100 protein-coding genes and 1 tRNA gene (1 of these 101 running past the window's edge) are annotated in these 115,343 nt (G+C 55.1%); 54 read left to right on the forward strand and 47 right to left on the reverse strand.

What is annotated here, in order from left to right; genetic code table 11:
* The coding region (locus JM93_RS18990) for a transposase (protein WP_208995097.1) at positions 1-360 on the forward strand (360 nt) is incomplete at its 5' end.
* Positions 361-476: 116 nt separating this feature from the next.
* Here JM93_RS18990 and JM93_RS18995 read toward each other — a convergent pair.
* The 5 genes from JM93_RS18995 to JM93_RS19015 all read right to left on the reverse strand — a co-directional run bounded on the left by JM93_RS18995 (position 477) and on the right by JM93_RS19015 (position 5,963).
* Positions 477-2,378 (reverse strand): hypothetical protein, encoded by a 1,902-nt coding sequence (locus tag JM93_RS18995; protein WP_145346804.1) that lies wholly within the window; start codon positions 2,376-2,378, stop codon positions 477-479.
* A gap of 181 nt (positions 2,379-2,559) precedes the next feature.
* Positions 2,560-2,955 carry an SH3 domain-containing protein gene (locus tag JM93_RS19000; protein WP_145346806.1) on the reverse strand — a complete coding sequence of 132 codons (396 nt, stop codon included), beginning with the start codon at positions 2,953-2,955 and terminating at the stop codon, positions 2,560-2,562.
* Positions 2,952-4,379, reverse strand: coding sequence for a vWA domain-containing protein (locus tag JM93_RS19005; RefSeq protein WP_145346808.1), 1,428 nt, complete (start codon positions 4,377-4,379; stop codon positions 2,952-2,954). The genes JM93_RS19000 and JM93_RS19005 overlap by 4 nt, the downstream gene beginning before the upstream one ends.
* 430 nt (positions 4,380-4,809) lie before the next feature.
* Positions 4,810-5,550: a peptidoglycan-binding domain-containing protein gene (locus JM93_RS19010; RefSeq protein WP_145346810.1), complete on the reverse strand. Its 741-nt coding sequence runs from the start codon at positions 5,548-5,550 to the stop codon at positions 4,810-4,812.
* Positions 5,551-5,873: 323 nt separating this feature from the next.
* A tRNA-Ser gene (locus JM93_RS19015) sits at positions 5,874-5,963 on the reverse strand.
* A 278-nt stretch (positions 5,964-6,241) separates the two neighbouring features.
* Here JM93_RS19015 and JM93_RS19020 point away from each other — a divergent pair.
* The 5 genes from JM93_RS19020 (at position 6,242) to pabB (ending at position 11,258) form a co-directional block, all read left to right on the forward strand.
* Complete coding sequence (locus tag JM93_RS19020; RefSeq protein ID WP_155197420.1) at positions 6,242-6,568, forward strand: hypothetical protein; 327 nt, start codon at positions 6,242-6,244, stop codon at positions 6,566-6,568.
* A 48-nt stretch (positions 6,569-6,616) separates the two neighbouring features.
* The gene (gene msrA / locus JM93_RS19025) at positions 6,617-7,243 is read left to right on the forward strand and encodes a peptide-methionine (S)-S-oxide reductase MsrA (protein ID WP_244300951.1); all 627 of its coding nucleotides are present in this window, start codon (positions 6,617-6,619) and stop codon (positions 7,241-7,243) included.
* A 185-nt stretch (positions 7,244-7,428) separates the two neighbouring features.
* Positions 7,429-7,758 (forward strand): hypothetical protein, encoded by a 330-nt coding sequence (locus tag JM93_RS19030; protein ID WP_208995325.1) that lies wholly within the window; start codon positions 7,429-7,431, stop codon positions 7,756-7,758.
* Positions 7,755-9,245, forward strand: coding sequence for a methyl-accepting chemotaxis protein (locus JM93_RS19035; protein WP_145346812.1), 1,491 nt, complete (start codon positions 7,755-7,757; stop codon positions 9,243-9,245). The genes JM93_RS19030 and JM93_RS19035 overlap by 4 nt, the downstream gene beginning before the upstream one ends.
* A 204-nt stretch (positions 9,246-9,449) precedes the next feature.
* On the forward strand, positions 9,450-11,258 hold the full coding sequence (gene pabB, locus JM93_RS19040) for an aminodeoxychorismate synthase component I (RefSeq protein WP_145346814.1): 1,809 nt from the start codon (positions 9,450-9,452) through the stop codon (positions 11,256-11,258).
* On the opposite strand, the gene JM93_RS19045 is transcribed toward pabB, so the two are convergent.
* A complete protein-coding gene (locus JM93_RS19045; RefSeq protein ID WP_208995327.1) occupies positions 11,255-11,824 on the reverse strand; it encodes a nucleotidyltransferase family protein in 570 nt (189 codons plus the stop codon). The two genes, pabB and JM93_RS19045, sit on opposite strands and share 4 nt — an antisense overlap.
* Before the next feature lie 312 nt (positions 11,825-12,136).
* Here JM93_RS19045 and JM93_RS19050 point away from each other — a divergent pair, with 312 nt between their 5' ends.
* Positions 12,137-13,648, forward strand: coding sequence for a DUF4214 domain-containing protein (locus JM93_RS19050; protein WP_170230755.1), 1,512 nt, complete (start codon positions 12,137-12,139; stop codon positions 13,646-13,648).
* Between the two features lie 495 nt (positions 13,649-14,143).
* Here JM93_RS19050 and pheT read toward each other — a convergent pair whose 3' ends face one another.
* The 6 genes from pheT to lepA all read right to left on the reverse strand — a co-directional run bounded on the left by pheT (position 14,144) and on the right by lepA (position 22,585).
* Positions 14,144-16,561: a phenylalanine--tRNA ligase subunit beta gene (gene pheT, locus JM93_RS19060; RefSeq protein ID WP_145346820.1), complete on the reverse strand. Its 2,418-nt coding sequence runs from the start codon at positions 16,559-16,561 to the stop codon at positions 14,144-14,146.
* Between the two features lie 72 nt (positions 16,562-16,633).
* The gene (locus JM93_RS19065) at positions 16,634-17,305 is read right to left on the reverse strand and encodes a phenylalanyl-tRNA synthetase subunit alpha (protein WP_145346822.1); all 672 of its coding nucleotides are present in this window, start codon (positions 17,303-17,305) and stop codon (positions 16,634-16,636) included.
* A gap of 32 nt (positions 17,306-17,337) precedes the next feature.
* The gene (gene pheS, locus JM93_RS19070) at positions 17,338-18,420 is read right to left on the reverse strand and encodes a phenylalanine--tRNA ligase subunit alpha (protein WP_145346824.1); all 1,083 of its coding nucleotides are present in this window, start codon (positions 18,418-18,420) and stop codon (positions 17,338-17,340) included.
* A gap of 367 nt (positions 18,421-18,787) precedes the next feature.
* Positions 18,788-19,696, reverse strand: a complete 909-nt coding sequence (locus JM93_RS19075; RefSeq protein WP_145346825.1) for a LysR substrate-binding domain-containing protein — start codon at positions 19,694-19,696, stop codon at positions 18,788-18,790.
* Between the two features lie 399 nt (positions 19,697-20,095).
* Positions 20,096-20,695 carry a hypothetical protein gene (locus tag JM93_RS19080; protein WP_145346827.1) on the reverse strand — a complete coding sequence of 200 codons (600 nt, stop codon included), beginning with the start codon at positions 20,693-20,695 and terminating at the stop codon, positions 20,096-20,098.
* A gap of 84 nt (positions 20,696-20,779) precedes the next feature.
* Positions 20,780-22,585: a translation elongation factor 4 gene (lepA, locus tag JM93_RS19085; RefSeq protein WP_145346829.1), complete on the reverse strand. Its 1,806-nt coding sequence runs from the start codon at positions 22,583-22,585 to the stop codon at positions 20,780-20,782.
* 149 nt (positions 22,586-22,734) lie between these two features.
* Between lepA and JM93_RS19090 the strand changes: the two genes are divergently transcribed.
* Positions 22,735-23,298, forward strand: coding sequence for a GNAT family N-acetyltransferase (locus JM93_RS19090; RefSeq protein WP_280114680.1), 564 nt, complete (start codon positions 22,735-22,737; stop codon positions 23,296-23,298).
* On the opposite strand, the gene mepA is transcribed toward JM93_RS19090, so the two are convergent.
* Both mepA and JM93_RS19100 read right to left on the reverse strand, forming a co-directional pair.
* Positions 23,295-24,281, reverse strand: a complete 987-nt coding sequence (gene mepA / locus JM93_RS19095) for a penicillin-insensitive murein endopeptidase (protein WP_145346832.1) — start codon at positions 24,279-24,281, stop codon at positions 23,295-23,297. The genes JM93_RS19090 and mepA overlap by 4 nt on opposite strands.
* A 144-nt stretch (positions 24,282-24,425) precedes the next feature.
* The gene (locus tag JM93_RS19100) at positions 24,426-25,508 is read right to left on the reverse strand and encodes a patatin-like phospholipase family protein (protein WP_145346834.1); all 1,083 of its coding nucleotides are present in this window, start codon (positions 25,506-25,508) and stop codon (positions 24,426-24,428) included.
* 269 nt (positions 25,509-25,777) lie between these two features.
* On the opposite strand from JM93_RS19100, the gene JM93_RS19105 reads away from it, so the two are divergent.
* The gene (locus JM93_RS19105) at positions 25,778-26,824 is read left to right on the forward strand and encodes a M42 family metallopeptidase (RefSeq protein WP_145346836.1); all 1,047 of its coding nucleotides are present in this window, start codon (positions 25,778-25,780) and stop codon (positions 26,822-26,824) included.
* 6 nt (positions 26,825-26,830) lie between these two features.
* On the opposite strand, the gene JM93_RS19110 is transcribed toward JM93_RS19105, so the two are convergent.
* A complete protein-coding gene (locus JM93_RS19110; RefSeq protein ID WP_145346838.1) occupies positions 26,831-27,733 on the reverse strand; it encodes a LysR family transcriptional regulator in 903 nt (300 codons plus the stop codon).
* A gap of 119 nt (positions 27,734-27,852) precedes the next feature.
* Between JM93_RS19110 and JM93_RS19115 the strand changes: the two genes are divergently transcribed.
* Together JM93_RS19115 and JM93_RS19120 are read left to right on the forward strand one after the other, a co-directional pair.
* Positions 27,853-28,743, forward strand: a complete 891-nt coding sequence (locus JM93_RS19115; RefSeq protein ID WP_208995329.1) for an AEC family transporter — start codon at positions 27,853-27,855, stop codon at positions 28,741-28,743.
* A gap of 210 nt (positions 28,744-28,953) precedes the next feature.
* Positions 28,954-30,888, forward strand: a complete 1,935-nt coding sequence (locus JM93_RS19120; RefSeq protein ID WP_170230757.1) for a flavin monoamine oxidase family protein — start codon at positions 28,954-28,956, stop codon at positions 30,886-30,888.
* 135 nt (positions 30,889-31,023) lie between these two features.
* Here the strand turns inward: JM93_RS19120 and JM93_RS19125 are convergent, their stop codons facing one another.
* The 6 genes from JM93_RS19125 to JM93_RS19150 form a co-directional block, all read right to left on the reverse strand.
* The gene (locus JM93_RS19125) at positions 31,024-31,620 is read right to left on the reverse strand and encodes a hypothetical protein (RefSeq protein ID WP_145346844.1); all 597 of its coding nucleotides are present in this window, start codon (positions 31,618-31,620) and stop codon (positions 31,024-31,026) included.
* A gap of 108 nt (positions 31,621-31,728) precedes the next feature.
* Positions 31,729-32,379, reverse strand: a complete 651-nt coding sequence (locus JM93_RS19130; RefSeq protein ID WP_145346845.1) for an alpha/beta hydrolase — start codon at positions 32,377-32,379, stop codon at positions 31,729-31,731.
* Positions 32,380-32,400: 21 nt separating this feature from the next.
* The gene (locus JM93_RS19135) at positions 32,401-33,660 is read right to left on the reverse strand and encodes a TCR/Tet family MFS transporter (RefSeq protein ID WP_208995330.1); all 1,260 of its coding nucleotides are present in this window, start codon (positions 33,658-33,660) and stop codon (positions 32,401-32,403) included.
* A gap of 15 nt (positions 33,661-33,675) precedes the next feature.
* Positions 33,676-35,283 carry a B12-binding domain-containing radical SAM protein gene (locus JM93_RS19140; RefSeq protein ID WP_145346846.1) on the reverse strand — a complete coding sequence of 536 codons (1,608 nt, stop codon included), beginning with the start codon at positions 35,281-35,283 and terminating at the stop codon, positions 33,676-33,678.
* 146 nt (positions 35,284-35,429) lie between these two features.
* Entirely contained in the window at positions 35,430-35,630 is a 201-nt protein-coding gene (locus JM93_RS19145) for a cold-shock protein (protein ID WP_145346847.1), read from the reverse strand.
* A 231-nt stretch (positions 35,631-35,861) separates the two neighbouring features.
* Positions 35,862-36,320 carry a YtoQ family protein gene (locus JM93_RS19150; protein ID WP_145346848.1) on the reverse strand — a complete coding sequence of 153 codons (459 nt, stop codon included), beginning with the start codon at positions 36,318-36,320 and terminating at the stop codon, positions 35,862-35,864.
* A 125-nt stretch (positions 36,321-36,445) separates the two neighbouring features.
* On the opposite strand from JM93_RS19150, the gene JM93_RS19155 reads away from it, so the two are divergent.
* Positions 36,446-37,081: a peroxiredoxin gene (locus tag JM93_RS19155; protein WP_145346850.1), complete on the forward strand. Its 636-nt coding sequence runs from the start codon at positions 36,446-36,448 to the stop codon at positions 37,079-37,081.
* A gap of 46 nt (positions 37,082-37,127) precedes the next feature.
* Here the strand turns inward: JM93_RS19155 and JM93_RS19160 are convergent, their stop codons facing one another.
* The 6 genes from JM93_RS19160 to JM93_RS19185 form a co-directional block, all read right to left on the reverse strand.
* The gene (locus tag JM93_RS19160) at positions 37,128-38,921 is read right to left on the reverse strand and encodes an adenylate/guanylate cyclase domain-containing protein (RefSeq protein ID WP_145346852.1); all 1,794 of its coding nucleotides are present in this window, start codon (positions 38,919-38,921) and stop codon (positions 37,128-37,130) included.
* A 128-nt stretch (positions 38,922-39,049) separates the two neighbouring features.
* Entirely contained in the window at positions 39,050-40,735 is a 1,686-nt protein-coding gene (locus JM93_RS19165; RefSeq protein WP_145346854.1) for a methyl-accepting chemotaxis protein, read from the reverse strand.
* 19 nt (positions 40,736-40,754) lie between these two features.
* Positions 40,755-41,360: a hypothetical protein gene (locus JM93_RS19170; protein ID WP_145346856.1), complete on the reverse strand. Its 606-nt coding sequence runs from the start codon at positions 41,358-41,360 to the stop codon at positions 40,755-40,757.
* Between the two features lie 135 nt (positions 41,361-41,495).
* The gene (locus JM93_RS19175; RefSeq protein WP_145346858.1) at positions 41,496-42,362 is read right to left on the reverse strand and encodes an SDR family oxidoreductase; all 867 of its coding nucleotides are present in this window, start codon (positions 42,360-42,362) and stop codon (positions 41,496-41,498) included.
* A 4-nt stretch (positions 42,363-42,366) separates the two neighbouring features.
* Entirely contained in the window at positions 42,367-43,206 is an 840-nt protein-coding gene (locus tag JM93_RS19180) for a TrmH family RNA methyltransferase (protein WP_145346860.1), read from the reverse strand.
* An 80-nt stretch (positions 43,207-43,286) separates the two neighbouring features.
* Positions 43,287-43,916 carry a TetR/AcrR family transcriptional regulator gene (locus JM93_RS19185; RefSeq protein WP_145346862.1) on the reverse strand — a complete coding sequence of 210 codons (630 nt, stop codon included), beginning with the start codon at positions 43,914-43,916 and terminating at the stop codon, positions 43,287-43,289.
* Positions 43,917-44,059: 143 nt separating this feature from the next.
* Here JM93_RS19185 and JM93_RS19190 point away from each other — a divergent pair, with 143 nt between their 5' ends.
* The gene (locus JM93_RS19190) at positions 44,060-45,256 is read left to right on the forward strand and encodes an efflux RND transporter periplasmic adaptor subunit (RefSeq protein WP_145346864.1); all 1,197 of its coding nucleotides are present in this window, start codon (positions 44,060-44,062) and stop codon (positions 45,254-45,256) included.
* Between the two features lie 3 nt (positions 45,257-45,259).
* Positions 45,260-48,430, forward strand: coding sequence for an efflux RND transporter permease subunit (locus tag JM93_RS19195; RefSeq protein WP_145346866.1), 3,171 nt, complete (start codon positions 45,260-45,262; stop codon positions 48,428-48,430).
* On the opposite strand, the gene JM93_RS19200 is transcribed toward JM93_RS19195, so the two are convergent.
* Positions 48,431-49,384, reverse strand: coding sequence for a class I SAM-dependent rRNA methyltransferase (locus JM93_RS19200; protein WP_145346868.1), 954 nt, complete (start codon positions 49,382-49,384; stop codon positions 48,431-48,433).
* Between the two features lie 261 nt (positions 49,385-49,645).
* Here JM93_RS19200 and JM93_RS19205 point away from each other — a divergent pair, with 261 nt between their 5' ends.
* The 5 genes from JM93_RS19205 (at position 49,646) to JM93_RS19225 (ending at position 55,453) form a co-directional block, all read left to right on the forward strand.
* Positions 49,646-50,611 (forward strand): GAF domain-containing protein, encoded by a 966-nt coding sequence (locus JM93_RS19205; protein WP_145346870.1) that lies wholly within the window; start codon positions 49,646-49,648, stop codon positions 50,609-50,611.
* Between the two features lie 158 nt (positions 50,612-50,769).
* Complete coding sequence (locus JM93_RS19210) at positions 50,770-51,465, forward strand: SRPBCC family protein (RefSeq protein ID WP_145346872.1); 696 nt, start codon at positions 50,770-50,772, stop codon at positions 51,463-51,465.
* A gap of 89 nt (positions 51,466-51,554) precedes the next feature.
* Positions 51,555-52,043: a (2Fe-2S)-binding protein gene (locus tag JM93_RS19215; protein ID WP_145346874.1), complete on the forward strand. Its 489-nt coding sequence runs from the start codon at positions 51,555-51,557 to the stop codon at positions 52,041-52,043.
* A gap of 141 nt (positions 52,044-52,184) precedes the next feature.
* Entirely contained in the window at positions 52,185-54,545 is a 2,361-nt protein-coding gene (locus JM93_RS19220) for a xanthine dehydrogenase family protein molybdopterin-binding subunit (RefSeq protein WP_145346876.1), read from the forward strand.
* Positions 54,546-54,652: 107 nt separating this feature from the next.
* Positions 54,653-55,453, forward strand: a complete 801-nt coding sequence (locus tag JM93_RS19225) for an FAD binding domain-containing protein (RefSeq protein ID WP_145346878.1) — start codon at positions 54,653-54,655, stop codon at positions 55,451-55,453.
* A 69-nt stretch (positions 55,454-55,522) separates the two neighbouring features.
* Here JM93_RS19225 and JM93_RS19230 read toward each other — a convergent pair whose 3' ends face one another.
* The 3 genes from JM93_RS19230 to JM93_RS19240 form a co-directional block, all read right to left on the reverse strand.
* Positions 55,523-57,895: a methyl-accepting chemotaxis protein gene (locus tag JM93_RS19230; protein WP_170230759.1), complete on the reverse strand. Its 2,373-nt coding sequence runs from the start codon at positions 57,893-57,895 to the stop codon at positions 55,523-55,525.
* A 442-nt stretch (positions 57,896-58,337) separates the two neighbouring features.
* Positions 58,338-60,773: a methyl-accepting chemotaxis protein gene (locus JM93_RS19235; RefSeq protein ID WP_145346882.1), complete on the reverse strand. Its 2,436-nt coding sequence runs from the start codon at positions 60,771-60,773 to the stop codon at positions 58,338-58,340.
* A gap of 276 nt (positions 60,774-61,049) precedes the next feature.
* A complete protein-coding gene (locus tag JM93_RS19240; RefSeq protein WP_145346883.1) occupies positions 61,050-61,805 on the reverse strand; it encodes an SDR family NAD(P)-dependent oxidoreductase in 756 nt (251 codons plus the stop codon).
* Between the two features lie 124 nt (positions 61,806-61,929).
* On the opposite strand from JM93_RS19240, the gene JM93_RS19245 reads away from it, so the two are divergent.
* The gene (locus JM93_RS19245) at positions 61,930-62,181 is read left to right on the forward strand and encodes a (2Fe-2S)-binding protein (RefSeq protein WP_145346886.1); all 252 of its coding nucleotides are present in this window, start codon (positions 61,930-61,932) and stop codon (positions 62,179-62,181) included.
* A gap of 12 nt (positions 62,182-62,193) precedes the next feature.
* Entirely contained in the window at positions 62,194-62,679 is a 486-nt protein-coding gene (gene bfr / locus JM93_RS19250; RefSeq protein WP_145346888.1) for a bacterioferritin, read from the forward strand.
* A 22-nt stretch (positions 62,680-62,701) separates the two neighbouring features.
* Here bfr and JM93_RS19255 read toward each other — a convergent pair whose 3' ends face one another.
* From JM93_RS19255 to JM93_RS19270, 4 genes are all read right to left on the reverse strand, one after another.
* A complete protein-coding gene (locus JM93_RS19255) occupies positions 62,702-63,337 on the reverse strand; it encodes an ATP-binding cassette domain-containing protein (protein ID WP_145346890.1) in 636 nt (211 codons plus the stop codon).
* An 18-nt stretch (positions 63,338-63,355) separates the two neighbouring features.
* On the reverse strand, positions 63,356-65,053 hold the full coding sequence (locus JM93_RS19260) for an ABC transporter permease (protein WP_145346893.1): 1,698 nt from the start codon (positions 65,051-65,053) through the stop codon (positions 63,356-63,358).
* 15 nt (positions 65,054-65,068) lie between these two features.
* Positions 65,069-66,292 (reverse strand): ABC transporter substrate-binding protein, encoded by a 1,224-nt coding sequence (locus tag JM93_RS19265; RefSeq protein WP_145346895.1) that lies wholly within the window; start codon positions 66,290-66,292, stop codon positions 65,069-65,071.
* Positions 66,293-66,394: 102 nt separating this feature from the next.
* The gene (locus JM93_RS19270; protein WP_145346897.1) at positions 66,395-66,868 is read right to left on the reverse strand and encodes an Lrp/AsnC ligand binding domain-containing protein; all 474 of its coding nucleotides are present in this window, start codon (positions 66,866-66,868) and stop codon (positions 66,395-66,397) included.
* Positions 66,869-66,989: 121 nt separating this feature from the next.
* On the opposite strand from JM93_RS19270, the gene putA reads away from it, so the two are divergent.
* Complete coding sequence (gene putA, locus JM93_RS19275; RefSeq protein WP_145346899.1) at positions 66,990-70,130, forward strand: bifunctional proline dehydrogenase/L-glutamate gamma-semialdehyde dehydrogenase PutA; 3,141 nt, start codon at positions 66,990-66,992, stop codon at positions 70,128-70,130.
* 2 nt (positions 70,131-70,132) lie between these two features.
* Here the strand turns inward: putA and JM93_RS19280 are convergent, their stop codons facing one another.
* From JM93_RS19280 to JM93_RS19300, 5 genes are all read right to left on the reverse strand, one after another.
* Complete coding sequence (locus JM93_RS19280; RefSeq protein ID WP_145346901.1) at positions 70,133-70,963, reverse strand: hypothetical protein; 831 nt, start codon at positions 70,961-70,963, stop codon at positions 70,133-70,135.
* Positions 70,964-71,027: 64 nt separating this feature from the next.
* Positions 71,028-73,493, reverse strand: a complete 2,466-nt coding sequence (gene hrpB / locus JM93_RS19285; protein WP_425280836.1) for an ATP-dependent helicase HrpB — start codon at positions 73,491-73,493, stop codon at positions 71,028-71,030.
* A 17-nt stretch (positions 73,494-73,510) separates the two neighbouring features.
* Positions 73,511-74,560: a glucokinase gene (glk, locus tag JM93_RS19290; protein WP_145346905.1), complete on the reverse strand. Its 1,050-nt coding sequence runs from the start codon at positions 74,558-74,560 to the stop codon at positions 73,511-73,513.
* A complete protein-coding gene (locus tag JM93_RS19295; protein ID WP_145346907.1) occupies positions 74,557-74,988 on the reverse strand; it encodes a methylglyoxal synthase in 432 nt (143 codons plus the stop codon). Before JM93_RS19295 ends, glk begins: the two co-directional genes overlap by 4 nt.
* A gap of 160 nt (positions 74,989-75,148) precedes the next feature.
* Positions 75,149-76,003 carry a DUF1194 domain-containing protein gene (locus JM93_RS19300; RefSeq protein WP_145346909.1) on the reverse strand — a complete coding sequence of 285 codons (855 nt, stop codon included), beginning with the start codon at positions 76,001-76,003 and terminating at the stop codon, positions 75,149-75,151.
* A gap of 555 nt (positions 76,004-76,558) precedes the next feature.
* On the opposite strand from JM93_RS19300, the gene JM93_RS19305 reads away from it, so the two are divergent.
* The 13 genes from JM93_RS19305 to JM93_RS19365 all read left to right on the forward strand — a co-directional run bounded on the left by JM93_RS19305 (position 76,559) and on the right by JM93_RS19365 (position 89,917).
* A complete protein-coding gene (locus JM93_RS19305; RefSeq protein ID WP_196220725.1) occupies positions 76,559-77,542 on the forward strand; it encodes a sugar-binding transcriptional regulator in 984 nt (327 codons plus the stop codon).
* A gap of 117 nt (positions 77,543-77,659) precedes the next feature.
* Entirely contained in the window at positions 77,660-78,613 is a 954-nt protein-coding gene (locus JM93_RS19310) for a BMP family lipoprotein (protein WP_145347067.1), read from the forward strand.
* A 68-nt stretch (positions 78,614-78,681) separates the two neighbouring features.
* Positions 78,682-79,680: a BMP family lipoprotein gene (locus JM93_RS19315; RefSeq protein WP_145346911.1), complete on the forward strand. Its 999-nt coding sequence runs from the start codon at positions 78,682-78,684 to the stop codon at positions 79,678-79,680.
* A 62-nt stretch (positions 79,681-79,742) separates the two neighbouring features.
* On the forward strand, positions 79,743-81,275 hold the full coding sequence (locus JM93_RS19320) for an ABC transporter ATP-binding protein (protein WP_145347069.1): 1,533 nt from the start codon (positions 79,743-79,745) through the stop codon (positions 81,273-81,275).
* Entirely contained in the window at positions 81,272-82,378 is a 1,107-nt protein-coding gene (locus JM93_RS19325) for an ABC transporter permease (RefSeq protein ID WP_145346913.1), read from the forward strand. The genes JM93_RS19320 and JM93_RS19325 overlap by 4 nt, the downstream gene beginning before the upstream one ends.
* Before the next feature lie 10 nt (positions 82,379-82,388).
* On the forward strand, positions 82,389-83,357 hold the full coding sequence (locus tag JM93_RS19330; protein WP_145346915.1) for an ABC transporter permease: 969 nt from the start codon (positions 82,389-82,391) through the stop codon (positions 83,355-83,357).
* Positions 83,354-83,752, forward strand: a complete 399-nt coding sequence (locus JM93_RS19335; protein ID WP_145346917.1) for a cytidine deaminase — start codon at positions 83,354-83,356, stop codon at positions 83,750-83,752. The genes JM93_RS19330 and JM93_RS19335 overlap by 4 nt, the downstream gene beginning before the upstream one ends.
* Before the next feature lie 6 nt (positions 83,753-83,758).
* Positions 83,759-84,571 carry a purine-nucleoside phosphorylase gene (locus tag JM93_RS19340; RefSeq protein WP_145346919.1) on the forward strand — a complete coding sequence of 271 codons (813 nt, stop codon included), beginning with the start codon at positions 83,759-83,761 and terminating at the stop codon, positions 84,569-84,571.
* A complete protein-coding gene (gene deoC / locus JM93_RS19345) occupies positions 84,564-85,346 on the forward strand; it encodes a deoxyribose-phosphate aldolase (protein ID WP_145346921.1) in 783 nt (260 codons plus the stop codon). The genes JM93_RS19340 and deoC overlap by 8 nt, the downstream gene beginning before the upstream one ends.
* A 4-nt stretch (positions 85,347-85,350) precedes the next feature.
* A complete protein-coding gene (gene deoA, locus JM93_RS19350; protein ID WP_145346923.1) occupies positions 85,351-86,667 on the forward strand; it encodes a thymidine phosphorylase in 1,317 nt (438 codons plus the stop codon).
* A gap of 71 nt (positions 86,668-86,738) precedes the next feature.
* Positions 86,739-87,959: a phosphopentomutase gene (locus JM93_RS19355; protein ID WP_145346925.1), complete on the forward strand. Its 1,221-nt coding sequence runs from the start codon at positions 86,739-86,741 to the stop codon at positions 87,957-87,959.
* Positions 87,960-87,984: 25 nt separating this feature from the next.
* Positions 87,985-88,857 carry a phytanoyl-CoA dioxygenase family protein gene (locus JM93_RS19360; RefSeq protein ID WP_145346927.1) on the forward strand — a complete coding sequence of 291 codons (873 nt, stop codon included), beginning with the start codon at positions 87,985-87,987 and terminating at the stop codon, positions 88,855-88,857.
* Positions 88,858-88,909: 52 nt separating this feature from the next.
* Positions 88,910-89,917: an adenosine deaminase gene (locus JM93_RS19365; protein WP_145346929.1), complete on the forward strand. Its 1,008-nt coding sequence runs from the start codon at positions 88,910-88,912 to the stop codon at positions 89,915-89,917.
* Here the strand turns inward: JM93_RS19365 and JM93_RS19370 are convergent.
* Entirely contained in the window at positions 89,914-91,182 is a 1,269-nt protein-coding gene (locus JM93_RS19370; protein WP_145346932.1) for an MFS transporter, read from the reverse strand. The genes JM93_RS19365 and JM93_RS19370 overlap by 4 nt on opposite strands.
* Positions 91,183-91,321: 139 nt before the next feature.
* Here JM93_RS19370 and JM93_RS19375 point away from each other — a divergent pair, with 139 nt between their 5' ends.
* The 7 genes from JM93_RS19375 (at position 91,322) to JM93_RS19405 (ending at position 98,606) form a co-directional block, all read left to right on the forward strand.
* A complete protein-coding gene (locus tag JM93_RS19375; protein ID WP_170230761.1) occupies positions 91,322-92,557 on the forward strand; it encodes a DUF1688 family protein in 1,236 nt (411 codons plus the stop codon).
* A 66-nt stretch (positions 92,558-92,623) separates the two neighbouring features.
* Positions 92,624-93,253 (forward strand): uracil phosphoribosyltransferase, encoded by a 630-nt coding sequence (upp, locus tag JM93_RS19380; protein ID WP_145346936.1) that lies wholly within the window; start codon positions 92,624-92,626, stop codon positions 93,251-93,253.
* Positions 93,254-93,405: 152 nt separating this feature from the next.
* Positions 93,406-93,918, forward strand: coding sequence for a retropepsin-like aspartic protease family protein (locus JM93_RS19385; RefSeq protein ID WP_145346938.1), 513 nt, complete (start codon positions 93,406-93,408; stop codon positions 93,916-93,918).
* A gap of 50 nt (positions 93,919-93,968) precedes the next feature.
* Positions 93,969-95,468, forward strand: a complete 1,500-nt coding sequence (locus tag JM93_RS19390; RefSeq protein WP_145346940.1) for a phosphomannomutase/phosphoglucomutase — start codon at positions 93,969-93,971, stop codon at positions 95,466-95,468.
* A gap of 90 nt (positions 95,469-95,558) precedes the next feature.
* The gene (locus JM93_RS19395) at positions 95,559-96,554 is read left to right on the forward strand and encodes an aldose epimerase family protein (protein WP_145346942.1); all 996 of its coding nucleotides are present in this window, start codon (positions 95,559-95,561) and stop codon (positions 96,552-96,554) included.
* 36 nt (positions 96,555-96,590) lie between these two features.
* Complete coding sequence (locus JM93_RS19400) at positions 96,591-97,622, forward strand: histone deacetylase family protein (RefSeq protein ID WP_145346944.1); 1,032 nt, start codon at positions 96,591-96,593, stop codon at positions 97,620-97,622.
* Between the two features lie 6 nt (positions 97,623-97,628).
* Positions 97,629-98,606 (forward strand): phosphate/phosphite/phosphonate ABC transporter substrate-binding protein, encoded by a 978-nt coding sequence (locus JM93_RS19405; protein ID WP_208995332.1) that lies wholly within the window; start codon positions 97,629-97,631, stop codon positions 98,604-98,606.
* A 12-nt stretch (positions 98,607-98,618) separates the two neighbouring features.
* On the opposite strand, the gene JM93_RS19410 is transcribed toward JM93_RS19405, so the two are convergent.
* The 5 genes from JM93_RS19410 to JM93_RS19430 form a co-directional block, all read right to left on the reverse strand.
* Positions 98,619-99,788: an acetate/propionate family kinase gene (locus tag JM93_RS19410; protein ID WP_145346946.1), complete on the reverse strand. Its 1,170-nt coding sequence runs from the start codon at positions 99,786-99,788 to the stop codon at positions 98,619-98,621.
* A 3-nt stretch (positions 99,789-99,791) separates the two neighbouring features.
* Positions 99,792-101,201: a bifunctional enoyl-CoA hydratase/phosphate acetyltransferase gene (locus tag JM93_RS19415; protein WP_145346948.1), complete on the reverse strand. Its 1,410-nt coding sequence runs from the start codon at positions 101,199-101,201 to the stop codon at positions 99,792-99,794.
* A gap of 143 nt (positions 101,202-101,344) precedes the next feature.
* On the reverse strand, positions 101,345-101,851 hold the full coding sequence (locus tag JM93_RS19420) for a pilus assembly protein (RefSeq protein ID WP_155197571.1): 507 nt from the start codon (positions 101,849-101,851) through the stop codon (positions 101,345-101,347).
* A gap of 77 nt (positions 101,852-101,928) precedes the next feature.
* Positions 101,929-102,459: a TadE/TadG family type IV pilus assembly protein gene (locus tag JM93_RS19425; protein WP_208995333.1), complete on the reverse strand. Its 531-nt coding sequence runs from the start codon at positions 102,457-102,459 to the stop codon at positions 101,929-101,931.
* A gap of 94 nt (positions 102,460-102,553) precedes the next feature.
* A complete protein-coding gene (locus JM93_RS19430; RefSeq protein WP_145346954.1) occupies positions 102,554-103,036 on the reverse strand; it encodes a pilus assembly protein N-terminal domain-containing protein in 483 nt (160 codons plus the stop codon).
* A 337-nt stretch (positions 103,037-103,373) separates the two neighbouring features.
* Here JM93_RS19430 and JM93_RS19435 point away from each other — a divergent pair, with 337 nt between their 5' ends.
* The 9 genes from JM93_RS19435 to JM93_RS19475 all read left to right on the forward strand — a co-directional run bounded on the left by JM93_RS19435 (position 103,374) and on the right by JM93_RS19475 (position 112,068).
* The gene (locus tag JM93_RS19435) at positions 103,374-103,544 is read left to right on the forward strand and encodes a Flp family type IVb pilin (RefSeq protein WP_145346956.1); all 171 of its coding nucleotides are present in this window, start codon (positions 103,374-103,376) and stop codon (positions 103,542-103,544) included.
* An 89-nt stretch (positions 103,545-103,633) separates the two neighbouring features.
* Positions 103,634-104,137, forward strand: coding sequence for an A24 family peptidase (locus tag JM93_RS19440; RefSeq protein ID WP_145346958.1), 504 nt, complete (start codon positions 103,634-103,636; stop codon positions 104,135-104,137).
* A gap of 183 nt (positions 104,138-104,320) precedes the next feature.
* Positions 104,321-105,088 carry a Flp pilus assembly protein CpaB gene (gene cpaB, locus JM93_RS19445; protein ID WP_145346960.1) on the forward strand — a complete coding sequence of 256 codons (768 nt, stop codon included), beginning with the start codon at positions 104,321-104,323 and terminating at the stop codon, positions 105,086-105,088.
* The gene (locus JM93_RS19450; protein WP_208995334.1) at positions 105,085-106,527 is read left to right on the forward strand and encodes a type II and III secretion system protein family protein; all 1,443 of its coding nucleotides are present in this window, start codon (positions 105,085-105,087) and stop codon (positions 106,525-106,527) included. The genes cpaB and JM93_RS19450 overlap by 4 nt, the downstream gene beginning before the upstream one ends.
* 10 nt (positions 106,528-106,537) lie before the next feature.
* Entirely contained in the window at positions 106,538-107,245 is a 708-nt protein-coding gene (locus tag JM93_RS19455; protein ID WP_208995335.1) for a CpaD family pilus assembly protein, read from the forward strand.
* 24 nt (positions 107,246-107,269) lie between these two features.
* Positions 107,270-108,550 carry a CpaE/TadZ family protein gene (locus JM93_RS19460; RefSeq protein ID WP_145346962.1) on the forward strand — a complete coding sequence of 427 codons (1,281 nt, stop codon included), beginning with the start codon at positions 107,270-107,272 and terminating at the stop codon, positions 108,548-108,550.
* Between the two features lie 77 nt (positions 108,551-108,627).
* Positions 108,628-110,061 carry a TadA family conjugal transfer-associated ATPase gene (locus JM93_RS19465; RefSeq protein WP_244300953.1) on the forward strand — a complete coding sequence of 478 codons (1,434 nt, stop codon included), beginning with the start codon at positions 108,628-108,630 and terminating at the stop codon, positions 110,059-110,061.
* A 12-nt stretch (positions 110,062-110,073) separates the two neighbouring features.
* A complete protein-coding gene (locus JM93_RS19470; RefSeq protein WP_244300954.1) occupies positions 110,074-111,087 on the forward strand; it encodes a type II secretion system F family protein in 1,014 nt (337 codons plus the stop codon).
* 267 nt (positions 111,088-111,354) lie between these two features.
* Positions 111,355-112,068, forward strand: coding sequence for a type II secretion system F family protein (locus tag JM93_RS19475; protein ID WP_341873645.1), 714 nt, complete (start codon positions 111,355-111,357; stop codon positions 112,066-112,068).
* A gap of 53 nt (positions 112,069-112,121) precedes the next feature.
* Here JM93_RS19475 and JM93_RS19480 read toward each other — a convergent pair whose 3' ends face one another.
* Entirely contained in the window at positions 112,122-112,907 is a 786-nt protein-coding gene (locus JM93_RS19480; protein ID WP_145346968.1) for a tetratricopeptide repeat protein, read from the reverse strand.
* 164 nt (positions 112,908-113,071) lie between these two features.
* On the opposite strand from JM93_RS19480, the gene JM93_RS19485 reads away from it, so the two are divergent.
* The 3 genes in view from JM93_RS19485 to JM93_RS19495 are tightly spaced (at most 59 nt apart) and all read left to right on the forward strand, a layout consistent with a single transcriptional unit that may run on beyond the window.
* The gene (locus JM93_RS19485) at positions 113,072-114,463 is read left to right on the forward strand and encodes a leucyl aminopeptidase family protein (RefSeq protein WP_244300956.1); all 1,392 of its coding nucleotides are present in this window, start codon (positions 113,072-113,074) and stop codon (positions 114,461-114,463) included.
* A gap of 59 nt (positions 114,464-114,522) precedes the next feature.
* The gene (locus JM93_RS19490; protein WP_145346970.1) at positions 114,523-114,873 is read left to right on the forward strand and encodes a MarR family transcriptional regulator; all 351 of its coding nucleotides are present in this window, start codon (positions 114,523-114,525) and stop codon (positions 114,871-114,873) included.
* Positions 114,874-114,894: 21 nt separating this feature from the next.
* A protein-coding gene (locus JM93_RS19495; protein WP_145346972.1) for a C40 family peptidase crosses the window boundary here: on the forward strand, positions 114,895-115,343 show its 5' portion. The gene runs 427 nt beyond the window's last position; 449 of the gene's 876 nt are visible here — the first part of the coding sequence; its start codon is at positions 114,895-114,897; its stop codon lies off the right edge, out of view.

The raw sequence follows: 115,343 nt of genomic DNA on the forward strand, positions 1-115,343 counted from the left end.
CAAGAGAACCGCAGGGCAGCACAGGAAAAGGCTGACGCTGTTATCGCAGACCTGCGGGCACAACGTCTGACACGAGCTGCCGATCTCATTGAAGAGAGCATCGACGAGACGCTGACCTACTACGGCTTTCCGGACAGCCATTGGCGCAAGATCAGGACGAACAATCCTCTGGAGCGGATAATGAAAGAGATCCGGCGGCGAACGCGAGTTGTCGGGGCGTTCCCGGACGGTCAATCATGCCTGAACCTGGCCGCGGCAAGACTCAGACATATCGCGGCCGGCAAATGGTCCGCCCGAAAATACATGAACATGGCACCGCTCTACCAGGAGCAACACCAAACCCACGGAGCCGTCGCCTGAAAACAAAAGTGCGAAAAATATTTGACACTACCATTATTTCCTCACTGGTAAGCAGTTTTTAAGAAAACAGCCGCTGTCGCCGACTGAACTGAGCCTTCAAAACGCAACAACTGATTTCATTCGCTTGGTTGCTCCGGCGCGTGGCCCGGCCCTTCAATCAAACCCTCCAGATGGTCCGTAAAGGGCTTCAACCATTGTTCCCCACCGCTTTTTGTCGTCCGACAGTCTGCATCTGTTGTTGGGCTACACTCCGTTTTTGTTAAAACCGGCGATGTGAAGCTCTGATGGAAAAGATCGTAGGGTTTGCCATCCACGTCCAGGAGCAACTCACCTTCCTCACTGAGACAGACCTCGTTTTTGTCCGTCCCGGTCTGCGCGAAGGCAGTGGCACCATCCATACACTGCTGGGTAACGGGGTTGAAATTTGCGCAAGACTCCCAGTCCACATCCTTGCCGTTGATGGCATAAACCGTGCCGACAATCGTGTACCCATCGAGAACTTGTATTGGATCTGCAAATCTGAGCTGTGTTTGTCTGGGACACGGCAACGGATCAGTGCCTAGCGAAAACGCAACGGTTCCACAAACGGAAGTGGGTTCCTTGTCCAGCGACGCAAACATGGCGTTTACATCCGAGCCGAGCGCGGACATGGAAACCTTGTCAGCGGCTGATTTTGAGGCGCTGCGTTTAGCTTCCGCTTTCTTGAGTGTGTCCTGCTTCTGGTTGGCCTCATCAAGCAGACTGTTCAACTCGTTCAAAAGCTTCTGATTGGCAGTCCCGTCCGCTTGCGCGTGTTGCGCATCTGAGCGGTCTCTTTGTAATTGGCGCCCAATCCGGTTGATATCATCCAGCGTTCTGGCCGCCTTGATGTCTTGACGATATTTTGCCGCTTTTTTTGAAATCTCGGCGTCGCTATTGCCAGCTTGAATTGAAACAGACTTTCGCGCCTCGTCTGCCGCAAGTCTTTCTTCATGGGTAAGGGCCGGCAATTCCTTGTTTTTCTTCTTTGCGAGCTCTTGAATACGCAGAGCTTTTTTCCGGTTTTCCACTTCCTTCGGGGTGCTTCCCCCCCAAGACGCAGTCCCTTGATCCTTGTTGTCACAGCACTCATAGTCCATGACCACCAAGGGGCGTGATACCGAAATCCTTGCGGTTTTCCCGGTCCGGACAAGGTCAACACGGCCGGATCCAGACAGGACCATGGCCTTTGTGCTGCCGTTTATGACTTTGTGATCTTCATCATCTTTGCAATCGCATTCGCAATCGTTTGCGATCAAGATAAAGTAATATCGGGATTCTTTTTTGTTCCATACGATCCGAAAAGAAACATTGCAACGACCAGCCATGGAAGATGAAGATAAATTCGGCTTGAACTTCAGTCCGGTCAAATAATCAATCCATGACGTATCCTGGCTCGCCATGTTGTCTTCATAGACTTCAGGCGGAAGCCCTTTCATATACTTCTGTGCTATTTCCAGTGCTTGTTTTGCAGCACTTTTCGCTTGATCAGAGACAGCATCTTCAACCTTGTCTGCGAAAGCTTTGCGACCGACATCTCCAAGCTTCTTGGTCATACTGGTTGGCAAAGTCAGGATGTCTTTAATAAAATTTACCCCGTCTTTGATCGCCGCTCGATTTCCTAAGAGGCTGTTTCGATCTTTGACATGTTGCCAGGCGGCAAACGCTGCGTTTTTCTTGCAGCCACTGCTTTTCTCATATTGATAAATTGAATGGAGCTGGTTCTCGATGCGCAGCATGATCTGCGCCATAGCAGGTGTCTTGTTTTCTCCTATGGTCGCATCCAATAAGAAATCATCGGGCCAATAGCTGGTCGCCCAGGCTTCTCTTTCGTTTCCAGCCTTTGCTTTCGTCCAGACGTCTGCAATGTCCTTTGCCGAGGTGGAGTTGATTTTACCAAACTCAAACTGCTTGCCATAAGCTGGGCGAATTCCACTTTGCGAACCGGCAGCAACAATAAGCATTGAGAAGGTAAACGCGGCACGCAAGAAATTGAGCATTGATGGAGCTCCTTATCCTCTCCACGACAATAGCTTGCCGTTTGGATGGTGTTTGCCGATGGGTGGCAGAGAGTTTGCGCACATCATCTTTTTTGCTCTCAGCTGGGCCGGGCGCGTCAAGCCTATCTGGACATCCCGCTTTTGACGGCTGTCCGCCGACATTCCAGCCGGTCCATCGCCTCTAGCCGGCAATCACACGGACCCAGTCCCGGTGCACCCAACCTGCCTTTGCCCCGGGACGCACCGCGGGCTTAGACCCATTGATCGGACCGCAGTCGATCTCCTGAACGCCATAGAGCACACCGAACCAGTCGCCGTGCTGGTCGAACAGGAACACCTTGTCGTTGTTGTAGACCTCATCGATCTTGTCGAACTGGCTGCCCGGGCCCGTCCGCACGGCGAGGAACCCGTCTCCATCCGATTTCAGGCCGTATACCTGGCCCTGACCGCAGGTGTCCCAGTCTTCCGTGGCATGTTCCATAACGGGCACCGTAAGTAACTGGGCGTGCAGGGGCAGGGCAGCGATTGCTGCCATGCCAATGCCAACTCCAAACCGCTTGGAAAAAGACCAGATCATTGATCTGCCCCGGTCACTTCGTTGATGACAACGCTGTCGATCATCATCAGGACCTCGCCGCTGGCATTGCGGCCGGGGCGGTCTACCGTAAAGGCGAGTGTGCCCGGCGAGCGCAGCGACGTGTACTTGTCGGAAGACACCACGTATGGGTCACCGTCTGCGTCCGTGAAACCAAGCATTTCCACCGTCGAGGAGTAAGACCGGCCCCGCTTCGAGAAGGTGAGCTTGATCGGTTTTTGGCTATGGTCTTCCTGGATTGTGGCCCAGTTTTCCGCGCCGATCGGTGTCGTTGCATAACAGGACCGTTGGTTGGACCGGAACAGACGGCCTTCGCGATCCTGTGTTCCTGAGGACATTTTGGCGAGTGCCAGTTCCGACTTCAGGCAACCGGTACCCGGTGCACTTGAATAGTAGCTGGTGGCCAGAAAATTAGCCTCATCCTTGCGCATTCCAAGCGTTAGACGGTCCGCGTTGGTGGAGTATTCACCCGTGTAGGTGATCTCCACATCCCAGTCACCGGCTGGAAGGTCGCCAGCATAAGTAACAAGGTTCTGAGGCTCAGCGCTCTCAAAGCCGCCGCCCCGTGTCGACAGCATCAGCAAGTTGCCGTCTTCGACGATAAACGCATCCGGGTTTGCGTTTTCCACGGTCCAATTGTCCGACAGCTCGACCCCGTCGAAATCCTCCCTGAAAAACTCTGTGATCACCGGACCAGCGGGCTCCGGTTCCGGCTCGCTGACAGCGACCGGCTCTGGCGCCGGCTCGGCGGCTTGAGCCACTTGAACCACTTGAGCCATGGCTGCTTGGAATCCGTCCGTATCAGCCGCGTCAAAATACTGTCCGCTGCCAGCATTCGCGATGCATTGCAGCTGGTCCTTGGCTTCTTTGTCGACGTCGAACCCCACGACATGGACTTTCATATCCACGCCCAAATACTGCGAGAGGGCAGCATTTGAGCAAGGATCCGCGTCGCACGTCTCGATACCGTCAGATATCAGAACCACCGCCTTTTGCCGGTCTGTCGGTTCGGTTTTTGAGAGTTGGGTAATGGCCAGGGTCAAGGACAGGGCCATAGGTGTCTTGCCAAGGGGCGTGATCCCGGCAATCGACGATTTGATGTCATCGCGTGTCGATCCCACTGCGTTCAGCGTCATGAAATCGGTGCAGCTTTCCTTGCTTTGGGTCCCGTAGGTCATCAGGCCGACACGCGCGCCCTCCGGAACATCGTCGATCAGGCGGCTGAGCGTGTCTTTAGCCGTTGTGATTTTCGCAACCTTGTCGATTTGCCCCCACATCGAGCCGGAGCCATCCAGGATAAACAGAATATCGGTCGAACTTGCCTGCGCCGCAGCGCTCATGCAGCTGATTGCCGTCGCGGTAATCAATACTTTTTTTGTTGCTTTGAAAGTACTGGCGATTCTCATTCCGATCTCCAAGTTTTTTTCAAAATAGAAAGACCTATTTCACAGCATAAGTGTACTTAAAATCTCAGATTAATTTGTGTCAATTGTCACATTAATGCTCGTTGATTTGTTCGCGGGCAGGCGGTGGAAACGCTTAAATGCACAAGAGACCGTTTTGCTCCATGCTCCTGATAGTCAAGCAGTTCCCCGAAACGCCGTTCTTCGTTGTCCGGCAGATGACCCGGCACCTTCGGAACGAAGGGCATCCGGTGAACTAGAAGCGCATCCGGCGGCTCATGCACGTGATGCTGATCCACCAGAAACCGAACACCAGCAAGCCCGCCAAGGGACACAAGACCTACCCCTATCTGCTGAGCGGGCTACGGGTCGATTAGCCCAATAATGTCTGGCGCGCCAACATCACCTATTAGCTGATGCAGCGAGACTTCCTCTATCTGGTTGCAATCATGGACTGGTCTACCCGCAAGGTTCTGTCCCGGCGCATCTTCAACACGCTGGAGGCGGACTTTTGCGTTGAGACGTTGAACGAGGTAACCTGTTCATCCCAAGCAAGTGAGAAACCGCGCGTGTCATTTTGTGTTCTAAACATCCGAAGATAGAAATTTCGGCCCCGGTTCGTGCCGCTAACGATGAAGTTCTCTTGCCGATAAAACGTGTATTCGATTTGGCGGCTTGCTGTTTCCCTCGATAGCCTTTGGAAAAGCTGGTCATAGGACGTGTGTTGGTGCGGAATACGGAGCGTCTCCAATTCCACATGTCCATTTCGGTCAATCCAAGGTTTCCCGCGTTCGGTGTGTTCCGTTGAGGCAAAAAGGCTCTCCAGAATTCCGAGGGTGATGCCGGTGGTCAAATCGTCTCTGAATTCAAAACCGACCTTTTCCATCACAGAGCCGCCTTGGTCCCAAAGCAGTTGGAGCTCCCATTCGCTTAGGACGCCGTTTTGCCGTCTGTTATTCCTCGATTGAAAGGACCTTAGCGCCTCATAGGTCCGGTTCCCGAATGCGGCATCGACAATCGCTACATAATCGCCCGTGAAAATGAGCAGCAATTGAATGACTACTCGCTCTTGTTCGGTTTGCGAGTTGAACCACGCTCTCGATTGATTGTAGTCAGCATGTGCGGACCCACGAAAAATGAACAAAAACAGTAATATGAAAATTACTCTACGCATCACACACACGCGCTCTTTTCACGGTTGCTCGCATATGTTGCACTAAGTTAAAAATCGGATCAATTCAAACGCGCTACTCAACGGAAGGTTTGCAGGGTGCCCAAAACTCAAAATCCGAAGACACTTAATGAAGTATACGCTCAATTAAGCGCAGCCGAAAAACAGCGCTTCGACAAAATTCTCTTGTCGATCGACCCGCGATATGTGCCTCCGACAAGCAATAATCCGGGCGCAAAAGCTGTGCGGATTTAGGGCTATTTTTAGGGTGCGTAGCCCGATGCGGGCAAAATATGCAATGAATTCAGCATATTAATGAAAAGTAATGGCGGACAGAGAGGGATTCGAACCCTCGATACGGTTGCCCGTATACACGCGTTCCAGGCGTGCGCCTTCAGCCACTCGGCCACCTGTCCATTTCATGCGGTCGCCCGCTTGAGAGTTGCGCAATATACCCATGAGCTTTGGAAGCGCAACCTCCTTTGAAAAAGAAATTTTCAAGCAGGATTGATTGGTGTGGACGGGTTATTTTGGCCAAGAAGGCTGCTTCGTTTACCGGCACAAGTGCCGGCACCGCCCCGCCAATAGAACTTTGCTTGTCCGCGCCGAATTGAACCATCGTTTGATTCAATTATATCCGTGACGGGGAAGATGTGCCATCTCACCGCGGCCCAGCCGCAAGACGGAGACCTGAATGCTTGCACTGTTAAAATTTGTTTTCCGTATCGTTGGGCTTATGTTGCTCGGGATCGCAGTGGTGGCATTGATCGCCGATGGCAGCCGTTCGATTGCGGAGAATTCACTCACTGTCGTTCCCCTGGGTCAGGCCTGGTTCACCTATTCACCGGACACGCTGAATATTGCCCAGGCTGCCATCCAGCGTCATGTGAACCCTTATCTCTGGGATCCTGTGATACAAACGGTTCTGACATGGCCGGTATGGGCTGTCGCCGCTCCCTTGGGTCTGATTTTCCTGGCGTTGGGCGCCCGGCGCCAGAAACGGAAATCAGCACTGGCGTGATTGTTGTCAAACTGCGCCGGGGAGGGCGCCCGCATGTCTTTCATGACAATGTTGTCGAAAAAATTCGAGTTGCCGTCTGAGGCGGAAGCGTTGCCGGGACGTCGCGAAGCTGTGCAGCCTGAGCACGCGCATGCGGTTTTTGGGCAATCGCTACTGCCACCTTACCCGGACGATCACGACCAGCTGATCGTGGGGATGGGCAGTTTTTGGGCTTCGGAACCTTTATTCTGGGACCTGGGCGGTGTTCATGTGACAGCAGTTGGTTATGCGGGCGGATTTACTCCGAACCCGACTCACAATGAAGTTCAAACCGGCCGGACAGGACATGCCGAGTGCATAAAACTGGTATTTGATCGAAAAATGGTTCCACTATCGTCACTACTAAAGATATTTTTTGAAAATCACGACCCGACACAGGGGATGCAGCAAGGCCACCTGCAAGGCACACAATACCGGTCTCTTTTGGTTGTAGAGCCCGGAGATGCCGAAGAGGCAAAGGACTGTCTTAATGCTTATTCAGAAGCGTTGCAGAGTGCCGGTGCAACAAAGGCTATCACCACGCAGATTCTGACGGGAATGCCTTTTTATTTTGCAGAACAGCGCCATCAGCAGTTTGCGGCAAAGGCTTCCACTCCGCCAGCCAGGGCAAAAGGGCTTGGCATTCAGATGACGTGAAGCCTGTTTGAACCGACTGGCGCTACGGTCAGCGCTTGCGTGTATCTAAAGTCTTATTCATCTTTTGATAGAGTATTGAGAGAAAAAGTTTTTTTCTCACTCTGCGTCGAAATTTCAGAATATTTTAAGTCCCCGCGGCGATTATTGCTCAACGACATCACTCACCGCTTGAGCGAAGAGACGCCATGAAGGCCAAATCCAATACAGCATTCGGCTACGCATATTTCGGGGCAGCATGCACATTATTGGTACTGGTTGGTCTTTTGCCTGGCCGAGAAGGGCCTGTTGCAGTGTTTGCCTCCCCCTTCGGATCAGGAACGGTCTACGAAGTCCTAGCAAAAAGCGGTGGTTCACTTATCAGCGCCGCGCCTTCTGGATGGGTCGCGGTCATTGACCGGAACGGCACCGCATCAAACAGCGAGCTTTATGCCGCAGGAGCATTTTTCGTTGCGTCCTCGGCAATTGCCTCGACTTGCATTTGGCTGAGCACCCGCGGCTCTGGAGTAAATTCATGACGGCACTGACCAATTCTGAAGCAAGCCTTGATAGCCTTCGGACCGCCTTCGCACGAAACATCGTGTTTTTTATCTGGTTTAACGTTTTCCTTGTCATGGGGACCTCGCTCTTCATCGGCGGGGTTTCCTGGGTTGGGGCCTGCGGAGCGGCCCTCCTTCTCGGTGCGGCGGCTACGGCGACCTGGTTGAAATATGGAACCGGCGTTGAAACCCGCATTGCGACCTCCGTTACACTGGCCGTGCTTGTCGCACTCTTTGTTGCCTCATTGGCAACGCCGGATCCCGCAGCGTCATTCCAACTTGATGCCCACATGTATTTCTTTGCCGTCCTTGCAATTCTAGCGGGCTGGGTCGACTGGCGAGCCCTGGTGGCCTATGCAGGTGTTGTGGCTGTTCATCATTTGGCGCTCAATTTCGCGCTACCATTCGCTGTCTTTCCGGCGGGTAGCAATTTTTCCCGTGTGGTGTTTCATGCGGTGATTGTCATTGCCGAAGTTGGCGCTCTGTGGTGGGTGACCGACAGATTGTCCAAAGCGTTCGGTCTTGCAGATGCGGCCAAGGCAGATGCGGAGCTTTCCCAAGAACAGGCGCGTAACATGCAGGCGGCCGATCAGGACCGTGCCGAGCAGGAACGGCTGCGCCGCGAACAAACAAGCGAACGTATCGCCCAATTCCGTCACGAAATCGAAGAAAAAATCGCCCTCGTCGTCAGTGAAGTTCAATCCATGCGGTCTGCGGCGAGCGATCTGACCGCAGTTGCCGACGACACGGCTGAGCGCGCCTCGACGGCAAACTCAGCCTCCGAAACGGCCTCCGGCAATGTGCAGACAGTTGCCTCCGCTGCCGAGGAATTGTCGTCTTCGATTTCTGAGATCTCGCGTCAGGTCGAGCAAACCACATCAATTGTTGCCATGGCGACCGAAGGTGCCCAGTCGAGCAACAAGAAAGTGGCTGGCCTTGCTGAGGCCGCAAATCGCATCGGTGAGGTGGTTACGCTGATCCAGGCAATCGCTGAGCAGACGAATCTCTTGGCGCTGAACGCCACGATCGAGGCCGCCCGTGCCGGCGAGGCCGGCAAAGGATTTGCTGTGGTGGCTGCCGAAGTGAAAGAACTGGCCACACAAACCTCTAAGGCGACCGAGGAGATCGGGGCTCAGATCTCAGCCATTCAGGCAGAGACAAAGGATGCTGTCGAGGCGATTGGTTCCATCGCGGCAACGATGGATAAGGTGAACAACTACACCGCCACCATCGCAGCGGCAGTCGAGCAGCAGGGAGCCGCGACACGTGAAATTTCCCAAAGCGTGTCTGAAGCCGCCAATGGCACCAGCATGGTGGCAACCAGCATTAGCGGACTGACAGAGGCCGCCGAACGCACAACAGGTGCTGCCTCGACCGTTTCCTCATCGGCTGAGCAGCTGGACCGCGAGGCGCAGGACATGAGTGTCTCGGTGGACGCATTCCTGAACGATGTGGCTGCTGCTTAATTGGTCGCACGGCGTGTCCGAAGTGAGGTAACATCTACCGGAGCGCTAGACCGGAAACCGGAATGCCGCCGAAATAAGACGGTGAGCATGGGTTGACGAGGTGTCGCTTCGATGCCATTTGCCGCCGTCAAAACAACTTCCCCGGCATATTGTCATCATGCATAGTCCTGATGGTCGGGTTAGAGGGACGGTCAGCGGTCACAAATGGCGTCTTTTCAAATATCGAACGGGTCTGTGCTGCTCTTGGATGCCTTGCATGCCAAGACAGGACGCCTTTACCAGTCGCCGCGCGAGGTCATTAGCTGTGACAGCTTGGATGGCGTCAGGCAGGCACTGCAACGTGTGGACAAAGCCCGCGCGGCCGGAGCACACCTTGCCGGTTTTTTGGCTTATGAACTCGGGTTCGCCTTCGAGACGAAGCTTGAGCAACTTCATGTTCCAAATGGTGAGCCACTGTTGTGGTTTGGGGTTTATGACCGATACCAGACCGTCACGCTCCAGGAAGTTCAAGCGGCACTTGCGGATCACAACAAGCATAAAAAAGCCGAGATCGGAACTCCGGTATTCGATACAGGCCGCAGCGGATATAATCGCGCTTTTTCGCGCGTCCAACAGCATTTGGCTGAGGGCGACATCTACCAAGTTAATTTTACAATGCGCGCCGACATGGAGCTTCATGGGACGCCCGAACAGGTGTTTCTTGATCTCGTTGATCGACAACCTGTGCCCTATGCGGCATTTATCCGGTTGGACGGCCGAAGTATACTGTCCTTGTCCCCGGAGCTCTTTCTGCAGCGCTGCGGACAGACAATAAAAACCAAGCCGATGAAAGGCACTGCGCCCCGTGGGCGTTCCAGTGCTGAAGACACTCAAGTTGCCAACGAGCTTGCGCGCGACCCGAAACAGCGTGCGGAAAACACGATGATCGTTGATTTGATGCGCAACGATCTGTCCCGCATCGCCGAGGCCGGGTCTGTCGAGGTTACCAAGCTGTGTGAAGTGGAGCGCTATAAGTCTCTGCACCAGATGACATCGACGGTGATCGCAAGCCTTCGGCCGGAAATGGGGTTTCCGGAGATAATCGAGCATCTGTTTCCGTGTGGGTCGATCACCGGCGCACCCAAGCTTAGCGCGATGACGATTGCACAGAAGCTGGAAGGGTCGCCAAGAGGCGTTTACACTGGATCAATTGGCTATATCGAACCTTCGGGTGACTTTCAGTTCAATGTCGCGATCAGAACACTTGATCTTCTGGACGGCGGCACGGCGCGTGCAGGCACAGGATCTGGGGTGGTCTACGATTCTGGGGCTGGACCTGAATACGATGAATGCGCTTTAAAGCTGAAGTTCCTGAAAGCGGAAGAACCAGAGTTCTCGCTTTTTGAAACGATGGCCTACACCCCACAGGATGGCTTTGTGCTTCTCGATCGCCACTTGAGCCGTCTTGAGCGCTCAGCGGATTATTTTGGCTTTTCCTTTGATCATGATGAGGCCCGCAGGCTGCTATTGGAAACGGTTGGAGGATCATCCAAACGCCTGCGCTTGGATCTTCGGCCGGGTGGGGAAATGACCCTGAAAGTATCTGATCTTCCAGTTTCCTCAGATTCGCAGGTTTGGTCCGTCGGCCTCGCTGAAGAGCGGACCTGTTCGCAAGATCGTTTCTTGTTTCACAAGACATCGAACCGCGCATTTTACGACACCACGCGCAAGCGCTACGCAGACTTGTATGGGTTCAGTGAAGTGATTTTTGAGAACGTGGATGGCTTTCTGACGGAAGGAAGCTACACCAACCTGTTCGTTCGAAAGGCGGGCCGTCTCCTTACGCCGGCACTCACCCACGGCCTATTGCCCGGCACATTTCGCGAAGGTTTGCTTGAACACAACCTGGCATATGAGGCGGATTTGACGCTTTCGGATCTGAAAGCGGCAGATGAAGTGTTTGTTGGGAATTCTGTCCGCGGTTTGATCCGGGTCCGAATTGCGGCACCCGCACTTCTGAAAAAGGCCTCCTAGTTCTGAACCGGGAGCGGTTTGGCGGCCACTTGTTTGCTTGCCGTTTCAGGCCAAGGAATTACGGTCAGTTCCGGCCAGACCCGGGTCATCCTGGCGGCCTTCTCTCGGTAGGTTTTTTCATTGGCCAGGCGTGTATTGGGCGTCAGACGCAGCGCGAAAATGTCCTGAAGTCCGAAAGGTGCCTGTATGTCCAGAGTTCCCATCTTGGTCAGCCGGACGGCAACTGCGTGAGTTTTGGATGCATAGTTCTCTAGAGACTGAAGGCTGGTTTCGAGCTGCGGATAAGGGTGCCCGAAACGCTGCTCAAACCAAAAGTGTACGCGTGCTTGGTTTTTGATCTCCAACCGATCCGCCAAATCCGGCAACGCTGCCCGAACACGCTGAATGACGCGATCTTCAGCCTCGTAGCTTAGATCGCACGAATCAAAGTAAATAACGTCAAAATCCTTGATACCATTCATCGGACTGCGCGCGGTCAATCTGTTCCAGACAGTCTGATAGATGGCGCCGGACACAAGCCAGGCATCTGGAAGATCCAGCTCGCGCAGGATCTTCAGAATATTCATCAAATGTGGTGTCGAAAGAACGATTCTCTGGAGGTCTGAGATGAGACCTGATTCCCGGCACTGTGAAAAGTTCATCATAAGGGCGACTGGCTCGCTCGTTTCTGGGGCGCACAGGTATGCCGTGCAGCTTTATGCTCAGACGATTAAAATTCTACACCAGTTTGCTCGTGAAGTGTTGCTGTTTGTTGTGTGGCTAAACCAATAGTATGCGATATTTAAAGTGCAACCTTAAAAAAATTTTCAACAATTTCCTGGATTTACTCAGGGTAAAAATGAGTAGATAACTTCATGAATGCTTATTGGGGGGAAGAAATGGCAGCAATTACTCGCGCGCAAACAGCGTCCTCGTCCAATCCGTACCTTGCGGCATTGATTTCGCCGGAAGGCGCCTGGGACACATCGACAACTGTTACGTATTTCTTTGATGATGGCCAAGGGAAAGCCTGGACCGACGCAGAGATTGCAGCAATCGAAGCTGGTTACCAGACCTGGGCCAATGTTGCCAACATCACCTTTACACGTGTGTTCGATGCCGGGTCAGCAAATATCGTCAATCAATTGTTGACGGCTGTTGCTCTTGGGGGAAGCGAAGCGGACGCTCAGCTTCCGATCAATGGCGGTTCAAACATAGGCCTTCAAACACGGTACAATTTCGAGAGCGCGTCCTGGGCTCAGATAAATTCAGGGGGCGACGGGTTTTACACCATCGTTCATGAAATTGGCCATTCAATCGGACTGGAGCACACGCATGACGGAACGACGTTCCCTGGCGTTCCGGTAAATGAAGACCAAAACACGGGAACGAACGCTCAAAATCAGGCGATTTTCTCTGTCCTGTCATACGTCGTCGGCTGGACCGGTCAGCCCGTCCCCAGTCTCGCATCCGGGCAGGCGGCAACGCCAATGGCTTACGATGTGGCTGCCGTTCAAGCGATGTACGGCGCCAACACGAATTACAACACGGGCAACAACACCTACACCCTTTTCACTGCGGACGGTTCTGGCGTCGGCTGGACCGCGATTTGGGATGCTGGCGGTACGGATACGATCACGGGTGCCACTGCAACGTCCTCTTTGGTAATCGACCTGCGCGAGGCACCGCTATCTGGTGAAAATGGCGGGGGGTATGTTTCTTGGGTCAATGGTGTTGCTGGCGGCTACACGATTGCGAACGGCGTGACCGTTGAAAACGCGATCGGTGGCAGCGCTAACGACACAATGACCGGAAACAGCGCAGCAAATCAGTTTACCGGTAACGCGGGCAATGACACCATGGACGGCGGAGACGGGTTGGACGTCGCTATATATGGCGCGACCCGGGCATCCGTAACGGTTTCAATCACTGATACCACCGCTGCAGGAACCATCACAGCGACCTCCGCAGGTCTGGGAACTGACACGGTCACGAACATTGAACGCATTCAGTTCAGTGATGGTACGCTCGCTTTTGACCTCACAGGTGCAGCAGGTCAGACGTATCGTTTGTATCAGGCCGCTTTTGATCGGACACCGGACGATGCCGGACTGTCGCACAACGTCAATCTTATGGATGGAGGGCTCGGTATATTTGATATGGCAGCGGCTTTCATTGCGTCAGCCGAATTCCAGCAAACATACGGCGAGAACGTAAATGACACGACCTTCATCACCCTCCTGTATAACAACGTTTTAAACCGTGCTCCGGATGATGCAGGTCTTTCAGGATGGCAAGATGCCATAAACGGTGGCCAATCGAGGGCGCAGGTTCTTTTTGGATTTTCCGAGAGCACGGAGAACAAGGCGAACGTCTCATCGGCGATTGATGATGGGATCTGGCTCGTATGAGCCAAGTGTAGGCAAGGCTTCCGCGGTCACTTGAAGTTGTTCCGCGATTGCTTGACGTTTGAACCGACGGCTCCAAAAACGGCTTATAACCAACTTGGAATGGCACACTATGACGGTTCAAACTATTCGCGCCATACGAACAGTGTCTCAGGCGTTCGCGCTGGCGTGCGTTTTCGCCGGCTTGAATTTAGTCACAAGTTCTGAAGTTGCGGCACAAGCGCGGCCCGATACCCGCAATTATACCTGCGAACAAGCGCAAGCCCTTGTAAAACAACGCGGGCAGATCGTTATGAACACAGGGCCAAGCACATTTGACCGATTTGTGGCCAATGGTAGCTACTGTGTAGAGCCGCATGCGGTGACCCGTGCCCTGTTCGCGCCGACTAAAGATGTCAAGCAATGCAATGTCGGGCGTAGATGCGTTGAGCGGGTAAACCCACGCAGTAACCGATAGAAAGAAAAAGAGCCGCCCCGTGCGGGGGCGGCATTTTCTTGTTAGCCTCGCAATTCGCCGCCGGTTGCCTTTTTCACCGCTGAAATGATCTTTTGCGAGATTCCGTCTATCTCTTCATCGGTCAGTGTTTTCTGCCTTGGCTGCAAAACGACGTCGATTGCCAGAGACTTCTTGCCCTCATCCACGCCGGGTCCTTCGTAAATATCGAAAAGCGTGACATCGTTGATCAGGGTCTTGTCCGCTCCGCGAGCCGCCTTGAGAAGCGTTTCAGCACTAAGGCCTTTGTCGACAACGAAAGCAAAATCGCGACGGACCGGCATCAGCCCGGAGGCATTGAGGGCACCTTTCGAACGTCCGCCTTTGCCTTTTGGCTGTGGCAGATTGTCCAACAGGACTTCAAATACTGCGAGCGGACCTTCAATGTCGAGTGCCCTCAAAGTTCGCGGGTGCAGCTCACCAAAAACAGCCAGAGTGTTTTTGGGGCCGAGCTTTAGGGTTCCGGACCGCCCGGGATGGAAATAGTTTGGAGCATCTGTGTAGACTTGAAGCTTGTCGACGGGCGCCCCAATCGCCGCTAGTGCCGCGACCGCATCTGCTTTCGCATCAAAAACATCAACGGGCTTTGCCGTTCCAGACCAGTGGCGGCCTGCACCGTCGAGCGTGGCCGTGCCCCGACGCACGCCGCTTGCAACCATTGACTGCTCTTCCGGTTTGTCGCCGGCAAACACTTGGCCCACTTCGAACAATCCGACATCACCATAGCCACGATCTGCGTTCCGCTGTGCCGCAGCGAGTAGACCGGGAAGCAAACTAGGCCGCATGTCCGACATGTCGGAGGAAATCGGGTTGGCGAGTTTCAGCGCCGCATCGCCGCCGCCAAACAAGTCTGCTCGATCTTCAGAAATGAATGACCAGGTCACAGCTTCGTTCAGTCCGCGTGTGGCGAGCGTGCGCCGAGCCTTGTTTCTCCGGATCTGACCAGCCGTCAACACCTTGCCGGAAACGCTGCCTTGCCGGGGAAGCGGCGTGTTCGGAACACGGTCAAGCCCGATGATCCGGACAATTTCCTCAACAAGGTCAGCCTTGCCTTCCACGTCCGGGCGCCAGCTCGGCGGCGCAACCTTGACTGTGTCTCCTGAGCCCGAGACCCAAAAGCCTAGGGCACGAAGGGTCATGTTCATTTCGACAACGGCGACATCGACACCCGCTAGCCGCTTCACTTCAGAATAGGGAAATTCGATAATCTTGGAGGTATCGGGTACCTCACCGGCTTGCACGACTTCGGATGATTCGCCGCCACACAGGTCCAGAACCATCTTGGTGGCCGCCTCAAGGCCGGGCAGCATGTAATCAGGATCCACACCGCGCTCAAACCGGTAGCGCGCATCGGTGTTGACTCCAAGTTTGCGGCCGGTTGCAGCGATACCGTCCTCATCCCAGAGCGCAGATTCAATCAGAACGTCACTCGTGCTCTCGGTGCAGCCGGAGACCTCGCCGCCGAGGATGCCTCCGAGGCTTTCAAGTCCTTGATCGTCCGCAATGACGCAAACGCTGTCATCAACCTCGTAGGACTTTCCGTTCAGACCGTCGATTGTCTCGCCTTTAACGCCGCGGCGAACAACCAGGTCACCCTTTACCTTTGCTGCATCGAATACGTGTAGCGGGCGGCCCTGGTCGAAGGTCATGTAGTTGGTGATGTCCACCAAGGTGTTGATCGGGCGCAATCCGATTGCGCGCAGCCGGTCTTGCATCCATTTTGGCGAAGGACCGTTCTTAACGCCCCTTACCATGCGCAGTCCGAATGCCTTGCAAAGCGGCTGTGTGGCGCCGAACTCCAAAGAAACCTCGGTGGGGCAAGGAAAGCTGCCTTTAATTTGCGTGTGACTGCGTTCTTTAAGCTTTCCTATTCCCGCCGCGGCCAAGTCTCGTGCAATGCCATACACACCGGTACAATCTGGCCGGTTGGGGGTCAGGCCGATTTCTATAATCGGGTCGTCCAATCCGGCCCAGGTCGCATAGCTTTCGCCAACCGGCGCATCTTCGGGCAGATCAATGATCCCGTCATGCTCATCGGAAAGCTCAAGTTCCCGTTCGGAACACATCATTCCGAAGCTCTCGACATCGCGGATTTTACCCACTGACAAAGTGATATCGATGCCTGGAACATAGTCACCAGGGCGGCCGAGCACGCCGACGAGGCCCGCGCGGGCATTTGGTGCTCCGCAGACGATCTGAAGCGTTTCGCCTGTGCCAGGATCAACTTTCAGCACCTTCAGCCTGTCGGCATTCGGGTGTTGCTCTGCCTCAAGAACTTTTGCAATCTTGAAATGAGCAAGCCGAGCGGCACGGTCGCTGACCTCTTCGACCTCCAGGCCGATCATGGTCAGTTTTTCGACGATCTCATCTAGGCTCGCATCCGTCTCAAGGTGTTCCTTGAGCCAGGAGAGTGTGAATTTCATGGGTCTGCTCTTTTGCGTATCGGCTGCGCAGGGGCTGCGCCAAAAAAGGTTTCGTTACAGTACGTCCGGCGGCTAGGATCCGCCGCCGCTAAATCGGTCAAGTTCCGGGATTGGTGAGGCTTCTGCATAAGCTTCGGCGAACCGGCGGCCAATCGCGGACATCTCGCCGGTCCAACCAACCACCATCTGCGGGGTGATTTGCTGTCCGGTTGCGATCGCCTGGGCGGCTTCAGCTTCAATCCGGTCGCGCAGGATCCCCAGCTCAACCTGAGCGGCGTACTCCGCGCGGTATTTTCCAAGCCAGCCGACCGACACAACGACAATAACGACCAGGAGAGCGGTGGAGCTGGCAAGGCTGGCCCATTTCGCTGTCCCGCCAATCCGCCGTTCACTAGCGACGAGGACGATCGAGCAGATTGTCAAAAATGCCACAATATAGATGGCCGACAGGAAGCTGGCGTATTTTTCGCTCGCGGACTGTTCATGTGATGCGCGCAGCGTTGTTATCCGATCCCGAAGGTACAGCAACGCATCAGCCTGTGTTCCAAGCTGTTCCTGAAAATACTCGCCGCAGAAGCGAAGACGGCCGCGATCCTCAATCTTGTCGGCACACGCCTCAACAAACGAAGTCGGCGCCCGGCCTGGGTCCGGCGGGCTGTCGGTTTCCGTAGTTTGTGCGAGGACCTGTCCGCCAAAAACGAGGGTCAGTGCAAGGACTATGCTCAAACACAAGGAACGCATCATGGTTGGTGTCGCTCTCTTTCGTGGTCCGGTCGTTAGCTGCTTAAACCGCCGAACAGTGTCGGCAGGTCGAGTGGGCGGAAGCCATAGTGCTGGATCCAGCGAACATCAGCGTCAAAGAAGGCGCGCAGGTCTGGCATTCCGTATTTCAGCATGGCAATCCGGTCGATTCCCATGCCCCACGCGAAGCCCTGGTATACGTCCGGGTCCAGCCCGCAATTTCGGATAACGTTCGGATGCACCATGCCGCATCCCAGGATTTCCAGCCAGTCTGCTCCCTCGCCAATCTTAACCTCGGCGCCGGACCGGTCGCATTGAATATCGACTTCCATGGAGGGCTCGGTGAACGGGAAGAAGCTCGGTCGGAAGCGCATCTTGATGTCGTCAACCTCGAAGAACGCCTTGCAGAACTCTTCCAGGATCCACTTCAGGTGGCCGAAATGGCTTTCCTTGTCGATCACGAGGCCTTCCACCTGGTGGAACATCGGCGTGTGCGTCTGGTCGCTGTCACAGCGGTATGTCCGGCCCGGGATGATCACGCGGATCGGCGGCTCCTGATCGCGCATGGTGCGGATCTGCACTGGCGAGGTGTGGGTGCGCAGCAGCAGCCGTTCGCCGTCTTCCTTTTCATTAAAAAAGAAAGTGTCATGCATTTCGCGCGCGGGGTGACCTTCGGGAAAGTTCAAAGAGGTAAAGTTGAGCTCGTCCGTTTCGATGTCCGGTCCTTCGGCGATCGAAAAACCCATATCCGCAAAAATAGCTGTCAGTTCATCAATCACCTGACTAACCGGATGAATGCGGCCGGTTTCGGCAGGCGAGGGGCGCAGAGGCAATGTGACGTCAACAGTTTCGTTGGCGAGCCGGGCCTCCAGTGCGGATTCTTCCAAAACAGCTTTACGGGCCGCAATTGCGTCGGTAATTTTTGCTTTCAAGCCGTTTAGGGCCGGCCCCATGGTTTTGCGTTCTTCCGGGCTCATCTTGCCCAGCGTTTTCATCTGCTCGGAAATGCTACCCTTTTTGCCAAGGGCCGCGACACGGATCTCTTCAAGTCCGGTCTCGGAGTCTGCATTTTCAATAGCTGCAATCAGGTCAGTTTCAAGCGTGTTCAGATCAGACATAGAAGCTCAAGATGCTCGTTCCGCGCCGGGTAGCGTCGCGGGAAAGGTGGAAGTCGTTCGGTCTTTTAGCAGAATTGCCGGGCGATGCCACGGCTAACGGTCCGCATAGCTGCGTCCGGCACGCCTTCGAATTGGCATGCGCGCAGCTCAGCCGGTAAATCGACCGCATGCAGGCCCATGGTTGCGGGTCCAAGAGGGGCGGGAATAGCTCACCGTGTGGTGCGCAGCAAACAGGTCATGAGCCTTAGAGGATGTGGGTTTTATCATGCACCTTAAAAAACAGACCAGCCGCCCCCGCGCAAGTGGAATTGCGGAACATATGTCGCGGGAGGTCCAATTGAACCCCGCGCGCTACAGTCGGAGAATTTTAAAAACGCGGTGGCCAGTCGACAGCAAGGCTCTCATCAAGCGTTTTTACCAGCCAGTCTTTAAAGGCATTCATGGCGGAGGTTGGTTGTCGGCTTTGGCTGCCGATGAGCCAATAAAAGAAACCCGTTTCGTATCTATCCGGAAACGGTGCCACGATTTGACCGGCGCGTAGAGCTTGAATGGCCAGGGTTTCCCAGGCAAGAAAGACGCCCTGACCAGCAATTGCTGCGTCCAGGCAAAGGGCGCCATCGGAAAAGGTCGGGCCATCCGGCAGGTCTGCCTCACTCATGCCGCTGGGCTCAAGCCAAGTGTTCCAGGAAAACATTTCGCCCGGATCTCGAATAATCGGAACGCTGAGCAGATCCGCCGGTCTTTGCAGTTTTTGGCCAAGTTGCGGATTGCATACTGGAAAAACACGATGTGGAACCAGCTTTTGTGCATACAGTCCGGGGTAGGGGCCGGGACCAACGCGGATACACCAATCCACATCTGTTAGATCCGGATCGACGAGCTCAATCGTGGCTTCAACCCGAACGCGCAGTCCGGGATTGGCCTTGTTAAAGGCTTTGAGGTGCCACACCAACCATTTACCCGCAAAAACGGGAGCAACCGAGACAGTGAGCAGGTCATCGCGCCGGCTGGTTGCAACCGCGACAGCGGTCGATAGCGCGTCTATCCCGCGGGTCAGATGAGGCAGAATAGCCAGGCAAATTTCTGTTGGGATCAGAGCTCGTGAGCGCCGCTCGAACAATTGGATGCCAAGTTGTTGCTCTGTCTTGTGTACCTGCTGACTGATCGCGCCGACTGTAACACCCAGTTCTGCGGCTGCAGCTTTCAAGGATTTCAAACGTCCAACGGCTTCTACTGCGCGCAAGCCGTTGAGATGGACGAGGTTCAGATTTTTCATTCAGAAAAACTAAACAAAATCGCAGAAGAAATCGATTATTTTTTGGGGGTCAAGTAGCTATATGTGGAGGTGAGCTAAATTCACAAACTAAGGAATTTGGCATGAGAAAAACAACAATAAGGAAGATAAAGATCATGTTGAACTTGTTTAGGCGCCGTCATTTGACAGCCCAATCTGAAAACAGCTTTGACCGCCGCGATCCACTGGCACACCCCGCAATCCAGCGCATGAGCCCGCGGGAATTGGCGGATCTGCCGTTCAACCGCCGCTAAGCCAACCGGCCGGTTTTCGAACCGGCCTCAAGATTTCTGATCGTCAGGGTCCGGTCAGGTAAAACTGTGAAAACAGAAGCGGCGCTCGGCTCCTATTGCAGACACTGCCTCTGGCTCTTGATCTTGTTTATCGCGAAAGGGTCAGAACGCGCTGGGCCTTGCCCGGTCCGTTCGGGGTCTGGATGCGCCCAACGGTCACGCCATAAAGAGTTTTCGGATCGACTGCGAAAAGATAAAGCGTGAAGTCGACGTCCTGCCCAGATTCTGGATCCCGATAGCGGCCTTTCGACTGGAGCCGCGGTAGGTCGTTGGGATCGCAATTGATCAGCACCCCAAGATCTGAACTTGTGAGTATTTCATTGTCTGCGAGCGGCGAGGATGCACTTGTTGCGATTTGCCACGGGGCGCCCTTGTAAAATGAGAGCTCGAATTCTCCGCCGATCTGGGACGACATGATTTTCATGCTTCCATTGGGGGCGGTCTCAATGGCTGCGTCTGAGCGATTGCCAGCCGGCAGAGCCATCGTTCGACCAGCCATCGACAGGACGCCAGCCCCGTTTTTTACGGCGTAAAAACCATCAAGTTCTGGGGCAACATCAGAAGCCCATGTCGAGGGGTTTTTCCCGCAATAGGTGTCGCTGGCCGACGCGTTTGTGGTTAGACCCGTTAGGGCGGCAAGTGAAACACCAAAAAGAGCGAGCAAGTTTACCGATAGGAACGAGGCCATGGTCTTCTCCAAGGGGACAGTTCCACAACCATACCTGCGTCGCAAAAAAGATGCGTGACGCAAATCACGCGTCCAAGCGGCTTCTCAATCGTCCATTTTGAGCGCCTGAATGAACGCTTCTTGCGGGATTTCGACCTTGCCGAATTGGCGCATCTTCTTCTTGCCGGCCTTCTGCTTTTCCAGAAGCTTGCGTTTCCGGGTGGCATCGCCTCCGTAACACTTGGCGGTCACGTCCTTGCGCAGCGCAGAGAGCGTTTCACGGGCAATCACCTTGCCGCCAATCGCTGCCTGGATCGGGATCTTGAACATGTGCCGCGGGATCAGGTCTTTCAGCTTTTCCACCATGGCCCGCCCGCGGCGCTCGGCTTGTGAACGGTGGACGAGAACAGACAGCGCGTCGACGGGTTCCTCGTTGACGAGGATCGACATCTTGACGAGATCGCCCGCGCGGTAGTCGGAGATCTGATAGTCGAACGAGGCGTAGCCTTTGGAGATCGACTTCAGCCGGTCGTAAAAATCGAAGACCACTTCGTTAAGCGGCAGGTCATAGGCGACCAGCGCCCGGCTGCCAACATAGGAAAGATCGACCTGAATGCCGCGCCGTTCCTGGCACAGCTTCAAGATACCGCCCAGAAACTCGTCCGGTGTCATGATGGAGGCCCGGATCCACGGCTCGCGGATTTCGTCGATCTTGACCACATCCGGCATGTCGGCCGGATTGTGGAGGTCGATCTCGGCGCCGTCCGTCATGGTCATCTCATAGACAACCGACGGCGCCGTTGCGATGAGATCGAGATTGAACTCGCGGGACAGGCGCTCCTGAATGATCTCCAGGTGCAAAAGACCCAGGAAGCCGCAACGGAAGCCGAATCCGAGCGCGGCGGAGGTTTCCATCTCATAAGAAAAGCTGGCGTCGTTCAGGCGCAGCTTGCCCATGGCGGCGCGCAGATCCTCAAAGTCGTTGGCATCGACCGGGAACAGGCCACAGAAAACAACGGGCTGTGCCGGCTTGAAGCCCGGAAGCGCCTCGGCGCAGGGCTTCTTCTCAAGGGTGATGGTGTCACCCACGCGGGTGTCCGCGACTTCCTTGATGGAGCCGGTGATGACGCCGATCTCGCCGGCCTGCAATTCGTCAACCTGCATGAATTTCGGGGTCATGACGCCGACGCGGTCAACGTCATAGGCCGCGCCCGTGCCCATCATCTTGACCTTCTGGCCTTTTTTCAGGGACCCGTTGATCACGCGCACCAGAACCATCACGCCGAGATAGGTATCGTACCAGCTGTCGACCAGCATGGCCTTCAGCGTGTCGTCCGGATCGCCTTCCGGTGCTGGCAGCTTTTCAACGATCGCTTCCAGAACCGTATCGACGCCAAGACCTGTCTTGGCCGAAATCATGCAGGCCTCGGACGCATCAATGCCGATCACGTCTTCAATCTGCTCGCGGATGCGGTCCGGCTCAGCGGCTGGAAGATCGACCTTGTTCAGAACAGGAATGATTTCATGGTCGTTGTCGATGGCCTGATAGACGTTGGCGAGCGTCTGCGCTTCCACACCCTGGGACGCATCCACCACCAGCAGCGAGCCTTCACAGGCCGCAAGTGACCGAGACACCTCATAGGCAAAGTCGACGTGGCCCGGGGTATCGATCAGGTTCAGGATATATTGCTGGCCATCCTTGGCGTTATAGACCAGCCGGACGGTCTGCGCCTTGATCGTGATGCCGCGCTCGCGCTCGATATCCATGCTGTCGAGCAGCTGCTCGGTCATTTCCCGGTCGGTCACGGTGCCGGTCATCTGGATCAGCCGGTCTGCGAGCGTCGACTTGCCGTGATCGATATGGGCGACAATCGAAAAGTTGCGGATGTTGGAAAGCGTCTTCTTCGTCATAGCGCCCCTTTAGCACCACTCGTCGGTTTCGCCTAGTGGATTGCATGCCGCAGTCCGAAGGATTTACAGGGTATAGAAAAAGATAGTCGCAGACATAGTAGGGCCTACGCCCGTTTCAAATCGAAGTGGCTGTCAAACAGCAGGGTAGAATGAACGAGACACCCCAGATATCGAGCGGAACACTGCGCATTCGCAGCGCCGAGGATCGTGATGTGCCGGCTCTTCTGGAGTTGCACAATCATGCAGTTTCCCACACCACAGCGGCGTGGACGGACCAACTCGCGACACTCGAAACACGGCACGCCTGGTTTCTGGCGCGGCGAGCTGAGGGGTTTCCTATCCTTGTGGCTGTCGATGCCAGCGATGCCGTCCTTGGTTACGGCAGCTATAGCTGGTTCCGGGGCCGGGACGGATACCGCAAAACGGTTGAACACTCGGTCTATGTGGACGCAGCACACAAGCGGGCTGGAATAGGTCGTGCATTACTGGAAGAACTGGTCACGCAGGCCGAACGCGACGGATTTCATGCCATGGTGGCGGTGATAGACGGCGAAAATCTTGCGTCAATCCGCCTCCATGAAAAAACAGGTTTTGTCCAAACCGGGCGTTTGCCCGAGGTCGGAACGAAATTTGGTAGGTGGCTGGACTTGGTTTTGATGACGCGCCTGATTGATACTGCGCCACCACCTCATGGCGGCACAGTCCGAAGCTAGTTGGCCTCGAGGACGTCTCTGCAGTCATTTGGCAGTGCAGCGAGTGCCATTGGCCGTTTCTTGACAATAGGTTTGTTCGCGTCACGCGGTTCCTTCGGGACCCATGGCTCATCCGATAGCCAGTAGGTTAGGTTAGAGCCACAGCCATCCCCCGGGGGCGGAGGGTTTTGGTTTTGGCAGCCGCGGCTGTCCTTCGGACACGCCAGGCGAACATGAAAATGGTAGTGGTGTCCCCACCATGGCCGGACTTTTCTCAGCCAAGCCCGGTCCGGGCCCGTTTCGAAAGAACACAAGGCTTTTTTGATCGTCGGATTGACGAAAATGCGTGCAACGCGCTTATCTTGGGCGGCCCGGCGGATCAGTCTGGCGTGGATATCCGTCCACTTTTTCGGGTCGACGCTGCGGTCCGCTCCCTTAACGTCCAAGGGGCCCTTGAGCATTGATACTGCCGAAACTTCCTCGCGTTCCTCACGTGTCAGCCGCTTATCCGGCATTTGAGTCAGCCATATGTCTGCATCGAGGCCGATCTGATGACTGGCGTGCCCTGAGGTCATGGGCCCGCCGCGCGGCTGGGCAAGATCGCCAACCAAAAGACCGCGCCACCCCAAAGAAGGCGCGGCGTCGGCCAAGTCTTTGAGATAGTCGATTAACTCGGGATGCCCCCAATTCCGATTGCGGGACAGACGCATGGCCTGCCAGGACGGACCGTCCACCGGCAATGCGGCGCCGCCAGCGAGACATCCTTTGGCGTAGGATCCGATTGAGCGAGCCTTGAGGGGGGCGGGGCCTTCCATGGCTCCGAAATACACTTTTGCCGGGGCGTTGTTGTGTAGGACTAGCGCTTGTTGTGCAGACGGGGGCACGTTTGCCTTTGGTGTCGGGATCGGCGTCTCACCAGGCGCGAAAGTTTTCACGATTGCATCCGGCTTGCCTTGCGGTATCGGCGGACCTTGTGACGCCAGCGCACTGGTGGCCGAAAGCATCAGGACGCCAACAAGCAGTGGTCGTGCGGCATTCCTGCGGTGGTTAAAACAGATGTGATCGAACACCTTTCAAGCTCCCCTAAGGTCGCAATTCCTCCTCAGCTTGCGCCGATTACCTGAAAATGTCGATCAGGAACAGTTAAACTAGGCCGCGTTTTCCATAGACCCTGTAGCATCCGTCGGCTCTGTCTCCGCATTGTCGCGAAGCATATCCGCCAGCCTGTCAAGCATCACAGTCTCATCCCGGATAATGCGATCTGCGGTCCCGTTCAAGGCGATGAGATTTCCAGGGCGGGCATTGTCGAAATCCTCAGATTCCGGATCGAGGACACCGTTCAATCTGTAGTACTGCGCTGACCCCAGCTCGGTGAACAAGCGGGAGGCTTGGTAGCTCGCGGTCTGGCTTTGCCCATCGGAAAACATCGACAGGATAGGAACCCCTTTGGAAGGCTGCATCCAACCGAGCGCACCCCAGCCAATTGCTTGTTTGTAAGGGAAGGGGCGCTTTTGCGACTGACCGGTTCCCAACGAAATGATGACTGTATCTTCCGAGCTAAAGCCGAGTTTTCGGGCTTCGAGATACGCGGCCATGGCCGGGTCGTTCATGAAGACGCCTCCGTCGACCATGGCTTCCTCTTTTCCGGTCGATAGGTTCTCCACTCTCGCTGGCTCGAAATAGGACGGCGCCGCCGTCGTTGCGCGGACGGCTTGCCAGAAATAATAGTCGTTCGGCCGGCTGCCGTTTTCCTCCAGTCCGTTGGTCATAAACACAGCCTTGCGTTGCTCAATATCGTAGCTCGTCAGCACAATTTTGGTCAGTGCACTGGCCATGGACGTCCAACCGAACCGTTCCTTTAAGAGCCGTTCAAGGGGACGGGCATCGTAGGTTTCGTCAAACAGGTTGAACGGATTTATGAAGGCGCGAGCAAGCCGCTTTCCCAGCGAATAGGTGAATATGTCGCGGGCTTCAAGCTCATAAAAGTCGCGAAGCTCCTTGATCGTTGCTGCAGCTTCGCCCTTTTCGCCGCCTGGTTTGGGGGCCGCTAAACCTGCTACAATCAATCCGCCGGTGGACGTTCCGCACATTAAGTCAAAATGCTTGTGCATCGGCTCTTTGATGGCCCTTTGGGCCAGTCTGCTTTCGAGGGATTCAAGAACACGAAGCGGGATCAACCCCCGGATACCTCCGCCGTCGATTGAAAGGATAAAACGTTTTTTCTTCGACATGGACGTCTCCTTCGAAAATAGACGGCACAGGGCTGGGTTGTTGAAACTCAGCCTGGTATGGGATTGCCAGAAGTAGCTTGTGTCAAGCATTGCTCCTGAAATGCGACAGCCAAATGGCAACCCGCACTTCGAGCTCATACGATTGCAAATTGGCTAGGAAGTTGTAAATCCATAAGAATAATTTGTGCAGGATCACGTGACCTGGATGGGATATCCGGCTGGCCAGCCTTGCGTCCAGGAGAGAATACAACAAGCTATTGGGAGACCTCATGAACATCGATTTGCTGCGCCGCCTTTGTGAAACACCCGGGGTGCCGGGGCACGAGCACAGGGTTCGCGACCTGATTAGGTCGGAGATAAAGGGCCTGTTTGATGAGGTCGAGGTGGATGCAATGGGATCGCTGCTTTGCAAGCGAAATCCCCGCAAGGACGCAAAAAAAGGGCAGAAACCGAAAAAGGTCATGCTCTTGTGCCACATGGACGAGATTGGCTTTTTGGTTTCGCATGTCACTGACAAAGGGTTTGTCCACGTTCAGCCCGTGGGCGGCTTCGATCCCCGCAATCTCTTTTCCCGGCGGGTTCTGGTGTCGACCGACGAGGGCGATTTCAAGGGGGTGATGAACCCCGGCGGTAAGCCGATCCACATCTCCACGCCCGAAGAGCGCAAGAAGGTTCCCGAGCCAAAAGACTTCGTGATCGATATGGGGCTCGGTGAAAAGGCCAAGGATATCATTAAGATCGGCGATATGGTGACGATGGATGAGCCGCTGATCGAGATTGGCGACAAGGTCGTGTCGAAGGCGCTCGACAACCGGATTGCCTGCTGGCTCGGGATCGAGTCGATCCGTGCGTTGGGCAAGGCAAAGCATGAGTGCGAGATCCATGTCGCCTTCACTTGTCAGGAAGAAGTGGGCCTGCGCGGCGCGCGCACGGCAGCCTTTGCCATCAAGCCGGATATCGGCCTCGGGATCGATACGACTCTTTCATGTGACACGCCGGGTGTGCCCGACCCGGACCGCACCACAGTACAAGGCGAAGGATTTGGCCTTCACGTGAAGGATTCCAGCTTTATTGCGGACCGCGATCTGGTGCGCGAAATCGAGGCCCTCGCGATCAAGGAAAATATTCTCTATCAGCGGACAATGTTGGCAGCAGGCGGCCAAGATGGTGCCGCCGCTCAGCAGGCGGCCGCTGGTGCGAAAGCAGTTGGTATCGTTGTTGGCACACGCTACATCCACACCGTGACCGAGATGATCCACAAGTCGGATCTTGAGGCGGCGCGAGACATCATCGCGGCCTACTTGAAAAAGGCGTGATCGGGCTCAGTCCCTGGCCATGCGATCTAAAGCGGAGTGTTCCGCAAACTGCCAAAACACAGATGCGGCGTGGGAGCGTGCCGCATCCGGTATCCGGGCCAATGCCAATTCCCTGGGAGCGGCCGGGGCCAGCGGAATGGCGGCCACGTGGCCAATATCCTTCGGCAATGCGTATCGCGCCATGATACTGACGCCGAGACCCGCTTCGACGAGAGCGAGGATCGACGCCGTCTGCCGGATCCTGTGGGCTGCGGGCGGCAAATCGTAGCCGTTTTCCTTAAACCACTGTGTGATCAAGGGTTCGCTGCCTGCTTTGGAGAGCACAAAAGGCCGGGCTTCGAAATCGGCCGGGAGCAGCACATTCAGGTCAGCCAGTCGATCATGCTGCGCCACAATTCCGACCAGCTCGTCATGACCAAGCAACACGAGATCCAGATGGCCAGGCGGATTTGCCAAAACGGCCGTATCAATCACCCCGTCATTCAAAGCGGTCAGGATATCTTGATCGTCATATTCCCGGATCGAAACGGTGATCTCCGGGTAATTTCGGGTAAAGGCCTTGAGCAGTTGGGGCAAAAGACGTGTTGAGGCGCTTGCCCCAAAGGACCCGATCGTGACGGCCCCTGCTTTGCCCTTTTTCAGGCGTGCCAATTGATCCGATAAATCCATTAGATCGAGCTCAATCCGTTCAGCGTGCGACGCCACAAGCTCGCCTTCGACGGTCAATGTAACCGGCCGGGTATTCCTGCGCACGAATTGCAGCCCGTATCGGTCTTCAAGCGCGCTGATTGCGCGGCTGATAGCCGGTTGAGAGACCCCTAAAGTGTCTGCAGTGCGCGAAACAGAACCGCATTCTCGTAATATGCGGAGAGCCCGTAGTGCCGTTACTGGTAAGTCTGAACTGACCATAATATAATCTCAAGTTATTTTATTATGCATAGTATGATGAATATGTAGGTTTTGTCGCCGGGCGCAACCGGTTTTCCAGATAGACCGCCGCAATGAACCTTGATCCTGCGTTACTCCCCATGTTGCGATTGTTGCCTGACCTGGCATTGATTGGGCTGGGAGCGTTTCTGGCTACCCGGATTGATGACACGGCCTGGAAAGCACTGGACCGCTTGAACTTCTCGGTGCTTTTCCCTGCACTCCTGTTTGTCGCCGCTTCTTCCCGGCCGATTGCGCTCAGTGATTTGTTATCCATCGGGTTGGCCGTATTGGGCATTCTCGGCCTCGGTCTTGCTGCAGGTTTTTTTCTGCGCCGGTATGGTCCTCGTGAATGGATTGATTTCGCAGGTGCATGGCAAACCGCTTGGCGTTTCAATACAGCGTTGGCCTTCGTTGCAGTGCAGGCTTTCTCGGATACAGTTGCCGGGTATCTGGCGGTGGCCATTGGAATGGCGGTGCCGATGGCAAATATCCTGGCCGTAGGAGCATTGACCGGAGGATCGGGATCGCGCGCAAGGCAGATTTTGGAGATTGTCCGCAATCCTTTTCTGATTGCCAGCCTTGCGGGTGTAGGAGTGGGGCTGGGAGGTGTCACGCTCCCGGAGCTGCCCAATCAGGTAGTTGCACGTCTGGCGGAAGCCGCATTGCCGCTCACGCTGCTATCGCTCGGTGCGGCGCTGGATTGGTCGATTATGTTCCGGATGACCCGGTTCAATTCCGGTCTACACGTTGTGAAATTGTTGCTGTTACCAGGTTGCGTACTGACAGCTTGTCTCGCGCTTGCGGTTCCCGGGCCCATTTGTGCCGCCCTCACGCTCTTCGCTGCGTTGCCAACGGCCTCTGCTGCTCATGTCCTGGCATCCCGTTACGGTGCCGACCGGGCACTGGTTGCGTGTATTGTTACCCAATCCTCTCTGATTGGCTGTCTCACTTTGCCGATCTGGTGCTACGCCCTGCTTAGCCTTGGTTGAAGCCACTGGGATTGTGTCTGGATAGGGGAATCCAACACCGGCAGTTGGCATTCACCGGAAAACCGAGTGCAGGTATCTGAAAAATATCGGTAAATTATTTTTGTAAATTTCCTTTTTCTAAGAAATCCAATCGCGGAAAATACCTCCTATGGTTGCTTTATCAGGGGCGGAAGTCAGTCCTTGGTGAACAACCATTTCAGGAGCAGGCACTTGTCCATATTACCAAGCCTCAGACAGTCAACAGACCCGGTCAAGGAACAGTCTTACATCGACACTCCGGACTTCGATTATGCTTTGTGGCTGAAAAGCTGGCCCACAATCGGCCAAGCCCCGGAAAAAGTTGGGCCAATCGCGGTGATTGGGGCCGGCATTTCAGGACTGACGGCATCTTATGAGTTGGCCAAGGCCGGCTATATCGTTCATCTTTACGAAGCGACTGAACGTGTCGGCGGGCGGCTCTATTCAAAACATGTTCCGCAGGACACGTCTCCAACCCTGGTCGAGCTTGGGGCCATGCGATTCCCGCCAACCGAGTTTCTGCTGGACCACTACATGCAGACCATGCTGGATCAGAAGATCGAGGATCTGCCGGATTTTCCGGACCCCGGCGTGAACAACACCTACGTGTGTTATAAGAACAATCCGCCGCAGGTTTGGAAGAAAAGCGACTCCGCGTTCCCGCAGGGTTTTGGAACAGTCTTCGATGGTTGGGGCGCGCTGATCAAGGACGGCATTACCGCCCAGGGTGGGACGGTTCAAGTTTTGCCGGCGCCCGAAACCATCCAAAAAGAGCTTCAGGATGCCTTTGCGTATCGCAAGTATGCCAATTGCGAGAAGCTCGGTGTGTCTTCGGACACGGCGCGGGAGGCATGGCAGCAGTGGATCTATTATTTCGAGAACATGTCGTTCGGCGATGCGGTCTATCAGATCTTCGTTCAAGGCGGCCCGGACGGCAGCTGGGATATTCCGGGCGGCAGCCGCTGGACGCTGGAGGATGTGACCCGTTTTGCAGAACTGGGCATCGGGTCCGGTGGCTTCGGTCCGCTGTATCCGATCGGGTTTCTTGAAGTCGTTCGCCTGGTGGTCAATGGGTTGGAGACATCTCAAAAGAAGTTTGCGCCAGGCATTCAAAAGTTAGCGTTGAAAATAGCGTCAGAATTTACAGCGTTTAACCCGAACAACCGGATTTTCATCAAGGCGCCGGTGTTTTCTGTCAAAAAGACTAGCGAAGGCAACTTCAAGCTTGATGTCGGCACCCCGCACGGTGAACTAGCAGCCGAAACCGAACCACCGGTTTATGATCGGGTCATCGTCGCGACGACGACGCGCTCAATGGAACTGAGCATGGACATCACCCGCTTCTTCCAGACACAGGATGGCAACCCGCTAGTGCTTCTTCCGGAGATTTCGGAAGGGATCAAGGATGTCGAGGTGATCGCGTCCAACAAGATTGCGGCACGGATTCCCAAGTTCTGGAAGGACGATCCAAATGCGGTTCGGACTTTGTTGACGGACACAGCTGTCAAGCAGGTCTACACGATCGATTATGGTGACCCCGACTATGCGATCTGTTTCATCTCCTACGCCTGGGTTGCCGATGCCGTCAAACAGCAAGCCATGAAGGACACTGGCTACATTCCAAACAACTTGCCCGAAAAGCTGCGGGTTTATGAGAGCCTGCTCAACATTCTGAGAACGGAAATGGGCCCGGACGTGGCGAAATGGGCAGAGAAGCTGGTCCCGGTCGGTGGTGACTATGAAAACAACGTCGAGTTCATATTCTGGCAAAACGAGCCATTCTACTACGGCGCGTTCAAGCTCGCGCTTCCCGGACAGGATGAGTATCTGCGCAGCATGATCTTCGACTATCAGAAGGGCAATCCGGAAAACAACACCATCGACACCGGTGTCTATCTTGCCGGCGATTGCCTCGACTGGAATTCGGGGTGGATCGAGGGCGCGCTCCGTGCGGCCCTGAACGCGGCCTGTGCGGTCGTATCTTCCACGGGCGGCAAACTGCTGCCGGTAGCCGGCAAGACACCGATGACGATCAACCCAAACACCTACACCTATTTCCCAACCCCGCAGGATTGGGAAAACGCTGGACCGTCCTCGGGAACACCAGAGATCTCGCAGCCGCAATAGGCAGATGGTAAGGACCACCGCTTACTAACCGGGCAAGGAGCGGAACCTGTTGTTCAAACGGGTAAAGTCAGGTTTGAGCGGAAGGTAGTTTTGAAGCAGGACCTGGGAGGTTCCCTCCCAGGTCCAATCCGCAAATCATGCGAAAAGATTGCCGAGCTGTGAGATTTGAGCACCCGTACCGGCGTATAGCGAACTTGTCGACGCGCTCTGGTAGGTTGCGGTCAAGCCGCCAAACTCTGCTTCGATACTTGATGCGCTGGCAGTGCGGACGGACAGGCCGGTGTCATTGTTGTACGAAACACGCTCAAAAGAAACGAATTCGGCTGAGACTGTTTGCCCGTCGATCTCGGCTTCAATCGTAGTTGTCGTCGTTGATCCGCTCTCGTAGCTGATGGATACAGGGCCGCTGGCGCCTTGCTCATCCTCAAAGCCCAAAGCGGACTTTATGCGGCCTGCCGTGTTCTGATAATCCTCAACCGTTGCGAGCTTTCCGTCGGCGTCCTCATCGTCTTTTTGTTCTTTTTTTCCAGCTTCAACGGCTTCCTGGAGCGCGGCGATAACGACAGCATCGTTTTCAGCTTTTTCGGACGCAGCCTCAAGTAGGTTGACTGTTGCGGGCTTGTTTTCCTGACGGTCCTCTTCCTGCAAGAGCGGGCTCTTGTTGGCCCCACCAGTAGTCGACATTTGGAAAACACTCGCGCTCTGCGTCGTTGTCTCTATCGAAATCTGCATTGCGAGGGCTCCAGCCTTCCCGAACAAAAATTATTATCGACCTACCTTCGGAGAGAACCCTTAATTTTACTTTAACTATTTGCCCCAAACGAGCACCAGTCCGGGTCTTTAACAGAACAAGGCCTCCAAGAAACGTCCACCGAGAACCATGCCGCGTTCATCAATACCGTGGCCCAAGCCGTGGAGCAGATGCGTTTCTACCGCAACACCCATGTCGACAAGCTGCTGTTCCGCTGCCTGCAGGAAGTCCGGCGATACAACATCGTCTTCGGCACCATGAATTATCTTTATCGGCGGCGCGGGTTTTGAAACGGAACCCGGTCCGGCAAAGACACCCGAATAAGCCAAGATACCGGCAGGCGGGCTCATGCGTGTCAAGCCAGTGTAAAGCGCCATCATGGCCCCCTGACTGAACCCGACCAATACCAGATCTTTGTTGTTCAAGTTTTGAAGTTGCAGTTGCGAGTCCAGAAAACGGTGGAGTGCTGGGGCCGCACTTTCAACACCCAACCGATACTCCCTGATATCCCGGTCCGCGAGCGCAAACCATTGCCGCCCGCCAAAGCCGTCAAAGGGCAGTGGCTCCGGCGCATCCGGTGCGATAAAAATGGCGTCTGGCAGTACTGCGGTCCAGGCGCGGCCAAGGTCGATTAGGTCGCGGCCGTCCGCCCCATAGCCATGCAGAATGACAACAAGCTGTTTGGGTGAAGAGCCGGATTGGGGACCAAAGCTTGGGCCGTTGAGTGTCACGAGAGCCATTTTGCCGAACCTTTTCCGGTTTCACTGTCTATGCGGTTTGGCCGAGGCGGGCCGCGCCTGTCCCTGGAGGGCGACGAGGCAAACCATGGTGGAGAGGGCGATCAGGCTTCCCGCGACCAAAAAAGGCGCACCTGGAAGATAGACCGGTGCGTCTCCGGCCGAGAAAACGGCAAAGGTCTGGGTCATCAGGACCGGACTAATCATCATGGAGACGCCGACGACACTGTAGATGAGACCCTGTAGCTCACCCTGGGCATTGTCCGGAATCTGATTGGCCATCAAACCGGTCAACGCGGCTTTGGTCATGGAGCCGAACGCCGCAAACGGGATGAAGACATAAACCATCCACCCCGCATCGATCAGCGCCAGGCCGATGAAGCTGAAAAGATTGGCCGATTGCGCCATAAAAAACGTCCAGGCCGGTCCGAATTGCGGCTCCACAACCCGGATGAGATAGCCTTGGACAAACGCAAATCCAAGTCCGACAGCGGCAAGGGAAGCGCCGTTTTCACCAGGCCCCCATGCGAACGATACCTGTGTGTAGTACGCCCAGATGGCCGGATAAACGGCCTCTGCGACCTCGAAGAGGAAGAGAGATAACAGCAAGAGCCTAACTCCTGGAAACTTGCCGATCTGCAGAAGCGCGCCGAGCGGGTTTGCACGGCGGCAGTCAAAGGCCCGGCGTTTCTCGGCCGAAAGGCTCTCGGGCAGGACCAGGTAACCAAGAAGAAAGTTCGCAAAGGACAGGCACGCCGCCGCATAAAAAGGCGCGCGCGGGCCAAATTCTCCCAGCAAGCCGCCGATCGCCGGCCCGAATATGAATCCAATTCCGAACCCGGCGCCGATCAGGCCAAAATTCTTCGTCCGGTCTTTTTTGGCGGAGACATCGGCTATGTAAGCAGACGCGGTAGCGATGGTGGCCCCTGCGATACCAGATAGTATGCGCCCGACAAAAAGCATCGCCAGACTGCTTGCCAGCGCCATGATTATATAGTCGAGCGCCATCGTAATTTGGGAAATGAGCAAAACCGGACGGCGTCCGAAACGGTCGGACAGATTTCCAAGAATCGGTCCGACGAGAAACTGCATTCCGGCATAGACCAGGCTGATGAGGCCGCCCCATTTGGCCGCTTCGCTCAGCGGCGCGTTTGTCAGTTCAGTGAGCAAATCCGGCAGGACAGGCAGTATGAGCCCGATGCCCATCGTATTGAGGGCAACGGTGGCGAAAATGAAAACAAGAGCCTTTTTGGGGTTTGACGCGTCAGTTGTACTGGAAATCAAGAGGCTCCTATGAACTCACTCCGCCGCAACCAGACCAGGTGAGGCCCATTCGCCAGTGTCGATCTCCTCGATCTGAGCGTCGATTTGGGTCATGACAAAGCGCGAAAACGGACCAAGGTGCACATAGAGCGCCAACATCATCAATACCGGCTTGATCGCACGAACATTTGTAAATGCCGTATAGGCCAGCGTCTTCCAGAACAGTCTGCGATATTGTGTGTTGGTGAAGGTCATTGCCCAGATCAATCGGCTGAACATCTTGATATCGTGGATAAATCCGGCGCTTAGAATTGCGCCGTTGGCACCTTTCATATTCAGCATTTTCGCAACTTTTCGGACACGGCGGAAATAGGCTTCAGGCGCATATACCCGGTCGATGATGGTTTTAAAGTCGCGCAGGATTTCCTGCCTCGGCCGCTTTGTTTCAAAATTGAGGCCTGCGGTACACTGATCTCCATGTTCCGTATCCGGGTCGTCTGTGGCAAAATCGGCATGCAGACGGCCTTCTTTTGCGAGGCGGCGTGTCAGCTGGGTGTTTGGCAGGGCATATAAAAGCCCCGTCATGGAGACCGGAATAGCCGCTTCTTCGATCAAGGCCGAGATTTCGTTGGCCACCTGATCGCTTTCCTCGTCAAAGCCGACAATGAAGCCGGCTAAGACGAAAATACCAGCTTCGTAGATCTTGTGTACGCTCGCCGCAATGTCGCGGCGCGTGTTTTGCTTTTTCCGGGTAGCAACCAAGACCTCTGGATCGGGGCTTTCGATCCCAACAAACACCGAAAAGAAGCCGGCATCTTGGAGCATCGTCAACAGCGCTTCGTCATCTGCCAGATTAAGCGAAGCTTCCGTCGACATTTCGAACGGGTATTTCCGCTGTTTCTGCCACGCGCTAAGCTCCGGCAAGAAGCCTTTCACCGCCTTTTTGTTGCCGATCAGATTGTCGTCAACAAAGTCGACATGGCCACGGTAGCCGAGATCGTGCAATCGCTGAAGCTCGGCCAGCATTTGCTCGATTGTCTTTGTGCGCGGGACGCGGCCATATAGTTCGATAATGTCACAGAACTCGCACGTGAAGGGGCAGCCCCGGGAAAACTGAACGCCCACCTGAACGTAGTCATCGAATTTCAACAAATCAAAGCGCGGAATTGGACTGCTGGTCACATCCGCCTTGAATTTTTCGGCGGTAAAGGTTCCAGATCGTTGGCCGTCTTTCCAGGCGGCGATGAACTGATCCAAGATGCCTTCTGCCTCACCAAGTACTCGAAAATCGGCATGTTCGTAGATCTCCGGACTGGATGTGGCATCCGGGCCGCCGACGACCACAGGGATACCGTTTTCGCTCCCAAGCTCGATGATTTTCAGCGCGTCTGCTTGCTGCGGCAGCATGCCGCCCGTCATAATCATATCCGCCCACGCCAAGTCGTCAGAACTCAGCTCGGATGTGTTCCGATCGACCAGCCGGACGTCCCAAGTGTCCGGAAGCATGGCGGCAACGGTGATAAGACCGAGAGGCGGAGCCGGATATTTTGCGCCGACAAGTTCACAGGTGGAGCCGTAGTTCCAAAAGGAACCTGAGTTGAAACGTGGGTAAACCAAGAGAACACTACAATGTTCGGCAGTCATTCAGTTCCTCCAAGCCGGGTGGGGCATCCGGGCTGCAGATTGTTGAGCGTCATGTTTAGCCATTGGCCGCAGCAGATCACAGGAGCGGGCAAAATAAAAGGGCGGTCGAACCGCCCTCGCTTTTGAGATGGATTTGAGTATCGCGTTCAGAGGACCTTCAGGTCTTCCGCAACCGCACGGCCGCGGCGCCATTCCAGATCATAGGCGACCAACTGGCCTTCCTTCAGGCTGTCGATCCCTGATTGCCGCAGAGCTGAGATGTCAACGAGGATGTCCTCGCCTTCAACCGGCTCTATGAGTCCAAGCCCTTTGCCGATATCAAACCATTTTACGTTTCCATGTTGCATGGAGTCTTCTTTCTTAATCGAATTTACGACGTCAGCAGTCTTGCCTAGCAAGAGATTTCAACGTCATGATGACAGTTCGTTTGGAAATTAGAGAGTCTTGAAAAGCTCTCTTTTTGCAATGTCTGGTTCTTGTTATTGTTTAGTCGTCGAACCAGTAAAGACAGGGCGCATTATGCCGGCGCCTCTATCAATCTAAATGGTATTAGTTAAGGGCATTACAAGGGGCGTGCTCTATCTGTTCAGTTGACCCTTGGTGACGTACTGCAAGATTTCAACCACCTGTTCCGGCGTTTCAGCCACAGCCAGAGCTGCTGCATCGACCTCTTTGAGTGGGTGGGTGAGCGCTGGATCATGAAGAACGATGAGCGATTTTCCAAGTGCTGCTGCATACCCGGCGTCGAAGGCCGCGTTCCACTGCTTGTACTGGTCCCCAAATCTGACAACCACAATATCGGATTGCTCGATGAGTGAACGCGTTCGAATGGCGTTCACCTTGGCGCCCTTGTGATCGTACCAAAACTTTTTGTCTTCATCGCCTAGAATGTGCGCGCCGCAATCATCACTGGCGCTATGATCTGTAACCGGTGCCGAAAAGGAGACTGGAAGGTCCAGCTTGCTGGTTCCTTTGACAATCTGCTCACGCCAATCTGTGTGGATTTCTCCGGAAAGATATACCGACCATTCCATCATGAGTATTTCCTCTGTCATTTCGTCGCGGCATTGCCGCGCTGCCTTGAGATTAATACATAGCACTGCTGTGTTACGACACCGACGCGCTTATCTGTTTTCTGGTTCGTGAGGCGAAAGGATTGAGAATGCCCGCATTGCTTATTGGCGACGAAGCCCCAGATTTTGAAGTTGAAACCACCGAGGGCCCGATCCGGTTCCACGAAGTCATTGACGGATCCTGGGCGGTGCTGTTTTCGCACCCAAAGGATTTCACACCGGTTTGCACAACCGAACTCGGCATGACAGCAAAACTGAAGGACGACTTCGACAAACGCGGCGTAAAGGTGTTCGGGGTGTCCGTAGATCCTCTGGACGATCATCGTGCCTGGATTGGGGATATTGAAGAAACGCAAGGGATTGCGCTCAATTTTCCGCTTATTGCAGACCCGAACCGCGAGGTTGCGACTGCCTACGGCATGATCCATCCCAATGCAAACGACACGCTGACAGTTCGTTCCCTTTTCGTCATTGGGCCGGACAAAAGAGTGAAGTTGAAGATTGAGTATCCGGCGTCCACAGGCAGAAACTTCGATGAAGTCATCCGGGTGATTGATTCGCTGCAGTTAACGGCAAAGCATCAAGTTGCAACGCCGGCCAACTGGACGGCGGGCGAAGATGTGATCATCGTGCCTGCGGTCAGCGATGAAGATGCCAAGGCGAAATTTCCCGACGGCTGGAAAACACTGAAGCCCTATTTGCGGGTTGTTCCGCAGCCGCAATGATGGCCTGTCTATCGAAATGATTGGCCCGCCCCGGTGCGGGCCATTTTCATTTGGAGCGCATGTGCCAAATGCCGTCCCAGCTGTCAGGCACACCGTTGCGCTCAATCAAATCAAGCCGATTCGAGAAGATCGGCGCGATCGTATCAGTGGGGTCCAAATCTGCAATTTTTTGGAAAACACTGCGGGCCTTAATCCAGTTCCGGCTGGCGTAGGCATCGACAGCTTCCTCCGACAATCCGCAGATCTCCGGGGTTTTAGGATCGTCACCGATCAGCGGTGTGAAAACACGGGATGCGTCGGTCTTGCCGACGACCTGGATCCGGTCAACCAGGCGGAATGCAATGCCATGGGTCATGTCCCTTGTGCGTTCGCAGACCAGGATAGAAGTCCCGTAAAGCTTGTTTGCGCCCTCCAACCTCGAGCCGAGGTTTACCGTATCGCCCATGACGGTATAATTTTTTGTTTGCTCGGATCCAATTGAGCCGACAACTGCTTCGCCTGTTGCAATGCCGATGCGTTGCCGGAGCCGCGGCAGATTTTTCTGCAGCCCGGTCAAGTCCGGCAGTTCGTGCTGAAATGACGTCATCCGCAGCTGATTTTCCAGAGCTGTTTCTACCGCAAGGCCCGCTTGTTGGCCGTCCTCACAAAACGGCGGCGCCCAATAGGCCATAATTGCGTCGCCGATATATTTGTCGATCACACCCTGGCGGCCAGTTATCGGGACTGACATCAGATCGAGGTATCGGTTCAAGACCCGGACAAGCCCTGACGGGGTGAATTGCTCGGAAATGGTTGTGAAGTCCGCAAGATCAGAAAAATAGGCTGAAATGATCTTTTTTTCTCCGGCAACAGCCTCCGGCCGCTCACCGATCAGGCCGGAAACCACCCGCGGGTCGAGATACTGGCCAAATGTGTCTTTGATCTTCTGCGTCGATTGCAGCCCCTCAACCATTGCGTTGAATCGGTCTGTCAGATCACCGACTTCATCCCGGGTGAGTCGTGGGACCTGTACACTTAGGTCGCCCTCCGACACCCTTCTGGTTCCCTCGGTGAGTTGGCGCATGGGCCGCAGCAGACCCTTGATCACGGCGGAAGACAATAGAAGCGCAAGGATGCCCGCTGACACGGTTGCGGTCATGCTGGCATAAAGCGCTTCCTGCTCATGCCGGGCAGCGTCTGCAATGGATTTGATCGTAAATTCGCTTATCTGACGCCTCAGTTCGTCAACCGCTTCTGCCAACTGAGCTTCTTCTGCTTCAAGCTGTTCTTCGAGCGACTCACGTGTGTTTTCCGGCAACCCGGATGTGCGGATCAGATTGAGGGAGTGGCTGTGAAAGTTGGCATGCTGGCGCTCAAGCGCGACCAGGCTGGGTGTCAGTGCCGCAAGTTCGAGCCGGTCTTCGAAGGAATTTGTTGCTCCCTGTGCCGTTGCGACCCTTTGTTTTGAGCGGGCAAGCAGAGCCTCAACCTCCGCAGACCGCTGTTCCATCGCACCGATCTCCAGTTGGATCCGCTCATTCAAATGATCCATTTGTCCCGGTTGCTGAGGGTGTTGTGGAGAGGCGTCTACTGACCCTAGCTGTTGTTCAGGTACCTGCTGCCAATCTGAAATGCGACGCTCAGCTTCGAGCTTTTCCACCCGCTCCAAATGCAGTTCCTGCTGAAGGGCGGCAATCTCAACCTGCGCAATCTCATCGGACAGAGGCGCAAATACCTTGGATATGACCTGAAGTTCACCGTTGATTTTAAAGATCTTGTAGATCGAAAACGCCGCCGAGACCGCCATCACCAAGAAGACGAGCAGGGAAATGCCGAAGATTTTCCAGGATATGCGCATCATCAATCCGATTGCCGTTGCGAGAATCGATAATTAACCGCTCTCTTTCGGAATGGGTAGTGATGGACGTCAAATTCAAAGCCGCCCTCTGAAGTCTGGAAGGGCGGCATTTGGAGGTCGTAGCGGCACCGTTAAGCCGCACGGATGTTTTCCGTAAAGGTACGCATGGCGCTTTGCAGGTTGCTTGAGCGTTCCTGCAGGGCACGGATTGCTTTTTGGATATCGGAACTCAACACACCGGTTTGTCCGGCGCTCGATTTGGCCGATTTCAATGTACCTGCCAGATGTGTGGCGCCATCTGCCGCTTCAGTGATCTGATGCCCGATTTCTCGACTAAACCGGCTTTGTTCTTCGGTCGACTGTGCCATGGCCTCACTTTGCTCTGCGATCGCAGACACTACTTTGGAGACGGCACCTGTTGCCGCAACGGCTTCGTGGGTTGCCGATTTTAGAGATTGGATTTGCTGGTCGATTTGATCGGTAGCTTTGCTGGTTTGCTCAGCAAGCGCCTTTACCTCGGTGGCAACAACCGCAAAACCGCGTCCAGCTTCGCCAGCACGGGCGGCTTCTATCGTTGCGTTCAATGCCAACAGGTTGGTTTGCTCTGCAATGTCGGTGATCAGTCTCGTCACATCCCCGATTTGATCGACTACAGTCTGAAAGGTTTCGATGGCAGAGTTAGACTGTTTGACATCGCGGATCGCATCGCGGGCAAGATCGGTGAATTTTCCGACCCGCCCCGAGATTTCTGCTATTGAGCCGGTCAGTTCATTAGTCGACTTGGCAACCATTGCAATGCTCTGCGTGGCTTCTTCAGAGGCGGCACCGACACTGAGTGCCTGGTCGCTGGTTTGGTTGGCGACTTCCGTCAATCCACCAGCAGACTGGTCAAGATTGCTCAATGCCGTTCCGATTTCATCGCTGAGCTTGAAGACCTCCGCTTCGAATTTGTCCGCAAGGGCCCCGCGTTCACGCTTCCTGCTCAAGCGCTGATCTTCTTCCAGCTGTGCTGCCTCAGTCTGCATTTTCTGGATCTTCACCAAACTGTCCTTAAAGGCTGACAACGCCGTTTGTATCTGGCCGACCTCGTCATTCCGTGCGTTTGAAACAAGCTCGATGTTTGTGTCCCCGGAAGCAAGCTTTCGGACTTTTCGGGTGACTGAAGACAGTGGGCGCGCCACCAAAAAGTGATTCAATGTTCCAAGGATGATCGCAAAGACGATCGTCGTGGCGGCGCCCATTGTTGCGGTGCGGGCCGCAGCTTTGATTGAAGCATTCTGCGCTGACCACAAGAGTTGTGTCCGTGAAGCGAGCTCCTGGTTAAAATCGGCATGGGCCTGGTCGATTGCGCTCCACAGCGCATCTGCTTCGGGCGTCAGCTCCATGGCGCGTGCCATATCAACGTTTTCGGGCTGGCGCATGAGCGTCACCTGGCGTTGAGCAAACTGGAGGCGCCAAGACGTCCAGACGGTCTCAAACGTGTCGGCGAAGGGCTTCAGGTTGGCCATCGAGCCAGTCAACTCGGAAGACAGGTTTCGAAAACCTGCAGAAATCTCGCGTTCCTTTTGCGATAACTCCGCCTCGAACGCCAGGTCGCCAGTCAGCAGGAAATTCTTCAAAGCCTGGTTCTGGACCTGAATCGCGTGATCGATTGCGTGCACCTCGGACAACAAATTGTCGAATTGAATAACATTTTGCGCTGCTGCTTGGACCTGCTTGGTTTTGTCGTGGATCATGGCGCTGGCGGCGGCTGCGATCACAACGAGGAGCAAAAAGGCAGCCGCACCCTTGAGAGACACTGAAAGCGAGCTAATCATGATAGTGGCCCATCGCTGATCAATTGATGTGTGCGGTGCGGCGCTGAAGCTCTGTGAGATTCACCTCCACAGTTGCCGCGCCGATCGGATCGCCCGCCACATCGCTTAATGTCAGGTTAAGCTGGACCCGCCAAATCGCCCGATCTTCATCCCACTCGGGCTCGTCAATGAACACCGCTTTCGCGCCAACATCGTAAGTCTTTTGAAATTTGGCTTCGTCTCCCTGCCAATAATCGCTGGTGATTGCGCTCTGGCCGACATTCAGACCGTTTTGGTCCATGACGAAAATCTCAGTGTAGAGGCCCAAGGTTTGGGCTTGCTTGCGAACAAGGTAAATGGACAAAGGCGACGTCAAGGTGGCCGCAATGAGGGGTTTGTCCTGGTCTTCCCGTTCGGAACGCCATTGTGCATCCAGATCCAGGATCTGTTTTTCAGACAATGCTCCTCGGCGTGTGTTTTGCGCGTTTATAGACATTGCGACAACAGGCACATCAAGCCAGTCGCGTGTTTGCGAGATGAAGTCTTCCGTGATCAGCTCCGGTACCGGTGGAGGACTCGCTGCCGCGTACGTTTGGAATGTCAAATATACGACACACGCGAGTGTGTATTTAATTAAACCCAGCATAGCAAACCCCTTATTTACAATTTAATGCTATGCGTGTCAGGTTAATAAAATTCTACATCCAAAAGTAGAAATAAGAAAAATACATACAAAAAAGTGTATTAATTGAGATTGTCAGAAATTATACTGCAATTGACATCAATCGTTATTTTTCGTGCTGTAAATATTACGGAGTGACTCTCTGTATTCAGGGTATAGGAACTGATACCCGAGCTCTTGTTTTACCCGTTGATTTGAAACGCGTTTGTTCTCCCCGTAAAATGACCTCGCCATGGGTGAGAGCTCTGCGGTCTCAAACGGAATTTCGACTGGCGGATCCACACCAAGTAGCGTTGCTGCAAAAGTTACAAGGTCCTGAGGCGGCGCTGGTTCGTCATCGGTCACATTGAATATGCGGCTGCGCGGGTATTCGATCGCAAGCTCGAGGACGCCGGCAATGTCCTCCACCCTGATTCGATTGAACACCTGTCCTGGTTTGATTAGCCGGCGTGCAGTCCCTTTTTTGAAGTTCTCGAAAGTGTTGCGTCCCGGGCCGTAAATGCCCGAAAGACGAAATATCTGGACGATTAAGCCGTTGTCGTCGCCAAATGCCTGCCAAGCGTTTTCAGCTTCGACGCGTTGAATCGAGCGCTTTGAGACCGGCTTGCAAGGCGTCTCCTCGTTAACCCACAAGCCATCGTGATTACCGTAGACGCCAACGGTCGACAGGTAGCCAATCCAGTGCGGTCGAGCGGCAGCGATGTCTTTTGCGTGCTGGTGCAGGACCGGGTCACCGGTCTCGTTGGGTGCAATTGAGACCAGCACATGGGTTGTGCCCTTGAGGGCTTCGGAGATCTGAGCAATTGGTTTTTCGCCGTCAAACAGAAATGGTTCCACCCCCATAGACTTCAGCCGGTCCGCTTTTTCAGCGGACCGCGTCGTGCCGCCGATCCATTCGAAACGGTGCCCGGCCTTTTCAATGAAGGCCTTTGACGAAAACCCGGCACCAAACACAAACAGGCGCATGATCTTATAACTCCAGATGAGGACGGCGGATTTCGTAGAGGGCAATCCCGGTGGCAACTGCAAGATTCAGGCTGTCGGCTTGCCCAACCTGAGGAATCCTGATCAGGCAGTTGCAGGCCCCGGCCATGTCGTCTTCAAGCCCCTGTTGTTCATTGCCCATCAGAAGCAGCGCCGGCTGTTGGTAGTCCACCGTCCGGTAATCCACAGAGCCTTTCAGATGAGTGCCAGTCACCGTTCCCGGCCAGCTAGCGGCCAGTTGTTTGAACCGGTCCTTCGGCATTTTGGAGATCGGAACGTGGAACAACGAGCCCATCGTCGCCCTCACAGTCTCCACGGCGAACGGATCGGTGCAGTCTCCTACCAAAATGACGCCTGCGCCTCCAACCGCGTCAACAGTGCGAATTACCGTGCCAAGGTTGCCCGGATCGCGCACCCGGTCGAGCGCGACCCAAACCGTTGTGTTCTCGGGTTTTAGATCGTCGGCGTGCACCAATTTCTGTTCGTAGACCCCAACAACCATCTGCGGATTGTCCTTGCGGGTCATCGCGGACAGAACGGCAGTGTTGACTTCCAAAATCAACGCCCCGCGCGCCTTTGCCGTTGCAGCGGCTTTCTGGGCAACCGGATTTTCCCGCGCTTCCGGCCCAAGCGCGAGATATCGAACGTCCCAGTTCGCAGCAAGCGCGTCCGTTGCCAGCTTGAGGCCCTCAGCCACAAACAGCCCTGATTGGGTGCGGTGCTTGCGCTGTGAAACCAATCCCTTGATTTCCTTGACGATTGGGTTGGAGTGCGAGGTGATTTGTTTGACGGCGCCGATGCGCTGCGGTTTCCCGGGTTGTGGCATGTCGCACTCCAATGGGCCCACGTTTGTCGGGCATCTGTTTTATTTTCCAGCGCTGGACTAGGCGGGGACACGGCAAGCGGTCAAGCCTTTTCAAGCCTTGGCTTTGGCGGAAGCAGGCTCTTGGTCGCAAACAGGATCGCCTCGTCGATATCAACCGGGAAATTGTTCACGTCTAGCTTCCCGTCAATTACCAGGAAGGACAGGCCATGAACATGTGTCCAAAGTGGAAACGAGGTCCGGTTCACAAGGTCGTTTATCTCGGATTCGCCAAGGTACAGGGCGACTTCATTGAGCAGGACGCCATAAGACTGCCGGCCAACACTGCGCAGTTCCTCAATGCGGCCTGCATGTGATTTGGTGCTAAACATCAACCGGAAGATATGCGGTTCCCGGATTGCGAAATCCACATAGCCCCGTCCGATCGCTGCGATGGCCTCCACGGTGCCGCGGGGCAGTGGCTGGGCGCGCGCTTCCGAATCCTGTCTCAGCCGGATCAAGCCATCTTTCGCCACTTCAGTGAGCAGATCTTCTTTGGACGAAAAATGCCGGTAAGGCGCAGCCGTGCTCACACCAGCCAGTTTACAGGCATCGGACATGGTGAAACCGTCCGGTCCGTGCTCTTCAATCAAACGCCTTGCAGCGCTCACGAGCTGTCCACGCAAGTCGCCATGATGGTAGCCTGCTTTTTTTTGAGTTTTGTTTTCAGCCACTTGCGGCGTTTCCTGCAGAAATTCTTGTCTCTATCACTTGTCGAAGTTAGATATTCTAACATATGTTAGCAACAGTAACATAGTTAGCGATGCTTACATTCGCGTAATTGGCTCGCGGCGGGCGCAAGAGTGAGGGCTGGAAAATGTCTGATAGTCGACCAGATCAGGCTGGTGGGCCAGTTGAGTACAGCAAGCCCGGCAAGAGATTTGGGTGGTATGCGCTCAGCGCAACGACTTTTCTCCTCACCGTCGGAGTTGCTGCGGCCGCGGTATTTCTTGGTGTTTCGACCATTCAAATGCGTGCGCAAGAAAAGCCGGAGGTCGTGGCGGCTCCGCTTGTAGAGGTTGAGGCAATCCTGCCGAGCGCCGAGCAAGGTTACGAGATTACAAGGACCTTCGTCGGGCGCTTGGAGCCGGCGCGCCGGACCGATCTCGGATTTGAGCTTGCCGGTGCTGTCCGAGAAATTCTTGCGGATGAGGGCGACCGTGTGGCGAAAGGCGATGTCATCGCTCGTCTCGACACACGGTCATTGAAGGCGGAACGCAAACGGCAGATCGCCAGTCGCCAAGCGACGGAAAGCGACCTGGAACTTGCAAAACTGACGTTCGACCGCCGCAGAAGTCTACGCGATGCCGGTCATGTCAGCGCCGAGGTTCTGGACCAGGCGCGCCTGGCGCTCAGCCGATTGGAGGCAGCGCTTGCTCAAACCAATGCCACAATTGAGGCAATCGACATCAATCTCGACAAGTCCGTGCTGACCGCGCCTTTCGAGGGCCAGATTGCTGAGCGCCTTCTGGATGAGGGGGCAATTGTTGCTCCCGGTGCGCCGGTGTTGCGCATTTTGGAAAGCGCCAGGCCAACCGTCCGCATAGGTCTGGCGCCTGAAATTGTCGACAAGCTTGATCCAGAAAAGCGATATGACATCACACTGTCCGGAAGACAGTTCCATGCCAGCTTGGCTGGTCTGCGTCCTGATCTCGAAACCCGCACCCGTACCGTGGAAACCCTGTTCGAACTCGAGCAATCGGACGCCGTACCGAGCTTCGGACGACTTGCCGAGCTCTCTTTGACCGAGCGTGTCGAAGCGCAAGGTTTCTGGATCCCGATATCCGCGCTGAGCGAGGGGCCTCGCGGGTTGTGGACCGTTCTGACGCTGGTTCGCGCGGGAGCGACTGAAAATATCTCTCTTGTCGCCCGTGAGGCGGTCGAGGTCTTGCACGCAAATGAGGACATGGCCTTCGTCCGGGGCACGCTGCGCGAAAACACGCCGATTGTTGCCGGGGGCATACACAGGGTTGTGCCGGGCCAGTCCGTTCGGCTCGCAGGAAACGGTGCCTGACCCATGGAAACGCTGTTTTACAAGCAACCGCGGTTGGTGGCGCTCAGCCTGTTGGTCATCATTGCGGCCGGGCTGTCTGCGCTCGTCGGGATAGGGCGTCAAGAAGACCCTACAATCACAAATCTCTTCGCCACGGTCACGACTGTCTATCCCGGAGCAGACCCGGCCCGGGTTGAAGCCCTGGTCACCGAAAAGATCGAAGAGGAGCTGCGTGAAGTCGAAGAAATCGACGTTATTGAGTCGACCTCAAGTTCTTCCATTTCGATCATTCAGATCGAGCTGCTCGATACTCTCAGCGAGAGCGTTATAGAACAGGCTTGGTCGGAGATTCGAGACAAGATATCGGACGCGACCCGTGAATTTCCGGCCGGTGTTCTGGAGCCCGAATTCAGCACCGAAGGGGCGGGGGCATTTGCCGCGATAAGTGCATTGGTTCCCGACCATGACGGAGCGTCTCGAGCGGTTTTGAAGCGATATGCCGATGCGTTGTCCGACACACTCCGCAATGTGCCCGGTACAAAATCGGTCGAAATTTTCGGTGAGGTCGAGGAGGAAATTCTTGTCCGGATCGATCCTGCGGTACTGACATCCCTGTCGTTGTCAGTCGATCAGGTTGCAACTGCGATTTCGCAAGCGGACGCAAAAGTGCGCGCCGGACGTCTCCGCGGCCTGGAACGCGAACTCTTGATTGAAGTCGAGGGTGAAATTGCAGTGCTGGACCGCATCCGCCAAATCCCAGTTTCGACCAGCCTATCGGGTATCGTGACGCGTGTGGGCGACATTGCAACCGTCGAAAAGGGCATCCGGGAACCGGTTGACGAATTGACCTTTGCGGCCGGCCAGCCGGCCGTGCTTGTTGCTGCAAAAATCGCAGACGGCCTGCAGGTGGATAGCTGGATGGAGCGGGTTCGGGAGCGCCTTGAGCGCTTCGAGGCCGACATGCCGTATTCAATTTCCCATGAACTTATATTCGATCAGAGCTTGTATACCATCGACCGGCTGAGTGGTGTGGGTCAGAATATTGCCATCGGGATGACGCTTGTCGTCGCTGTTCTGCTCATCACTATGGGTCTTCGGTCTGCTTTGATCGTCGCCATGGTCCTGCCGGTCGTCACGCTTGCGACCTTTTCGACGATGAGCATGATCGGGTTGCCGCTGCACCAGATGTCATTGACGGGCCTGATCGTGGCGTTGGGACTGCTGGTTGACGCGGGGATCGTGATGACTGACGAGGTTGGCCAGGCCTTGCAGCGCGGGGAGAACCGGACCGAGGCAGTGCGTAAGGCTGTTCGCCGTCTGTTTGCCCCGCTGCTGGCTTCCACCGCGACAACGGCTCTGTCCTTTATGCCAATGGCACTGTTGCCCGGACCTGCCGGCGATTTTGTCGGCTCAATCGCGATCGCGGTTATTATTATGCTGATTTGGTCGTTTGTCGTGGCGGTTACGCTGACGGCGGCGATCGCCGGATGGGTGCTGCCAGCTACAGCTTCAAGCGCAGTGCAGCATCGTTTTATGCTGTCTTCACTTGTGTCTGTCCCGTTTCGGTGGTCGCTTCAGCTTGCCATGCGCAATCCGGCAAGTTCCGTTGTTTTGGCGTTGGTGTTGCCAATCACCGGCTTTTTGAGCATGCCGACGCTAACCGCTCAGTTCTTTCCAGGCGTAGATCGCGACCAATTTCATATCGAGGTTGAACTTTCCGAAGGAACCGCCATCGCCGATACGTCCAATACGGCACTTTCAATTGACCTTTTTTTGGCCGGAACCGATGGAATTGAAAATGTTGCTTGGGTTGTCGGCAGAAGCGCACCGGCCTTTTACTACAATATCGTCGGCAACCGGGACCGGGCACCGGCGTTCGCACAGGCGTTGGTGACCAGCGCCTCCCCAGAAACGACTGCCCAGCTGGTGCCTTATCTGCAGTCCGCCCTTAACGGCCGTTTTCCGGAAGCCCGCATTCTGGTGCGCGACCTTGTTCAGGGGCCGCCTGTCGATGCTCCAGTAGAACTCCGGCTTGTCGGCCCGTCATTGGAGGTGTTGCGTGAGCGTGGGGAGGCATTGAGAGCGCTGGCAGCAAGGGTAGAAGAGGTCACAGTGGTGCGGACAACGCTTGACGGTGGTGCGCCACAGCTGAAATTCGCGGTCAACGAAGACAAGGCTCGGCTTCTGGGGCTGGGCTTGTCGGATGTTGCCCGCCAGCTTGAAGCAACACTGGAAGGGGCGACTGGCGGCAGCTTGATTGAGGGAACCGAGGAATTGCCGGTCCGCGTGCGTGTTGGCGATACGGCGCGCGGAAATCTCTCTCAGATCGCCAGCTTGCCGCTTTTGCCAGCAAACGCAGCCGCCTCAGATGAGGGGTACGCTGGAGTGCCGTTGTCGGCGATTGCCGATATCCGGATGGAGCCGTCGCAAGGGCAGGTGAACCGGCGCAATGGCGAGCGAACAAATACCGTTCAAGCGTTTGTGCAGTACGGTGTTCTGCCCGAAGAAGCGCTCAAGAAATTGCAGGCTGAAATGGAGCTTGCCGGGTTCGCCGTTCCCGACGGATACCGCATTGAGACCGGCGGTGATTCTGACGCTCGTGACGACACTTTGACCAATCTGATCGGGTCGCTGGGCCTGATCGTGCCGTTGTCGATTGCGGCCATCGTTCTGACTTTCAACTCCTTCCGCCTGGCCGCTGTAACATTCGTAGTGGCGATTCTGTCAGCGGGTCTCAGTATCCTGGCGCTCGCCGTCTTCCAGTACCCGTTCGGTATCAACGCGATCATCGGTGTGATCGGATCGATCGGGGTATCGATCAACGCGGCCATCATCATCCTAACGGGGATGCAGCAAAACGAGCGGGCTGTGAACGGCGATCAAGCTGCCATGGTCGAAGTCGTAATGGGCTCGGGCCGGCACATCATCTCTACGACGCTGACCACTTTCGGAGGTTTTTTGCCGCTAATTTTGGCGGGTGGTGGGTTTTGGCCGCCTTTTGCGATGTCGATTGCAGGAGGCGTGCTCTTGTCGACTGTAATCTCGTTCTACTTCGCACCGCCGATGTTTGCACTTGTCTATGCGCGCAGAACAAAACCGAGTGACAATCTGGACCGGCAGGATCCCGGTCAGACACTTAGCCCGGCGCCAGAGCGTTGGCCGAATGACAACCAGATGCGCCTCGCCGCGGAGTGACTAAGCGCTGCTCCAGCGTGAAAACAGGGAAGTTGACAACGCGCGCGTTCCGTCGTCTTCGCGGATGACCAGTTCGCCGGATTCAAGCTGCCCCCCCTGTGTGGACAGGGTTTCGGCCATCAGCTCATGGATTGCCAGAAAGCTCGACCGGATCGCATAGGCGGTGAGGATCATGAAAAGCGCGTCTTTGGCCATCAGCTGCTTGAGGTCGGACAACATGCCAGGAAGACTTGTGTAGAGATCCCAGACCTCCCCTTTCGGCCCGCGGCCATATTTCGGCGGGTCCAGGATGATGCCGTCATAGGTGTTGCCGCGCCGCACCTCTCGGGCGACGAATTTCGACGCATCTTCGCAAATCCAGCGGATCGGGAGATCTTCCAGGCCGGAAAGTTCCTGGTTTTCCCGCGCGTATCCGATTGCTTTTTTCGAAGCATCGACATGTGTGACCTGCGCGCCGTCCGTTGCCGGAAGAAGTGACGCCAGTCCCGTATATCCGAACAAATTTAAGACTTTGAGAGGCCGTTCCGGCTGCTTTTCAAGCGCTGACTTGATCTTGCTGTTGACCCAGTCCCAGTGGGCGGCCTGCTCGGGAAAAACCCCCACATGTCGAAACGACATAAAGCGGCCATTATAGCGGACAGGCCCGTAAGCCATTGGCCAGGTTTCCGGCACATTTCCGGCAAATTTCCATCGGCCTGGGCCCTCTTCTTCGGTATCGCCGGAAAAGACGGCGTCGGCCCTGTCCCATTGAGAAGGTTTCTTGCGCCGTTGACCCATCGCTTGAGGTTCCGGGCGAACGATTGTGTATCGGCCGTAGCGTTCCAGTTTCTGGCCTTCGCCCATGTCCAGAAGCTTATAGTCTTTCCAGCCCTTGGTTTCCAAAATGACTGGATAGGTCTGAACCGGAGGGCGTCCATAGTCGGCGAAGCGGGATGTGTGCGGCTGGTCGGACAAGAGGGTCTCGCTTGAGGCATTTGTTCACGGGTCGACGTGTCGAACACCGCCTGTTTGCGGCCTGACATAATCTCTCAATCGGCAAACCGCAAATTCTTCCGGTGCCAAGTTTGCACGTCGCCGGAAGCTTGCGCTTGCCAAAATCCCCATAAGCCGGTCCGCCGCGGCAGGAATACTCAAAACCCTTTGACAATTCCGTAGCGTTTTGATCGACTTGCCATAAGCGAGACATAGATCCCGCTTCCGATGGAGGAGAGGTTAATGCAGCCGGCGAGCCAGACCGGGTCCCATTCGGACCTTGTGGAAGCGACGGTTAAAGAAAGCGCGAGCGCCGCGTTTTCGGGGGTTGCCGCATCCTGGCGTCGTTCGATGCTGTATCATGGGCTGGATCCAAGCCAGTCACGGACGTTGGGTCAAGTTTCTGCGCACGAGCTCAAGCAAGCTCAGGATGCCGTTGGAAACCTCCTTTCTATCGCCCAGCCTACGCTTGACGGACTGTTCCGCTTGGCAGGACAGGCGGGCTGTTGCGTCGTTCTGACCGATGACCAGGGTTTGATCCTGTACTCCAACACCAAGCCGGGGGATGCAGATAGCTTCCGCAGCTGGGGGCTCACCGAAGGCGCGATCTGGAGCGAAGCGGTCGAAGGGACCAACGGCATTGGCACCTGCCTTGCCGAAAAAGCGCCGGTCGTTATTCATCAGACCCAACATTTTAGAGCACAAAACACCGACATGAGCTGCATGGGTGCGCCGATCTATGCGCCCGACGGCGAGATTCTCGCCGTGCTCGATGTTTCAAGCTGCAGGCGGGATATGGATCTCGCATTTGCACATGTGCTTGGCTCCGTGGTGACCGAAAGCGCGCGTGCGGTCGAAAGCGATTTGTTCCGTTCTGCCTTCAGTGGTGCCCGTATTCTCATGGCCGGTGAGCCGGGCAAAGCCGGTGTCACTCTCCTTGCTGTTGATGAGGACGACCTGGTCATAGGCGCGACGCGCCAGGCCCGCAAACTATACGGGCTTAACGATGACACGGTTGCGCAGCGCCCGCCGGTTGCGGATGTCCTGGATTTGAGCGAGCCGCTTTCTGCAGGAGGCGCAGCGCGGTCTGACTTGAGGCGGGCGCTTTATCGTCATGGCGGCAATGTTTCGGCCGCCGCCAGAGCTCTTGGTATCAGCCGGGCAACAATGTACCGGCGCATGAAGCGGTACGGCCTCGACCAGAGCTAACCGGTGGAGATGAGAAGCCGAAGCAGGTTTTTGCGCTGCGAGATGTGTCAGCTCTGATACAGTTGCCCTGCCGGCGGGGTGATCCCGCGTGGCGGAAAAAACACAAATTGCGCAGTCTTTACGCCCGGCTTCGGGTCTTTGGAGGATGTTTTTCGAATATGGATATGAGCGGCGAATACCGGATTCCGGCACCTCGTGAGACAGTCTGGGAAGCTCTGAACGATCCAGACATTTTGAGAGAGTGCATACCGGGCTGCGAGTCTTTGGAGATGACGAGCCCGACTGAAATGACCGCGGCTGTCACGTCGAAGATCGGCCCCGTCAAAGCCAAATTCAAAGGGGCGGTGACCCTTGAAAACATTAATGCGCCGGAAAGCTACACGATCGCAGGAGAAGGCAAGGGTGGTGTTGCCGGCTTTGCTAAGGGATCCGCGGATGTTCATCTGGCCGAAGATGGGGCTGAAACGGTTCTGACATACACGGCCAAGGCGCAAGTTGGCGGCAAATTGGCCCAGCTGGGCAGCCGGCTCATTGATTCCACAGCGAAGAAAATGGCAGACGAGTTTTTCGGCAAATTCACGGAGAAGGTTGGCGGTACCTCGCAAGGAGCTTCTGCTTCTGCGGATGATCTCGATGCCGGCGTTGTCGAAGAAGCCAAGTCAATTTCGCTGGATCACGCAGCCGAAGATGCTGTGAAAGCGGTGTCTGAGGCTGAGCATGCGGTCGAGGAGCGGCTGCACCAAGCCGAGGAAAACTTGGAGGCCGCAGCTGTCAAAGGCAGGTTCGGCGGTCCGATGGTTTGGGGTTTGATCGCGTTGGGCGCAGTGATCGTGGTTCTGGCGCTCTTGAATTGACGGCTCGCCGCGGCTTGGTGAGCGCCATATTTAGAAAAGGACTAGGGCGGCACAGATGACAATGTGAGGCCCATCAGAGGGAGAGTAGAATGACAAAAGTTGCCATGACTTTGAATGGCAAGAAGGTGCAGGCGGATGTGGAAGACCGCACACTTCTTGTGCACTACATTCGTGAGGCGCAGGGGCTGACAGGAACCCATGTCGGTTGCGATACATCGCAATGCGGAGCGTGCGTGGTGCATGTGAACGGAAAAGCGGTCAAGTCCTGTTCCATGTTGGCAGCGCAGGCCGCGGATGCGGAAGTGGTGACTGTCGAGGGGTTGGCAAAAGGTGGAGACCTGCATCCGGTCCAAGCCGCGTTTCGCGAACACCACGGTCTGCAATGCGGCTTCTGTACGCCGGGCATGATCATGACCGCGGTCGATATGATCAACCGGTACGGCGGAAACTTGGACGAGAAAACCATTCGCCACGAGCTGGAAGGCAATATCTGCCGCTGCACCGGCTACCAAAATATTGTGAAGGCGATCAAATCTGCCGCCGATCAAATGTCAGCCATGAAAACGGCTGCCGAGTAAACGCAGATAATACGTTGAACGCGCCCGAAGCAGCGCCCGGGAGGAGCTGGACGTACCGTCCAGCTGGGCAGGTCTTCAGGATGGAGCGCACCATACCTTCTAGAGATGAGGACCGGCCAGTTCGGTTCGAGGGAGAGATCAATGGGAGTTGAAGGCATCGGGGCACGTGCCCTGCGCAAAGAAGACAAGCGGTTCATCACCGGTAAGGGCCGTTACACCGACGACATCGTTTTGCCGCGGATGGGATATGCGGCATTCGTTCGCTCACCGCATGCCCACGCGAAGGTGGTCAGCATTGATGCACGCGCAGCCTTGGAGATGCCAGGCGTCGATGCCGTGCTCACTGGGGACCAGCTGGTTGCGGACGGCATTGGGAACATCATCTGCGGCTGGATGATCCACTCCAAAGACGGGTCGCCGATGAACATGGGGGCCTGGCGCGCTCTGGAGCCGGAGATCGTCCGCCACGTTGGCCAGGCTGTTGCTGTCGTGATTGCGGACAGCCAAGGCGAAGCAAAAGACGCCGCTGATGCTGTTGTCGTGGAGTATGAAGAGCTGCCGGCAGTCGTGGATCCGATTGCTGCCATGGCGGACGGAGCACCCCAACTTCACCCCGAGGCGGCAAACAATCTTATTTTTGACTGGGACATCGGTGATGAGGCCGCGGTCAACGCCGCATTTGAACAGGCCGCGCATGTCACAAAGATGGAAGTTCACAACAATCGCCTGGTGCCGAACGCTATGGAACCGCGGGCGGCTGTTGCGGACTACAATGAGGCGGAAGAGCACCACACTCTCTATACCACTTCACAAAACCCGCATGTGGCGCGTCTGGTCCTGTCAGCATTTTACAACATCGCGCCCGAGCACAAACTGCGGGTGATCGCACCGGACGTCGGCGGCGGGTTCGGTTCCAAAATCTACATCTATCCCGAAGAGATGGTGTGCCTATGGGCCTCCAAACGCGTCGGCCGTCCCGTAAAATGGGTGTGCGATCGCACGGAAGCATTCCTGACCGACGCCCATGGCCGTGACCACCGGTCCGAAGCTGAACTGGCATTGGATGCGGATAACAAGATCATCGCGTTCCGCGTCAAAACGGTCGCCAACCTTGGCGCCTACATGTCGTTGTTCTCCTCGTCTGTGCCGACCTACCTATATGCAACGCTTTTGTCGGGGCAGTACGACATTCCCGCGATCCATTGCAATGTGAAGACGGTCTACACCAACACAACACCAGTCGATGCCTATCGGGGCGCTGGTCGGCCGGAGGCGACTTATCTGGTCGAGCGGATCATGGAGACGGCTGCGCGCGAGGTTGGCCTTTCGCCAGCCGATTTCCGGCGCAAGAATTTTATCCGGTCGTTTCCGCACCAAACGCCGGTCATCATGTGTTACGACGCGGGTGATTATGACGCGACCCTCGACGCGGCCTTGAAGGCAATCGATTATGATGGCTTTGCGGCGCGCAAGGCGGAGGCAGCCTCACGCGGCAAACTGCGTGGCATCGGGATGTCTTGTTATATCGAGGCCTGCGGTATTGCGCCATCCGCGGCCGTGGGGTCGCTTGGTGCCGGCGTGGGTCTTTGGGAGTCAGCTGAAGTGCGGGTCAACCCGGTTGGTACAATTGAGGTGCTCACCGGCGCGCACAGCCACGGCCAGGGGCATGAGACTACCTTCGCTCAGCTGATTAGCGAACGGTTCGGCCTCGACACCGATGCCGTGTCAATCGTTCACGGTGACACGGACAAGGTCCAGTTTGGCATGGGCACTTATGGATCACGGTCCGGTGCGGTTGGTATGTCAGCAGTGGTCAAGGCCCTCGACAAGGTTGAGGAAAAAGCCAAAAAAATCGCTGCACACCTGATGGAGGCCGCAGAGGGTGACATTCAGATCGAGGGCGGCGAGCTCAAGGTCGCAGGAACGGACAAAAAGTTGACCTTCACCGAAGTCGCACTGGCCGCCTACACCGCGCACAATCTGCCGGAAGGTATGGAGCCGGGGCTAAAGGAGGGCGCATTCTACGACCCGACAAACTTCACCTTCCCGTCCGGCACCTATATCTGCGAAGTTGAAGTTGACCCGGAAACCGGCAAGACAGCAATCATCAGCTTCGTCGCAGCGGATGACTTCGGGAACATCATCAATCCAATGATCGTGGAAGGTCAGGTCCATGGTGGCTTGACGCAGGGCATCGGGCAGGCGCTTTTGGAAAATGCTGCTTATGATGAGAACGGCCAGCTGATCACCGCTTCCTACATGGACTACTGCATGCCACGTGCGGACGATGTTCCATCCTATCAGCTGTCAACACACGTGACTGAGTGCCCGGGCAATCCGCTCGGAATGAAAGGTTGCGGGGAGGCTGGCGCAATCGGCTCTCCTCCGGCGGTTATCAATGCTATCACAGATGCGATCAACAACAACGACTTGACCATGCCGGCGACGCCTGAGCAGGTCTGGCAACTTTGTCAAGGCAGCATGAAAATGGCTGCCGAGTAAGCTTTTCAAAACCTCCGCGGCGGGAGCAGACCTGCCGCGGGTTCAACTGAATTAAGACCAAATCCCGCGCGGCAGCGCTTGCCGCCGCCAAGAACTGGGAGAGGACCATGTACGAAACAAACTATCACAGGGCCGGGACGCTGGATGAAGCGGCAAGCCTTTTCAGCAAGAGTGATGACCCGAAGTTTTTGTCAGGCGGCCAGACACTGATCGCGACCATGAAGCAGCGTCTCGCGGCGCCGTCCGACCTGATCGACCTTGGTCATGTTCCCGAAATGCACGGCATCTGCGAAGACGGTGACGCCATTGCGATCGGTGCAACAACAACCCATTCCGAAGTTGCCGCGTCGGAGCTCGTCCGCTCAAAAATTCCGGGTTTGGCCAAACTCGCGAATGGCATTGGCGATCCGGCTGTGCGCCATATGGGGACGATTGGTGGGTCTGTTGCAAACAATGATCCGGCTGCGGACTATCCGTCCGCGCTGGTGGCACTTGGAGCAACAGTATCGACAAACAAACGCAGCCTGCCGGCAGAGGACTTCTTTACCGGCATGTTCGACACTGCGCTGGAGGAAGACGAGATCATCGTCTCCGTGACTTTTCCAGTCGTAGAAAAGAGTGCCTACGCCAAATACCCGAACCCGGCGTCTCGCTATGCAATGGCGGGGGTCTTTGTGGCCAAGCACAAGGACGGATCAGTCAAGGTCGCGGTGACGGGGGCCGGTCAGGATGGCGTGTTCCGTGTGGCGGCCATGGAAAGCGCGTTGTCGTCCAACTGGTCGGCTGATGCTGTTGCGGACATCAGTGTCAGCGCAGATGATATGATGGCCGATATTCACGGTTCTGCCGCCTACCGCGCAAATCTCGTAACGGTTATGGCAAAGCGGGCTTTGGAAGCCGCTGGCTGAGCCAGACTATCTGCAAAAGAAAAGGCGGCAGGTCGGCCGCCTTTTTTATTACGTGGTATGCGGGAACGGTTAAGCCGCTGCCACCTGTTTCAAGAAGCGGTCGACCTCGCCGCGCAAACTGTCTGTTTGCACATTCAGTTCACCCGATGCGCTGACCACTAGATCTGCAGATTGAGCGGTTTGATCGACCGCATGCGACAGCTCGGTGATGTTGCTGGTGACCACCTCATTGCCCTCGGCAGCCCGTTGCACATTGTGGGAAATTTCAGAGGTTGCTGAGCCCTGCTGGTCAACTGCCGCGGCAATTGCATTGGTGTAAGTGTTCACTTCTTCCATCGTTTCGGTAATTGCAGAGATGGCCGAGACGGCTTCTTCAGTCGCGCTCTGGATAGCTGAAATCTGACTGGAGATTTCTTCCGTTGCTTTGGACGTCTGGGTCGCCAGTTCTTTAACCTCCGCCGCTACTACGGCAAATCCTTTACCCGCTTCACCGGCGCGCGCTGCTTCGATGGTGGCGTTCAACGCGAGAAGATTTGTTTGTTCGGCAATTGCCTGAATAAGTGTAACGACTTCGCCGATTTTGGCTGCGGAATCTGCGAGGCCTTCCACCTTTTCGTTTGTGATGCGGGTACCGTCGGTCGCCTTCTGGACGACGTCTGTCGTACGGGTGACCTGTGAACTGATCTCGCCGATTGAGGCAGCGAGTTCCTCGGCCGCCGAGGCCACCGTTTGAACGTTCTGCGTCGCATTGCCTGATGCGCTAAGTGTTGCGCCAGCCCGGCCGGAGCTGTCTCGCGCAATCTCGGTCAGCGACTGAGCTGTGCCATCAAGGCTCTCGGCAGTGTTGCCAACGGCCTCCAGGAGTCCCTGCATGGTGGATCTGAAACCGGTAATCAGCTCTTCCACCTTTTCTTGCCGGGCTTCCCGCGCCTGGCTTTCTTTTGCCTGCAGTTCCCGCAGACGAGCCCGCTCAACCGCATTGTTTTTGAATACCTGAACAGTCCGGCTCATTTCGCCGATTTCATCACCGCGTTCGGTGTCGGGAATATCGACATCCCGCTCTCCGCCGGCAAGCCGTGCCATCACCTCAGTGATCATTTTGATTGGGCGTGTAATGGCCATATTCAGCACAAAAGCTAGACAGATGCCGATCACGATCGCAATCGCGAGGGTGACGCCAATGGTCAACAAGGACGTTTGCCCTGCCGACCGGGCCAGCTCCGATTGAGCGGCAGCAATCGCTGTGATTTCGGTTCCAACGTCTTTGGACAATTGATCCAGCTTCATTTGCAGAGCATTCAATTGTTCTTTGGACGCTACGATCTGCTCGAAAGCGTCTTCAAACTCTTTCGTCGCAACAGACATGTTTTCAATGCTCTCGGTCGCTGCCGGCAAGGTTTGGCTTGCGCCTGCCAGTTTGGCTGAGATTGTTTGAAGGTTCGCAACTGCGTCTCGCACCTCGTTGGCCGTGATTGCACCAATCCCGCTTACAATTTCGACAGTGCCGGAGCGGGTCACTGTTGTGGCGCGCGCGAGCGCTACGGCTTCGCCACTAATACCAGCCAGGTTGGCTAGCAAGGTCTGTGTCTTTGAAGCAGCACCAAGCTCAAGATCTAGTGTTTCAAACGTCGCGATGCGTGCGGCGAGAGATTGCGCTTTGAGAATCTCAAGCTGGTCAGCAACATTTTTCTTTTTCCCAGCCCGGTTGAACAGGTTCGTTTCAGCCAAGAGATCAGGCAATGCAACCTGAAATTCCTTAGCGGCTGCGGCCAAGCTCTGCGTTGTCTCTGCATTTAATGTCGGTAGATCGGCATTTTCCAGTTTTGCAGCATTGTCGATCATGACTTTGATCGACGCGTTGATTCCGGCCATTACATCATCGGTCAGATCTTTTTTCTTATACTGGCCTTCAAGTCCAAACCGGGTAGACAGATCTAAAGCGGCGTCCTGAATATCTGCTGCTGCCTGGCCCATAAGCCGGGCATTGTCCTGGGTCGCCTTTGCAATTTGCGCATCGGTTGCGGCAGTTTGTTGTTCCTCGGAAACGCTCTGACTAATGATCCGCGTGAGCTCGGCCAGATCATCGCTCGCGGTCATAACCGTATCCAGGTAGTTTTGCTGTGCAGTGGTTTTCACGGTGACTTGTTCGAAAGCCGTTTCAAACTCTTTGATCTTCGCGATAACTTCATCGACTTTTCCAGCTTCTTCAGTGCCGGCCGGAATAGCCGTCTGCAAAGGCTCCATCCTCTCATAAAGTTCATGGATCGAGGCTTTTGCTATGTCGGCATTTGCCGGACTGGGGTTTGTCAGGAAAGCTTCGCGGGCGCCGGAAACATCTCTTAGGGCAGCCATTGCGGTGGTCGCCTTTTCGGAGATGGAGGTGCGCTCTGACAAACCTCGAATAGCGAGTGTTCCGACTCCGCCAACGATTACGGTGAGCATGAGGATAGCCGCAAAGCCGCCCCAAACTTTGTAAATGAACTTCAAGTTATTGAAAAAGCGCGCCAAAAGATGCATCGAAATCGGCCCCTGGATGCCGGACAAAACCAATGCATGGAAAATTGCATCGAAGGAATGAACTGAAAGTAAATAGATAGCTGGCTAAATATACCAAGTGTGTGAATGTACTGTTTTTTCGGGAAATATTTTCGAAAATAAATACGAAAAGGTGCAGTTCGTCTCTCTTCTTCTGTGCATGTGCGAAAAAGAAATGAAAAACAAGCAATCTCCAAATCGCCCGGAACGCCCGCCAAACGTTGAGAGGAGCGGCGTTCCATTGCACTTGCAAACGTAGCTTTTCCGCGTGGGTATCCGTGATATGCGATCTCAGGAACAAAAAAGGCGGGCCATCGAAGCCCGCCTTTTTGTGTTATTCCATTTTGGACTAGGCCGCGGCGACCGCCCTCAAGAAGGTCTCAACCTCATCCTTCAATTTATCAGTCTTGCTAGAGAGCTCCCCAGAGGCCGTCAGCACCTCTTCTGCGGAGGAGGAGGTTTGGTCCACCGCATGCGAAAGCTCTGTCATCGCAGATGACACATTTGTTGTGCCTTCGGCGGCGCGCTGTACGTTTTGCGATATTTCCTGCGTGGCAGAGCCTTGCTGCTCAACAGCCGCCGCAATCGTAGAGGTGTAGTTGTTCACCTCTTCCATGATCTCTGTGATCTCTGAGATCGCTTCCGCCGATTCTTTTGTTGCGCCTTGGATCGCGCTGATCTGCGATGATATCTCCTCGGTCGCTTTCGATGTTTGTGTCGCAAGTTCCTTCACTTCAGCCGCGACAACAGCGAACCCTTTCCCAGCCTCACCTGCCCGGGCGGCCTCGATTGTAGCATTAAGCGCAAGCAGGTTGGTTTGCTCCGCAATGGCTTGAATGAGGGTAACAACTTCGCCGATCTTGGCTGCGGACTCCGCCAGCCCTTCGACCTTGCGGTTGGTGTTTTGTGTGCCGTGAGTAGCCCGCTCGACCACTTCAGTTGTTTGGGACACCTGCCGGGAGATCTCGCCGATAGACGCGGCTAGCTCTTCCGCTGCGCTTGCAACGGTCTGTACATTTCCGGTTGCCTCGTCCGAAGAGTTCACGGTGCTGCTGGCGTAGCCTGAGCTTTGCCGCGCGATTTCCGTTAAAGCATGGGCGGTCTTGTCGAGGCCGCCAGCTGTTTCTTCAACCGACCCAAGGACCGTCTCGGCTGTTGCACGGAAGTTGCTTATGAGGCTGTCGATCTTGCTCTGCCGTTCCTGTCTGGCAGACTGTTCTTGCGCAGTTTCCTTTTCAAGCCGAGCGCGTTCGATCGCATTGTCTTTGAACACTTGTACGGTGCGATTCATTTCACCCACTTCATCGCCGCGGTCCAGGCCATCGATCGCGACATCGTTTTCGCCATTTGCCAATCGGGCCATGACTTGGGTTGTTGCCTTGATCGGCCGTGTGATGGCCATGTTCAGGCCGAGGGCGAGCGCGACCCCAACTGTCACCGCCACCAGAATGGTGATACCAATCAAGGTGAGTGCGTTTGTGGAAGCGTCGCGCGCGAGGGCTGATTGTCGCGCGGTGATGGACTCAATCTGCTGATTCACAAGTTCAGATAGGTTCGCGAGCTCGGCCTTTTGGTTTTTAAGACTTGCCTTCGCTTCGACCATGTCTTTGAAGGACCGGTCGAAAGAGGCTAGCGAAACCGGGATTTCGCCAATGATTTCGGCAGCTTCCGGCAACACTTTTGTAGCTTTGGCCAACTCGGTTTCGAGCTCGGCTAGTGTTGCGACCTCCGCGGTAACTCCGGCTTGATCATCCACGCCAAATTCGCCGAACAGGTTGAGGACTTCGGCGCGCGCCCGGATGGATGCGACATTCAACGCCTCGGCATTCACAGCGATGTTTCGGACGCTGGCGAGTTTCGTTTGGGCGTTGAGTGCGGCAGATTTTGCTGTCGTGACAGCCGGCATTGCCTGCGAGCGAATATCCTGAGCCGTTTTGATCAGCTCATCGATCGCGTTGCTGACTTGCTCCTTGGCTTCAAAGACTTCATTGAAGTCGAGGTCGCCTTCGAACTTTTTCAAGGACCGGTGCAGGACCGAGGCGTGGCGCGCCAGCAAGCCAAGACTCTTCGAAGAAATGCCTTCTACACGTTGATACCGGAGTGATTTGGTACTTGGAACGAGATTGCCAGTGATTTCGAGCGCGGCCTTCAGCTGATCGTCGCGAAGGTTTCCGCGATTTTCAAGATACATTAGCTGAACCAAGAAAGCCTCTTCCTGAACCGTGAATATGGTCCGGGCGAGCTGGTTTGCATCGTCCAAGTCACTGTTGGACTTGAAGGCGACAGCGCTGGTTTGTTTCTCAACGTCAGCCACAATCTCTTCGATGGCAGCTGCTTGCTTGCGCAGTGCGGTTGTATCCGCCAACAGGACCTGCAGCCGCTGGTCTTGCGCTTCTGTCCCGCTGACCACTGCATCAAAGGTAGATCCGAATTGCTCTACCGCAGACAGCGCAGTCGACACTTGGTTGCTGGATACTTCATCTGATCCGATTGCTTCGCCGAGTGTATTGAGCTGCCGTCCGAGTTCGGAGAGGTGCTGCCGCGTCTGGTCAGCAAAAACGGCCTCTTGCGTTTCCAAGAATTTTTCACGCGCATTTGAGGTTTGTTTGACAAGAACCGCGATTTCAGTGGCTTCATCTGCAACCTGAAATCTAGAGGACAGGTTCGAAATCGCGACAAACCCGACCGCGCCAACGACAATGGTGAGAAGCAAAATAGCAGTAAAACCGCCGCCCACCTTGTACCCGAATTTCAGATCAACCAACCACTTGAGAGGCAGTCTCATGTCTCACCCCGAATGAAATATGCATGCTTGCGACGAACTGATCGCAGCGTGACGGAGAGGCATGAAAAATAGGTAAATATCTCAGTAGTTCGTTATCGAAGGAATTGCATGCTCAAACATTCAATCATTTATTTCTTTTCGCGATGGGTCCTATGGAGTCTTTTTCATTGATGTTTTGGACATGGGTGAAGTTTAGGCGACAGGTTTTTTGTACGCGGTTAAAGTCATGGTGTCTCGGGCGACAAGTAAAAAATTACGCTGCGTCATATTTGACCCTTAGACGTGCTGTCCGCCATTGATATGAATTTCGGCGCCGGTTACGTAGGACGAAGGGTTTGTGCAGAGAAAGTGAATTGTATCTGCGACTTCCTCTGGTCTGCCAAGGCGGCGTAGCGGAATGTCTTCAATCATGTCCTCGGTCCCGGGTGAAAGAATGGATGTGTCGATTTCTCCAGGAGCGATTGCATTTACGCGGATGCCATGCGGACCAAAATCGGCAGCCATTTCCCTCGTTAACCCGGCAAGCGCAGATTTGGAGGTCGCATAGGCGGTGCCTGCGAAGGGGTGAACCCGCATCCCTGCAATCGATGTCACGTTGACGATCGATCCACCTGCGTTCTTGAGCTCTTTAAAAAGGCCCCGGCCAAGCATGATGGGCGCGAAGAAATTAACCTGGAAGACGTGACGCCAGACGTGCATGGACGTCGTCAGGGAATCGAGCCTTGCTCCGTCATCGCCTTTCGGACTTATGCCCGCATTGTTCACAAGCGCATCGAGTTTCGATCCGTGCGGCTCTAGCCGCTTGCGCATCTCCTGTACCGCATAGCCCAAGTTCTCCGGGTCGGAGAGATCGACCTGTATGTGGTCTTCCGGTCCCATCGGCCAGGGACACTTGTCGGAGAATGCATGCCTTGAACAGGTGATCACCCGCCAGCCTGCTGCAGAGAAGCGCTTCACTGTTGCGTGGCCGATCCCCCGGCTTGCACCCGTGAGAACAATTGTGCGCCGTTCGTCTATCGTCGTGTCGCTCATGGACCGTGCCTTGTCTCGAGGATGTAGCATGTTAAAAGTTGACTTATTCAGCCCACTTTAGTTTATGCGCCGAACGTCATATATGCCAGATTGGACTTGAAAGCGAACCACCGCAGGCCCGTGAATGATCATCTGTTCGTGTAATGTGTTGTCGGACAAACAATTGCGCAAGGCGGCTGAGGAAATGCGCGCCGACCCGAACGGCAAGGTGCCGACGCCGGGGGCTGTGTTCCGGCACCTAGGGTGCCGTCCGCGTTGTGGCAGCTGCTTTCCGTCTGTTATTGACATCATTCACGAAAAGACGTCTGAAGAGACCAATAAAGTCAAAAATGAAACCGGTTGTCAGTCCGAATGCCTGAAAGCCGCTGCAGAATAAGGAAATCGCGCCATGAAGGGCGAAGCACGCGTCATTGAATATCTGAACAAGGCACTGCGGCACGAGCTTACCGCGGTGAACCAGTATTGGGTGCACGCGCGGCTTCTGGACGATTGGGGGTTTGGCAAACTTGCAGCAAAAGAGCTCGAAGAGTCAGAGGAAGAACGCGGTCACGCCCAAGAGATCATTGACCGGATCATTTTTCTGGAAGGCCTGCCAAATCTGCAAATTCTTGATCCCCTTCGGATCGGCCAAAACCTGAAAGAAGTTTTGGAGTGTGATCTTGCCGGTGAGTATGTGGCCCGGGCGCTATACCACGAAGCGCGCGAAGTCTGCCGGGACGCGGGTGATTTTGTCTCCATGAAGCTGTTCGAGCGTCTCCTCAGCGATGAAGAAGACCATATCGATTTCCTCGAAACCCAGCTCGACCTTGTTGAGCGGATCGGCATCGACAATTACGCGCTGCTCCAAGCGAAATCAGCGGACGCTGCCGAATAGACGTTTCCTTCGTTGAACTGGCCTACAGCTTAAACAGATGATCATCCGCGGCGACTGCATCGTCCGGATCGTGTGTCACCAGAAGGACGGGCAAGGCACGCTCTCGCGCCATACCAAAAACCAGGCTTCTGATCTCTGCGCGCAGCTCCTGGTCCAGTGATGAAAAAGGCTCGTCGAGCAAAAGTGCCTTGGGGTCCGCCAAAAGCAGACGCATCAATGCGACCCGCGTTTGCTGCCCGCCGGACAAGGTGGCTGGGTCACGTTCGCCCATCCCGTCCAAAGAAACATCCTTCAGTGACTTTTCCGCCAACGCGGCGCGGGCTCGGCGTCCTTTGATGCCCGCAGGCACCGCGAACATCAAGTTCTCAACTACTGACATGTGCGGGAACAAAAGAGGTCTTTGAAACATTAAGCCGACATGCCGGTCCTGAGGCGGGAGGCAAGTGATGTCTTTGCCGCCAAGGATAATCCGCCCTGTTGCTTTGAACTTCGGGTCGAGGAAACCGGCGACCATATTAAGCAGGGACGTTTTACCGCTCCCACTCGCTCCCATGACGGTCAGAATACGGCCCGGGGGGACATGCCGGTCGATGGCAATCAGCTCCTTTTGGTCAAGGCTGATACGGATGTTGTCCAGGGTGAGACCGGTTCGAGGCATAACAAAAACAGACCTGACTTAGACCCGGAGCCCGGATCGATCTCGATGCAAGAGAGCGGGAATGATCGCAGCGGCGGCGAAAAACATAAGCGGAAGCAGCAATTGAAGCATACCATAGACGGCAATCAGGGAGCGGTTTCCACCACTTGAAAGTGCCAGACTCTCGGTTGTGACCGTTGTGACCCGTCCCGCACCAATCATTATTGTTGGTAGATACTGACCGACCGAGACCGCAATACCAATGGCCAGCGTAACCAGTAAGGGACGCATCAGCAAAGGAAGGCGAATCCGGAAAAGTACTTTCCATTTGGACGCGCCGAAAGACATTGCCACCTGCTGATACCGCGGATCAAGGTGGTTCCAGGGATCTGCGAAGGCAAGGTACATGTAAGGCAAAACGAAGATGGCATGTGCCATGGCAACGCCCAAGAGGCTGCCGTCGATCCCGACAAGCACGCTTAAGATCTGGAGTCCGAACAAAAACGACACCTGCGGAATCAGAAGGGGAACAAACACCAGTTTGCGCAGTGTGCCGTCTCCAGATGGTTTCATCCGGGTCCGGCTTTCAAGAACCGAAATCACGAGGATCAAGCACACCAGCGTTACGGAAACAGCAATTACGAGCGTTTGCCAGATGACTTCCGTTCCGGTTTTGCCTAGATCGGCCCAGTGCGAAATCGTAAAACCAGATGGCAATGCACTCGGGAACCACCATCCTTTGCTGATCGACCACAACCCGAGGACGGCAAGGCCAAGTATTGCTGGAAACACAGTTCCAGCAGTCAGAATGAAGCCGATACAGCGCGCTGTATGCTCGCGGCGCCGGCGCTTTCCACGCAGTGTCGAGGCTTGAAGGAGGCCTCGGACAACCCGTTCGCCGGCAAGCCATAGCAGAATGGCGCCCCCGCTTAGCAGGCACTGCAATACCGCGCCTGCGGAGGCTTGAAAACGCATGGCCGGGTCCGGATCTGCCATCCAGCCAAGAATTCGGGGGGCAAGCGGCGCAGGTGTTGTCGGGCCCAGAATTTGAGCAACATCAACAACCGAGGTGGAGTAGGCAAGCACGGCGATGATTGGGAGCCGGATCTGCGGATAAAGCACCGGCAGCACCACCCTAAAGAAGGCGGAGGTTTTCGAGTATCCAAGATTTTGAGCTGCCTTGGACAGTTGATCGGCATTGGTTTGCGGTAGGGCAGCTAATGCCATCAAGAAGAGAAACGGCACCTCCTTGATCACAAGTCCGAATGTCATTGCAAGCCCGAGCGGATCATTCAGGATCAGCAAATCGGGCGGGCGTTCAAAACCGGTCGCCCATGGTGAAAACAGTCGGACGAGGAAACCCGATGGTGCAATTAAAAACGCCAGTCCGAACGCCGCCGCCGCGTGTGGAACGGACAACAACGGCGACATGAGCCTCGAAAGAACTCCAAAGGGTCTCGTACCGTGGAGTGTGGCAACAAAAAGCAGGACTACAAGAAGCGAGAGAGCGGTTGCGGCAAGCCCGGTTCCGGCGCTCAGTGCAGCAGATGTCCATATGGCAGGAGCTTCGAGAAGGTCGCGGACCGGTGTAAGAGAGACTTGATGGCCGCCAAGCGCCGGCAAAAAACCGGCAGCCGGCAGCAGCGTTCCCGCCAAGCCTACAGCAACCGGGGCGCTGAGCAGTAGGACAACCGAAGCGGAAACCCAGTCTGGCCGCGTGGGCTGGGGTTTTTGCATTGCGTGATATCGTGTCTATGAGCCACCGTAGCGCGCTGCCCAGGCGTTTTCGACCGCCTTGACCCAGGATGGGTGAGGTTCCGGTAAAGTCTGGCCCAGCTCCGTCGGGCTTAGTGTTGCAACGCCCAGCTCAAGCATTTCAAAACGTTTTTGATCGGCCTCCTGTAGGCTCGTTACCTTCAGAACTGTTGGGTCGCCCCAAATCGCAGGGTCCTGCTTGCGTGCCTGAGCTTCCGCTGACAGGAGGAAGTTCGCCAGCACCTTGGCGCCCTCCTGCGCTGAGCTGTTAAACGGTATGGCCACGAAATGCGTGTTGCCGATTGTGCCGCCCTCTAAAACGAAGCTGCGCACCGTTGGAGGCAGTTCACCATTGGCGATCGCGCTGGAGGCATCGCCCGGGTTGAACGTAAAGGCAATGTCGATCTCGCCATCGGCAAGCAATTGACGCATCTGGGCCGCGTTCTGAGGGAAGGCCTCTGCGCTGCGCCAAAGGTGCGGGTGGAGATCATCGAGATAAGCGAACAGAGGGGCGAGATCCTGATCCAGCCGGGTGTCAACCACCGGAGATTGGAGTTTTTGCGGGTCGTCAATCAACGTGATGAGCGCTTGCTTGAGAAAGGTAGACCCGTGAAAATTCGGAGGCTGAGGATAGGTGATCCGGCCGGGGTTTGCGTTCGCGTATTCGGCGAGTGCGGAAAGGGACTTCGGTGGTTCTGGCAGCCTTGCACTGTCATGCATGAACACCAGCTGGGCCATGCCCCAAGGGCTTTCCTGTCCGTCGGTTGGAACCGTGAAGTCCGACACAACAGTCGGTTTGCCTTCAACATCGACGTATTGCCAATTGGGTAGGGTCTCCGCCCAGCCTTTTTCCGCCAGCAGGCCCTGGGTCTTCAGCGTGTTAAAGTTTTCGCCATTGATCCAAACCAGATCCACAGTGCCACCAGAGGTGCGTCCGGCCGTTTTTTCGGCAACAATCTGCGTTACCACACCGGCGGTTTCGCTGACTTTGACATGTTCGACGGTCACGCCATACCGGTCTTTTACCGTCTCGGCCGCCCAAGCGATATAGGCGTTGATGCGCGGTTCTCCGCCCCAAGCATGAAAGTAGACGGTTTGGCCATTTGCGGCCTGCTCAATCGCGCTCCAGCTGTCTGCCCCATTGCTGGCAATGGCGGCGGGTGCCGCAGATGCGGCCACAACGGCAAGTGCCACTCCGGCTGCATAAAGCTTGGAAAGCATAAAAATCCACCCCTTTGATTGTTTAGCATCTTGGTGCGTCAGGGCGCGATGACGGTCAATACAAGGCTTTGTGATCTCTTGTAAAAACGTGTGCCAACGCACCTAAACCGGCAGGACGTGCGTGTCCTTGATTTCTTCCATCACAGCATAGGTGTGCGTTTCGCGCACGCCGGGAAGTGTCAAAACGACGTCCGCCAGGAATTTTCGATAGGCGTTCATATCCAGGACCCGGCTTTTAAGCAGATAGTCAAAACCGCCGGCAACCATATGGCACTCCAGAATATCCTCGGCGCGCTCCACTTCGCGTTTGAACGCATCAAAGATTTCAGCGGATGTGCGATCAAGTTTGATCTCAACGAATACAAGGAGCCCCCGCCCGACCTTGTGAGGGACGAGTGTGGCACTGAAGCTTTCTATAAAACCATCGCGTATCAGGCGTTTGAGCCGGTCCGCGGTGGCTGTACCGGACAGGCCGACCTTTTCCGCTAGGTCGGTGTTAGTGATCCGGCCTTCTGTCTGTAGCACCCGGAGTATTTTCCGGTCGGTTCGATCAAGGTCCGTGAAATCTGCGGTCATTAAGTGAATTTGCCTTCAAAATTGATTTTCTTGCCCAAAAAATAAGTGAAAAAGAAGGGCAAAAGCAAGTTACACTTGGGAATTGTCTGAGCTTTGCCGCTCTTTCGGAGGAGAGTTACGAATGACCGCATCGGCCCAAGCTGCCGCGCTTGCTCTTGAGAATACCAGCATCCCGCCATTCCGCGCCGACTATGCGCCCAACGACACGGCGCTTGTGAAACGGCTGCTTATGGACACATCGCTTTCTCAAGAGAGTGAAGACCGGATCGATCAAGCGGCAACCGGCTACATCCAAGACATGCGGTCAACTCCTGTTGGCCTTGGCGGTGTTGAGGACTTCATGCGGGAGTTTGGCCTGACCACCCGCGAAGGGCTTGCCATGATGGTTCTGGCAGAAGCATTGTTGCGGGTGCCGGATGCTGAAACCTCCGACAAGCTGATCGAAGACAAACTCGCCGCCGCGAAGTTTGACGATCCAAGTGGTCCGAAGTCAGACACATGGCTTGTGTCGGCCTCTTCCTGGGCGCTGGGAATCACGTCGCGCCTTTTGCATCCGGGTGACACGCCGCAATCCATTCTGGCGTCTCTTGTGAAGCGCATGGGCATGCCGGCAGTGCGCACCGCGACCCGCAAGGCAATGCGCTTGCTCGGGCACCAATTCGTGCTGGGCGAAACCATTGGCAAGGCGCTTGACCGGGCCCGGGCGCAGGAGAAAAAGGGCTATCGCTATTCCTACGACATGCTGGGTGAGGGAGCCAGAACGGCGGCCGATGCCGAGCGGTATTTCCAGTCCTATGCCAATGCCATCAAAGAAATCGGCCGGGCCGCTGGAAACCGGGCGCTTCCGGAACGGCCGGGCATTTCCGTAAAGCTCTCGGCGCTTCATCCGCGCTATGAGGCCATCAACGGTGAGCGGGTTCGGGATGAGTTGCTACCGAAATTGCTTGAACTCACTAAAATGGCCCGCGACTACGATCTCAACTTCACTGTCGATGCGGAAGAAGCGGACCGGCTGGAGATTTCACTTGATGTGATTGCGGCGGTTCTGGCCGACCCGGTGACCGAAGGGTGGGACGGTTTTGGTCTTGCCGTTCAGGCCTATCAAAAGCGCGGTGTTGAGGTAATTGACTGGTTGGTCAGTGCGGCCCGCCAGACCAACCGCAAGCTCATGGTCCGCCTTGTCAAAGGCGCCTACTGGGACACCGAAATAAAGCACGCTCAGGAAAATGGTGCGGACGGCTATCCTGTCTTCACCCGGAAGGCAGCGACAGATCTGTCCTATATTGCTTGTGCCGAGAAAATGCTGGCCGCGCGCGACGTGCTCTATCCGCAATTTGCAACCCACAACGCCTTGACGGTTGCCCAGGTTGCTGAATTGGCAGGTGACAAGAGTGGGTACGAATTCCAGCGGCTCCACGGCATGGGCGAAAGCCTGTTCAAGTCTGTCACTGAGCGAAATAGTTACCCATGCCGCATCTATGCGCCGGTTGGCGGCCACAAGGATTTGCTTGCCTATCTTGTGCGCCGGCTGCTTGAAAACGGTGCGAATTCGTCCTTTGTCACCATTGTCGGCGACAGCTCGGTTCCGGTCGGCTCCATGCTGAAACGGCCTGCGGAGGTCTTGGAAAACGGCAGCCGCTCCACCAACCGCTCCATTCCATTGCCGCTTGATCTGTATGGTGACAGCCGGAAAAACTCGCGTGGTATTGAGTTCGGTTGGTCGGCAGAGCGGCGTGCCCTGATAGACGGGATTTCCAAAGCAAGTTTTCCGCTCGAAACCGCTCGGCCGATGGTTCCAGGCGTTGCGTCAAGTGGCGCGGAAACTGTCGTCCTGTCGCCGATGGACGGCAAGACCGAAGTCGGCAAGGTGGTTTGGGCCGATTCTGAGATGGCGGCCAAGGCCATGGCGGTTGCGAGCAAAGGGTTTGAGACCTGGTCGCGCCGCCCGGTGGAAGACCGTGCCGCGGCCCTCGACAAATTGGGCGATCTTTTGGAAGAACACAGCGACCGGCTGATGGCTGTCCTGTGCATGGAAGGTGGCAAGACCCTCCAGGATGGCATTGCGGAAGTGCGCGAAGCCGTTGACTTTTGCCGCTATTATGCCGCCGAAGCACGTGGGCTGTTCGGCGGAGGACGTCTTATGCCGGGGCCGACAGGCGAAGAAAACCGCTATCGCTATCGTGGACGCGGCGTGTTTGTCTGCATTTCGCCCTGGAACTTCCCATTGGCAATTTTCCTAGGTCAAATTTCGGCGGCCTTGGTTGCCGGCAACGCGGTTGTTGCGAAACCTGCCGAACAAACGCCGCTCATTGCGCATGAAACCGCAAAGCTGATGTTCCAGGCAGGTATCCCGGAAGACGCGTTCCTGCTTGTGCCAGGCGATGGCTCCGTTGGCGCGGCGCTTACACAGGACCCGCGGGTTGCCGGTGTGGCGTTTACCGGGTCAACAGAAACCGCTTGGGCCATCAATCAAACGCTGGCGCAAAAACGTGGCCCAATTGTCCCTCTGATCGCGGAAACCGGTGGCATGAATGCGATGCTGGTCGATGCAACCGCGCTGCCGGAACAGGTCTGCGACGACGTCATGATGTCGGCGTTCCGGTCGGCGGGCCAGCGCTGCTCTGCTTTGCGTCTGCTGTTTGTTCAAAACGATGTGGCCGACAGCCTTTTGAAAATGCTGGAAGGGGCCGCTGGAGAGCTTGAACTCGACGACCCGCGTCTGCCATCGACCGACCTTGGACCGGTGATCGACCGCGATGCGCGCGACAATATTATGACGCATATCGAAAAGATGAGAGCCAGCCAAAAGTTGCGGTTTGCCGGCAAAACTCCAGAAGGCGCGCTTTCAGGTGGGTCTTGGGTTGCCCCGCATATTGTGGAGCTCGATAAGCCGGAAGCGCTGGAGCGGGAGGTATTCGGACCGGTACTGCATGTGGTGCGCTACGACAGCAAAAAAATCGATGGTGTTCTGGATGCCATCGCGGCCACTGGGTACGGCTTGACCCTCGGCGTTCACAGCCGCATTGACGCAACAGTCAAGAAAGTGGTCGACCGCTTGTCGGTCGGCAATGTCTATGTCAACCGGAACACTATCGGCGCTGTTGTCGGCACCCAGCCGTTTGGCGGTTCGGGACTGTCTGGAACAGGCTTCAAAGCCGGAGGACCGCTTTATCTGACACGATTTGCGCTTGAGCAGGTGGTATCAATCAACACGGCTGCTGCTGGAGGTAACGCCAGTCTTGTGGCCGCTTCCGACGATTGATGTCAGCTTTCGCGGTCGAAGGGCACATGTTCTTCGGCCGCCAACGGCTGGGCTGTGTCAAATGGATCGAGCGACGTCCATGGAGCGACATGGAGTGCAGCTTCGAACGCCTCTTCTGTTCCGGCAAACGTTAGATAGCCTTTTTCCCGCCTCCAGGCCGGGTCAGAATTGTGTTTTGCCGCTTCAGCAAGGTCCGTTTTAAAAACTTCATAGTCTGCGGTCGAGATGCCCAAAGGGCCTTGCAGAATGCGCCCGCTCTCGAGGCATTGGTCAACAATCGGAATCATATCCTTCAAGGCAAGATCTGCAATCGTGTTCATCCATCCGGACCAAAGCGGACTGTCATCGTCGATGGCAGGATTGTCAGGCAAAGCGGAAAGGAGTTTTTGCGCATTTCCAATCGGAAAACGGCCGTTCAAAACCTCAAAGGCCCACGCGTTCAAAAATACTTCATGGATCAGCCAGTCCAGGTCCGGGTTGCCGATGCCGTCCCACAGGTCTTTGGCACGGTTTTCACTGAAGCCCATGAGAACCTGCGGTATGGAGACCGCGATCGCATCGCCAAGATACTCGGCCGTGCAGAGTTCGTCGCCGTTTAGCAGAAGGAACAGCGGTTCGAATGCGGCAATGCATTTTTGGGCGCCAAGAACATGAACGCCAAAAAACATTGCCCGTTGCTCAAGTGGCGAAACCGCCCGTCCATGGGCCGCGTGCTGAAGGATTGACAGGAAAACCGGCTGGCTGACTTCGGGCGTTTCAAGACAATATTTCAGCGTCCGCCACGGCAAGGCCTGCGCGGTTGCCAGATCTGAGATAATATCCTGCCGTTCCATCGAGTCCGTCCCTTGCCGGGAAGCTATCACATTCTTTCAATGAGCCAACGACCTAAAGTCCAGGTTAATTGCGCTTGTATTTGGTTTTGCGGGTTGCTTGTGCAGCTGTCGGATCGTCAGGCCAGGGGTGTTTCGGATAGCGCCCTTTCATGTCCGCCTTCACATCTGCCCATGAGCCTTTCCAAAATCCGGGCAAATCTTTTGTGATTTGAATTGGCCGATGTGCGGGGGAAAGCAGCTCAAGCGTCAGCGGTACAGAGCCGCCGCACACGCTTGGATGTTCATCCAAGCCGAACAATTCTTGGACCCGGATCGAAATGGTCGGACCGGTTTCACCCTCATAGTCAATTGCAGCCTGGGTTCCGGTTGGGGCCGTGAATGCCTCAGGGGCTTTTTCGTTGAGTATCGAAACAGCTTCGAACGGCAACATTGCGGCGAGAGCATTTCCAAGGCAGGCAGGATCAACAGCAGCGATGCTTTTCTTGCCGGCTAGAAACGGAAGGAGCCAGCTGTCCAGACTTCTCTGCAATGCGGCGTCGGAAAGGTCGGGGAGGTCCCGCGTGTCGTTGGAGCGCACATAAGCAACCCTGCCGCGCAACCGCTTTTGGTCTTTGGTCCAGGGCAAACGATCAATGCCAAGCCTTCGGATTTCCTCGATCAGCGCACGCTCAATTGTATCGCCTGAAGGGGTATCGAGTGTTTTGGAGTGCAGTTCAAGTGCTCCATACATCCGCACACGCCGCGCCTTTAGGCCGCCATCCTTGCCAAACTGAACAACATCCTTCTGGGTGATCTGGTTGTGGAAACGCTCTTCTATTTCGCTCAAGGTGACCGGAGCGCACAGAACAATTCGGCCATTTGCGGCCTTGCCCTGGATATCTGCTACGACGAGGAAGGGCTCTCCTGCCAGATCATCCTCCGGCGGAAGTTCTGCTCCACGTCCGTTTGCAAGCCGGTAGCGGCCTCTGGCACCGCGCGCCTGAGCCACCCGATCGGGGTAGGCGAGCGCAAGCAGGATCCCTGCCGTTTCGGGCTCAAGTTTGCCCGCCCGAGTACCAGCGAGTTTGCACCAACGGATACTGAGGTTTTTCGCATCTCGGGCGCGCGGTGTCGTGTCGTCTCGCAAGTGCCGGAGCCTGGCACGAATGTCTGCACTCCGGCCGCCCAAGCCTGGCTCAGACAGTAGGGCAGCGAGGAGAGTGGCTGTGCACGCTTGGTCGGCTTCAGCCGCTTTCAGGACCATATGGGCAAGGCGGGGGTGGAGCGGCAGGGCCGCCAGCCGTTTGCCCTCGTGTGTCACCCTCCCTACCGGGTCGAGGGCCTCAAGCGCACTCAATAGTTTACGCGCTTCGGCCCAGGCGGCTTCAGGCGGAGGATCCATGAATTTGAGCTGCGAAGGATCGGATGTGCCCCAAGCGGCAAGGTCAAGCATCAAACCACACAGATCGGCTTCCAGGATCTCCGGAGTATCTGCGGCAGGAAGCGCGCTTGTCTGCGCTTCACTCCAGATCCGGTAGCACACACCTGGCTCGGTCCGGCCTGCACGGCCCCGGCGCTGGTCAGCGGAGGCGCGTGAGGCCCGAACTGTTGCGAGCCTTGTCAATCCTGTCTGTGGTTCAAACCTGGGAACACGCGCCAGACCGCTGTCGATCACAACACGCACGCCTTCAATCGTGAGCGAGGTCTGCGCGATGGCGCTCGATAAAACGATTTTTCGGGTTCCCGCCGGCGCAGGGCGAATGGCGGCATCTTGAGCTTTGGTGTCCAGTCCGCCATAGAGCGGCGCTAGCTGGCAGTTCGGTGGAAGTTTTCGGCTTAACAGTTCGACCGTGCGCCGGATCTCCGCTTGCCCTGGAAGAAAGACCAGGATCGATCCGGTTTCTTCCGCGAGTGCAAGTCGGATAACCTGAGCCAACTGCTGTTCGATTTTTTGATCGGGTTTCCGGCCGATGTAGCGCGTTTCGACCGGGAAAGACCGGCCCTCGCTTTCAATGATACTCGCATCGCCGAGCAGATTGGCCACAGCTTTTGCGTCGAGCGTCGCGGACATTGTCACGATACGCAGATCGTCGCGCAGCGCACTTTGGACATCTAGAGCAAGGGCAAGCCCGAGATCCGTATCAAGGGCGCGCTCGTGATACTCGTCGAAGAGAACTGCAGAAACACCTGTCAGTTCAGGGTCGTCGAGGATCATCCGGATGAAAACACCTTCCGTAACGACTTCTATCCGGGTGGTTTGGCTGACCTTGCTTTCAAGGCGGACGCGGTAGCCAACTGTGTCCCCGACCTGTTCGCCAAGCTCTGCGGCCATGCGCCGGGCGGCAGCGCGGGCGGCAAGTCGGCGTGGTTCAAGTACGAGAATTTTTCCGTCCCCTCGCCAAGGTGCGTTTAAAAGGGCGAGCGGAACACGCGTGGTTTTGCCGGCGCCCGGCTCTGCAACCAGCACCGCGCAATTTCCTGTTTCCAGAACAGACAAGAATTCCGGGAGGACGTCGTCTATTGGCAGAGGGCTACTTAAGGGCATGTCCATGTCACTGGCGCAACTGATCAGCCTGTCCTGCGATGTGGCGCAATCGCGGATTGCCAGTGCCGCCCCGTTAGCGAGACCGCAAAGTTTTCCGGGTGCCTTGCATAACAGGCCAGCCCTTCCAGCGCCGGGTTCGGATGACGGACAATGAAGGTCGGAATTGTCCTGAGCAGGGCTTCATGCGGCGCCTTGGTCTCGAAAGAGGACCGGAACGCACCAGTAACCAGATAATCGGCAATTCGCGGCGTCACGCCGCCGGTGAGATAAACCCCGCCACGGGCCAAAAGGGAAAGGGCAAAGTCGCCGGCTACCCGTCCAAGTGCTTTTGCAAAAAGGCGCAGGGTCTTCACTGCAACGGGATCACCTGCATCGGCGGCCTGGGTCACTTCGGCCGCCGATGTGTATGTGCCGTCTGCCTGTTCCGCGCTACGCACTGCGCGTGCCAGCCGCGGCATCCCGGTCCCACTAAGCAGATGCTCGGCTCCGATGCGTCCGCCGACTTTTTCGATATGATCCCAAATTGCAAAATCTTCGTCACTGACGGGTCCAAGTTCCACGTGCCCCCCTTCTCCGGGCACCGGGATCCAAGTATCCGCGGCATAAATCATCGCAGCTGCACCAAGGCCGGTTCCCGGTCCAAGGACGAATTTAGTTGAGGCGGGCAGTGGTGTGCCGCTGCCGATCTGTTGAAGATCTTCGCCTTCCAGGTTCGGCAAAGCCAGTGCCTGGGCTTCGAAATCATTCAGGACGACAACTTCTTCCAGCGCCAGATCGGAAATCATGGCGTTCGGTTCGATCACCCAGGCCGCATTGGTGAGCGGAATGCGGTCTCCGGTGACCGGTCCGGCAACCGCGATTATGGCTGTTTTGGGTTTCTCGCCTGCTGCAGTAAGTGCGCAGGATTTTATTGCATCTGTCAGGGTGTCGTGATCTGCAGTCGCCGTTGTTCCGATGATTTGTGTCGGGCTGCCTGGACCTTTCACAAGGGCAAAGCGTGCATTGGTGCCGCCAATATCGGCAACCAAAACAGGGAAAGCAAAAGCAGTCTGTTGTCTATTGCGAAGGTTCATATGTCAGCTGCATTCACTTCCGGCGTTGTGGACGTCGTTTTTAAACCGGTTAGCCTCGCCGAGCGAAGCAGTATTTCGGCAGTCGACAGATTTAATGCCATGGGTAAGTCGTAAACTAGGGCAAGGCGCATGAGAGCCTTCACGTCGACATCGTGCGGCATGGGGGATAGAGGATCGACGAAAAACACAAGTCCGGCGAGTTTGCCTTCCGCGATCATTGCGCCGATCTGCTGATCGCCGCCGAGTGGGCCACTTTTCAAGCGCGTAATGGAAAGGTCTGGGCAAGTATCCCGGATGCGTCCGCCGGTCGTTCCGGTTGCAACAAGATCGAAGGCAGATAGCTTTTCTTGATTTCGCATGGCAAAATTCACCATGACATCTTTTTTGGCGTCATGGGCGATAAGCGCCAGGACCGGTCTTTTCGACATGCAGGCGGGCTCCGGATCGGACTTCAATGAAGCCAGGTTTACCCGCATTACGCAGACGGTGCAAAGGTTGGACAACCCGTTCTCTGAAAGCCGGAGAAGCTTCCGAAGTTAAGCTTCACTTCGGCCTCACAGCCTGAGATGCTCTGTGAGGCGTCAGCGCTCAGTCAAAGACATTGCAGCGGATCGGTTGTCGGTCTGCGACAGTGCGAACCAGCGGTTTTTCAAAAGTCAGGCCGGCAATTTCCATCACCAGTTTCATGCGGATCGCGTCAGCAAAGCCCTCTTTTGATTTGACCGGAATTGCAAAAGACCCCGGGCCGCCAATCACGCAATCCTCGTAATAATGGTCGAGGTTCAACATGGCTTGCCAGGTGTTCGAAGACGACTTCATCATCAAAGGCAGCCCGTTGATTGTCACGCCGGCAGCGATAAGCTGATCCCGGACTTTTGTAACCGAGCCGCCCTGGTTGTTGGGGCCGTCCCCCGAAATGTCGATGACCTGTCGCAGTCCGGTATACTGGTTGGTTTTCACAAGGCTGACTGATTTTGCCAGCGCCGAGGCGATTGATGTGCGCTGTACCTGCCGAAGCGGGGCTTCCGCGATTTGCGCAGCAAATCCTTCAGCGGTCTGTTCGTCCTGAATGACAGTCCAGTCGGCGACCATAAAATGTTCGTCGACACCACCCCATTCCATATAGGCGATCGCAACACGGCCAATGGGTCCGTACTTAACAGCTTCTAGAAACTCAGGAGACGTGAGGGCAGCAACATACCCGGCACGCTGTACTTCCTGTTCTTCCGTATCCATAGATTGTGAAATGTCTACGGCAAGTACGAGTTCAACATCTACTTCATTCGCGGGATCATAAGCATACCCGGTGATGATGTTTCGTTGATGTGTGTCGGCCGTGGCCGGGGCAAAAGACGCGCCAAGCAATGCTACTGATATGGACGCTGATACCAGAGTAACACGTGGTATGTCAGCTGCAGCTTGAAGTATTCTATCGAGACGCATATCCGGTTCTCCTTCGATAACCTGCGATCGGTTCAGCACGTCTCCCCGTGACTCATTTTGCAGACGAAATTCTTATCGTTTCGTTCCTCGTCAAAAGCACCAGCGTTGTTCTTACTACTTAGCTGTCGCATGGAAAAAGCTTTGCAAAGCCTGTGCCAATGCGATTCATCTTAATTTTGCTGGCAAATTCAAAGGCGCACAAGGTGCATCTGAGATTAACATGGGGGTAACAGTGCCCGATCGCTAGGCATCAAGTAATACTTTGAAAGATCTTGGGTGTTACTAAGCGTAAAAATGTGAGCAGTTTCAGGGCTGTAATGGAAATGTCACGAAGTGGTCAAAAACGTATCATTCGCCTAGTTTTTTTGCGGCATATCCGCTTGACCTGCTGTCCATTTGCGGGCAGTGTGTGAATAAATCCTCATCAAGTGAAGAATTTTTCGGGTTGTGTCGGCTAATTGTTGCCGGGTGTTCGCAGTAAATTTCGAGAAAAGGCATGCTTGAGAAGGATTGTGCCGGGCGGGTTCAAATGCAGCGTTCGAGTGGAGGGGGCTTATGCAGGTGCGCGATCACGATTGGACGGACTATCTGGCGATTCGCGCTGCATGGCTGTCCTTTGTGGGTGGCCGCACCCAAGGTGAGATCGCAGCTCAACTCGGCATGTCGCCAGCCAAAGTCCATCGCCTTATTGCGCATGCGCAGCGCGAGGGCTTCGTAAAATTCCAGATCGAAGGCCGCCCGGTTGAGTGCCTCGAAATGGAAGACGAGCTCGCAAGGCGCTTCCATCTCAACAGCTGCATCATTGCTCCTGACCTCGGCGACGGCGGTCAGGCAATTGCAATCCGGGCCGTCGCCTCTTCAGCAGCGCATATTCTCGAAGGTGTGCTGTCCAGCGAGGGGGTTCAAAGAGTTGGTGTCGGAATGGGCCGCACACTGAAAGCCGCTGTAGAAGACATGTCGCGGCTTGCGCGCCCAGATCTGGAAATTATGTCCATTTGCGGCTCACTGACCCGGACATTGGCAGCGAACCCTTATGATGTTGTTCAAAAACTACAAGAGCGAACAGGTGGGGAGGGGTATTATCTGCCCGTGCCCTATTTCGCTGAGAACCGCGATGAAAAGAATGTGTTTCTAGCACAGCGGAGTGTTCAGGATCTAATTGTGCGGGCGCAGCGCTCCGATGTTTTTATTATCGGGATTGGCTCGGTGGATGCGGAGGGGCATCTCATCGAACGCGGAATGATCTCGGATCGGGAGCAAGCAGAACTTGCGGCAAGTGGCGCAGTTTGCGACCTGATGGGACGCTTTTTGACAATTGACGGCTCGCTTGCTTCAACAAGCCTGGGTGATTGTGCCGTTGGTCTTCATTTTGAAGATGTGCGTGGTGCGCGCGTGATTGCGCTGGCAGGCGGAGAGAGCAAGGCAGAAGCAACCCTTGCCGCTTTGCGGGCTGGCGTCATAACCGATCTGATTGCGGATGAAACCCTGGTGAGGGAAATGCGCAAATTGATCGGAGATCAGCTGATGCGATCCGCTTGACTGGCTCGCATTTTTGAAGGGGAACCAGTGAACGCCGGGTGGTCCGGGTTTCACGTGTCGGAGGACAAACGAGTGAAGAAGCTCCTGACGATTGGCGCGCTTTTGGCGGGCGTTACCATGGCAGCATCTGCTTATGCAGACGAGATCAAGCCTGCAGTGCTGTATGACCTTGGAGGCAAGTTCGACAAGTCGTTCAACGAAGCTGCCTACACTGGTGCTGAGCAGTTCAAGGAAGATTTCGGGATAGAATATCGGGACTTCGAGCTTCAAAATGATGCCCAGCGTGAACAGGCACTTCGGAACTTTGCACGCCGTGGTATGAGCCCGATCATCGCAATCGGTTTTTCACAGGCCAATGCCCTGGAAAAAGTTGCGCAGGAATTTCCTGATCTGCAGTTTGCCATCGTCGACATGGTTGTCGATCTGCCGAACGTACGCTCCATCGTGTTCAAGGAGCACGAAGGTTCCTATATCGTTGGTATGCTCGCTGCTATGGCATCGGAAACCGGAACCGTCGGTTTTGTAGGCGGTATGGACATTCCGCTGATCCGCAAGTTTGCCTGCGGTTACAAACAAGGTGCTCTTGCCGCAAATGAAAACGTCGAAGTTTTCCAAAATATGACCGGTACGACCGGCGCCGCATGGAACGACCCGGTCAAAGGCGGCGAGCTTGCCAAGTCACAGTTCGATCGCGGTGCCGATGTCGTCTACCATGCGGCTGGTGCCACCGGGATCGGTGTCCTGCAGGCGGCAGCGGATGCTGGCAAACTCGGCATCGGTGTAGACAGTAACCAAAATGCTCTTCATCCGGGCTCGGTTCTGACCTCCATGCTGAAGCGGGTAGACATCGCTGTCTACCGGACCTTTGAAGATGCAAAAGACGGATTGTTTGAGCCGGGTTTTGAGGTTCTGGGTCTGGCCGAAGGCGGTGTCGACTGGGCACTTGACGAAAACAATGCCGAACTCATTTCCGATGAAATGAAGGCGACCGTTGAGCAGGTGACCAACCAGATTGTGTCCGGCGAAATCGTTGTGCACGACTATATGGCTGACCAGACCTGCCCATTCTGATCCGCTTGGCGGCCCGTTGTTTCGGGCGGGCCGCCAGACTCTTCTGCTCTCTCCTTACGGCGGTTTCAATGCTGATCCTGCGAACGTTTGCCTCGGTGTTCATTGCCGTCGCTGTTTTCAGTGCTGCTCCTGCGCAGGCCGAACCCGCGATTGTCTATTCTGTGGGTGGAAAATTCGACGGGTCGTTTAATGAGAGTGCCTATCAAGGTGTCCAGCAATACACCCAGGAAACCGGGAACAGCGTTCGTGAATTTGAGCTCGAGCGGGACGCTCAGAGCCGGCAGGCGCTGAGAAATTTCGCAAGCCGCGGGTATGAACCGGTTGTGGCAATTGGTTTTAACCAGGCAAATGCAGTTGCAGCCGCCGCCAGTGAATTTCCCGAAACCTCGTTCGTCATTGTTGATATGGTGGTCGAAGCACCGAATGTGGCCTCCTATGTGTTTAAGGAGAGCGAAGGCGCCTATCTTGGCGGAGTGCTGGCCGCTATGGCATCTGAAAGCGGCACAGTCGGGTTTGTGGGCGGTATGGATATTCCGATCATCCGCCGGTTCCTTTGCGGGTATGTGCAAGGAGTTAAATCCGTAGGTCAGGAAACGGAAGTCCTGTTCAACATGGCTGGTGACACGCCTGCGGCCTTCACTGACCCAGCGCGGGGCGGTGAACTGGCGCGGTCACAGGCTCAATCAGGTGCTGATGTCATTATTCAGGCAGCGGGCGGTACCGGTATAGGAGTATTGCAAACGGCTGCCGATACAGGGGTTTTGGGCATTGGTACGGATTCAAATCAAAACGGGCTTCATCCTGGTCAGGTCCTGACCTCGATCCGCAAGCGGGTCGATCGCGCCGTCTACGACAGTTTCATCGCGTTTGACCAAGGCACGTTCAAACCGGGGTTGAATGTCCTTGGGGTGAAGGAAGGCGGCATGGATTGGGTGCTGGATGACAACAACCGTGATCTTATCACGTCACAAATGCAGCAAGCAGCCAACGCCGCCTTGTCAGGTATTTCGACTGGGGAACTGGTGGTCGAAGATCTGGCCGCTGACGGATCCTGTCCTGTTTCTTGAGCGTGGTCACGAAAAGTGGGTAAACCAATGATAACAACATGCCAGCAACCGCGGGGGGCGGTATGAACGGGACGCCGGCAATTGAACTGCGCAAAATCAACAAGCGTTTTGGACCTGTTCATGCGAACCGGAATATCGATCTTGTTGTGAAGAAAGGTTCCATTCACGGAATCATCGGCGAGAATGGGGCGGGCAAATCCACCCTGATGTCGATCCTGTACGGGTTCTACCACGCGGATGATGGCGACATTGTCATCAATGGCAACAAAGTCTCGATCCCCGATTCAAAGTCAGCGATTTCGCTCGGAATCGGCATGGTTCATCAGCATTTTATGCTGGTCGATAATTTTTCGGTACTTGAAAACGTCATTTTGGGCGCAGAAGGAGGCGCACGTCTGGCCGGCGGCGTGGATAAGGCGCGGCAGGAGCTCCGCCGGCTTGAAGAAGAATATGAGCTGCGCGTCGATCCGGATGCGATTGTACAAGACTTGCCGGTTGGTTTGCAGCAGCGGGTCGAAATTCTCAAAGCGCTTTTCCGCGGCGCAGACATCCTTATCCTCGACGAACCGACCGGTGTTTTGACACCCGCAGAGGCCGACCACCTTTTCAAAATCCTCGAAGTGCTGCGCGATGAAGGCAAAACCGTGCTTTTGATTACGCATAAACTGCGGGAAATCATGGCTATAACCGACACTGTATCCGTCATGCGGCGCGGCGAAATGGTGGCAACGCGCGAGACCTCTCAAACCTCCATGTCTGAATTGGCCGAGCTGATGGTCGGACGCAGCGTGCTTCTTCGCGTGGAAAAAGAACAGGCCCAGCCTTCGGACACGGTGCTGGCGATCGAAAATCTGACCGTCACCGATAGCCGCGGCGTTCAAGTCGTAAAGGATGTCTCCTTTGAAGTACGCGCTGGTGAGATCGTCGGGATCGCCGGGGTTTCCGGAAACGGTCAGTCTGAATTGCTTGAGACTTTGGCGGGCATTCGGCGCGCTACGTCTGGCACCTTGCGTATCGGGGGCCAAGTGATCGACCTCGCCGATCGCATTATTGACCCCGCTGAAATGCGTCAGCTCAGCATGGGACACGTGCCTGAGGACCGTCACAGGATGGGGCTTGTTACCAGCTTTCCTGAATATGAGAACGCGATCCTGGGCTATCACCACGATCCGGAATACTCCAACGGGGTCTTCCTTGATTTGGCGGCGATCAAAAAGACCGCACAAACAGAAATCGAGCGCTATGATATTCGCCCCCCAAATCCACTGCTGAAAACGGCAAACTTCTCAGGCGGTAATCAGCAAAAAATCGTTCTGGCCCGTGAAATCGAACGTGATCCTCAGGTTTTGCTGGTCGGTCAGCCAACCCGCGGTGTCGATATTGGCGCGATCGAATTCATTCACAAACGGCTGATTGAAATGCGTGATGCCGCGAAGGGTGTTCTGCTGGTTTCGGTCGAATTGGATGAGATCAGAGGTTTGTCAGATCGCATTCTGGTGATGTTTGACGGCCGGATTGTGGGTGAACGCGGACCGGACGCAAGTGAGGGCGAGCTAGGTCTTTTGATGGCAGGTGTAGAAGGAGAAGCGTCATGAACGCCGGACAACTGCCGCGTTGGGTCGACTTCGGCCTCATCCCGCTGCTAAATCTCACGGCCGCGTTCCTGGTGTCGGGTCTTGTGGTGCTGATTATCGGCGAGAACCCGATCGAAGTCGTGCAGGTCTTGCTTTGGGGGGCGCTAGGCTTTGGAGAAGGGGTTGGATTTACCCTGTTCTACGCCACCAATTTCATATTTACCGGCCTCGCTGTCGCCGTCGCCTTCCATGCGGGTCTGTTCAATATCGGAGGCGAAGGGCAGGCGTATATTGGTGGTTTAGGCGTCGCGTTTGCCTGTCTCGCTTTGGATCAGGTGGTGCCCTGGTGGGTGACAATGCCATTTGCAATTGTTGGAGCAGCGCTGGCGGGTGCGGCCTGGGCTTTCATTCCAGCTTGGCTGCAAGCGACGCGTGGCAGCCACATCGTGATCACCACGATCATGTTCAATTTCATTGCTGCGTCCCTGATGGTGTATTTGCTGGTCAACGTGATTGGCGAAGCCGGCTCTATGCAACCCGAAACCCGAACTTTCGAAGATGGCGGGCGTCTTCCGTTCCTGAACGACTTCATCCCATTTGCAGACTTTGGGACAGCGCCCGTCAATCTGTCGCTCGTTCTTGGCTTGATTGCATGTTTTGGGGTTTGGCTTTTGATCTGGCGGACGCGGCTTGGGTACGAGATCCGGTCGTTCGGTGCGAATCCGACCGCCGCAGTTTATGCGGGGATTTCGCCGGTTAGGACCATCGTCGTGACAATGCTGATCTCGGGCGGGTTGGCCGGCATGATGGCGATGAATGAGATCATGGGATCGCAGCACCGCCTCCTCATCGAATTCGTCACAGGATATGGTTTTGTCGGGATTGCTGTCGCATTGATGGGGCGCGCCCATCCCATCGGAATTGTTCTCGCGGCAGTGCTCTTTGGCATGCTGTATCAGGGAGGAGCCGAACTCTCATTCGAGATTCCGACCATTACCCGGGACATGATTGTCGTCATCCAGGGTCTTGTCATCCTGTTCGCCGGAGCCCTGGAGCACATGTTCCGGCCCGCTCTCGTTCAGTTCTTCACGATGCGGCGTTTGAACGCTGCACAGACAGGATAAGGAGCCGGATATGTTTGAGACCCTGATCCTCCTCCTTGATTCAACAGTACGATTGTCAACGCCCCTTCTTCTGGCGTGTCTCGCTGGACTTTATTCGGAGCGTGCCGGTGTGGTTGACATCGGCCTGGAGGGCAAGATGCTAGGCGCCGCCTTCGGGGCAGCTGCGGTTGGCTACATCAGCGGCAACGCCTTCCTCGGCCTATTGGCCGGTATTGGCGTTTCCATCGGTCTGGCGCTGATTCACGGTTTTGCGTCGATCTCTAACCGCGGAAATCAGATTGTTTCAGGCGTTGCAATCAACTTCCTGGCTGCGGGATTGACCGCTTTGCTGGGGCAAGCCTGGTTCCGCCAAGGGGGGCGTACGCCGCCGCTTCCCGAAGGAGGGCGGTTTACGAATATCGAGTTGCCGTTTGCCGAAGCCGTCCGCGATGTTCCATACATCGGTCCGCTATACGGAGAGCTTATCTCGGGGCATAATATACTTGTTTACGCGGCTTTTGCTGCCGTGCCCCTGACATGGTGGATTCTTTTTAAAACCCGGTTTGGACTTCGGCTCCGTGCGGTTGGCGAGAACCCGGCCGCTGTCGATACGGCTGGCATTTCGGTCATTTGGCTGCGCTATCGGGCGGTCATCATGTGCGGTGTCCTTTGCGGTTTTGCTGGTGCCTATCTCTCAATTGCCCAGTCTGCCGGGTTCATCGCAAACATGACCGCTGGTAAGGGTTTCATTGCACTGGCAGCCCTGATTTTTGCCAAGTGGCAGCCACGCAATGCAATGTTTGCCTGTTTGCTGTTTGGTTTTCTGGACGCGGCTGCGATCCGTCTGCAAGGACAGGAGATTGCAGGGATTGGCGAGATTCCGGTTCAGTTCTTCCAGGCGCTTCCTTACGTCCTGACCGTAATTCTGCTGGCTGGGTTCATTGGCAAGGCCATCCCTCCGAAAGCCGCCGGCATCCCATACGTGAAGGAGCGTACATGAGTGACCTTGACGCTTTGTTTGAGGCTGCAAGGGCTGTTCGCGAAAAGGCCTACGCACCGTATTCTAACTTTCTGGTCGGTGCAGCTTTACGGACACCTGACGGAACGATTTTCACCGGATGTAACGTTGAAAACGCATCATATCCGGTGAGCGTATGCGCCGAAGGCGGCGCAGTTGGCGCATTGATCGCCGCAGGTTATAGGCAGATTGCTGAAGCCGTTGTCGTCGGCGACGCAGCGCTATGCACGCCGTGTGGCATGTGCAGGCAACGCCTCAAGGAATTTGGCACCGAACATTTGGTTGTGCATGTGGCGGATCTTTCCGGTATCCGCCGCAGTTTCACAATGGACGAGCTGCTTCCTGCAGCATTTGAACTCGAAGACAAGAAGGACTGACCCTCCATGAGTGGTTTTGGCCGCGAGTGCGCGGAAATTGTCCGCGCCGCCCGTCCGGGCAGCTATCGTGTTGGTATGATCCTCGGCTCTGGCCTTGGGTCCATGGCGGACGAAGTGGAAGATGCTGTCCGCATTCCTTATGGGCATTTGGCAGAGTTTCCCGTTTCGACCGTGACCTCGCATTCCAGTGAACTGGTGGCCGGGACCATGTCCGGCGTTCCTGTCGTGATCCTGTCGGGCCGCGCGCACTATTACGAGAGCGGCAATGCGCAGGTGATGCGCACACCAGTGGAGACGCTGAAAGAGCTCGGTTGCAACATCCTGCTTGCCACGAATGCGGCTGGTTCGTTGCGTGAAGATGTTGCACCTGGCAGCCCCATGCTCATCTCTGATCACATCAATTGGTCCGGCCTCAATCCTTTGATAGGCGAGGAAGACGAGCGCCGGTTTTTGGATCTCAGCGCAGCCTATGATGCAGATTTGCGCGCAGCGATGCACAAGGTCGCCGAGACAACCGGTCAGGGAATTTCAGAGGGCACTTACATGTGGTTCTCCGGCCCAACTTTTGAAACACCCGCCGAAATCAAGATGGCCAAGATGCTTGGCGCAGATGCGGTCGGCATGTCGACAGTTCCTGAGGTCATCATCGGGCGCTTTCTGGGCATGCGGGTTGCCGCGATGTCGGTCATCACCAATTTTGGTGCGGGCCTTCAAGCGCATGGCCTGTCGCATGACGAAACCAAGTCGATGGCGCAAGTCGGCATGGACCGAATGAAAGAGCTGGTACGCGGGTTTGTTCAGGAGGTCGGTCATGAGTGAGGCAATGGACCCCAAGGACGTTGCAGCCCGCGCGCTGCCGCTGGTTGACCTCACAAATCTAAATGATGACTGCACTGCCGAAGACATCACCGCGTTGTGCAAACGGGCAGTCACGGCGCATGGCACGGTGGCTGCTGTATGCATTTGGCCACAATTCGTTGCGCAGGCGGTTGCCGAGCTGTCTGGATCCGGTGTCCGGGTTGCCACCGTTGTCAATTTCCCTGCCGGTGGCACCGAAACGCTGGATGTCGTCGCAGAGACCGCGAAAGCAGTTGCAGACGGTGCTGATGATATCGACCTCGTCATGCCGTACAGGGCCTTTCTGGACGGGCGGAGAGGCTTTGCCGAAGAGCAGATCATTCAGGTTAAGGCTGCGATCCCCCAGCCCAAAATCCTCAAAGTCATTTTGGAGACAGGTGAAATAAAGGATCCGCTGCTGATACACTCAGGCTGTCAAATAGCAATTGGTGCAGGCGCCGACTTCATCAAAACGTCAACGGGGAAAGTGGAAACGAATGCCACTCTCGAGGCGGCGGAAATCATGCTGACAGCGATCGAAGAAGCTCGGCGCGATCATAAAAAGTCCGTTGGCTTCAAGCCTGCGGGCGGCATCAAGACCGTTCAGGATGCTGCGGATTATCTCGCACTCGCAGATCGCATCTTAGGGCACAATTGGGTGTCCGCCCAAACATTCCGTTTTGGAGCCAGCGGCTTGCTGGATGCCTTGATTGGTGCGCTCGACGGAACCAATGCAACAGCCGGAGAAGGGTATTAACCCCATGCTGCCTCAAGAAATCATTCGAAAAAAACGCCATGGCGGCGAGCTGACACCCGAAGAGATCCAGTTTTTTGTAAAAGGCTTGGCCTCTGAAGCCGTTACAGAAGGCCAGGTCGCGGCCCTCGCCATGGCCATCTATTTCCAAAGATTGACAGTAGATGAGCGGGTTGCGCTGACACTTGCCATGCGCGACAGCGGCGAAGTCCTAGACTGGTCGAACATATCAGCGCCGGTGCTGGACAAGCACTCGACAGGTGGTGTCGGAGACAATGTCTCGCTCATGCTGGCTCCGGCCCTGGCTGCATGCGGCGCGGCGGTTCCGATGATTTCCGGACGCGGTCTTGGGCATACCGGCGGAACGCTTGACAAGTTCGATACGATCCCGGGCTACCAGACGCAGCCGGACAATGCGCTGTTCAAAAAGGTCGTCAAGGAGGTCGGCTGCGCCGTCATCGGTCAGACTGGCAATTTGGCGCCGGCCGACAAGCGCTTTTATGCGATCCGTGATGTGACTGGAACGGTTGAGAGTGTCGACCTGATAACGGCATCCATTTTGTCTAAGAAGCTGGCAGCCGGACTTCAGGGGCTCGTCTTGGACGTCAAGTGGGGCACCGGCGCTTTCATGGCGACGCTCGAGGAGGCGCGGGCCCTGGCCGAGAGCCTCGTGCTCGTAGCGAACGGCGCCGGTTTGAAAACGACCGCGCTTTTGACGGACATGAATGAACCGTTGGCATCAGCCGCCGGTAACGCTGTGGAGGTTCAAAACGCAGTTGATTTCCTGAAGGGAACAGCGATCGACAATCGGCTTTGGGATGTCACCGTTGCGCAGGGCGGCGAATTGCTTGCAACCGGCGGGCTGGCTGAAACCGCAGAAGCCGGATGTGAGCAAATGCGCGAGGCGTTTGAGAGCGGCCGTGCTGCCGAAGTTTTCGGCAAGATGGTCGCTGCCCTCGGTGGTCCGGTCGATTTCATGGAAAAGGCAGAGCTGTATTTGCCAAAGGCGAAGGTCGAGGCCCCCGTCTACCCAGAGCAGGCGGGCGTGGTGACCGGCATTGATGCCCGGGCTGTCGGCATTGCGGTTGTTGCCCTGGGCGGCGGTCGCCTAGCAGCCGCGGATGTGATTGACCCTACGGTGGGTCTGACGAGCCTTGCCGGCATCGGGAATACGGTTGATGCGGATTCGCCAATCGCAATTGTCCACGCAGAGAGCGAAGGAGCCGCCGAAGCTGCCGCCGAGGCTGTTCGGCGAGCCTACGCAATTGGAGAGGCTATCGACGCACCGGACCGCCCAAGCGTCGTTGATCGAATTAGCGCCTAGCCCTGACAGTTGGGCATTCTGACCCGGCTTTTTCCAATGTGACGGCTGGTAGAAAACAAAAGGAATGTGACATGCCTCGCGCGATACTGTGCGTATTGGACAGCTTCGGAATCGGCGGTGCACCGGATGCAGATAAATTCGGCGACATGGGCTCGGATACTCTCGGCCATATCGCGGAAGAGTGCGCCGCGGGCCGCGGTAACCGGGAAGGTCTTCGCACGGGGCCCCTGTGTTTGCCCAACCTCGATCGATTGGGGCTTGGTGCTGCCGCCAAGAGATCAAATGGAATATCGGTGCCAGGTCTCGATTTTACCGGCGAACCCGTCGGCCTTTGGGGGCATGCAGAGGAAGTCTCAAACGGGAAGGACACTCCCTCAGGTCACTGGGAAATTGCTGGTGTGCCGGTGCTTTTCGATTGGGGATATTTTCCAGAGGCAATCCCGACATTTCCGGCAGAGCTGACTGATGCGGTCATCGCAGGATCCGATATTGAGGCTGTCTTGGGCAACAAGCACGCGTCCGGCACAGTCATTATCGAGGAGCTGGGTGAAGAACATGTCCGGACCGGGCATCCAATATTCTACACTTCGGCCGATTCGGTCATTCAGATTGCGGCCCATGAGAGCCACTTCGGATTGGACCGGCTTTACAAACTCTGTGAAATCACACGCGAACTCGCCAATCCGTATAATATCGGCCGGGTGATTGCGCGACCGTTCGACGGGGATGATTCCAAGACTTTCAAAAGAACGGCCAACCGCCGCGACTATTCTGTTTTGCCACCCGAGCCCACGGTGCTTGACCGCCTCGCTGCAGCAGGCCGGACCGTTTACGGGATCGGCAAGATCTCGGATATCTTCGCCCATCAGGGTGTCAGCCATGTTCTGAAAGGTGCCGGGAACGAGGAGCTGTTCGACAAGACACTCGAAGCCTTTAGTCTTGCTTCGGACGGCGATTTGATATTTGCAAACTTTATAGACTTTGACTCGCTCTACGGTCACCGCCGGGACGTGCCAGGATACGCGGCGGCGCTGGAACATTTCGATCAACGGCTGCCCGAAATGATTGATGCCCTGAAAGATGGTGATCTCTTAATTCTGACCGCGGACCACGGCTGCGACCCGACATGGCGCGGAACCGATCACACGAGGGAAAACGTGCCGGTCATTGCAACTGGTCCCGGTCTGTCCGGGAAGCCGATCGGAGGCCGGAAAACATTTGCAGATATTGGCGAAACCGTTGCAAAGCATCTCGGCATTGAGCCGGGCAAACACGGGCAAAGTTTTATTTAGAAACTGATTTTGCGGAGGAAGCACATTGGAAGCGCGAAATTTTCAAGCGACCCAAGACGGCCATTTGACCGACGATATGAAGCAGGCTTACCAGGAAGATGGTTTTCTGATTTTGACCGGTTACAAGTCGCCCGCCGAGTGTGATCAACTGCGTGCCCGGATGGCGGGTCTCATAGATGCATTTGACCCGCAAACGGTCGCCTCGGTGTTTGAAACCAATGCGCAGGCACACGCCAAAGACGACTATTTCCGCAAAAGTGGTGACAGCATACACTTCTTTTTTGAAGAGAAAGCCTTTGGCGAAGATGGCAAGCTCACAAAGGATAAACACCTGGCGCTGAACAAGGTGGGACATGCGCTCCACGATGAGGATCCTGTTTTCGAGGCTTTTTCCCGGGACCCAAAAATGGAACGCACTGCAACGGATTTAGGCCTCGTCAATCCACTCTTGGCGCAATCCATGTATATCTTCAAACCGCCGCACATTGGCGGAGAGGTGAACTGCCATCAGGACTCGACCTTTCTTCACACAGATCCCCTGACCTGCACCGGTTTCTGGTTTGCGCTCGAAGATGCCGATGACACAAATGGTGGTCTTTACGGCGTGCCGGGTGGCCATAAGGGGCCGCTCCGCCGCCGCTTTCATTATCATGGCGAAACGCTTGCCATGGAGGAGCTGGATGAGACCCCGATGGCTCCAGGAGACCGACATGCCCCGCTGATCGCGCCGAAGGGAACGCTTGTCATCCTACATGGCTTGGTGCCTCACAGATCCGCGCCAAATACCTCAGACCGTTCACGGCACGCCTATGCCGTCCACATGGTCGATGGAAACGCTACGTGGTCGGCAGACAATTGGCTGAAGAGATCTGACGATAATCCCATGCGCGGTTTTTAATTATCGTCTGTTCCTGGCGCGGTATTCAGTAGAGAGGATTGGGCAACGGATTATGCCAACTCCGCATTCATCGGTGCCGAAGGTCGAGCTGCATTGTCACATTGAAGGCGCCGCACCGCCTTCGTTGGTCAAACGCCTTGCGGAACGCGAAGGTATTGATGTCTCAGGTATAATCGGACCCAACGGCAAATACATATGGTCCGATTTCACCAGCTTCCTTAAAGCCTATGATCTCGCCAGCTCGGTGTTCAAGACACCGGCTGACTACGGCTTGCTGGCCGAAACCTATTTTCGGATGCTGGCTGCGGAAGGGACCATTTACGCCGAAGTGTTCATTTCACCCGATCACGCGCAGGCGGCCGGTCTTTCCTACCGCACCTATGTGGAGGGGCTCGCCGCAGGCATTGAGCGTGCGAAGATCGACACTGGCATTGAAGGTCGTATGATCGCAATTGGCGTCAGACACTTTGGCGCTGCCTCAGTTGAGCGGGTGGTCAAGGAAGTCATCGGTTCGCCGCATCCTATGGTGTCCGGCTTCGGCCTGGCAGGTGACGAGCGTGAGGGGCATCCCTCTAATTTTGCCAGGGCATTCCGGATGGCAAATGAGGCAGGGCTGGGGATCACGGCTCATGCTGGTGAGTTCGGTGGCCCTGAAAGCGTTAAAGCCGCGCTTGAGTTCTTTCAGGTCAAACGTATCGGTCATGGCGTGCGCGCGGTCGAGGAGGCGGCGCTGGTCGACCGGCTTGCTGACGAGCAGATCGTCTTGGAAACTTGTCCCGGATCCAACGTAGCGTTAGGCGTCTACCCGGTCTTGCGATTTCATCCCATCAATATCTTGAAAAATCGCGGTGTGCGCATCACCCTCAATTCCGATGATCCGCCCTTTTTCGGCACGACGCTGGGAAAAGAGTATTCCTCCGTTTCCAATACCTTCAATTGGTCAGAAAACGATCAAATCGCCATTTCACGCACCGCCATTGAAGCTGCCTTTTGCGATGAAGCCACGCGCCAACGCCTGATGGTTCGGCTCGGAAGCGCACAGAAAAACGCAGGCCTTTAATTGTCCCTGGATTGCTCCAGCCTAGCTTCATCAGCGTCAAGACGAGGATCGAGGACGGCTGTTTCAGGCGTCGAGGGGCGGGCGGTGGCGATAACGGGTACAAACTCCGTTTTTTCCTCACCGGTGACGGGGGCGCGCTTGCTGATCCGCCAAATGGCGAACAGGATCATGCTCAAATGGGCTGTGGCTGTGACCTGAAACAGCGCCCCCGGATAGGTGAGGGACATGAGCAGCGATGCAGCGATGGGGCCGACCATGGTTCCAATGCCGAACAGCAATAGCAACCCGCCGCTTGTTTTCAGGAAATCTCCAGGGTCTGCATGATCGCTGGCATGCGCAACGATGACCGGGTACATCGAATAGATCATTCCACCGAATAATCCGATCAGTGCAATTGTCGTAATCGGATCGCCTCCGCCGAGCAGGGAAAGTGCTCCGCCGAGCGCCATGGCACACACTGCCATAGCAATCAGCACAATCCGCCGGTCGAGCCGGTCTGAGGCAAATCCCACGGGGATCTGGATCATGGCGCCAGCAAGAAGTGCAAGGCTCATCATTATCGCGATTTCGGTAACATCCAGACCGATGCGCTTGCCATAAACAGCACCTAAACTGCCAAAGGCACCGTTTGATATACCGACGAGGAAAATCGCGACGACCGCGATCGGCGAATTTTTCCAGAGTGTAACCGGATCCAGTTTTGCTTGCGTCAGTGGTGCGGGTGTTGCGGCCGTAGACAGTGCCGTGGGCAACAAAGCCAGCGAATAGATGATCGACCCGATTATGAAAAACGCGTAGCCCGTTGTATCGCCAAGAGTGAGCAACATCTGGCCAGCAGTGGTGGCTCCCAGATTGATCATTGTGTAAATGCCGAAAACCTTACCCCGGTTTTGTGGCGTTGCGCGCTCGTTCAGCCAGCTCTCAACGATCATGGCGGCGCCGGCAAAGCAAAAACCGCTTACAGCTCTCAAGACTACCCAGAAGACTGGTTCGATGAACAACAGGTTCAAGAGGACACTGATAGCGGCCAAAGATGACAACACACCGAATGCCCGAATATGGCCAACACGTTTCACCACCATCGGCGCAAGGAGGCAACCGGCCACGTATCCGGCCGCCCAGCCTGCTCCCAACAAGCCAAGGTCTCCATCGGAAAACCCCTCTTCAAGGCCTCGGACTGGCAGAAGCAAACCGTGCAGCCCCCCGGCAAGAAGAAGAAGTCCGGAGCCGGCCAGAAGGGCGAGGATCGAAACAAATCCTGTCATTTCACAAGTATCTTCATAAACCCATTGCTTGTAACAAATGCCAATCTACAGAACATTTGTATCTGGACAATGCGGTATGGGGTTCTATGAAGCGATAATGCTCATAAAATATGAAACTACACCCAACGAAGCAGGTTACATGGACACTGCACGACAAAACGGAAACAAGCCGGACATCCTCTCCAGCAGTGTCTTCCGCGAGGTTCAAAAGGATTTGGAAAGGCTGCTTCTCGGTAATGGGTTCAATACTGTGATGTTCCACCCGCATGCGCTTAACGCGCTGGCAGACCGAATTATGGAGCAGATGCAGAAAAGCTATCCGGATATGCAAATCCCGCCAAAAAGCTGTTGGCGTGCCCTGGAGGGCCAAAACGTCGACAGGTTTGGTGTTCTGGCGAGCGCTCAGGGCTTTGCGACAGAGACAGATTTTTTCCGATCTGCAAGCGATCTCGCAATCTTGTGTGCGCTTGCGGATATCCGGCTGCCGGCTGATTGGACCTTTCTAGACCCGATGTCGGGTGCGCGCTTGGAGGGAGTTTCTGCGAAATCCGTTGCTACGGCGGTCATGTTCGGGTCAGGAGTGTTTTCGTCTGATCCTTCTGCTCCGATGCGAGCCGATGCCTATGCCCTTAGCCGGGTCACCGCAGACGAGGTGTCTGCCGGGTTTCAATTCGAAAACGGGCAGGGAGCCAACGCTGCAAATGCCCTTGCGCGGCAGTTTCGAAGGCTGGGCGAGTTGATCGCGATTCGCACGGACCTGTTTGAAGACAGCGACGGCATTCGGCCCGGCAACATCGCAAATAAGCTACGCAGTGAACTCGTAAGCCCAAATATTGATGCAGGTGTTTTGCTTGATGCAGTATTCGACGGCCTGACAGCGATCTGGGATGGCGGTGCGGTCGAAAAAGACCGCATTCTGGGGGACGTCTGGGCGTCGTCGCTCGAAAACACAAATGAAGGCGCAGACCTGTGGTCATTTCATTTGCCGGCCGGAGCCGTGTGTCTCAATCTCATAGAACCCTTCGGCTGGACAGGTTTTGGCATGATATCCTTGGATGTTTTGCCTGCGCCCTCAGACACGGGTCATGCGGCGCTTTTCAAAGAGTCAGGGCTTTTGAGCCGAACAGAAGGTGCCGATCCGACTCTCGCCGCGTGCGAGCTGAGAGCTGCAACCATGGCTGCAAGCAAGTTGGTGGCAAGCAGTGTTCGTCAAAAACTGGAGGTCGGTTCCGATACCTTGCCTATGGCCTGTCTCATCGAAGCCGGGACGCAGCCGATGTGTCGTAAGCTAAGATTGGAAAAGCCTCAGCTTTGGTCCGATCTTGACAAAATGATGGACCCAAGGGGTGTTCATTGGCTTCCATTCGGGGCATAGCACGATACAAGAAAAACCGTTTTGCTAGGCAGCGCGAAACCGCCGACCCAAGGAAGAGAGGCAGACATGTCCGGAGCCAACGTAATCAGCCATCCGCTCGTGCAGCACAAACTTACCATCATGCGCGACAAGGGGACTTCCACCCAGGGTTTCCGGCGTCTGCTGCGCGAGATTTCGACCCTGCTTTGCTATGAAGTCACACGTGATTTGCCCTTGGTGCGCCAAACAATCGAAACCCCGCTCGCGGAAATGCAAGCGCCGATGCTTGCGGGAAAAAAGCTTGTCTTCGCATCGGTCTTGCGCGCAGGCAACGGGCTATTGGAAGGCATGCTGGACCTGGTTCCCTCTGCCCGCGTGGCGCATATCGGGCTCTACCGCGATCCGGAAACCCTTCAGCCGGTTGAATACTATTTCAAAGCGCCTGAGGATCTGAACGAGCGGCTTGTGATCGTTGTCGATCCCATGCTGGCCACGGCAAACTCGGCGATATCCGCAGTTCAGAAACTCAAAGACCGCGGTGCCAACAACGTTCGGTTCTTATGTCTGCTTGCTTCTCCGGAAGGGGTCGGTAAGTTCAACGAATCACATCCGGATGTCCCGATCTATACTGCGTCAATCGACGAGCGTTTGAACGAAAAAGGCTATATTGTGCCGGGGCTTGGAGATGCCGGGGACCGCATGTACGGAACCAAGTAAGGCCACGATTGCATCGCGGCGCGCGTCCCCCGTGCGCCGTTTCATTCGTTTTGATGGTTTGCCCCAAGCCGACGATCAACCTATCCAATTGCCTTCACGGAATGATAAGGCAGCTGGTGTAGGGTCCCGGTATTGAGACGTCTGGCTGGGTCATGTTCCGAATTCTGATCATCGCAGTTCTTATTGCCGCTGTTGCGCCGCTGGTTCCCTACTACTTTGAAAAGTACCGGACAGCACCGACCCCCGCGGCCAGCACCAACGAGCTGAAAGCGGCGCAAGAACCAACCGTCTCAGGTCGGCGCTTTGAAATCGCAAAAGCGGTCAACGGTCAATATATGACCGAAGCCGAGTTGAACGGCCGCTTCGTCACCATGCTGGTTGATACCGGTGCGTCTACCCTGGCTCTTCCGGAAAAAGTGGCTCGCCGTGCGGGCATCTTTGTTCAGCCTTCGGATTTCAAACAACCGGTGAACACGGCGAATGGAGTCACCTATGCAGCCAGCGTTACCGTGCGCGATCTGAAAATTGGCCCGATCCGTCTTAAAAATGTCGAAGCTATGGTCCTAAAAGACGACCGCTTGGGGGTTCCGCTGCTCGGGATGTCTGCTTTAGGCCGGTTGGAGGGTTTCGATATTTCGGATGACACTTTGGTGCTGGTCCAATAAATTCACAGGCAACCGCGTTCTGAATTTCTCTGCTTTTCAAGAGGTTTTGTATGTTTTTGAAGCCGGTCGCAGCGCTCACGCCGAATACGCTCGCCTACGAATCCCAGCCGATGGTCAAACCAACTGGTTTTCGTGAGTATGATGCGCGTTGGCTCTTTGAAAAAGAGATCAACTTGATGGGCATGCAGGCCCTCGGCATGGGAATCGGCACACTAATGAACGAACGTGGTATCCGACCGGATATTGTCGTCGGCCACGATTTTCGCGGCTACTCTGCGTCGATTAAAATGGCTGTCATCAATGGCTTGCTGGCAGCGGGGATCAACGTTCACGACATTGGGTTGGCCCTGTCGCCAATGGCGTATTTTGCACAATTTTCGCTGGATGTGCCTGCCGTCGCCATGATCACGGCCTCCCACAACGATAATGGCTGGACAGGTGTGAAAATGGGCATTGATCGCCCGCTGACCTTTGGCCCGGATGAAATGGGTCGTCTTAAGGAAATTGTTCTTGAAGGCCAGTTTGTTCTAAAAAGTGGCGGAAGTTACCGGTTTGTTGAAAATTTCCCCGACATCTATATCAAGGACCTGACAGGCCGTGCCAAACTCAAGCGTCCGATCAAGGTCGTGGCCGCCTGCGGAAATGGAACGGCCGGAGCTTTTGCTCCGAAAGTTCTCGAAGCGCTTGGCGCGGATGTTATTCCGCTGGATGCGGAATTGGATCATACCTTCCCTCGCTACAATCCAAATCCTGAAGACATGAAGATGCTTCATGCGCTACGCGACAAGGTTCTAGAGACTGGGGCCGAAGTCGGTCTTGGTTTCGATGGTGACGGAGATCGGTGCGGGGTTGTCGACAATGAAGGCGAAGAGATTTTTGCCGACAAGGTTGGCGTGATGCTGGCGCGCGACATTTCTGCGCTTCATCACGGCTCCAAATTTGTTGTAGATGTGAAATCGACCGGCCTGTTCAATACCGATCCGGTTCTGAAAGAGAACGGTGCGGTGACCGATTATTTCAAAACCGGTCACTCTTATATCAAGCGCAGGGTTAAAGAGCTTGATGCAATCGTTGGCTTTGAAAAGTCAGGCCATTACTTCTTCAATCCGCCTATCGGGCGCGGCTATGACGATGGTCTGGTCTCGGCCATTGCAATCTTGGATATGATGGATCGCAACCCGGATAAGACAATGGCAGATCTGCGCCGTGACCTACCGATGACATGGGGCTCTCCAACGATGTCGCCGCATTGTCCTGACGAAATCAAGTACGATGTGGTTGATCGCGTCGTTGCCCGGTTTGAGGACATGAAGTCCAAAGGTGAAAAAATTGGAGGGCATGAAATCACTGATTTGATAACAGTCAACGGAGTACGGGTCGTTACCGGAGACGGAACATGGGGCCTTGTTCGTGCCTCTTCGAACAAACCGGAGTTGGTCGTGGTTGTAGAGAGCCCTTCTTCAAAGGAACGTCTTCACGAGATGTTCCAGGCTGTCGACGCAGTGCTGCGCGAAAACCCGGAAGTCGGTGCGTACAATCAAACAATCTAGTTCGGCGAAAGTTCATCGCTGCGGGCAGGTATGTACGGCCCACCAGTCGATGCCCGATTGTTTCATTCGATACCTTCAGAAGGCCAACAAATGATCCGCACGTTCGGACACTTGCCAAACGGGCGGGAAGTTCAGGAGATCACCCTAAAGAAGGGCGCTCTGGAAGCCGATGTCCTGACCTATGGCGGGATCATCCGGGACTTGCGGTTCGATGGCCAAAGCGTTGTCTTAGGCTATTCAGAACTAGAACCATATTTGACAGAGCCGGGGTACGTCGGGGCCATCATCGGCCGATGTGCGAACCGGATTTCTGAAGGCCGTTGTCTTGTAGATTGCCAGACTGTCCAGCTGGACATCAATGAAAGTGGGACCACTCATTTACATGGCGGCATGACCGGTTTCTCCAAGCGGACATGGGCTATTGAACAACATGACAAAGCCAGCGTTTTGTTCAAGCTTGTGTCAGAGGACGGCGACCAAGGCTATCCTGGGCGACTGGAAACGCTGCTGCGCTATACGTTGACTGGATCCGGTGCCTTACGGGTTAAGATTACGGCGACGACTGACAAAGCGACTCCCGTCAACCTGACCCAGCACAGCTACTTTAACCTGAATCAGAGCCCTTCTGTGCTGCGCCATAGGCTAGAAGTTGCCGCCGACAGCTATCTGCCTGTCGATGCCCGGAAAATTCCGACAGGAGAGGTTCGGAAAGTGGCGTGGACACCATTCGATTTTCAGGAGAACCGCGTCATTGCCACGGGCGGCCGGGCAGGTGAACTGCTGGACCACACATTCTGCCTTAGCAGCCAAAAGCGGAGCGAACCGGTCTTCGCCGCAGCGCTGGAAAGTCCCGATGAAGACACACGCATGGAGGTTTGGACCACCGAACCCGGATTGCATATCTATGATGCTGCTGGCTTGAGTGGAACCAGCCCGGGTTTAGCAGGGGAGGCCTACGGTCCGCACGCCGGCCTGTGCCTGGAAACTCAAGGCTGGCCGGATGCGCCAAATCATGCAAATTTCCCTAATGTCTTATTGCAGTCCGGTGAAACTTATCATCATATCACTGAGTTTAGATTTTCCTGATCCGGTTCACGGATCCTCACCGGCCTGGGGGCTCTCTTGAAAACCGTCTTCTCGGACCTGCAGCTCTCGCATAGTCCAAAACATGAAATTTCAGATGGTGAGCTGAAGCCGGCAGTGGAAATTCCATCGCGTGCTGAAATTGTTCTGAAGACTGTTCAAGAACGCGGTGTTGGCGATGTTGTCTCACCGGAAACATTCGGAGCGCGGCCGGTCAGACGCATCCACGCTCCGGATTATGTCGATTTTTTGGAGTCTTTTTGGGGGCATTGGAGCGGAGCAGGCAGGAAGGGCGAGGCGTTCCCGTTTGTTTGGCCGATCAGATCGCTAAGGCCAGACCCAGCTCCCGCCCATATCGACGGGTTGCTCGGCCGCTATTCAATGGATGCTGGCACCCCAATCGGCGAACACACCTATTCGGCGGCGACAGCGTCAGCCCATACGGCACTAACAGCTGCGAAGCTTGTTCACGAGGGAGAACGTAGCGCGTTTGGTCTTTGCCGTCCCCCGGGACACCATGCAGGAATCGACTTTTTCGGCGGCTACTGCTTTTTCAACAACGCGGCTATAGCTGCCCAATGGCTTCGCGACCATGGGGCCACTCGGGTCGCCATCCTGGACGTGGACTACCACCACGGCAACGGGACCCAAGCGATTTTTTATGAGCGTTCGGACATTCTGTTCTTGTCGATCCACGCGGATCCGACGCAAGAGTATCCGTATTTTTTAGGCCATGCGGACGAGACCGGAGAGCACGCTGGAACTGGTTTCACGCGCAACTGGCCGCTCCCGATCGGGACCACTTGGGAGAAGTATTCAGAAGTCCTGGATGACGCGAGCCGGTGGCTTTTGGTCTACAGACCGGACTATCTCATCGTCTCGCTCGGCCTCGACTGTTTTGAGCACGATCCAATTTCTGGATTCAGATTCAAAAGCGACGATTTTTTTTGGCTTGGCCAACGGCTTTCTTATGTTGGCGTGCCGACTGTGTTCCTGATGGAAGGCGGCTACGCAGTTGATGCGCTTGGCACGAATTGCGTCAATGTTCTGGAAGGCTTTGAGGGCGGATAGTCCGCATTGTCGGACCGAAAACGCCAGGCGGATGAACAAAAGCTGCGGGGTGTAGGTGTGCGCAAGCCTTTCACAAGAACGCTATGCATCACTCTATTGAGTATCAGTGTGGTTTTCGCGGGTGGCGCTGTATCGAAAGCTGAAGACTTTCAGCGCTTCAAAATGGGTATTGTTGTCGGGAAGGATCCGACCGTACGCGAGCGAATCGAGCCGTTTCGCAAAGAGCTGGAGTTTGAGCTTGATCGCCCCGTCGATCTGTTTTTGATCGATACACTTGGGGAGCTGGTCGATGCGATCTCAGCAGCAGACATTCACTATGCAAGGCTCTCCCCGTCCGCTTACGCTACGTCGGATGCGCTTTGCTCGTGCGTTGAACCTTTAGTGACAGCCCGCCCTGATGAATTGGAAGCGCGGTACTTTTCAATTTTGGTCGGCAAAGCCCGCGAGATACGTCCTACAATCGAGGATCTCAAAGGTGGCCGGATAGGCGTCCAGTCGCCGAGTTCGGTGACCGGCTATCGTGTGCCGTTGGCGAACCTTGCCGCCGAGGGGATCGATCCGCGGAGTTTCTTCAAGATCTTGGTGCGGACGAAGGATCCGCTGGAAGCTCTACATGCGGTTCTGGACGGCAGGATCGACGCTGCTTTTGTGTGGTCAACCCTGTCGGGCAAAACAGCCCAAGGCTATTCGGCAGGCACGTTGAACGAATTGTACATTTCGGGGGCGTCTGGCCTGGAGAAACTGGATGTTTATTGGCGGTCTCCGGCCATCCCCTATAGCGCGCACACGGTTCAAAAAGCGCTTCCAGACGCGCTCAAACGAAAACTGCGCGCCTTTCTGGTTGATCTGCGAGACAGTGCTCCAGACGCTTACTTTGCAGTTGAACCGGACTACCCCGGTGGCCTCGAACCGGTGGTGCATTCCGACTTTCGAGCTGTCCTGCGAACATACGACCCGGGTCTACAGGACATCCTCGTGCCCTGACCGGAACACGTGCTACATCAACGCGGCAGTGTGGCGGCGGATCATGTCTTCCTCATTTGTCGGGATGACGAGGACCTTGACCCGCGATGTTTCCCTGGAAATGACGCCAGTGTTTGATGCGTTCTGTTGCTCGTCGATCTCAAGGCCGATCCAGCCTTGGTCCTCGCATACCAATTGCCGGACGAGCGCTGAGTTTTCACCTATCCCACCTGTGAAAACCACAGTATCAAGACCGTGAAGAACGGCGGCCATGGCACCAAGCTCCCGCCGGATCCTGAAAACAAAGTAGTCGATCGCTTCCTTTGCCTTCGGGTCGTCGCTTTGGGAAAGCGTACGCATGTCCTGACTGATCCCGGAGAGCCCTTTCAGTCCGGAATCCTTATAAAGAAGATCTGATATTTCAGAGGCGGACAAACCTTTTTCGGTCATAAGATACAAAACGACGCCCGGGTCCAATTGACCGGACCGCGTGCCCATCGGCAACCCGTCAAGAGCTGTAAAGCCCATAGTGGAGCCGATACTCTGTCCATTGTTGATCGCACACATCGACGCGCCGTTTCCAAGATGTGCCACGATCAGTTTTCCAGCGTATGCGGCCGGATCAGCGGCTTTTAGGTACTCGCAAATATACTCATAAGACAGCCCGTGAAATCCATAGCGGCGTACCCCTTCGTCATAATAGGATCGCGGCAACGCGAATGTGTCGTTCACCCAAGGATGGCTGCGATGAAACGCAGTGTCGAAACACGCGACTTGAACCGCGTTCGGAAATGCAGCTTCAGCGGCTTTCACGCCAGCAAGGTTATGCGGTTGGTGAAGGGGCGCAAGCGGGATGAGCGTTTCCAGCTCTCTAAACAAATCGGGTGTTAGGCAAATAGGTTCGGAAAATGAAACGCCACCGTGAACGACTCGGTGGCCAACTGCTGCCACCGGATTGCCAGCAAGTTCCCTATCCAAAAGTGGAAGCAGGGCCTGAAGGGCGGCGGAATGATTGGTACCTTCGGTGGCCGAGAGCGGGCGGTCGATCGAGGTTCTTGATTTTGTTGCGTTGAATTTCAGGTTCGGGACCGCACCTAGTCCTGAAATTTGACCTTCAACAAGCACTTCATCGCCAAGAAAGAGCGTGAACTTGATTGAGGACGATCCTGCATTTAGCACCAGGATATGATCGGTCTTGCCCATGTCTCAAGCCTCGTCTTGAAGCAACGCTGCTGGGGCGCCTTCCGTTTTCCAATGATTGTAGAGAAGCGCGAGTGCGCAAGACGCAAGGCGCGCCCGCCCATCATCCGCCCGGCTGGTAAGCATTACCGGTACTTTCGCGCCAATTACGAGGCCGGCCGCTTCGGCATGGGCGATGAATGTCAGCTCTTTTGCGAGCATATTTCCAGCTTCCAAGTTTGGCACGATCAGAACTTCGGCATGTCCAGCGACAAGCGACGTAATGCCCTTAGTCCTTGCAGCTTGGACATCAATTGCATTGTCCATCGCCAGCGGACCATCGACGATACCTCCGGAGATCTGATTGCGTTCAGCCATTTTTGAGAGAATCGCAGCATCTAGGCTTGATGGTATTGCGGGGTTCACTGTTTCTATCGCAGACAAAATGCCGACTTTTGGTTTTTCAAGACCGATGGCAAGCGCCGCATCGATCGCATTTTGGGTGATGTCGACTTTGGTATTCAGGTCCGGTGCGATGTTGATTGCGGCATCTGAAATCACCACCGGTGTTTTCCGCCCAGGGATGTCCATGACGAAGACATGGCTGATACGCCGTTTGGTCCGTAGGCCGCCATCACGTTTCACGACGTGCCTCAAAAGATCGTCTGTATGAAGGTGTCCCTTCATCACCGCTTTGACGCGCCCCTCGTGGACCATCGCTACAGCGCGGGCCGCAGCCTCGGATTCGTCTTCGATATCGATAACCTCATAGCGATCGAGGCTCATCCCGATTTCATGCGCTGCTTTTTGAATTCTGGAGATGGCCCCGATGAGTATCGGCTCGATAAGACCGGCATCGGCTGCCATCATGGCGCCTTCTAGGGAGTTGGGGTCATCAGGCGCAACGACAGCAGTCGGCATCTCCGGAAGCTGTTTGGCCGTCTCGATAAGGCGATTAAAGTGCCGGTGTCTTTCGACCAATAGTGTGGGGAGGTCTGAAGAATCGTACACTATTGTTTTGGTGGGTGCCGTTACTTCTGCGACCCCGTCGGCGATCAATGTCCCATCTTCGCGGATTACTTTCACAGCTAGCGCCACGATACCCTCAGGCATTTTATCTGTTACCCTGACAGATACCGTAAGAGCGTCGCCTACAGCGACCCGGTCATGGAATGCAAAGGTTTGTGTCCGGTATATTGTGCCAGGACCCGGCAGGATGTTTCCAAGGACGGCCGAGACCAACGCTCCAACCCACATTGAAGGCGCTACCGGCTTGTCGATCTTGCCATCGCCCGTCCAGTCGGTATCCGGAAGGTGCAAAGGGTTCGTATTCCCCGATGCATGCGCGAAGACCAGCAAATCGTTCGCGGAACACACACGGGATATCTCGGCTACATCACCGACCGAAATCTGATCGTATGTACGATTGGTCGCCATGGTTCTAAACCTTGAAAACTGAGACTGTTTGAAAATGGGGCCGTACTGCGTTGCAGCATGCCGATCGTGCAGACACTATCGAGCGTTTGCGACGGAACAAATACGGTGAAACATGTAATGGGTGACGAAGGCACCGGCTTCTATCAGGATGGACCAGCAACTCTTTGTACAAGCCGTGGGCGAAGATAGAATGTATCGGCCATGTCAATCTCTGAAGCCCGAGGAAAGTAGCTCGTCAACTTACCTGCCAATATCGGCACATGTGTGTATTCCGTGTGACCAACGATCAAAAACGTATTCGGCAGGAGTATAGGTTCGGGAATATTGATGGGTGGTTCTTCGCCCGGAGACCATGCAGATCCATCTTTATTGCTGTTGCTCCAGTCAACTTCCGCGTCTCCGTCATTGTCAATCTCTATGCTGGAGATCACGATCGTGAGCGGTGCAGCAGTGTAAGGCGCCATGATTTGCTCGGCGGCATCATAAATATCGTTCAGGTCCGCAGCCGAGACACTTTCAGCCTGAGCGGTCAGATCAGCAACCGTGCTGGCGACCTGACCGACTTTCCGGCTCACATTAAAGGTCTCGACGGTCTCGGAGGTTCCGATAAGGATGATCAGCAAGATTGGAAGAATAAGGGCAAACTCCACCGCTGCGACCGCCCTTGTGTCGGAACAAAATGGCCATAAAAGAGCTTTGAGTGCGTGACTTGGGGAATGCCTCACTTTTAAACACCCCCATCTGCAGTGTAGGGGAACGGCTCATTGCGGAACACTTGAGTGGAGTAGAGGTAACGTTCGTAGTTACCGCCGTCAGCCGCACTTAGACCAAGGATCGACGTCACCATGGGCCATCGATAGATTGTTCTGACCAAAATGATTGAGCCGGCGGACCCAACTTGAAAATTGTAATCCTCTCGAATTTCGCCATCGTCATCAAGCATGTCGTCGATGGAGTCGAGCTCGGAGAAAAACTCGAACTCACTGACTTCCAAAACAATTCTATCTACATCGCACATGAAATCTGGCATCGAACTGCAGATTTCCGCCTTGAATTGTGTCTCGTTAAAGCCGTCTCTCAAAGCCTGGCCAGTCTTGATTTTTCGGGAGGCCTCAAGCACCGCATTATCGGCCATTCTATGGACCAGGAAAGAGATGCCGATTTCCATGGTGCCCAGCACCAGCACGAAAAATACCGGAGCGATCAATGCAAATTCGATCGCTGTGACGCCGTCCCGCGAACGGCGGAACTTTCTCATCAGTGGGGTTGCGAAAACCGAACGAAAAAACAACAACATCTGTGCGCACCTCGAACTTGGTGTGCACTAAATTTCTGAAGCTCAGATTAACGGTTCAGTTCTGTCCACCGGCTGCAGTCGTCGCCAGTGTGTTTTTCGTTGTGGCCTGAGCCGATGCGGCATCAAAAGCAGCAGCCGAATCGCCGAGGCGAATTACCGGTTCGCAGGAAGGCGTGCATGAGTAAGAAAAACGATCTGTCTTGCGTGTCACCGAGATGATGTTTTGTTGGTTTGCAGAAACGACAATTGTCTCGTCAACTATCGGTGTACCGTCCTCACCCAATATGATGAGGTTGGTGCTGCCGTATGACTTGCCTGTGATAACAACCGTTGTACGGTCTTGAAGAGAAACATCAGCTATCAGGGGATTGCCAATAATGATTGTGCTCGCATTGTCTTCAATGCGATAGACGGTTGCTCGGTCAATTTCGACCGAAACAGATGATGACTGCGCCACTGCATTTTGTTGAAGCCAGCCACCGGTAATGGTCAGCACGACAGTGCAAAATAGCAGGTCACGAGCGCGACGTTTGAACATGGCTAGCTCCAAGGAATTACGACAACTCTTTTAAAGTCTAAGCTTATGGTAAATTTAGCGCTAATGAACACGCCAATTCTCGGCTTATCGCTTTTGCTTTGAGAGCGAATGGGTAAGAAAGTGATATTGTGTAATCGGAATAATAGATTTGACAGCCTTAAATAAATCAAGGGTTGCAGAAACTGCATAACCTAAGAAATTTAGCTCACCATTCAGTCAGTCCGCTTTCCATTTAATAAGTTGGAAAGGCCTTGCTGTTACCGTTCAGTTAGTTCGAACCGTAAATTAAAATACGGCGGACATGATATCTGACGAGTGGTAGTTGGAGTTAAGAGATATGAAATCTTTGTTGAAACGGTTTGTAAAAGACGAGTCTGGCGCGACTGCGATTGAATATGGCCTCATCGCGGCCATCATCGGCGTTGGACTTATCGCAGTCCTCGGCCTCCTAAGCACTGATTTGTCCGAGATCTTCTCGACAATCGGCAGTGGCCTTGACAACGCATAAGTTTCGGTAAAGTCGTGTGACGACTTGACGCAGGATTGGGCGGCACTGGCCGCCCTTTTTTGTTATTGAATTGATTCGAAGAACCTGTGATGCAAACCTTAGTTTGGTACATTCTCCCGGTACTGCTGATTGCTGCTGGCGTATCGGATATCCTCACAATGAAAATTCCAAATGCCATCCCTGGAGCTTTTGTTTTGCTCTTTGTTGGCGTAGGGCTTTATTGCTCGGTGGGCCTAGACATGTGGGCTTCGCATACGGCAACTGGAATAGGTATACTGGCCGTAGGTTTTGCTTTTTTTTCGTTTGGTTGGATGGGCGGTGGCGATGCTAAGCTGTTTGCAGCTATCGGATTGTGGTTTGGTTTTTCCGAAGCCTTGATGAACGCCCTGTTGGCAACAACTTTGATTGGCGCTGGTCTAACGATTGCGCTAATTGGGTTTCGTCTCCTTCCGGTCCTGCCAAAATTTTGTCAAGAGCTGCCTTGGTTGCTTCGCTTACATGACAAAAAGTCGGGTATTCCTTACGGTGTTGCGATTTCTGCCGGGGCACTCATGTATTACCCGGTCGCCGAATGGTCCCTTTTATTGGAATAAACATTGGGCTCTCGGGCCGATGCTATGACCTTCTGAGTTCATCAATATTTAGAAATCAGTAATTTACGTTAATTTTCTTTTACCATAGTCCATTACCAGCGATTAACCATGTTTTGACGAATTCATGACCAAACTCTGAGGCAGGGCGATTTGTATTGCCTGTAATCTGAGGGTTTGATCGTCATGAAGTTAGCAAGGCTCTTGATATTGGTGATCGCACTAGGGGCGGGGCTCTTGGCCGCGCGCCTTGTGATGAACAGCGGTTCGCCAGCGCCGGAGCCTGTCGCTGCGCCCGCTCAAGAAACCGATACAGTAGAGGTTCTCGTTGCCAGCAAAGATATTCAGTTGGGCGGAAAAATCACGCCTGGCGACGTCACCTGGTCAGCTTGGCCGAAGAGCGCCATTCCGAAAGGAGTCGCGACCAAAGAGGCTGAGCCGGATGCCGACAAGGTGTTGCTAGGACGGATTGCCCGTGTCCCAATTTTCGAGGGGGAGCCGGTCCGCCAGGAACGGCTGATAAGTACCGACAAAGGGTTCATGGCCGCGATCCTCCCGAAAGGAATGCGCGCGATAGCGGTGAGTGTTGAAGCCGAAACCACCGCAGGAGGCTTCATCCTGCCCGGTGACAAGGTCGACTTGATCCTTACCCGAGAAGAAGAAGAACGTGGCGCGATCAGCGAAACAATACTCGAAAATGTCAGGGTGCTTGCAATTGATGGCACCACGGCTGGCGAACAAGAAGAAAAGAACCTGAGCCCAAAAAGAACCGCGACATTGGAGCTGGATCCTGCGGAAACCGAGATTGTCGCTTTGTCTCAACAGCTTGGCACGATCTCATTGGCGCTCCGAAGCGCACAGGATTCTGCGGACGACGCTGAGGAGACCGTCCGTAGGCGTGACGGTGTCGGCTTTTTGAAATACGGAATTCCAACGAGGGCAAACATCCAATGACCAAGAAAAAAAGTGCTTCGATGGCCTTTGATGTCTCCTTGAAACGTTGGGTGTCCGCCGTCGCCACCTTGATGATGTTGGCAGCGGCATTTCAGCCCGCAAGTGCCGTTGCCGAGGCATTCCCGCCCAAAATTCACATAGCAGCCGGTGAGCGCGTTCAATCCCGCGTTGTAAGCGTTGGGATAGGACGTTCAACCGTGGTTGATCTGGCTGAAGAAGTGGCCGACGTGTTCGTTTCGAATCCTGAAGTTGCTGACGCGGTGGTCCGGTCTTCCCACAGGGTCATCATCCTGGGTAATGCTGCTGGCCAGGCAACCGTCGTGCTGTTCAGCCGTTCCGGGCGCGAACTCGCAAGTTTCAACCTCAGGGTCGAGCCGGACACATCGGATTTGTCGGCGATCATCCAGCGCATGTTGCCGCGTGCCAACGTCACTGCGGAATCGATCAACGGCAATATAATCCTGTCTGGCACCGCCAGCAGCACTGCGGATGCACAGCGCGCTGCCGATATTGCTGCCCGATTTGCTGGAGAGGGGGTAAGCCCGACTTCAATCCTCAATATGATTGCGGTTAAAGACCAAGATCAGATCCATCTAAAGGTGACTGTTGCCGAGGTCGAAAGGTCGATCATCAAACAGCTTGGCGTGAACCTTAATGGAACAGTCGGCTTCGGTAACTACTCGGCAGGGTTCAACAATTCATCGAACTTCCCAGTCAATTCGTCGATTGTGAACCAGGCTGTCGGCGGCGGAACGTTTTTGTCCGGTGATACGAACATCACCGCCAGCATCGAGGCTCTTCAGCGCGACGGTGTGATTAGAACACTTGCCGAACCCACGCTGACTGCGATTTCCGGAGAAAATGCCTCGTTTCTTGCCGGTGGTGAGTTTCCCATTCCGATTTCGCAGGATGACGGCGAGGTTACCGTTGAATTCAAGAAGTTTGGTGTCGGACTTGACTTTACGCCCATCGTTTTGTCGGGAGGCCGGATTAGCCTGCGTGTTAAAACGGAAGTCAGTGAACTGAGCAACGAAGGAGCGGTTTCGGCCGGCGGGATCACGATTTCGGCTTTGAAGGTGCGCCGCGCGGAATCCACCTTGGAGTTGCCCTCGGGCGGCACCCTTGTCATGGCCGGCTTGCTTCAAGAATCCTATACACAGTCACTCGACGGGGTCCCCGGGCTTATGCAGTTGCCGGTCCTCGGGGCCTTGTTCAAAAGCCGAGACTTTCTTAGGCAGCAGACAGAACTGGCGGTGTTTGTCACCCCATATGTCGTGAGCCCGATCGCCGCGAGCGAGATGACACGTCCTGATCAGAACCTTATGCCACCGACGGACGCAGAAACCGTGTTCCTGAATCGTTTGAACAAAATATTCCGGACCTCAACGGACCCGGGGACTGAGCCTTATCATGGCGAAGTCGGTTTCATATACAAGTGAGGAGCGTCCTATGATGCATAAATGGACATCCAATATCGGGTTCAGACCAGGTCGCCACGTGTTGCTTGCAGCGGCAATGGCCGTAGTGGCGGGGTGCCAGTCAAATACCTCGCAAACCGAATTGCTGGCTGCGAACGATTACCGGCTCAGGCATCCGATCGTTATCACAGAACAACCCCAGACACTCGATTTGCCTGTAGGCTCTCACACGCGTTCGTTGAACCGTGATTTGAAAGATGCGGTTGCCCAGTTTGGGGCCGAATCCGTTCATCATGGGAACGGGCGGGTGGATATGCAGGTGCCATCAGGTGCCGCCAACGAAGCAGCTGTTCATGAGGTTTCGAAGCAGGTGCGTGCAGCGCTGAAACGAGGCGGCGCGCGATCAGTCACGACCCGGAGCTATCCCGTCGGAGATGCCAAAGCTGATGCACCGATAAGGCTGTCTTATCCGAGATTGAAAGCGAGCGCTGGTCCGTGTGGTGAATGGCCAAAAAATATCGGTGGTTCGGTAAACCAGAACGTGGACTATGAGAACTTTGGATGTGCGACGCAGGCAAATCTGGCTGCTATGGTTTCGAATCCGGCGGACCTTCTAACGCCGCGGGCATCCGCACCAGCCGACCAAAACCGTCGTGCCACAGTTTACGAGAAATACCGCAAGGGTGAATCAACAGCTGCGGAATTCACGGAAGGTGTCGGCGCAGAAGTTGCCGAATAATCTTAGAGCGGGCGGCAGAATAAGATGGCAAACCTAGATTACAGCAATCTTGATGCGCAGGCATCCGAACGCTTCGAGGACAATGGGAACCAAGGGATAAACATCCCTCCAGTTCCTCGGGTATCGATCCAGTGCTTTTGTGCTGAGCAAGAAACCGCTCGGGTTGTTGATGCGGCAGCCGAAGACCGGCGAATGGCCAAGGCCCATGTCAAAACGAGCATGGGCGGCATCGAGGCAGCCATTCAACACTTTGCACAGGCGCCCAGCCCGAATCTGATTGTGGTGCAGGTTTCCGGGGGGCGGGATAAGATCCTGCAAGACCTGGAAAATCTCGCCGAGCACTGCGATGCAGGAACAAGTGTCATTGTTATTGGCTCAATCAACGACGTTACCTTCTACCGCGAACTCATCCACAAGGGCGTGAGCGAGTACCTGGTGACACCGGTTGATGTCTATCAGTTCATTGGTGCTGTAAGTGATCTGTTTGGGGACCCTGACGCCGGTCCGCTTGGGCGCATCATCGCTTTCTTTGGTGTTAAAGGCGGATGTGGATCTTCCACCGTTGCACATAACGTTGCTTGGGCACTGGCACGAGAATTCCAGAATGAAGTCAGCGTGGTTGATATGGACCTTGCCTTCGGGACCGCAGGTCTCGATTTCAACCAGGACCCGTTGCAAGGTATTTTCGAGGCGATATCGTCGCCCGAACGCCTGGATGAAACGCTGCTTGACCGGATTTTGTCCAAATGTTCGGAACATCTGAACTTGTTGGCAGCGCCTGCCACCCTCGAACGCACATACGACTACAGTGAGACGAGCTTTGACTCTCTCATTGATATCATGCGCGGCACGACACCGAATGTCGTTTTGGATATTCCCCACGCTTGGAATGCTTGGGTGAAAAGAACACTTGTTGCAGCAGATGACGTTGTGATGGTTGCTGAGCCGGATCTCGCAAATCTGCGAAACGCTAAAAACCTGGTTGATACGTTGAAGCAACTGAGGCCGAATGACAGGCCCCCGCATCTTGTGATCAACCGCTCCAATGTTCCAAAGCGTCCAGAAATCAAACCCGACGAATTTGCTGCAGCTCTCAATCTACAGATTCTATCGGTTCTGCCGTTTGAGCCACAATTGTTTGGAACGGCAGCCAACAACGGCCAAATGATTGGCGAAGTTGATGAAAACCATGCCAGCGCGAGGCTTATAAAAGAAATCGCGCATGTTGTCTCGGGCAAGGCAGCTCCCGTTAAAAGCAAAAAGAATCCGTTAACCGCTTTGTTAACGAAACTCGGCAAAAAATAACTCCTCAAAAAGGTTCTGGTGATTAGATGTTTGGACGGCGCGGGACAAAGCAATCTGACGGTGCGACTGGACGGCCGATGGCGCCGCTGCCAGTCGAACCGGACCTTGCCCCGTCTATGGGAGCACCGGAGGCTAGCGCCGAGCCGACAATGCCGCCGCCGCCTGCCGCAAGACCGGAACCCGAGACAGTTTCCGAAGAGCCGCCGAAGCGGAGAAAGACCGAAGATTACTACGCAACAAAAGCACAAATATTCAATGCTTTGGTTGAAGCGATCGATCTTTCGCAGTTAAGCCGGCTTGGACCTGAAGATGCGCGCGATGAAATCAGAGACGTCGTCAATGACATCATCGCTCTAAAAAATGTCGTCATGTCGATCTCCGAGCAGGAAGATCTGCTGGAAGACATCTGTAATGACGTTCTTGGATACGGTCCTCTGGAGCCGTTGCTGGCGAGGGATGACATCGCCGATATCATGGTGAACGGCGCCGAGACAGTCTACATCGAAACACAGGGCAAAGTTAAGCAAACCGCTGTTAGTTTCCGGGACAATGCGCAGTTGATGAATATTTGTCAGCGCATCGTCAGTCAGGTCGGCCGCCGGGTCGATGACTCCAGCCCGATATGTGATGCGCGTTTGCCCGACGGCTCTCGCGTCAACGTCATTGCACCGCCGCTCGCAATCGACGGGCCAGCACTCACCATTCGTAAGTTTAAGCGCGATAAGCTGACACTCGACCAACTGGTGAAGTTTGGTTCGATTACGCCCGAAGGCGCAGCGATACTACAGATCATTGGGCGCTCAAGATGTAATGTCCTGATTTCTGGAGGTACGGGTTCTGGTAAAACGACCCTTCTCAATTGCTTGACAGCTTACATCGAGAATACAGAGCGGATCATTACCTGCGAAGACTCCGCAGAACTTCAGCTTCAGCAACCGCATGTGGTCAGGCTCGAAACACGCCCGCCTAATCTTGAGGGTGAGGGTGAAATAACGATGCGGGACCTCGTCAAAAACTGCCTTCGTATGCGTCCGGAGCGCATTATTGTTGGTGAGGTGCGGGGACCCGAAGCATTTGACTTGCTGCAGGCAATGAACACGGGCCACGACGGGTCCATGGGTACATTGCACGCCAACTCGCCGCGCGAAGGCCTCTCACGTCTTGAGTCGATGATCACAATGGGAGGGTTTTCGCTTCCTTCGCGGACACTCCGGGAAATGATTGTCGCGTCGATTGACGTGGTTGTTCAGGCTGCGCGTCTTCGTGATGGATCCCGTCGGATCACCCACATAACTGAGGTCGTGGGAATGGAAGGCGATGTCATTATCACCCAAGACATTTTTCTTTACGACATGGTCGGTGAAGATGCGAATGGCAATATCATAGGCCGTCACCGCTCCACCGGTATCGGGCGGCCGAAATTTTGGGATCGTGCAAGATATTTTGGCGAGGAAGCCCGTCTTGCTCAGGCTTTGGACGCGTCTGAAATGCCTGAATATGTGAGCGAATAGGGGCAGCTGATTGTGCTTGAGAGTCTGTCAAACCCCAATGTCCAATTCTTACTCGTAGCCATATTGGTGTCGCTGAGCATCGGTGGGCTGATTTACGCTGCTTTCGAACCGACACTATCAGGCAGGAAACAGCGCGAACAGCGTATGTCTTTCGTCGCTGAACGCCCGCAGTCTTCTGATCAGCGCAAGAGTGTGCGTGATACGAACCGAAAGAAAAAATCTGTTCAGGATCAACTCAAAGAATTTGAAGAACGTCAGAAGGCGAAGCAAAGCAAACAAAAGAACCTATCACTGACGATGCGGATCGAGCAGGCCGGGTTGACTTGGAGCCGCCGGCAATTTGTTTTGTTCAGCCTCGCGGCGGGCGTTGTGTTCGGGGTTCTGGGTTTGGTCTTGGGTGGAGGTCTTCTTGTCGCAGCCGGGCTCGGGTTTGCAGGGGCATTTGGTTTCCCTCGTTGGTATTTGGGCTTTAAGAAGAAAAGCCGGCTAGACTCTTTCCTGGATGAGTTACCCAATGCCGTCGACATTATTGTTCGGGGCGTTCGCGCCGGTCTCCCGTTGTCAGACTGCATCCGGATTGTTGCGCGAGAGGCGCGAGATCCGGTGAAAACGGAATTTCAAAAGATACTTGAAACCCAGGTTATGGGGATTTCGCTGACTGAGGCGGTTCTCCGACTGCCCGATAGAGTGCCCGTGCCCGAGGCCAACTTCTTTGCTATCGTGATCTCTATTCAGCAGAAGGCAGGTGGCGGTCTTGCCGATGCTCTTGGGAATCTGGCCCGAGTTCTCCGTGGCCGAAAATCCATGAAAAGAAAAATTAAGGCAATGAGTTCAGAGGCAAAAGCTTCTGCTGGTATTATTGGGTCACTGCCAATATTCGTTACTGGTCTTTTATACCTTGTGGCCCCGGAATACATATCTGTTATTTTTACAGAGCCGTCTGGAAATTATGTCCTTATTGGTTGCGGGCTTTGGATGATGGTTGGCATATTTGTAATGCGTCAAATGATCAACTTTGACTTCTAGCGGGGGGCGCACTTGGAGAATCTGCTCGGCACACAAATGATTGCAGCAATCCTCGCTATGATTGCCGTATCGGGAACCGTTTTCACTGTTGTGATGCCATTCTTCGAGCGGGATGCACTCAAGTCTCGCATGAAATCTGTTGCTATTGAGCGCGACAAACTCAGGGCGCGCGAAAGGGCGCGTGTTGCTGCCGAAAGCACCCAAGCCCGGACGGCGATACGTGCGCAGCCAAAGCAAAACCTGAAAAACATCGTTGACCGCCTTAATTTGCAAAAGGCATTTTCTGACGAAGATACACAAGCTAAACTTCGTATGGCCGGCTTCCGAGGAACTGGTCCGCTCTACACGTTTGTTCTAGCTCGCCTGATCACGCCAATTGTGGTGTTTTTCATAGCGCTTTTTTATGTGTTCGCGTTTTTGCCAGATACATATCCGTCAATAACAAAGGTTTGTATTGCTCTTGTGCTTGGCGGCATTGGTACGTTTGGGCCGAACATCTACTTGAAAAATAAAATCACCAAACGTCAGGCAGATATCAGGAGAGCATGGCCAGACACACTCGACTTGATGCTTATCTGCGTCGAATCAGGCATGTCGATTGAGGCGGCTTTCCACCGTGTTGCAGAAGAAATTGGAACACAGTCGATACCGCTTGCTGAAGAACTTTCGCTCACCAACGCCGAGCTTTCATACCTCAGTGACCGTCGTCAAGCTTACGAAAATCTTGGCGCGAGAACCGGTGTTGAAGGCGTCAAGAACGTCATGATGGCCCTGATACAGGCTGAACGCTACGGAACACCGGTGGGGCAAGCAATCCGTGTTATGGCCGACGACAACCGTGAGGCGCGCATGCAGGAGGCGGAAAAGAAGGCTGCATCTTTGCCGCCTAAGCTGACCGTGCCTATGATTGTGTTTTTCCTGCCGGTATTGTTCGTGATCATTATGACGCCCGCGGCATTCCAAATAATGGACGCATTTTAGGGCAGTCAACGCGGGGACTGAACATAAGTGCTGAAAACGCGTTTCTTCAGCCGTTATCCCTGTTGGCGTTTTTGAAGCATCTGGCGCAGATAGGCGATGTTTGCTTCTGCCTGCTTGGGGTCAATCTCTGCCTGTGCCACCTGAATAGCTTGGTCGAACTTACCTTGAAGTCCAAGAACAAGTGCCAGGTTTTGCCGAATCCTGCTGTCGGCTGTTGGCAGGGCTGCTGCCTTTTTGAGGGTGTACTCCGCCTTGGGGAGATCGTCGGTCAAAAGATACGATAGGGCCAGATTGTTCAAAAGGGTCGGCTCGTTCGGTACGATTTTTAGGGCTTGATTGTACAGAGCTCTGGCTTGCTGGTGCTGTCCAAGCTGATCGTGTACAGCGGCCTCTGCTGACATGAGTTTCCAGTCTGGGGTTTCAGGCGTTTGAGCACGCTGCAGGACGTTCAAGGCTTCGTCGAACATGCCGTTCATAGCCAGGACTTTCCCATAGGCGGATGATATTTCGCGGTCATTTGGGTAAGTAATCACGGCGCTCCGTAAAACAGCCATCGCCTGTGTGATTTGGCCATTGCGCTGCAACGCGTTTGCGTAACCGAGGATCGCGGAGCGGTCCTTTTCGTTGCGCGTGTAAGCATTGGTCCAGCGGGCAACCTGTTGACGAGCCTCGGTTGAGCCCGGTGCAACGTAAGCGGTGTTCGGTGTGGCCGAGTGAGTTCCGGTGCCGCCGTTTTTCGAAGAGGCGCATGCAGATACTATAACCGCCGCAGACAACACCAGACCAAGTCTCAGTGCTTTCAAACCGACTCGCCGCTGCGAATGTGTTGCGACACCCATAATCGTCTCCTCACGGATCAGAAACTCAAACTCTAATTAGCAATAATCAATTAACCCTAATGCATGGTTAAACTTGCAGATTGCGAAACCGGTTATGGGAGTTGCCAAGTGGTGACCTAGTCAGTAGGTGTCGGAGCACATACCAGCCAAAGAGAGGTTTTGTCGTGCATCCAGCTCTTGTTCACCGCAACAGTGTCGATCAGGTGACGCGTGTTTTGGCCGTCAGTGAAAACACGCTGGCAGAAACCCTCAGCACTTTGAGCGACACGCAATTGGAATGGTGCAAACTCAATGGCTTTACCGGCAAACAGGGCAGCGCACTCCTTTTACCTCGTGGCGAAAAAGGCGAAATGATTGCATTGTTCGGAACAAAACCAGATGGCTTGCATGAAACGCTTGCGTTTGGCGCTGTGATTACTCTCCTGCCGGCTGGCGACTATGCGTTGGATCCAGCTTTCCCGGATCAAGAGCAGGCCACGCTCGGTTTCCTGCTTTCCAATTACGAGTTTGCCGCCTACAAGGCCGGGAAAGCCCCGGAATATCGGCTTGTTCAGCCGGAGGGCATTGATGTTGAAAAGCTTCTCCACATAGCCGAGGGCGTAAGACTCGCCCGCGACCTCATAAACACACCGGCGAACGATCTCGGTCCTGAGGAGCTCGCACTTGCCGTTAAGGACCTCTTCGACGCACATGAAGGTGAGGGCCGGATAGTTGCCGGTGACCATTTGCTGGCTGAGAACCTTCCGATGGTGCATGCGGTTGGCCGCGCCAGCCGTCGTGCTCCGCAGCTTGCCGATTTCTGCTGGGGTGCGCCTGATCACCCGAAAATCACGCTGGTCGGGAAGGGGGTTGTGTTCGATACGGGCGGGTTGAACATCAAGCCCGGAAATTCGATGGCCCTTATGAAAAAAGATATGGGTGGAGCTGCGAATGTACTTGGCCTCGCCCTGATGATTATGGCGCGAAAGCTTCCTGTCCGGTTGCGGGTAATTGTGCCTTGTGTTGAGAACGCTATTTCCGGCAACAGTTTCCGGCCCGGTGATGTCTTGGAGAGCCGCAAAGGGCTAACGGTCGAAATTGGCAACACCGATGCCGAAGGACGCTTGATCCTCGCCGATGCATTGGCGCTTGCAAGCGAAGAAGAACCGGAATTTCTTATTGATATGGCAACACTGACAGGGGCTGCCCGTGTTGCTCTTGGTCCCGACTTGCCGCCATTTTTCACCGATAACGAGGCATTTGCCGATGAGCTTCAACTTGTGAGCGAAGCATCTGCCGACCCGGTCTGGCGTTTGCCGCTTTGGCAGCCCTACATGAAATATCTCGAAAGCCAGATTGCCGATATCAATCACATCAACACATCGGGGGCCGGGTTTGCTGGCTCCATTACTGCGGCATTATTTTTGTCCCGATTTGTTGAGGATACATCCAAATGGGCCCATTTCGACATTTATGGTTGGAGCCCGACCACGCGTCCAGGCAAACCGGCGGGCGGTGAGGCGCAAGCGATCAGAGCTCTGTTTGACCTCCTATGCGAGCGCTATGACAAAAAATAACGCAACCGAAACGAAATGATGGTTGTTTTTACCGGTATCCGATAGGGGACTGCAAAAGTATGCCGGTTGAAATGAGAGCGTCTCAGGCGTTGAGATTGCTGCACGATGTAAATTTGAGTCTGGTTCGCGGCAACGACGCGGACCTATCGTCGCGCCAGCTCACGATCCTTTTAAAGGTCTATCTTGAACCGCCGCCGCATACAGTTAGGGGGCTTGCCGCTGAGCTGGATGTGACCAAGCCAGCGATCACACGTGCCTTGGACACTTTGGGCTCACTCAGATTGTTGTCTCGAAAGCGGGATGAAGCCGATCGCCGCAACGTCATCGTGACACGCACCTTGGACGGTGCGCTCTATCTTGAGCGGCTGGGTGATCTGGTTGTTGAAAAAGCGCGGGCTCTAGCACGATAAGCCCGGTCTGGAGAGATTCGCATGGCGTATGACCGCCGACTGCATCCCGTACGGCCCGATATCGCGGCAGAGAGTTATCGCGGAATATACGAAGCAGAACGGTACTCGCGCGGTATTCAAAGGCGTATTGTCTCAGATAAAGTTCCGATGACCGCTAAGCCGCGTCTGGACCAGCCAATCGACACGGAGATTCTTTACGGAGAGGGATTTACTGTTTTCGAGGAAACGCCGGATGGATGGGCCTGGGGGCAGTTGGAGACTGATGGATATGTTGGTTGGGTTCCATCGGAGGCGTTGAGTGATATGCCCGAAACGGGTCATATAGTGTCGGCCCTGCGAACATATCGCTATCCCATGCCCGACCTAAAATTTCCGCCGCGAGGTTTGCTGTCCATGGGAGCGCGTGTTGCCGTGACGGACCGAACAACAGTTCGCGGCCTAGACTACGCAAAGCTGTCTGACGGATCTTT

The organism is Roseibium hamelinense (assembly GCF_007830545.1).
GTDB lineage: Bacteria > Pseudomonadota > Alphaproteobacteria > Rhizobiales > Stappiaceae > Roseibium > Roseibium hamelinense.

Coding starts and splice junctions, on each gene's coding strand:
- JM93_RS19280 (WP_145346901.1), bottom strand. CDS start 70,963: ATGGAACGGCAGGATATTATCTCAGATCTGGCAACCGCGCAGGCCTTG.
- JM93_RS19340 (WP_145346919.1), top strand. CDS start 83,759: ATGAGTGGTTTTGGCCGCGAGTGCGCGGAAATTGTCCGCGCCGCCCGT.
- JM93_RS19450 (WP_208995334.1), top strand. CDS start 105,085: ATGACCAAGAAAAAAAGTGCTTCGATGGCCTTTGATGTCTCCTTGAAA.
- JM93_RS18995 (WP_145346804.1), bottom strand. CDS start 2,378: ATGCTCAATTTCTTGCGTGCCGCGTTTACCTTCTCAATGCTTATTGTT.
- JM93_RS19010 (WP_145346810.1), bottom strand. CDS start 5,550: ATGCGTAGAGTAATTTTCATATTACTGTTTTTGTTCATTTTTCGTGGG.
- JM93_RS19335 (WP_145346917.1), top strand. CDS start 83,354: ATGAGTGACCTTGACGCTTTGTTTGAGGCTGCAAGGGCTGTTCGCGAA.
- JM93_RS19175 (WP_145346858.1), bottom strand. CDS start 42,362: ATGCGCCTGTTTGTGTTTGGTGCCGGGTTTTCGTCAAAGGCCTTCATT.
- JM93_RS19230 (WP_170230759.1), bottom strand. CDS start 57,895: ATGCTCACCGTAATCGTTGGCGGAGTCGGAACACTCGCTATTCGAGGT.
- JM93_RS19430 (WP_145346954.1), bottom strand. CDS start 103,036: ATGTTCAAACGTCGCGCTCGTGACCTGCTATTTTGCACTGTCGTGCTG.
- JM93_RS19390 (WP_145346940.1), top strand. CDS start 93,969: ATGTTTTTGAAGCCGGTCGCAGCGCTCACGCCGAATACGCTCGCCTAC.
- JM93_RS19045 (WP_208995327.1), bottom strand. CDS start 11,824: ATGAATATTCTGAAGATCCTGCGCGAGCTGGATCTTCCAGATGCCTGG.
- hrpB (WP_425280836.1), bottom strand. CDS start 73,493: ATGGACATGCCCTTAAGTAGCCCTCTGCCAATAGACGACGTCCTCCCG.
- deoC (WP_145346921.1), top strand. CDS start 84,564: ATGAGTGAGGCAATGGACCCCAAGGACGTTGCAGCCCGCGCGCTGCCG.
- JM93_RS19125 (WP_145346844.1), bottom strand. CDS start 31,620: ATGCAGATTTCGATAGAGACAACGACGCAGAGCGCGAGTGTTTTCCAA.
- deoA (WP_145346923.1), top strand. CDS start 85,351: ATGCTGCCTCAAGAAATCATTCGAAAAAAACGCCATGGCGGCGAGCTG.
- JM93_RS19100 (WP_145346834.1), bottom strand. CDS start 25,508: ATGTCGAAGAAAAAACGTTTTATCCTTTCAATCGACGGCGGAGGTATC.
- JM93_RS19220 (WP_145346876.1), top strand. CDS start 52,185: ATGGGAGTTGAAGGCATCGGGGCACGTGCCCTGCGCAAAGAAGACAAG.
- JM93_RS19130 (WP_145346845.1), bottom strand. CDS start 32,379: ATGGCTCTCGTGACACTCAACGGCCCAAGCTTTGGTCCCCAATCCGGC.
- JM93_RS19170 (WP_145346856.1), bottom strand. CDS start 41,360: ATGCTGGGTTTAATTAAATACACACTCGCGTGTGTCGTATATTTGACA.
- JM93_RS19365 (WP_145346929.1), top strand. CDS start 88,910: ATGCCAACTCCGCATTCATCGGTGCCGAAGGTCGAGCTGCATTGTCAC.
- JM93_RS19105 (WP_145346836.1), top strand. CDS start 25,778: ATGAACATCGATTTGCTGCGCCGCCTTTGTGAAACACCCGGGGTGCCG.
- pabB (WP_145346814.1), top strand. CDS start 9,450: ATGGCGTCTTTTCAAATATCGAACGGGTCTGTGCTGCTCTTGGATGCC.
- JM93_RS19020 (WP_155197420.1), top strand. CDS start 6,242: ATGCTTGCACTGTTAAAATTTGTTTTCCGTATCGTTGGGCTTATGTTG.
- JM93_RS19180 (WP_145346860.1), bottom strand. CDS start 43,206: ATGCCACAACCCGGGAAACCGCAGCGCATCGGCGCCGTCAAACAAATC.
- JM93_RS19195 (WP_145346866.1), top strand. CDS start 45,260: ATGGAAACGCTGTTTTACAAGCAACCGCGGTTGGTGGCGCTCAGCCTG.
- JM93_RS19435 (WP_145346956.1), top strand. CDS start 103,374: ATGAAATCTTTGTTGAAACGGTTTGTAAAAGACGAGTCTGGCGCGACT.
- JM93_RS19465 (WP_244300953.1), top strand. CDS start 108,628: ATGGCGCCGCTGCCAGTCGAACCGGACCTTGCCCCGTCTATGGGAGCA.
- JM93_RS19065 (WP_145346822.1), bottom strand. CDS start 17,305: ATGATGCGTTCCTTGTGTTTGAGCATAGTCCTTGCACTGACCCTCGTT.
- JM93_RS19265 (WP_145346895.1), bottom strand. CDS start 66,292: ATGCTTTCCAAGCTTTATGCAGCCGGAGTGGCACTTGCCGTTGTGGCC.
- JM93_RS19050 (WP_170230755.1), top strand. CDS start 12,137: ATGGCAGCAATTACTCGCGCGCAAACAGCGTCCTCGTCCAATCCGTAC.
- JM93_RS19155 (WP_145346850.1), top strand. CDS start 36,446: ATGCCCGCATTGCTTATTGGCGACGAAGCCCCAGATTTTGAAGTTGAA.
- JM93_RS19385 (WP_145346938.1), top strand. CDS start 93,406: ATGTTCCGAATTCTGATCATCGCAGTTCTTATTGCCGCTGTTGCGCCG.
- JM93_RS19260 (WP_145346893.1), bottom strand. CDS start 65,053: ATGCAAAAACCCCAGCCCACGCGGCCAGACTGGGTTTCCGCTTCGGTT.
- putA (WP_145346899.1), top strand. CDS start 66,990: ATGACCGCATCGGCCCAAGCTGCCGCGCTTGCTCTTGAGAATACCAGC.
- JM93_RS19310 (WP_145347067.1), top strand. CDS start 77,660: ATGGCAGCATCTGCTTATGCAGACGAGATCAAGCCTGCAGTGCTGTAT.
- pheT (WP_145346820.1), bottom strand. CDS start 16,561: ATGAAATTCACACTCTCCTGGCTCAAGGAACACCTTGAGACGGATGCG.
- JM93_RS19240 (WP_145346883.1), bottom strand. CDS start 61,805: ATGAGCGACACGACGATAGACGAACGGCGCACAATTGTTCTCACGGGT.
- msrA (WP_244300951.1), top strand. CDS start 6,617: ATGTTGTCGAAAAAATTCGAGTTGCCGTCTGAGGCGGAAGCGTTGCCG.
- JM93_RS19115 (WP_208995329.1), top strand. CDS start 27,853: ATGTTGCGATTGTTGCCTGACCTGGCATTGATTGGGCTGGGAGCGTTT.
- JM93_RS19320 (WP_145347069.1), top strand. CDS start 79,743: ATGAACGGGACGCCGGCAATTGAACTGCGCAAAATCAACAAGCGTTTT.
- JM93_RS19030 (WP_208995325.1), top strand. CDS start 7,429: ATGAAGGCCAAATCCAATACAGCATTCGGCTACGCATATTTCGGGGCA.
- JM93_RS19455 (WP_208995335.1), top strand. CDS start 106,538: ATGATGCATAAATGGACATCCAATATCGGGTTCAGACCAGGTCGCCAC.
- JM93_RS19165 (WP_145346854.1), bottom strand. CDS start 40,735: ATGATTAGCTCGCTTTCAGTGTCTCTCAAGGGTGCGGCTGCCTTTTTG.
- JM93_RS19090 (WP_280114680.1), top strand. CDS start 22,735: ATGAACGAGACACCCCAGATATCGAGCGGAACACTGCGCATTCGCAGC.
- JM93_RS19305 (WP_196220725.1), top strand. CDS start 76,559: ATGCAGGTGCGCGATCACGATTGGACGGACTATCTGGCGATTCGCGCT.
- JM93_RS19145 (WP_145346847.1), bottom strand. CDS start 35,630: ATGCAACATGGAAACGTAAAATGGTTTGATATCGGCAAAGGGCTTGGA.
- JM93_RS19140 (WP_145346846.1), bottom strand. CDS start 35,283: ATGACTGCCGAACATTGTAGTGTTCTCTTGGTTTACCCACGTTTCAAC.
- lepA (WP_145346829.1), bottom strand. CDS start 22,585: ATGACGAAGAAGACGCTTTCCAACATCCGCAACTTTTCGATTGTCGCC.
- JM93_RS19410 (WP_145346946.1), bottom strand. CDS start 99,788: ATGGGCAAGACCGATCATATCCTGGTGCTAAATGCAGGATCGTCCTCA.
- JM93_RS19245 (WP_145346886.1), top strand. CDS start 61,930: ATGATCATCTGTTCGTGTAATGTGTTGTCGGACAAACAATTGCGCAAG.
- JM93_RS19375 (WP_170230761.1), top strand. CDS start 91,322: ATGGACACTGCACGACAAAACGGAAACAAGCCGGACATCCTCTCCAGC.
- JM93_RS19425 (WP_208995333.1), bottom strand. CDS start 102,459: ATGAGAAAGTTCCGCCGTTCGCGGGACGGCGTCACAGCGATCGAATTT.
- JM93_RS19395 (WP_145346942.1), top strand. CDS start 95,559: ATGATCCGCACGTTCGGACACTTGCCAAACGGGCGGGAAGTTCAGGAG.
- JM93_RS19300 (WP_145346909.1), bottom strand. CDS start 76,003: ATGCGTCTCGATAGAATACTTCAAGCTGCAGCTGACATACCACGTGTT.
- JM93_RS19255 (WP_145346890.1), bottom strand. CDS start 63,337: ATGCCTCGAACCGGTCTCACCCTGGACAACATCCGTATCAGCCTTGAC.
- JM93_RS19190 (WP_145346864.1), top strand. CDS start 44,060: ATGTCTGATAGTCGACCAGATCAGGCTGGTGGGCCAGTTGAGTACAGC.
- pheS (WP_145346824.1), bottom strand. CDS start 18,420: ATGTCTGATCTGAACACGCTTGAAACTGACCTGATTGCAGCTATTGAA.
- bfr (WP_145346888.1), top strand. CDS start 62,194: ATGAAGGGCGAAGCACGCGTCATTGAATATCTGAACAAGGCACTGCGG.
- JM93_RS19225 (WP_145346878.1), top strand. CDS start 54,653: ATGTACGAAACAAACTATCACAGGGCCGGGACGCTGGATGAAGCGGCA.
- JM93_RS19330 (WP_145346915.1), top strand. CDS start 82,389: ATGTTTGAGACCCTGATCCTCCTCCTTGATTCAACAGTACGATTGTCA.
- JM93_RS19035 (WP_145346812.1), top strand. CDS start 7,755: ATGACGGCACTGACCAATTCTGAAGCAAGCCTTGATAGCCTTCGGACC.
- JM93_RS19415 (WP_145346948.1), bottom strand. CDS start 101,201: ATGGCGACCAATCGTACATACGATCAGATTTCGGTCGGTGATGTAGCC.
- JM93_RS19110 (WP_145346838.1), bottom strand. CDS start 27,733: ATGGTCAGTTCAGACTTACCAGTAACGGCACTACGGGCTCTCCGCATA.
- JM93_RS19480 (WP_145346968.1), bottom strand. CDS start 112,907: ATGGGTGTCGCAACACATTCGCAGCGGCGAGTCGGTTTGAAAGCACTG.
- JM93_RS19160 (WP_145346852.1), bottom strand. CDS start 38,921: ATGATGCGCATATCCTGGAAAATCTTCGGCATTTCCCTGCTCGTCTTC.
- JM93_RS19270 (WP_145346897.1), bottom strand. CDS start 66,868: ATGACCGCAGATTTCACGGACCTTGATCGAACCGACCGGAAAATACTC.
- JM93_RS19315 (WP_145346911.1), top strand. CDS start 78,682: ATGCTGATCCTGCGAACGTTTGCCTCGGTGTTCATTGCCGTCGCTGTT.
- JM93_RS19000 (WP_145346806.1), bottom strand. CDS start 2,955: ATGATCTGGTCTTTTTCCAAGCGGTTTGGAGTTGGCATTGGCATGGCA.
- mepA (WP_145346832.1), bottom strand. CDS start 24,281: ATGCTTTCGGCCACCAGTGCGCTGGCGTCACAAGGTCCGCCGATACCG.
- upp (WP_145346936.1), top strand. CDS start 92,624: ATGTCCGGAGCCAACGTAATCAGCCATCCGCTCGTGCAGCACAAACTT.
- JM93_RS19370 (WP_145346932.1), bottom strand. CDS start 91,182: ATGACAGGATTTGTTTCGATCCTCGCCCTTCTGGCCGGCTCCGGACTT.
- glk (WP_145346905.1), bottom strand. CDS start 74,560: ATGAACCTTCGCAATAGACAACAGACTGCTTTTGCTTTCCCTGTTTTG.
- JM93_RS19235 (WP_145346882.1), bottom strand. CDS start 60,773: ATGAGACTGCCTCTCAAGTGGTTGGTTGATCTGAAATTCGGGTACAAG.
- JM93_RS19210 (WP_145346872.1), top strand. CDS start 50,770: ATGGATATGAGCGGCGAATACCGGATTCCGGCACCTCGTGAGACAGTC.
- JM93_RS19215 (WP_145346874.1), top strand. CDS start 51,555: ATGACAAAAGTTGCCATGACTTTGAATGGCAAGAAGGTGCAGGCGGAT.
- JM93_RS19325 (WP_145346913.1), top strand. CDS start 81,272: ATGAACGCCGGACAACTGCCGCGTTGGGTCGACTTCGGCCTCATCCCG.
- JM93_RS19205 (WP_145346870.1), top strand. CDS start 49,646: ATGCAGCCGGCGAGCCAGACCGGGTCCCATTCGGACCTTGTGGAAGCG.
- JM93_RS19440 (WP_145346958.1), top strand. CDS start 103,634: ATGCAAACCTTAGTTTGGTACATTCTCCCGGTACTGCTGATTGCTGCT.
- JM93_RS19460 (WP_145346962.1), top strand. CDS start 107,270: ATGGCAAACCTAGATTACAGCAATCTTGATGCGCAGGCATCCGAACGC.
- JM93_RS19355 (WP_145346925.1), top strand. CDS start 86,739: ATGCCTCGCGCGATACTGTGCGTATTGGACAGCTTCGGAATCGGCGGT.
- JM93_RS19005 (WP_145346808.1), bottom strand. CDS start 4,379: ATGAGAATCGCCAGTACTTTCAAAGCAACAAAAAAAGTATTGATTACC.
- JM93_RS19080 (WP_145346827.1), bottom strand. CDS start 20,695: ATGGCCTCGTTCCTATCGGTAAACTTGCTCGCTCTTTTTGGTGTTTCA.
- JM93_RS19295 (WP_145346907.1), bottom strand. CDS start 74,988: ATGTCGAAAAGACCGGTCCTGGCGCTTATCGCCCATGACGCCAAAAAA.
- JM93_RS19075 (WP_145346825.1), bottom strand. CDS start 19,696: ATGAAAAATCTGAACCTCGTCCATCTCAACGGCTTGCGCGCAGTAGAA.
- cpaB (WP_145346960.1), top strand. CDS start 104,321: ATGAAGTTAGCAAGGCTCTTGATATTGGTGATCGCACTAGGGGCGGGG.
- JM93_RS19150 (WP_145346848.1), bottom strand. CDS start 36,320: ATGATGGAATGGTCGGTATATCTTTCCGGAGAAATCCACACAGATTGG.
- JM93_RS19490 (WP_145346970.1), top strand. CDS start 114,523: ATGCCGGTTGAAATGAGAGCGTCTCAGGCGTTGAGATTGCTGCACGAT.